108 protein-coding genes, 1 tRNA gene and 1 riboswitch (2 of these 110 cut by a window edge) are annotated in these 111,250 nt (G+C 73.8%); of the genes, 60 read left to right on the forward strand and 49 right to left on the reverse strand.

What is annotated here, in order from left to right; genetic code table 11:
- Positions 1-760, forward strand: the 3' portion of a protein-coding gene (locus IE287_RS11975) for an MFS transporter (protein ID WP_189848967.1). 557 nt of this gene lie to the left of the window's left edge; the window shows 760 of its 1,317 coding nt (coding positions 558-1,317); its start codon lies beyond the left edge, outside the window; the stop codon is at positions 758-760.
- A 76-nt stretch (positions 761-836) separates the two neighbouring features.
- Here the strand turns inward: IE287_RS11975 and IE287_RS11980 are convergent, their stop codons facing one another.
- On the reverse strand, positions 837-1,664 hold the full coding sequence (locus tag IE287_RS11980) for a maleylpyruvate isomerase family mycothiol-dependent enzyme (protein ID WP_189848968.1): 828 nt from the start codon (positions 1,662-1,664) through the stop codon (positions 837-839).
- A 163-nt stretch (positions 1,665-1,827) separates the two neighbouring features.
- On the opposite strand from IE287_RS11980, the gene IE287_RS11985 reads away from it, so the two are divergent.
- A complete protein-coding gene (locus IE287_RS11985) occupies positions 1,828-2,631 on the forward strand; it encodes a carbon-nitrogen family hydrolase (RefSeq protein ID WP_189848969.1) in 804 nt (267 codons plus the stop codon).
- Positions 2,624-3,880 carry an SMI1/KNR4 family protein gene (locus tag IE287_RS11990; protein ID WP_189848970.1) on the forward strand — a complete coding sequence of 419 codons (1,257 nt, stop codon included), beginning with the start codon at positions 2,624-2,626 and terminating at the stop codon, positions 3,878-3,880. The genes IE287_RS11985 and IE287_RS11990 overlap by 8 nt, the downstream gene beginning before the upstream one ends.
- A gap of 24 nt (positions 3,881-3,904) precedes the next feature.
- On the opposite strand, the gene IE287_RS11995 is transcribed toward IE287_RS11990, so the two are convergent.
- The 7 genes from IE287_RS11995 to IE287_RS12025 form a co-directional block, all read right to left on the reverse strand.
- Positions 3,905-4,717 (reverse strand): histidine kinase, encoded by an 813-nt coding sequence (locus IE287_RS11995; RefSeq protein ID WP_189848971.1) that lies wholly within the window; start codon positions 4,715-4,717, stop codon positions 3,905-3,907.
- 84 nt (positions 4,718-4,801) lie between these two features.
- Positions 4,802-5,413 carry a hypothetical protein gene (locus IE287_RS12000; RefSeq protein WP_189848972.1) on the reverse strand — a complete coding sequence of 204 codons (612 nt, stop codon included), beginning with the start codon at positions 5,411-5,413 and terminating at the stop codon, positions 4,802-4,804.
- Positions 5,414-5,450: 37 nt separating this feature from the next.
- The gene (locus tag IE287_RS12005) at positions 5,451-6,908 is read right to left on the reverse strand and encodes a hypothetical protein (RefSeq protein WP_189848973.1); all 1,458 of its coding nucleotides are present in this window, start codon (positions 6,906-6,908) and stop codon (positions 5,451-5,453) included.
- 13 nt (positions 6,909-6,921) lie between these two features.
- Positions 6,922-7,302: a hypothetical protein gene (locus IE287_RS12010; RefSeq protein WP_189848974.1), complete on the reverse strand. Its 381-nt coding sequence runs from the start codon at positions 7,300-7,302 to the stop codon at positions 6,922-6,924.
- Positions 7,303-7,477: 175 nt separating this feature from the next.
- Positions 7,478-7,966, reverse strand: a complete 489-nt coding sequence (locus IE287_RS12015; protein WP_189848975.1) for an LURP-one-related/scramblase family protein — start codon at positions 7,964-7,966, stop codon at positions 7,478-7,480.
- Positions 7,967-8,008: 42 nt separating this feature from the next.
- Positions 8,009-8,758, reverse strand: coding sequence for a bestrophin-like domain (locus tag IE287_RS12020; protein WP_189848976.1), 750 nt, complete (start codon positions 8,756-8,758; stop codon positions 8,009-8,011).
- A 3-nt stretch (positions 8,759-8,761) separates the two neighbouring features.
- Positions 8,762-10,246, reverse strand: coding sequence for a CLIPPER-2 domain-containing protein (locus IE287_RS12025; protein ID WP_189848977.1), 1,485 nt, complete (start codon positions 10,244-10,246; stop codon positions 8,762-8,764).
- Positions 10,247-10,455: 209 nt separating this feature from the next.
- Between IE287_RS12025 and IE287_RS12030 the strand changes: the two genes are divergently transcribed.
- Positions 10,456-12,267 carry an NHL domain-containing thioredoxin family protein gene (locus IE287_RS12030; RefSeq protein ID WP_189848978.1) on the forward strand — a complete coding sequence of 604 codons (1,812 nt, stop codon included), beginning with the start codon at positions 10,456-10,458 and terminating at the stop codon, positions 12,265-12,267.
- 66 nt (positions 12,268-12,333) lie between these two features.
- Here the strand turns inward: IE287_RS12030 and IE287_RS12035 are convergent, their stop codons facing one another.
- A complete protein-coding gene (locus IE287_RS12035; protein WP_189848979.1) occupies positions 12,334-13,641 on the reverse strand; it encodes a M18 family aminopeptidase in 1,308 nt (435 codons plus the stop codon).
- A gap of 228 nt (positions 13,642-13,869) precedes the next feature.
- The gene (locus IE287_RS12040) at positions 13,870-15,699 is read right to left on the reverse strand and encodes an acyl-CoA dehydrogenase (protein ID WP_189848980.1); all 1,830 of its coding nucleotides are present in this window, start codon (positions 15,697-15,699) and stop codon (positions 13,870-13,872) included.
- A 240-nt stretch (positions 15,700-15,939) separates the two neighbouring features.
- Between IE287_RS12040 and IE287_RS12045 the strand changes: the two genes are divergently transcribed.
- From IE287_RS12045 to IE287_RS12055, 3 genes are all read left to right on the forward strand, one after another.
- A complete protein-coding gene (locus tag IE287_RS12045) occupies positions 15,940-16,437 on the forward strand; it encodes an SseB family protein (protein ID WP_189848981.1) in 498 nt (165 codons plus the stop codon).
- Between the two features lie 157 nt (positions 16,438-16,594).
- A complete protein-coding gene (locus tag IE287_RS12050) occupies positions 16,595-17,350 on the forward strand; it encodes a pirin family protein (protein WP_189849229.1) in 756 nt (251 codons plus the stop codon).
- A 184-nt stretch (positions 17,351-17,534) separates the two neighbouring features.
- Complete coding sequence (locus tag IE287_RS12055) at positions 17,535-18,554, forward strand: AI-2E family transporter (protein WP_373307846.1); 1,020 nt, start codon at positions 17,535-17,537, stop codon at positions 18,552-18,554.
- Here IE287_RS12055 and IE287_RS12060 read toward each other — a convergent pair.
- Both IE287_RS12060 and IE287_RS12065 read right to left on the reverse strand, forming a co-directional pair.
- Complete coding sequence (locus IE287_RS12060; protein WP_189848983.1) at positions 18,551-19,363, reverse strand: MBL fold metallo-hydrolase; 813 nt, start codon at positions 19,361-19,363, stop codon at positions 18,551-18,553. The two genes, IE287_RS12055 and IE287_RS12060, sit on opposite strands and share 4 nt — an antisense overlap.
- A 186-nt stretch (positions 19,364-19,549) precedes the next feature.
- On the reverse strand, positions 19,550-21,676 hold the full coding sequence (locus IE287_RS12065; protein ID WP_189848984.1) for an ATP-binding SpoIIE family protein phosphatase: 2,127 nt from the start codon (positions 21,674-21,676) through the stop codon (positions 19,550-19,552).
- A gap of 145 nt (positions 21,677-21,821) precedes the next feature.
- On the opposite strand from IE287_RS12065, the gene aspS reads away from it, so the two are divergent.
- Entirely contained in the window at positions 21,822-23,639 is a 1,818-nt protein-coding gene (aspS, locus tag IE287_RS12070; RefSeq protein WP_189848985.1) for an aspartate--tRNA ligase, read from the forward strand.
- Positions 23,640-23,730: 91 nt separating this feature from the next.
- Here aspS and IE287_RS12075 read toward each other — a convergent pair whose 3' ends face one another.
- From IE287_RS12075 to IE287_RS12085, 3 genes are all read right to left on the reverse strand, one after another.
- Positions 23,731-24,234 carry a GNAT family N-acetyltransferase gene (locus IE287_RS12075; protein ID WP_189848986.1) on the reverse strand — a complete coding sequence of 168 codons (504 nt, stop codon included), beginning with the start codon at positions 24,232-24,234 and terminating at the stop codon, positions 23,731-23,733.
- A gap of 510 nt (positions 24,235-24,744) precedes the next feature.
- A complete protein-coding gene (locus IE287_RS12080; protein WP_189848987.1) occupies positions 24,745-25,248 on the reverse strand; it encodes a hypothetical protein in 504 nt (167 codons plus the stop codon).
- 375 nt (positions 25,249-25,623) lie between these two features.
- On the reverse strand, positions 25,624-26,562 hold the full coding sequence (locus IE287_RS12085; RefSeq protein ID WP_229883429.1) for a helix-turn-helix transcriptional regulator: 939 nt from the start codon (positions 26,560-26,562) through the stop codon (positions 25,624-25,626).
- Positions 26,563-26,998: 436 nt separating this feature from the next.
- On the opposite strand from IE287_RS12085, the gene IE287_RS12090 reads away from it, so the two are divergent.
- The 3 genes from IE287_RS12090 to IE287_RS12100 all read left to right on the forward strand — a co-directional run bounded on the left by IE287_RS12090 (position 26,999) and on the right by IE287_RS12100 (position 28,163).
- The gene (locus IE287_RS12090; protein WP_189848989.1) at positions 26,999-27,259 is read left to right on the forward strand and encodes a hypothetical protein; all 261 of its coding nucleotides are present in this window, start codon (positions 26,999-27,001) and stop codon (positions 27,257-27,259) included.
- A 30-nt stretch (positions 27,260-27,289) separates the two neighbouring features.
- Positions 27,290-27,562, forward strand: coding sequence for a hypothetical protein (locus IE287_RS12095; RefSeq protein WP_189848990.1), 273 nt, complete (start codon positions 27,290-27,292; stop codon positions 27,560-27,562).
- A gap of 142 nt (positions 27,563-27,704) precedes the next feature.
- Positions 27,705-28,163: an STAS domain-containing protein gene (locus IE287_RS12100; RefSeq protein WP_189848991.1), complete on the forward strand. Its 459-nt coding sequence runs from the start codon at positions 27,705-27,707 to the stop codon at positions 28,161-28,163.
- A gap of 71 nt (positions 28,164-28,234) precedes the next feature.
- Here the strand turns inward: IE287_RS12100 and metG are convergent, their stop codons facing one another.
- Positions 28,235-29,842 (reverse strand): methionine--tRNA ligase, encoded by a 1,608-nt coding sequence (gene metG / locus IE287_RS12105; protein WP_189848992.1) that lies wholly within the window; start codon positions 29,840-29,842, stop codon positions 28,235-28,237.
- Positions 29,843-29,916: 74 nt separating this feature from the next.
- Positions 29,917-31,950, reverse strand: coding sequence for a VWA domain-containing protein (locus tag IE287_RS38470; RefSeq protein WP_229883430.1), 2,034 nt, complete (start codon positions 31,948-31,950; stop codon positions 29,917-29,919).
- 238 nt (positions 31,951-32,188) lie between these two features.
- Between IE287_RS38470 and IE287_RS12115 the strand changes: the two genes are divergently transcribed.
- Positions 32,189-34,249, forward strand: coding sequence for a PhoX family protein (locus IE287_RS12115; RefSeq protein ID WP_189848993.1), 2,061 nt, complete (start codon positions 32,189-32,191; stop codon positions 34,247-34,249).
- A 62-nt stretch (positions 34,250-34,311) separates the two neighbouring features.
- On the opposite strand, the gene IE287_RS12120 is transcribed toward IE287_RS12115, so the two are convergent.
- The 7 genes from IE287_RS12120 to IE287_RS12150 all read right to left on the reverse strand — a co-directional run bounded on the left by IE287_RS12120 (position 34,312) and on the right by IE287_RS12150 (position 41,323).
- Entirely contained in the window at positions 34,312-35,301 is a 990-nt protein-coding gene (locus tag IE287_RS12120) for a hypothetical protein (protein WP_189848994.1), read from the reverse strand.
- 38 nt (positions 35,302-35,339) lie between these two features.
- On the reverse strand, positions 35,340-36,812 hold the full coding sequence (locus IE287_RS12125) for an APC family permease (protein WP_189848995.1): 1,473 nt from the start codon (positions 36,810-36,812) through the stop codon (positions 35,340-35,342).
- Between the two features lie 275 nt (positions 36,813-37,087).
- Positions 37,088-39,058: an FUSC family protein gene (locus IE287_RS12130; RefSeq protein WP_189848996.1), complete on the reverse strand. Its 1,971-nt coding sequence runs from the start codon at positions 39,056-39,058 to the stop codon at positions 37,088-37,090.
- 28 nt (positions 39,059-39,086) lie between these two features.
- Positions 39,087-39,323 carry a DUF2630 family protein gene (locus tag IE287_RS12135; protein ID WP_189848997.1) on the reverse strand — a complete coding sequence of 79 codons (237 nt, stop codon included), beginning with the start codon at positions 39,321-39,323 and terminating at the stop codon, positions 39,087-39,089.
- Between the two features lie 17 nt (positions 39,324-39,340).
- Complete coding sequence (locus IE287_RS12140; RefSeq protein ID WP_189848998.1) at positions 39,341-40,390, reverse strand: endonuclease/exonuclease/phosphatase family protein; 1,050 nt, start codon at positions 40,388-40,390, stop codon at positions 39,341-39,343.
- Positions 40,391-40,394: 4 nt separating this feature from the next.
- Positions 40,395-40,847, reverse strand: a complete 453-nt coding sequence (locus tag IE287_RS12145) for a hypothetical protein (protein WP_189848999.1) — start codon at positions 40,845-40,847, stop codon at positions 40,395-40,397.
- A 23-nt stretch (positions 40,848-40,870) separates the two neighbouring features.
- Complete coding sequence (locus tag IE287_RS12150) at positions 40,871-41,323, reverse strand: DUF7144 family membrane protein (protein WP_189849000.1); 453 nt, start codon at positions 41,321-41,323, stop codon at positions 40,871-40,873.
- A gap of 128 nt (positions 41,324-41,451) precedes the next feature.
- Here IE287_RS12150 and IE287_RS12155 point away from each other — a divergent pair, with 128 nt between their 5' ends.
- From IE287_RS12155 to IE287_RS12175, 5 genes are all read left to right on the forward strand, one after another.
- Positions 41,452-41,934, forward strand: a complete 483-nt coding sequence (locus IE287_RS12155) for an RrF2 family transcriptional regulator (RefSeq protein WP_506004969.1) — start codon at positions 41,452-41,454, stop codon at positions 41,932-41,934.
- A 144-nt stretch (positions 41,935-42,078) separates the two neighbouring features.
- The gene (locus IE287_RS12160) at positions 42,079-42,486 is read left to right on the forward strand and encodes a RidA family protein (protein WP_189849001.1); all 408 of its coding nucleotides are present in this window, start codon (positions 42,079-42,081) and stop codon (positions 42,484-42,486) included.
- 97 nt (positions 42,487-42,583) lie between these two features.
- Entirely contained in the window at positions 42,584-42,988 is a 405-nt protein-coding gene (locus IE287_RS12165) for a hypothetical protein (protein ID WP_189849002.1), read from the forward strand.
- Positions 42,989-43,212: 224 nt separating this feature from the next.
- Positions 43,213-44,190: an ATP-binding cassette domain-containing protein gene (locus IE287_RS12170; RefSeq protein WP_189849003.1), complete on the forward strand. Its 978-nt coding sequence runs from the start codon at positions 43,213-43,215 to the stop codon at positions 44,188-44,190.
- Positions 44,187-45,077, forward strand: a complete 891-nt coding sequence (locus IE287_RS12175) for an ABC transporter permease (RefSeq protein WP_189849004.1) — start codon at positions 44,187-44,189, stop codon at positions 45,075-45,077. The genes IE287_RS12170 and IE287_RS12175 overlap by 4 nt, the downstream gene beginning before the upstream one ends.
- A 53-nt stretch (positions 45,078-45,130) precedes the next feature.
- Here the strand turns inward: IE287_RS12175 and IE287_RS12180 are convergent, their stop codons facing one another.
- Entirely contained in the window at positions 45,131-45,502 is a 372-nt protein-coding gene (locus IE287_RS12180; RefSeq protein WP_189849005.1) for a VOC family protein, read from the reverse strand.
- 166 nt (positions 45,503-45,668) lie between these two features.
- Here IE287_RS12180 and IE287_RS12185 point away from each other — a divergent pair, with 166 nt between their 5' ends.
- Positions 45,669-46,754: a MerR family transcriptional regulator gene (locus IE287_RS12185; RefSeq protein ID WP_229883431.1), complete on the forward strand. Its 1,086-nt coding sequence runs from the start codon at positions 45,669-45,671 to the stop codon at positions 46,752-46,754.
- 72 nt (positions 46,755-46,826) lie between these two features.
- Here IE287_RS12185 and IE287_RS12190 read toward each other — a convergent pair whose 3' ends face one another.
- From IE287_RS12190 to IE287_RS12200, 3 genes are read right to left on the reverse strand one after another with little or no spacing between them, the layout of a single operon-like run.
- Entirely contained in the window at positions 46,827-47,261 is a 435-nt protein-coding gene (locus IE287_RS12190) for a universal stress protein (protein WP_189849006.1), read from the reverse strand.
- 52 nt (positions 47,262-47,313) lie between these two features.
- A complete protein-coding gene (locus IE287_RS12195; RefSeq protein ID WP_189849007.1) occupies positions 47,314-47,946 on the reverse strand; it encodes an FMN reductase in 633 nt (210 codons plus the stop codon).
- Between the two features lie 5 nt (positions 47,947-47,951).
- Positions 47,952-49,031, reverse strand: coding sequence for an LLM class flavin-dependent oxidoreductase (locus tag IE287_RS12200; RefSeq protein WP_189849233.1), 1,080 nt, complete (start codon positions 49,029-49,031; stop codon positions 47,952-47,954).
- A 147-nt stretch (positions 49,032-49,178) separates the two neighbouring features.
- On the opposite strand from IE287_RS12200, the gene IE287_RS12205 reads away from it, so the two are divergent.
- The 3 genes from IE287_RS12205 (at position 49,179) to cobM (ending at position 51,475) form a co-directional block, all read left to right on the forward strand.
- Complete coding sequence (locus tag IE287_RS12205; RefSeq protein ID WP_189849008.1) at positions 49,179-49,319, forward strand: DUF6126 family protein; 141 nt, start codon at positions 49,179-49,181, stop codon at positions 49,317-49,319.
- A gap of 183 nt (positions 49,320-49,502) precedes the next feature.
- Entirely contained in the window at positions 49,503-50,729 is a 1,227-nt protein-coding gene (gene cbiE, locus IE287_RS12210) for a precorrin-6y C5,15-methyltransferase (decarboxylating) subunit CbiE (RefSeq protein ID WP_189849009.1), read from the forward strand.
- A complete protein-coding gene (gene cobM / locus IE287_RS12215; protein WP_189849010.1) occupies positions 50,726-51,475 on the forward strand; it encodes a precorrin-4 C(11)-methyltransferase in 750 nt (249 codons plus the stop codon). The genes cbiE and cobM overlap by 4 nt, the downstream gene beginning before the upstream one ends.
- A 73-nt stretch (positions 51,476-51,548) precedes the next feature.
- Here the strand turns inward: cobM and IE287_RS39425 are convergent, their stop codons facing one another.
- Complete coding sequence (locus tag IE287_RS39425) at positions 51,549-51,623, reverse strand: 50S ribosomal protein bL37 (protein ID WP_099895366.1); 75 nt, start codon at positions 51,621-51,623, stop codon at positions 51,549-51,551.
- A gap of 91 nt (positions 51,624-51,714) precedes the next feature.
- Here IE287_RS39425 and IE287_RS12225 point away from each other — a divergent pair, with 91 nt between their 5' ends.
- The 3 genes from IE287_RS12225 to IE287_RS12235 all read left to right on the forward strand — a co-directional run bounded on the left by IE287_RS12225 (position 51,715) and on the right by IE287_RS12235 (position 53,497).
- Positions 51,715-52,398 (forward strand): hypothetical protein, encoded by a 684-nt coding sequence (locus IE287_RS12225; RefSeq protein WP_189849011.1) that lies wholly within the window; start codon positions 51,715-51,717, stop codon positions 52,396-52,398.
- A gap of 71 nt (positions 52,399-52,469) precedes the next feature.
- Entirely contained in the window at positions 52,470-52,826 is a 357-nt protein-coding gene (locus tag IE287_RS12230; RefSeq protein WP_189849012.1) for a transcriptional regulator, read from the forward strand.
- On the forward strand, positions 52,823-53,497 hold the full coding sequence (locus IE287_RS12235; protein WP_189849013.1) for a nucleotidyl transferase AbiEii/AbiGii toxin family protein: 675 nt from the start codon (positions 52,823-52,825) through the stop codon (positions 53,495-53,497). The genes IE287_RS12230 and IE287_RS12235 overlap by 4 nt, the downstream gene beginning before the upstream one ends.
- A gap of 279 nt (positions 53,498-53,776) precedes the next feature.
- Here IE287_RS12235 and IE287_RS12240 read toward each other — a convergent pair whose 3' ends face one another.
- The gene (locus IE287_RS12240) at positions 53,777-54,901 is read right to left on the reverse strand and encodes a cobalt-precorrin-5B (C(1))-methyltransferase (RefSeq protein ID WP_189849014.1); all 1,125 of its coding nucleotides are present in this window, start codon (positions 54,899-54,901) and stop codon (positions 53,777-53,779) included.
- A gap of 12 nt (positions 54,902-54,913) precedes the next feature.
- On the opposite strand from IE287_RS12240, the gene IE287_RS12245 reads away from it, so the two are divergent.
- A complete protein-coding gene (locus IE287_RS12245; RefSeq protein ID WP_189849015.1) occupies positions 54,914-55,645 on the forward strand; it encodes a cobalt-precorrin-6A reductase in 732 nt (243 codons plus the stop codon).
- A 109-nt stretch (positions 55,646-55,754) separates the two neighbouring features.
- A complete protein-coding gene (locus IE287_RS12250) occupies positions 55,755-57,326 on the forward strand; it encodes a serine hydrolase (protein WP_189849016.1) in 1,572 nt (523 codons plus the stop codon).
- Positions 57,327-57,335: 9 nt separating this feature from the next.
- Here IE287_RS12250 and IE287_RS12255 read toward each other — a convergent pair whose 3' ends face one another.
- The 3 genes from IE287_RS12255 to IE287_RS12265 are packed head-to-tail and all read right to left on the reverse strand — an operon-like array spanning position 57,336 to position 60,702.
- Entirely contained in the window at positions 57,336-58,829 is a 1,494-nt protein-coding gene (locus tag IE287_RS12255; protein WP_189849017.1) for a precorrin-2 C(20)-methyltransferase, read from the reverse strand.
- Complete coding sequence (locus tag IE287_RS12260) at positions 58,826-59,461, reverse strand: precorrin-8X methylmutase (protein ID WP_189849234.1); 636 nt, start codon at positions 59,459-59,461, stop codon at positions 58,826-58,828. Before IE287_RS12260 ends, IE287_RS12255 begins: the two co-directional genes overlap by 4 nt.
- Positions 59,461-60,702, reverse strand: a complete 1,242-nt coding sequence (locus IE287_RS12265; RefSeq protein WP_189849018.1) for a ferredoxin-like domain-containing protein — start codon at positions 60,700-60,702, stop codon at positions 59,461-59,463. The genes IE287_RS12260 and IE287_RS12265 overlap by 1 nt, the downstream gene beginning before the upstream one ends.
- Before the next feature lie 77 nt (positions 60,703-60,779).
- Positions 60,780-60,914: riboswitch (cobalamin riboswitch) on the forward strand.
- A gap of 41 nt (positions 60,915-60,955) precedes the next feature.
- Between IE287_RS12265 and cobN the strand changes: the two genes are divergently transcribed.
- On the forward strand, positions 60,956-64,570 hold the full coding sequence (gene cobN, locus IE287_RS12270; RefSeq protein ID WP_189849019.1) for a cobaltochelatase subunit CobN: 3,615 nt from the start codon (positions 60,956-60,958) through the stop codon (positions 64,568-64,570).
- A gap of 35 nt (positions 64,571-64,605) precedes the next feature.
- Here the strand turns inward: cobN and abc-f are convergent, their stop codons facing one another.
- Together abc-f and IE287_RS12280 are read right to left on the reverse strand one after the other, a co-directional pair.
- Entirely contained in the window at positions 64,606-66,207 is a 1,602-nt protein-coding gene (gene abc-f, locus IE287_RS12275; RefSeq protein ID WP_189849020.1) for a ribosomal protection-like ABC-F family protein, read from the reverse strand.
- Between the two features lie 155 nt (positions 66,208-66,362).
- The gene (locus IE287_RS12280) at positions 66,363-66,710 is read right to left on the reverse strand and encodes a DoxX family protein (protein ID WP_189849021.1); all 348 of its coding nucleotides are present in this window, start codon (positions 66,708-66,710) and stop codon (positions 66,363-66,365) included.
- A gap of 92 nt (positions 66,711-66,802) precedes the next feature.
- Between IE287_RS12280 and IE287_RS12285 the strand changes: the two genes are divergently transcribed.
- Both IE287_RS12285 and IE287_RS12290 read left to right on the forward strand, forming a co-directional pair.
- Complete coding sequence (locus IE287_RS12285; RefSeq protein WP_229883433.1) at positions 66,803-67,243, forward strand: MarR family winged helix-turn-helix transcriptional regulator; 441 nt, start codon at positions 66,803-66,805, stop codon at positions 67,241-67,243.
- 118 nt (positions 67,244-67,361) lie between these two features.
- On the forward strand, positions 67,362-68,237 hold the full coding sequence (locus IE287_RS12290; RefSeq protein WP_189849023.1) for an alpha/beta fold hydrolase: 876 nt from the start codon (positions 67,362-67,364) through the stop codon (positions 68,235-68,237).
- An 8-nt stretch (positions 68,238-68,245) separates the two neighbouring features.
- On the opposite strand, the gene IE287_RS12295 is transcribed toward IE287_RS12290, so the two are convergent.
- Positions 68,246-69,253, reverse strand: coding sequence for a S8 family peptidase (locus IE287_RS12295; RefSeq protein ID WP_229883434.1), 1,008 nt, complete (start codon positions 69,251-69,253; stop codon positions 68,246-68,248).
- Positions 69,254-69,375: 122 nt separating this feature from the next.
- Here IE287_RS12295 and IE287_RS39090 point away from each other — a divergent pair, with 122 nt between their 5' ends.
- Both IE287_RS39090 and IE287_RS12305 read left to right on the forward strand, forming a co-directional pair.
- The gene (locus tag IE287_RS39090; RefSeq protein WP_189849024.1) at positions 69,376-70,344 is read left to right on the forward strand and encodes a DUF1648 domain-containing protein; all 969 of its coding nucleotides are present in this window, start codon (positions 69,376-69,378) and stop codon (positions 70,342-70,344) included.
- 2 nt (positions 70,345-70,346) lie between these two features.
- Complete coding sequence (locus tag IE287_RS12305) at positions 70,347-70,703, forward strand: GntR family transcriptional regulator (RefSeq protein ID WP_189849025.1); 357 nt, start codon at positions 70,347-70,349, stop codon at positions 70,701-70,703.
- A gap of 87 nt (positions 70,704-70,790) precedes the next feature.
- Here the strand turns inward: IE287_RS12305 and IE287_RS12310 are convergent, their stop codons facing one another.
- Complete coding sequence (locus IE287_RS12310; protein WP_189849026.1) at positions 70,791-71,762, reverse strand: D-2-hydroxyacid dehydrogenase family protein; 972 nt, start codon at positions 71,760-71,762, stop codon at positions 70,791-70,793.
- Positions 71,763-71,867: 105 nt separating this feature from the next.
- On the opposite strand from IE287_RS12310, the gene IE287_RS12315 reads away from it, so the two are divergent.
- The 5 genes from IE287_RS12315 to IE287_RS12335 all read left to right on the forward strand — a co-directional run bounded on the left by IE287_RS12315 (position 71,868) and on the right by IE287_RS12335 (position 75,255).
- A complete protein-coding gene (locus IE287_RS12315) occupies positions 71,868-73,265 on the forward strand; it encodes a hypothetical protein (protein ID WP_189849027.1) in 1,398 nt (465 codons plus the stop codon).
- 304 nt (positions 73,266-73,569) lie between these two features.
- Positions 73,570-73,980 carry a VOC family protein gene (locus tag IE287_RS12320; protein WP_189849028.1) on the forward strand — a complete coding sequence of 137 codons (411 nt, stop codon included), beginning with the start codon at positions 73,570-73,572 and terminating at the stop codon, positions 73,978-73,980.
- Between the two features lie 19 nt (positions 73,981-73,999).
- Complete coding sequence (locus IE287_RS12325) at positions 74,000-74,245, forward strand: helix-turn-helix transcriptional regulator (protein WP_189849029.1); 246 nt, start codon at positions 74,000-74,002, stop codon at positions 74,243-74,245.
- A complete protein-coding gene (locus tag IE287_RS12330; RefSeq protein ID WP_189849030.1) occupies positions 74,242-74,679 on the forward strand; it encodes a pyridoxamine 5'-phosphate oxidase family protein in 438 nt (145 codons plus the stop codon). The genes IE287_RS12325 and IE287_RS12330 overlap by 4 nt, the downstream gene beginning before the upstream one ends.
- A gap of 99 nt (positions 74,680-74,778) precedes the next feature.
- Positions 74,779-75,255, forward strand: a complete 477-nt coding sequence (locus IE287_RS12335) for an iron chaperone (RefSeq protein ID WP_189849031.1) — start codon at positions 74,779-74,781, stop codon at positions 75,253-75,255.
- A gap of 158 nt (positions 75,256-75,413) precedes the next feature.
- On the opposite strand, the gene IE287_RS12340 is transcribed toward IE287_RS12335, so the two are convergent.
- Positions 75,414-76,310, reverse strand: a complete 897-nt coding sequence (locus IE287_RS12340) for an NAD-dependent epimerase/dehydratase family protein (protein ID WP_189849032.1) — start codon at positions 76,308-76,310, stop codon at positions 75,414-75,416.
- A gap of 210 nt (positions 76,311-76,520) precedes the next feature.
- Here IE287_RS12340 and IE287_RS12345 point away from each other — a divergent pair, with 210 nt between their 5' ends.
- Positions 76,521-77,003: an SAM-dependent methyltransferase gene (locus IE287_RS12345; RefSeq protein ID WP_189849033.1), complete on the forward strand. Its 483-nt coding sequence runs from the start codon at positions 76,521-76,523 to the stop codon at positions 77,001-77,003.
- Positions 77,004-77,333: 330 nt separating this feature from the next.
- The gene (locus tag IE287_RS12355; RefSeq protein WP_189849034.1) at positions 77,334-78,149 is read left to right on the forward strand and encodes a bestrophin-like domain; all 816 of its coding nucleotides are present in this window, start codon (positions 77,334-77,336) and stop codon (positions 78,147-78,149) included.
- Positions 78,150-78,533: 384 nt separating this feature from the next.
- Here IE287_RS12355 and IE287_RS12360 read toward each other — a convergent pair whose 3' ends face one another.
- The 3 genes from IE287_RS12360 to IE287_RS12370 form a co-directional block, all read right to left on the reverse strand.
- A complete protein-coding gene (locus IE287_RS12360; RefSeq protein ID WP_189849236.1) occupies positions 78,534-78,755 on the reverse strand; it encodes a hypothetical protein in 222 nt (73 codons plus the stop codon).
- 554 nt (positions 78,756-79,309) lie between these two features.
- On the reverse strand, positions 79,310-79,648 hold the full coding sequence (locus tag IE287_RS12365) for a MerR family transcriptional regulator (protein WP_189849035.1): 339 nt from the start codon (positions 79,646-79,648) through the stop codon (positions 79,310-79,312).
- Between the two features lie 1,319 nt (positions 79,649-80,967).
- Positions 80,968-81,171, reverse strand: coding sequence for a cold-shock protein (locus IE287_RS12370; protein ID WP_042817427.1), 204 nt, complete (start codon positions 81,169-81,171; stop codon positions 80,968-80,970).
- An 894-nt stretch (positions 81,172-82,065) separates the two neighbouring features.
- On the opposite strand from IE287_RS12370, the gene IE287_RS12375 reads away from it, so the two are divergent.
- Positions 82,066-83,340 (forward strand): M23 family metallopeptidase, encoded by a 1,275-nt coding sequence (locus IE287_RS12375; protein WP_189849036.1) that lies wholly within the window; start codon positions 82,066-82,068, stop codon positions 83,338-83,340.
- Positions 83,341-83,432: 92 nt separating this feature from the next.
- On the opposite strand, the gene IE287_RS12380 is transcribed toward IE287_RS12375, so the two are convergent.
- A tRNA-Gly gene (locus IE287_RS12380) sits at positions 83,433-83,503 on the reverse strand.
- Between the two features lie 413 nt (positions 83,504-83,916).
- On the opposite strand from IE287_RS12380, the gene dcd reads away from it, so the two are divergent.
- Both dcd and IE287_RS12390 read left to right on the forward strand, forming a co-directional pair.
- A complete protein-coding gene (gene dcd / locus IE287_RS12385) occupies positions 83,917-84,492 on the forward strand; it encodes a dCTP deaminase (protein WP_189849037.1) in 576 nt (191 codons plus the stop codon).
- 13 nt (positions 84,493-84,505) lie between these two features.
- Positions 84,506-85,003 (forward strand): phosphoribosyltransferase, encoded by a 498-nt coding sequence (locus IE287_RS12390; protein WP_024755952.1) that lies wholly within the window; start codon positions 84,506-84,508, stop codon positions 85,001-85,003.
- 63 nt (positions 85,004-85,066) lie between these two features.
- Here the strand turns inward: IE287_RS12390 and IE287_RS12395 are convergent, their stop codons facing one another.
- Positions 85,067-85,897, reverse strand: coding sequence for a Yip1 family protein (locus tag IE287_RS12395; protein WP_189849038.1), 831 nt, complete (start codon positions 85,895-85,897; stop codon positions 85,067-85,069).
- A gap of 203 nt (positions 85,898-86,100) precedes the next feature.
- Here IE287_RS12395 and IE287_RS12400 point away from each other — a divergent pair, with 203 nt between their 5' ends.
- Positions 86,101-86,907, forward strand: a complete 807-nt coding sequence (locus IE287_RS12400) for a hypothetical protein (RefSeq protein ID WP_189849039.1) — start codon at positions 86,101-86,103, stop codon at positions 86,905-86,907.
- Between the two features lie 69 nt (positions 86,908-86,976).
- Here IE287_RS12400 and IE287_RS12405 read toward each other — a convergent pair whose 3' ends face one another.
- Together IE287_RS12405 and IE287_RS12410 are read right to left on the reverse strand one after the other, a co-directional pair.
- The gene (locus tag IE287_RS12405) at positions 86,977-89,235 is read right to left on the reverse strand and encodes a (Fe-S)-binding protein (protein ID WP_189849040.1); all 2,259 of its coding nucleotides are present in this window, start codon (positions 89,233-89,235) and stop codon (positions 86,977-86,979) included.
- A gap of 163 nt (positions 89,236-89,398) precedes the next feature.
- Positions 89,399-89,944 (reverse strand): sugar transferase, encoded by a 546-nt coding sequence (locus IE287_RS12410; protein ID WP_189849041.1) that lies wholly within the window; start codon positions 89,942-89,944, stop codon positions 89,399-89,401.
- 246 nt (positions 89,945-90,190) lie between these two features.
- Here IE287_RS12410 and dnaK point away from each other — a divergent pair, with 246 nt between their 5' ends.
- From dnaK to IE287_RS12430, 4 genes are read left to right on the forward strand one after another with little or no spacing between them, the layout of a single operon-like run.
- On the forward strand, positions 90,191-92,029 hold the full coding sequence (dnaK, locus tag IE287_RS12415; RefSeq protein WP_189849042.1) for a molecular chaperone DnaK: 1,839 nt from the start codon (positions 90,191-90,193) through the stop codon (positions 92,027-92,029).
- Positions 92,026-92,679, forward strand: coding sequence for a nucleotide exchange factor GrpE (gene grpE / locus IE287_RS12420; protein WP_189849043.1), 654 nt, complete (start codon positions 92,026-92,028; stop codon positions 92,677-92,679). Before dnaK ends, grpE begins: the two co-directional genes overlap by 4 nt.
- A 33-nt stretch (positions 92,680-92,712) precedes the next feature.
- Positions 92,713-93,891 (forward strand): molecular chaperone DnaJ, encoded by a 1,179-nt coding sequence (gene dnaJ, locus IE287_RS12425; RefSeq protein ID WP_189849044.1) that lies wholly within the window; start codon positions 92,713-92,715, stop codon positions 93,889-93,891.
- 4 nt (positions 93,892-93,895) lie between these two features.
- Positions 93,896-94,345: a heat shock protein transcriptional repressor HspR gene (locus tag IE287_RS12430; RefSeq protein ID WP_189849045.1), complete on the forward strand. Its 450-nt coding sequence runs from the start codon at positions 93,896-93,898 to the stop codon at positions 94,343-94,345.
- A gap of 70 nt (positions 94,346-94,415) precedes the next feature.
- Here the strand turns inward: IE287_RS12430 and IE287_RS12435 are convergent, their stop codons facing one another.
- Together IE287_RS12435 and IE287_RS12440 are read right to left on the reverse strand one after the other, a co-directional pair.
- Positions 94,416-94,886, reverse strand: coding sequence for a hypothetical protein (locus IE287_RS12435; RefSeq protein ID WP_189849046.1), 471 nt, complete (start codon positions 94,884-94,886; stop codon positions 94,416-94,418).
- 28 nt (positions 94,887-94,914) lie between these two features.
- Positions 94,915-95,895, reverse strand: coding sequence for a helix-turn-helix domain-containing protein (locus IE287_RS12440; RefSeq protein WP_189849047.1), 981 nt, complete (start codon positions 95,893-95,895; stop codon positions 94,915-94,917).
- Positions 95,896-96,028: 133 nt separating this feature from the next.
- Here IE287_RS12440 and IE287_RS12445 point away from each other — a divergent pair, with 133 nt between their 5' ends.
- On the forward strand, positions 96,029-96,244 hold the full coding sequence (locus IE287_RS12445) for a hypothetical protein (protein ID WP_189849048.1): 216 nt from the start codon (positions 96,029-96,031) through the stop codon (positions 96,242-96,244).
- Positions 96,241-96,570, forward strand: coding sequence for a Rieske (2Fe-2S) protein (locus IE287_RS12450; protein WP_189849049.1), 330 nt, complete (start codon positions 96,241-96,243; stop codon positions 96,568-96,570). The genes IE287_RS12445 and IE287_RS12450 overlap by 4 nt, the downstream gene beginning before the upstream one ends.
- A 104-nt stretch (positions 96,571-96,674) precedes the next feature.
- Here the strand turns inward: IE287_RS12450 and IE287_RS12455 are convergent, their stop codons facing one another.
- Positions 96,675-97,079 (reverse strand): pyridoxamine 5'-phosphate oxidase family protein, encoded by a 405-nt coding sequence (locus IE287_RS12455; RefSeq protein ID WP_189849050.1) that lies wholly within the window; start codon positions 97,077-97,079, stop codon positions 96,675-96,677.
- A gap of 123 nt (positions 97,080-97,202) precedes the next feature.
- Here IE287_RS12455 and clpB point away from each other — a divergent pair, with 123 nt between their 5' ends.
- The gene (clpB, locus tag IE287_RS12460; protein ID WP_189849051.1) at positions 97,203-99,797 is read left to right on the forward strand and encodes an ATP-dependent chaperone ClpB; all 2,595 of its coding nucleotides are present in this window, start codon (positions 97,203-97,205) and stop codon (positions 99,795-99,797) included.
- 108 nt (positions 99,798-99,905) lie between these two features.
- Positions 99,906-100,436 carry a type III secretion system chaperone family protein gene (locus IE287_RS12465; RefSeq protein WP_189849052.1) on the forward strand — a complete coding sequence of 177 codons (531 nt, stop codon included), beginning with the start codon at positions 99,906-99,908 and terminating at the stop codon, positions 100,434-100,436.
- A 63-nt stretch (positions 100,437-100,499) separates the two neighbouring features.
- Here IE287_RS12465 and IE287_RS12470 read toward each other — a convergent pair whose 3' ends face one another.
- Positions 100,500-101,678, reverse strand: a complete 1,179-nt coding sequence (locus IE287_RS12470) for a pyridoxal phosphate-dependent aminotransferase (protein WP_189849053.1) — start codon at positions 101,676-101,678, stop codon at positions 100,500-100,502.
- A gap of 98 nt (positions 101,679-101,776) precedes the next feature.
- Here IE287_RS12470 and IE287_RS12475 point away from each other — a divergent pair, with 98 nt between their 5' ends.
- The 10 genes from IE287_RS12475 to IE287_RS12520 form a co-directional block, all read left to right on the forward strand.
- Entirely contained in the window at positions 101,777-101,974 is a 198-nt protein-coding gene (locus tag IE287_RS12475; RefSeq protein WP_189849054.1) for a hypothetical protein, read from the forward strand.
- Between the two features lie 301 nt (positions 101,975-102,275).
- Entirely contained in the window at positions 102,276-102,794 is a 519-nt protein-coding gene (locus IE287_RS12480) for a DUF2617 family protein (RefSeq protein ID WP_189849055.1), read from the forward strand.
- A gap of 75 nt (positions 102,795-102,869) precedes the next feature.
- Positions 102,870-104,609 carry a spermidine synthase gene (locus IE287_RS12485; protein ID WP_229883435.1) on the forward strand — a complete coding sequence of 580 codons (1,740 nt, stop codon included), beginning with the start codon at positions 102,870-102,872 and terminating at the stop codon, positions 104,607-104,609.
- 72 nt (positions 104,610-104,681) lie between these two features.
- Complete coding sequence (locus IE287_RS12490) at positions 104,682-105,590, forward strand: SRPBCC family protein (protein WP_189849056.1); 909 nt, start codon at positions 104,682-104,684, stop codon at positions 105,588-105,590.
- Between the two features lie 136 nt (positions 105,591-105,726).
- Positions 105,727-106,518, forward strand: a complete 792-nt coding sequence (locus tag IE287_RS12495) for an aldose epimerase family protein (protein WP_189849057.1) — start codon at positions 105,727-105,729, stop codon at positions 106,516-106,518.
- Positions 106,519-106,527: 9 nt separating this feature from the next.
- Entirely contained in the window at positions 106,528-107,076 is a 549-nt protein-coding gene (gene pyrE / locus IE287_RS12500; RefSeq protein ID WP_189849058.1) for an orotate phosphoribosyltransferase, read from the forward strand.
- Between the two features lie 285 nt (positions 107,077-107,361).
- Entirely contained in the window at positions 107,362-108,384 is a 1,023-nt protein-coding gene (gene fbaA, locus IE287_RS12505) for a class II fructose-bisphosphate aldolase (protein WP_189849059.1), read from the forward strand.
- A gap of 68 nt (positions 108,385-108,452) precedes the next feature.
- Positions 108,453-109,628, forward strand: coding sequence for a MalY/PatB family protein (locus IE287_RS12510; RefSeq protein ID WP_189849060.1), 1,176 nt, complete (start codon positions 108,453-108,455; stop codon positions 109,626-109,628).
- A 127-nt stretch (positions 109,629-109,755) separates the two neighbouring features.
- Positions 109,756-111,204 (forward strand): MFS transporter, encoded by a 1,449-nt coding sequence (locus IE287_RS12515; protein ID WP_189849061.1) that lies wholly within the window; start codon positions 109,756-109,758, stop codon positions 111,202-111,204.
- Between the two features lie 39 nt (positions 111,205-111,243).
- On the forward strand, positions 111,244-111,250 hold the 5' end (the start) of the coding sequence (locus IE287_RS12520; RefSeq protein ID WP_189849062.1) for a DUF3151 domain-containing protein. The gene runs 407 nt beyond the window's last position; only the first 7 of its 414 coding nucleotides appear in the window; the start codon lies at positions 111,244-111,246; its stop codon lies off the right edge, out of view.

A 111,250-nucleotide genomic window follows, 5' to 3' on the forward strand; every position in this document is an offset into this window, starting at 1 on the left:
CCTCGCCGGCGTCCTGGTCCTGGCCCTGCTGCTGGCCTTCCTCAAGGACCACCCCGAGGGGTACGAACCCGCCCCCGTCCGCCACGCGGGCGCCGCCTACGTCCGCCGGCAGATCGCCGCGTCCTGGCGCGAACCCGGCACCCGGCTCGGCCTGTGGGTGCACTTCACCACCCAGTTCCCCGCGATGGTGTTCCTGCTGCTGTGGGGGCTGCCCTTCCTCGTCGAGGCACAGGGCCTGTCCCGGGGCACCGCGGGCGAACTGCTCACCCTGGTCGTGCTCTCCAACATGGCCGTCGGCCTCGCGTACGGGCAGATCATCGCCCGCCACGGGGGCGCCCGCGCCCCGCTGGCCCTCGGCACGGTCGCCGCCACCGCCCTGCTGTGGGCGACCACGATCGCGTACCCCGGCGACCACGCCCCGATGTGGCTGCTCGTCACGCTCTGCCTGGTCCTCGGGGCCTGCGGACCGGCGTCCATGATCGGCTTCGACTTCGCCCGCCCGGCCAACCCCCCGGAGCGCCAGGGCACCGCCTCCGGCATCGTCAACATGGGCGGCTTCGTCGCCTCGATGACGACGCTGCTCGCGATCGGCGTGCTGCTCGACGCCACCGGCGACGACTACCGGATCGCCTTCTCCTCGGTCTTCGTCCTCGAAGCCCTCGGCGTCGTCCAGATCCTCCGCCTCAAGTCCCGCACCCACCGGCGCGAACGCGAACGGCTCGTCGCCAGCCGCGTGGAGGCCGTCCACGTGCCGGTGTAGCGGGCGCCGTCCCTCCGGTCCGGCGTCACCGCGAAGCGGCCGGGGGCCGGGCCGGGAACGATCCGAAGGGGACGGCCTAGTTCGGCGTCACCGCGAAGTGGTCGAGGATCGCGGCGGCCAGGTCCGGGTCGCCCTCGGTCTTGATCCGGTCGGCCACCTCGGCCGGCCGGACCCTGCCGCACGCCAGCCGCACGTACGTCTCCCAGTCCGTCGCCAGCGTCACCGCGGGGCCCAGCGACGGCGCCCCGTCGATGGTGCCCCGCCCCTCCGCGTCCACCCGCACCGTCCGCAGGAACTCCACCGGACCCGTCACGTCCACCACGACCGCCGAGTGGGCCGGGGCGCCCGCGCCCTTCGCCACCACCTTCGGCAGCGCCTCCAGGAGCAGGTCCCGCGCGACGAACGCGCCCGGCGCGTCCAGGTTCCCCGGCACCCCGAGCGCGACCCGCAGGTCCTGCTCGTGCACCCAGGTGTCGAAGGCCCGCAGCCGGTAGCCCTGCTCCAGCGTCTGCTCCGCGCCCAGCGGAGCCCGGATCACGTGGTCGGGGGAGCGGTTCTCGTTGCGCAGCTGCCGGGCCCGGCGGATGAGGATGTACTCCAGCTCCGAGGTCATCTCCGGCGCCGTGTGGTGCCGCCGCACGTCGACCTGCACCTCCATGTACCGGGCGAAGTCGCTGCGCACGTGGTACAGGTCGCGGGGGAGCGAGTGGATCGGCCGCGGGTCCCCGAGCATCTCCGTCTCCATGCCGATCACATGGGACACGATGTCGCGCACCGACCAGCCGGGGCACGGGGTCGCCCGGTTCCACTCGCCCTCCACGAGGGGCTGCACCAGCTCGGCTATCGCCTCGATGGAATGGGTCCAGGCGTCGGCGTAGTTCTGGAGGCTGGGATGGACGGTCACGGGACCCCTCGACGTTCTTCGGTGCGGGCTGAAAACACGACTGGGCGACAGCGGAATGGGAGGCTCGGACGCTAAGTTACGCTCCCCGGGAGCACCCCGGCAGTGCTTTCGTGTGACGATCGTAGGCCGGTGTTGACGGCTTCAACGCCAGGACGGTGGTAGTGTGCGCGCCTCGCTGATCCAGATCGCGGTAGACCCGGACGAACCGGTCGCCGACCGACGGGCCCGCGCGGCCCGCCTCGTACGGGAGGAGCGCGGGACCGCGGACCTCGTGGTCCTCCCCGAACTCTGGCCCGTCGGCGCCTTCGCCGCCGACCTCTACGCCCCCGGGTCCGAACCCCTCCACGGCCCCACCTACCAGGCGATGGCCGCCGCCGCGCGGGACGCCGAGGTCTGGCTCCACGCCGGCTCCTTCGTGGAGGCCGCCGGCGGCGCCCTCTACAACACCTCGCTCGTCTTCTCCCCCGACGGCGAGCTCGCCGCCTCCTACCGGAAGATCCACCGCTTCGGCTTCGACAAGGGCGAGGCCGTCCTCATGGCGGCCGGCGAGGACCTGGTCACCTTCGACCTGCCGCACCTCACCGTCGGCGTCGGCACCTGCTACGACCTGCGCTTCCCCGAGCTCTTCCGCGGCCTCGTGGACGCCGGTGCCGAGGCCTTCGTCGTCCCCGCCGGCTGGCCGGCCCGCCGCCTCGCCCACTGGCGGCTCCTCGCCCGGGCCCGGGCCGTCGAGAACCAGGCGTACGTCCTCGCCTGCGGCACCGCGGGCACCCACGCCGGCGTCGAGCAGGCCGGCCACTCGCTGGTCGTCGACCCCTGGGGCGAGATCCTCGCGGAGGCGGGCCCCGGCGAGGAGGTCCTGCGGGCCGTCCTCGACCCGGCGAAGCCCGCCGCGATCCGCGAGGAGTTCCCCGCCCTGAAGGACCGCGTCCTCGGCATCACCGCGCCGCTGCGGCCGCGTGTCTGACGCGCCCCGCCCGAGCGCCCCCCGAGAGGCGGCCGCCGCGCGCCCCCACGGACCCGCGGCAGCGGGCTCCCACGAGGCGGCGGCGGCCCCCCACGGGCCTGCCGCCGCGCGTCCCCACGAGGCGGCGGCCGCCGAGCGGGCCGCCGCCGGGTACGTCGCCGCCTTCGCCGGGCTCTTCGGGCCGCCGCCCGAGGGACCCGCGATCCCCGTCGACTGGGCCGCCGTCGAGGAGTGGCTCGGCCTGCCGCTGCCCGCCGACTACAAGGCGGTCGCCACCGTCTACGGCCCCGTCGCCCTCGGCGAACGGCTCTGGCTCCAGACCCCGTACGCCCGCGACCCCGGCGGCTTCGACTACGGGTACTTCGTCACGGAGACCCGCAGGATGGCCCCCGGCGTCCTGCCCTTCGCCGAGACCGGCACCTCCGACACCCTCTTCTGGGACACCACCGCCTCCGACGACCCCGACGCCTGGCCGGTCGTCGTCCACAGCCCGGAGCGGGAACGCGCGGGCGGCGACCCATGGCGCCACCTCGGCCTCCCGCTGCTGCCCGCCCTCGCCGTCCTCGTCGCCGAAGGGCTGCGCCCGGTCCTCGCCCGCAGCGGCCTCGCCGGCGCCGGTGCCGGGCCCTGGACCCCGCCGCCCCGCCGCCCCGCGCCGACCGCCGCGCAGCGCGCCGCGCTCGCGGGCGGCGGCACCGGACTCGACGCCCTCGTCGCGCTCCTCCCGCCGCCCCCGGAGCCGTACCTCGGGGAGCGGGACTGGGCGTGGGTCCACGAGAGCCTCGGCACCCGGCTCCCCGCGGAGTACGTGCGGCTGGCGGAGGCGTACGGCGGCGGCGAGTGGCGCGACTGGCTCCGCCTCCACCTGCCGCTGGGCACCGGGGAGTACGACCTCGTGGCCTGGGCCCGCTGGTGCACCGACAACTACCGCGGCCTGCGCGCGAGCTTCCCGGACCGCCACCCGCTGGCCGCCTGGCCGGAGCCCGGCGGCCTGCTGCCCTTCGCGAGCTCGATCGACGGCGACCAGCTGTGCTGGCTCACCGAGGGCGACGACCCCGACGCCTGGCCGCTCGTCGTCGTCCCCCGCCACGCCCCGCAGGGCCCGCCGCTCACCGGCACCCTCACCGGCGTGCTGCTCTCCTGGCTGCGCGGCGAGCTCGACGAGGAAGGGCTCCCCCGCCTCCTGTACCCGCACGAGGACCCCATGGACCTGGTCGCGTACGCGCCGCGGAAGGCGCCCCGGGGCTGAGGGGCCCGGGGCGTTCCCGCCCGCTCAGGCGGCCAGCTCGGCGGCGTCCGGGAGGAGGTCCGTCAGGGCCTGCCACAGCCGCTTCGGCGTGACCCGGCGCAGACGGAAGGCGCTCTCCGGCGTCACCTGGCCCTCGGAGACCGGCTCCGCCGGCAGCTCGCGCTGCCAGTAGCCCAGCGGCCCGCAGTCCCAGGCCGCCACGACCCGCGCCACGACCCCCCGCTCGCCCTCCTGGGCCCCCTGCCAGGCGGCCGTGACGCGCCACTGGGAGCGCAGCTCCACGATCAGGTCGGCCAGCGGGCCTGCCGGTCCGCCCGCGGCCTCCAGCGCCGCGGTCACCAGCGCCCGCTCGTCGGCGCCCGGCGTCGACGCCGCCTTCTCCAGGGCGGCCAGGCCCGCCTCCAGGACCCCGATCGTCGTCTCGACGACCGCCTCGTCCGCCGGCGCGCCGCCGGACTGACGGAGCGCGACGAGGTCGGCGAGCGTCCACACCACCGTGCGCGGCTCGACCAGCCGGTAGACGGCCTCCTCCTCGCCCGGCCAGCTCTCGTGGCAGACGACGTGCTCCTCGCCGATGAGCAGCCCGTGGAGCAGGGCGCCCTGCCGGCCGCCGGCCTCCAGGGAGACGATCACGGTCGGCTGGACGACGGTCTGCATCAGGGGCAGCAGCAGGACGGACAGGTTCCCGTCCGCGTCGATCAGCCCGGCCTCCCGCAGTGCCGTCCGGGCGCCCTCCATGGCCTCCGGGACCGGCTGCCCGGTCGCCATCTGGGCCAGGACGAACACGTGCTCGTCGCTGAGACGGAAACGGGACCGGGTCACATCGAAGGAAGGCATCTTTTCGCTCACTCGCTCGCAGAAGAAGAGGGGGACAAGGGGGGAGAGGTACGGGGGAAGGGGAGGGGGAGGACGCGCGGCGGATCAGTACTGGGACTCCGCGAAGAGGTGCGTCACCCGCGAGACCCCCGCCTTCACGGCCCCCAGCCGCGTCAGCGCCGACCGGTCCACCCCCGCGAAGATCAGCGCCAGGGCCAGGTCGCCGCCCTCCGCGCGGCCGGCCGCCTCGACCGCCAGGCGCTGCTTCTTCCCGCGCCCGGACTCGCGCACGGTGACGGTGACCCCGGGGTCCTCGTCGTCCGGCAGGCGGGTGAGGACGTAGCCGCGCTTGTCGAGGGCGGAGAGCCGGTAGGCGTCGCCCGCGTACCGCAGGTGCAGGGCGCGCTGGTCGAGGGTGATGCCCGCGCGGTTGCGGGACATGGGGACGACCCGGTCGCCGACGCGGAGGGTGGACCGGTTGAGGGTGGGCAGCTTCACGACGTCGGTGTGGATCCCGCGCGCCTCGAAGGAGGCCGTGGGGAGCATGCCGCCGCGCAGCTCGGAGACGACGGCGGCCTCCGCGTTGCTCCGCGGCAGCGGGGCGGTGAGGACGATCTCGCCGAACTCCCGCGAGGCCCCCCTGAAGCCGGCCCGGTAGTCGTGCCGGCCCCCCTCCTTCCACCGGTGCAGCTCGAAGGGGGTGACGTCGGTGTGCATGTTCCCTGTGTCCCTCTCGGTCGGTCCCGGCGACTGCTCAGTCGAACGGGTTCAGCGCGCTGCCCAGCTTCTTCGCGCCGTCCTTGATCCCGTCGCCGATGTCGGACGCCTTGTCGCCGACCCAGTCGCCGGCCTGCTCCAGGCCCTTGCCGATGGCCTCGTGGTTGTCCCAGATCAGGGCAGCGCCGTAGGCCACGCCCGTACCGATGGCGAGGCCGAGGGTGACCGGGGTCGGGGCGACGGTCAGCATCGTCATGGACGCGCTGAAGGCCGTGCCGGTCAGGTCCGAGGCGAACTTCGCCGGATCCGCCTTGATCATGTCGGTGTTGTACGTGGTCAGGTTGGCCACGCCGTACGCGGTGGCCGCGACGCCGCCGACGACGCCGGCGCCGCGCAGCCAGCCGGCCGCCTTCGCCGCGTTGGCCATGCCGCCGTTCTTGGCGACCTTGAGCAGGTTGGCCTCGGCGGCCGTCGGCATGAAGAAGGAGCCGTTCCGCATGAACCCGCCCCACATGGCGGCCTCGTCGGAGCCGGTGAGGGCGGTGGCCAGACCCGGCGGGACCTTGCTGAGCAGGCTGCCGGGCGCGGCGCCCGCGAGGCGCATGTTGAAGTGCTTGGAGAGCAGGGTGCCGGGCGCGGTCGGGTGCACGAAGGGCGGCCGCAGCGCCTTGGAGAGCTTGTACGAGTACATGCCGACGGCCGTCAGGGCGCCGGTGAACGCGCCCGCCGTGATGGTGCCGTTGGTGAACTTGGACACCAGGTCGGCGAGTTGCGGGTTGCCGGTGAGCTTGGCGATGCCGTCGCGCTGGAGACGCTTGAGGTAGTCGTCCAGCGTCTCGTTGTCCTTCATCTCCAGCCAGGCGAGGTTCATCCGCTCGTCCTTGGCCTTGTCGTCGGCCGCGGCGACCTTGTCCGCACCGCCGTTGAAGCCGGTGCCGAGCGTCTCGTCGTTCGCGCCGCCGCCGCCGTCCTTCACCACGGCCTCCAGGTCCTTCTTCAGGTCCTGGTCGGCGAGGTCGAACGCCTTCACGCAGCCGTCGATCTGCTGGGCCCAGGAGCTCTCCGCCTCCCGGACGCTGCGGGCGTGGTCCGGGTCGTGTGCCGCGGCCTGCCGCTCGCCGGGGGTGAGCCGCCCGTAGTCGTAGGCGACCCGGCCCTCCTCGGAGACCTTCATGCCGGCCTTCACCGCGTCGGCGCGGGCCGACTCCAGCTGCTTCTTCAGCTCCACGAACTGCTGGTGTCCGTTGCGCAGCAGCGTCGCGGTGGCCTTCGCCTGGGTCTGCGCCGCCTGGTACTCGTAGCGGGTGGCGGCGAAGTTGGTCCGCGCGGCGACGGCGCTCTGGCCGATCCAGGCCGGCGAGGCGGGCAGCGCCTGCACGCTGTCCCGGTAGCGGAGCTCGACCTTGTTCAGCTCCTTCGCCATCTCGTCCCACTTGTCGGCGGCGGTGGAGAGCTTGCCCAGGTCGGTGGTCATGATCTCGGCGTACGTCAGCATGGCGGCGGCCCCCTCAGTACCCGGCGATCGAGGAGACCGGCCGCACGCCCGCGATCTCCGTGCGGACGGCCAGGTCCTGCCCGGTGAGGGTGACGACGGTGCCGCGCAGCGCGCCCTTCTCGTGCGCGAGGCGCCCGAGCAGCGTCTTGACCTGGTTGTTCCAGGTGGTGTCGACCGTCTTCAGGCCGGCGGCGACCGCCCAGCCGCCGAACGTGGCGACGGCCGTGGTGGTCGCCTCGTCCGCCCACTTGGCGGCCTTGCCCGTGTCGGGCTCCAGCTCGGTCTCGATGGTGTTCGCCGCCGCCCTCTTCTTCTCGGGCGCGGTCCGCAGGTCCGGAGCGCCCCCGGCGCCGCCGTGGCCGCCGGTCCCGTCGTCCAGCTGGTTCAGGCGCATGCCCACCGGCTCCTGCGCGATGGACCGAAGGCCGGTCGATTCCCCGTCAAAACCCATCTCGCGAAGCCCCCATGGCGGTACGACGAACAGCACTTTGCATGTGCACCGTATGTTTCCCTGTCCGCGCCGTGGACACAAGCTGCGTTGGCCAGAGCCTCACAGGACCTCCCCGGTCCTACTCCCCTCCCCGCTCGGCCATCCGGATCACGCACACGGCCACCGCGATCATGAGCGAGGCGTCGGCGTCGTCGCGGACCACGTCCACCGCGTAGGTGTCGCGGACGCGGAGCCAGCGGCGGGAGATGTGGGCGAGGAGCTCGCCGTCGTACTCGACTGCGAACTCCCGGTCCAGGATCCGTCCGCTGACGTCCAGTTCGGTCCCGTCGACGAGCGTCACCCTGTAGTGGTTGCGCAGCAGGGACAGGCGCTTGCGGCGCACGGTCGCGAGGGGCCGCTCGTCCCGCTCGATCGTCATCGCGTCGCGCAGGCTGAGGAGTTTCTCCCGCAGGGTGACGAGCACCTGCCCGTCGGGGGCCTTCAGCTCCAGGGTGTCGCGCAGCCGCAGGGCCTTGCCGTCGACGAGGAAGGCCTGGCGGCCGCTCTCGTCCTCGATCCAGTAGTCGTCGCCGATCGCGAAGATCTTGTCCCGTACGAGGTATTTCATACGGGATGTCTCCCTCCCGCTGTTTCACGTGAAACAGCGGGCTCAGGTGAAGTACCGGACGAACGCGTCCGGTCCCGTGCCCAGCATCGCCCCGAAGGGATCGTCGAGCTGATGGACCAACAGCGCGGTGAAGGCGATGAAGCCGGCGAGACCCATCACCATCACCACGTGGGTGCGGGTGTGGTGGATCCCGAAGATGAACATGAAGGTGAGCGTCAGGACCCCGCCGATGATCAGCCCCGCCCACAGCACCGGTGACAGCCGCTCCTGCGCGGCCGCCTCCCTGCCGCGCCGGGCGTCGTCCACGTACCCGAGCTGGGCGAGCACCTCCTGCGCCGCGATCTGCTGGGAGACGGAGGCGGTGTCGCCGACCTCGCCGGCCTGCCGGAGCAGTTCCAGCAGCCGCCAGCCCGAGGCGTCCAGCGGCTGCCGGGCGGCCATCATCGGCCACTCGACGTCGACCACGTGCCCGGCGTACGTCCGGGCCGCCGCACGCAGCGGTTCGCGCCGGTCGTCGGGGAGCGCGTCCGCGAGCAGGTACGTCTGGTGCAGGGCGCTCGCCTCGGCCTGGACGTGGTCGGAGGCGGCGGACCGGGTGTCCCAGACGGAGACCAGGCAGAGACCGAGGACGATCGCGTAGAGCACCGAGACCATCATGGCGATGTACTCGGCGACGTCCTCGCGGGGCTCCTCGTCCTCGGCGACGGGGAACAGACGCGTCTTCAGCACCACGGCGAGCGCGCCGAGCAGCGCGACCCCGAGGACGACCACGAGGGTTTCGAGCAGGGCCACGGGTCAGCTCCTCCGGTTCCCGAGCAGCGCGGCGGCGAGGGCCGCGGGCATCAGGATCAGCAGCAGCATCACGACGACCCCCATCTCCTCCGCCTCCCGTCCGCGCCGCCGCACCCGACCGAGGAAGCCCTCGTCGTCGCCGGCGGCGGCCCGGCGCACGGCCTCGGGCGGGGTGAGCCCACCCGCCGGCACCTCCCCGGCTCCACCCGTGCCGCCGGTACCGCCGCCACCCTCCCCGCCGGCCGCCTCTCCCGAATCCGAGCCCGAGCCCGTCCCCTGGCCCGAGCCCGAGCCCGTGCCCGGGCCCGACCCCATCCCTCCTCCGCCGGCCCCCTCCCCGGCTTCCGCGCCGATTCCCCCGTCGGCTCCCCCGTCGGCTCCCGGCCCGGCCGCGACTCCCCCGGGCGCGGCGACTCCCGGCGCGGCGGCCCCGGCCCCGGCCGTCCCGGCGGCCGCCCCGGGCGCCCCGGCGGCCGGGGGGATCTCCGGCCCGGGCGGGCCGGACGGCAGCACGGCCGCCGGCGGGGGCACGGGCGCGGCGGCGTTCCCGGGCGGGCCCGGAGCGGGCCGGGGACGCGCGGGAGCGGCGGAGGCCCCGCCCGGGGCGAGCCCCGCGGGCCCGCCCGCCCGCACCGGCTCCCGCACCGGCTCCCGCGTCGGTTCGGGAGCCGGGGCGGGCACCGTGAAGGAGGCCCCGGCGCGTGCGGTGAGCAGGGGCGCGGCGAGCCGGAGTCCGCCGGGGGCGTAGGTGGGGACCCGGTCGGTGCCGGTGGCGAGACCGGTGCTGCGGTGCGTCCCGGCCGGCCGCCGGACGGTCGCGGCGCACTCCGCGGACGCGCCGGGCGCGAGCACGGGGACGACCCCGGGCCGCCCGCCGCAGTCCAGCCCCGCGCCGGAGAGCCGGAGCGCGGGGTCGGTGACGCGCACGTCGTGCAGGGCGCGGTTGCCGCCGTTGGTGACCGTGTACGTGACGGTGGCCGCGGCGGTGCCGGCGCCGAGGGCACGCGTGGCGGGCCGGGACGGCGGGGCGACCCTCACCCGCTCGCGGAGGGCGAGCGAGGCGGTGACGCCGGTGTAGCCGCCGCGGCCGGTCGCGGTGGAGGTCAGCCCGAGGGAGGGGATCCGGCCCTCGGCGCGGACGGTGGCGGTGCGGACCCCGGGGAGGGCGCGGAAGCGGGCCCGGCACTCCATGGAGGTGAGCCCGACGAGGGTCCGCCGCGGGCAGCGCACGGCGACGCCCGCCGGGAGCCCCGGATCGCCGACCCGCACCTCGTACAGATCGGCGCCGCCGCGGTTCACCAGCAGGTACCGCTTCACCACCTCGGCCCCGGCCCGCACCGGGACCGGCCGCGCGCCGGCCTCCTGCCGGCCGTTGACGACGACGCCCAGCCGCAGCCCCCCGCTCCCGGCCCCGTCGGCCAGGGCGACGCCGCCGCCGGCCAGCACCGGACCGGGCGCGACGAGCACCCCGGCGAGGATCAGGGACACTCCGCGCCCCCGGGCCCTCACCCGAAAGCAGCCATAGTCGGATGACCTGCCCGCAACACTCATGGGCCCATGCCACCGCCCGCCCCGTTCCCGTCGCCCCCGGGACACGCGGGCGCCTCCCATTCGGCCCCACCGATCCACCCGTACGCCCGTCCCTCCCGTGACGGGCCCTTCACGGCCCCTTCACGGGCGGATGGCAAGCTTGAAGGATGAACGATGCTGCCCCGGAGCCCACCCCTGCTCCTGCGCCCCGCCGCCGTGCCCGTGTCCGTGCCCCCGAGCTGATCGGCAAGGGCGGCTGGATCAACACCGGCGGGAAGGACCTGAAGCTCGCCGACTTCCGAGGTCGCACATTGATCCTCGATTTCTGGACCTTCTGCTGCATCAACTGCCTGCACGTCCTCGACGAGCTGCGGGAGCTGGAGGAGAAGCACCGGGACACCCTCGTCATCGTCGGGGTGCACTCGCCGAAGTTCGTGCACGAGGCCGAGCACCAGGCCGTCGTGGACGCGGTGGAGCGGTACGAGGTGCACCACCCGGTGCTCGACGACCCGGAGCTCGCGACCTGGAAGCAGTACGCCGTGCGGGCCTGGCCGACGCTGGTCGTGATCGACCCGGAGGGGTACATCGTCGCCCAGCACGCGGGCGAGGGGCACGCCAACGCCCTCCGGACGCTCGTCGAGGAGCTGGAGGCGGAGCACGAGGCCAAGGGCACGCTGCGGCGCGGCGACGGCCCCTACGTGCCGCCGGAGCCCGTCGCCACCGATCTGCGGTTCCCGGGCAAGGCCCTCGTGCTGCCCGGCGGCAACCTGCTCGTCTCGGACACGACCCGGCACCAGCTGGTCGAGCTGGCCCCCGACGGGGAGACGGTGGTGCGCCGGATCGGCGGGGAGGGAGTCTTCCGCGAGCCGCAGGGCCTCGCGCTGCTGCCGGACGGGACGGTCGTCGTCGCCGACACCGTGCACCACGCGCTCCGCCGCTTCGACCCGGCCACCGGGGAGACCGAGCGGATCGCCGGCACCGGGAAGCAGTGGTGGCAGGGGTCCCCGACCTCCGGCCCCGCGCTCGACGTCGACCTGTCCTCGCCGTGGGACGTCGCCTACTGGCGCGGCAAGGTGTGGATCGCCATGGCCGGCGTGCACCAGCTGTGGACGTACGACCCCGCGGACGGGACCGTCGAGGTCGCGGCCGGCACGACCAACGAGGGGCTCGTCGACGGGCCCGGCGCCGAGGCCTGGTTCGCCCAGCCGTCCGGGCTGGCCGCGACCGAGGACCGCCTCTGGATCGCCGACTCGGAGACCAGCGCCCTGCGGTACGTGGACACCGACGGTGCCGTCCACACCGCCGTCGGCACCGGCCTCTTCGACTTCGGGCACCGGGACGGCGACGCCGGCCAGGCCCTCCTCCAGCACCCGCTCGGCGTGACGGCCCTGCCCGACGGCTCGGTCGCGGTCTCCGACACCTACAACCACGCCCTGCGCCGCTACGACCCGGCCACCGGCGAGGTCACCACCCTCGCCACCGATCTGCGCGAGCCCAGCGACGCGGTCCTCGTCGGCGAGGACATCGTCGTCGTCGAGTCGGCGCGCCACCGCCTCACCCGGCTGCGGCTTCCCGAGGAGGCGGTGAAGGTGGAGGCGGTCGCCCACCGCACCCGGCGCGAGGCCACCGAGGTCGCCCCCGGCGCCTTCCGCCTCGACGTCGTCTTCACGGCCCCGACCGGCCAGAAGCTGGACGAGCGCTACGGTCCCTCGACCCGGCTGCTGGTCTCCTCCACCCCGCCGGAGCTGCTGCTGTCCGGCGAGGGAACCGGTACGGAGCTCTTCCGCGACCTGGAGCTGAACCCGGCCCTCACCGAGGGCGTCCTGCACGTCTCGGCGATGGCCGCCTCCTGCGACGACGACCCGGCCAACGAGTACCCGGCCTGCCACGTCCACCAGCAGGACTGGGGCGTGCCGGTGAGGCTCACGGACGCCGGCGCGAGCCGTCTGCCGCTGATCCTCGCGGGCCTGGACGCCTGAACCGGCGGCGTACGGACACGGCAGGGGCCCCGCTCGCACCGCGAGCGGGGCCCCTGCCGTGGGGGGTCAGCCCTCCAGGAACGCGACCAGGGAGTTCGCCAGCAGGTAGGGGTCCTCGGCGCCGCAGAGCTCGCGGGCGCTGTGCATGGAGAGGATCGCCACGCCGATGTCGACGGTGGTGATGCCGTGGCGGGCGGCCGTGATGGGGCCGATCGTGGTGCCGCAGGGCATGTCGTTGTTGGAGACGAACGTCTGCCACGGCACGCCCGCCTTCTCGCACGCGGCGGCGAAGAGGGCGCGGCCGGTGCCGTCGGTGGCGTACCGCTGGTTGACGTTGACCTTGAGGATCGGGCCGCCGTTGACGCGCGGGTGGTGCGTCGGGTCGTGCCGCTCCGCGTAGTTGGGGTGGACGGCGTGGCCGGTGTCGGAGGAGAGGCAGACGGTGCCGGCGAAGGCGCGGGCGCGGTCCTCGTAGGAGCCTCCGCGCGCGTAGACCGAGCGTTCGAGGACGGTGCCGAGGAGGGGGCCCTGGGCGCCGGTGTCGGCCTCGGAGCCGTTCTCCTCGTGGTCGAAGGCGGCGAGGACGGGGATGTACGGCAGGTCGTCCCGGCCGGCGACGGCGATGAGCGCGGCGACGGCGGCGTGCACGGACAGCAGGTTGTCCATGCGGGGGCCGGCGACGAGCTCGCGGTCGCGGCCCAGGTAGGCGGGTGCGTCGACGGCGTGGACCATCAGGTCCCAGCCGGCCACGTCCTCGGCGTCCACGCCCGCCTCGCCGGCGACGAACGCGACGAGGTCGCCCTCGTGGACCTCTCCGGTGCCCCAGACGGGCTGCATGTGGCGCTGGCGGTCGAGCTTGAGCCCGTCGTTGGCCGAGCGGTCGAGGTGGATGGCGAGCTGCGGGACGCGCAGCAGCGGGCGGTCGACGTTGACGAGGTGGTGGCTGCCGTCGCGGAGGGTGAGGCGGCCGGCGAGGCCGAGGTCGCGGTCGAGCCAGGTGTTGAGGAGGGTGCCGCCGTAGATCTCCACGGCGATCTGCCGCCAGCCCTGGTTGCCCATGTCGGGGTGGGGCTTGACGCGCAGGTTGGGGGAGTCGGTGTGGGCGCCGACGATCCGGTACGGCGTGTGCGCGGTGGCGCCCTCGGGCACGTACCAGGCGATGATCGCGCCCCCGCGGGTGACGAACTTCCCGCCGCTGGTCCCGTCCCACGCCGCGGTCTCCTCGACCCGGCGGAAGCCCGCCTTCTCCAGCCGTTCCGCGGTGTTGGCCACCGCGTGGTACGGCGAGGGGGAGGCCGCGAGGAAGGACATCAGGTCATCGGTGTGGCCGGGGCCGAAGGGTGCGGACGCCGGTCGGGAAGCTGCGCTGCTCATGCGTCCCACCTTACGCAGCCACCCGTACGGCCCCGTCCGGGTACCGGTCACCGCGTGGCGGGTGCCGGACGCTCCCGGTCCGCTCCCCGCCGGCGCGTGCCTCCCCGCCCGGCGGGACCCGGCGGGCGGACGCGGGGGCCCGGAGGCGGGGCCGGGGCGCGGGAGGGTGGCGGAACGGCCCGCCCCCCTCCCCGGGGACGGGCCGTTCCAGTAAGGACCAGGCGCGTTCTAGAACGCGGCCTCGTCCAGGTCCATGAGGCCGCCGTCCACGCCGTCGGCGAGGAGGCGCTCGGTGGAGACGCCGGGCAGGACGTTGGCGGCGAAGAACTTCGCGGCCGCGATCTTGCCCTGGTAGAAGGCGGTGTCCTTGCCGGCGGTGCCGGAGGCGAGCTTCTCGGCGGCGACGGCCGCGCCCTTGAGGAGCAGGTAGCCGACGACGACGTCGCCGGAGACCATGAGCAGGCGGGTGGTGTTGAGGCCGACCTTGTAGATGTTCTTGACGTCCTCGCCGGTGGCGGTGAGGTCGGTGATCATCTTGCCGACGATCGCCTCCAGGTCGACGGCCGCCTTGGCGAGCGCGTCGCGGGCGCCGGCCAGCTCCTCGCCGCCGGTGCCGACCGCGAGGAACTTCTTGATCTCCTCGGAGAGGGTGTTCAGCGCGGCGCCCTGGTCGCGGACGATCTTCCGGAAGAAGAAGTCCTGGCCCTGGATGGCGGTGGTGCCCTCGTAGAGGGTGTCGATCTTGGAGTCCCGGATGTACTGCTCGATCGGGTACTCCTGGAGGAAGCCGGAGCCGCCGAAGGTCTGGAGCGACTGCGCGAGCTGCTCGTAGCCCTTCTCGGAGCCGTAGCCCTTCACGATCGGGAGCAGGAGGTCGTTGAGGCCGTGCAGGGCCTTGGCGTCCTCGCCCGCCGCCTCCTTGAGCTGGATGGCGTCCTGCACGGAGGCCGTGTAGAGCACGAGGGAGCGCATGCCCTCGGCGTACGCCTTCTGCGTCATCAGCGAGCGGCGGACGTCGGGGTGGTGCGTGATGGTGACCTTGGGGGCCGCCTTGTCCATGAAGTGGGCCAGGTCGGTGCCCTGGACGCGCTCCTTGGCGTACTCCAGGGCGTTGAGGTAGCCCGTGGAGAGGGTGGAGATCGCCTTCGTGCCGACCATCATGCGGGCGAACTCGATGATGAGGAACATCTGGCGGATGCCGTCGTGCTTGTCGCCGATCAGCCAGCCCTTGGCGGGGTGCTTGTCGCCGAAGGTCATCTCGCACGTGTTGGAGGCCTTGAGGCCCATCTTGTGCTCGACGTTGGTGGCGTAGACGCCGTTGCGGGCGCCGAGCTCGCCGGTCTCCCAGTCGAACTCGTACTTCGGGACGAGGAAGAGGCTCAGGCCCTTGGTGCCGGGGCCGGCGCCCTCGGGGCGGGCGAGGACGTAGTGGAGGATGTTCTCCTCCATGTCGTGCTCACCGGACGTGATGAAGCGCTTGACGCCCTCGATGTGCCAGGAGCCGTCCTCCTGCTGGACGGCCTTGGTGCGGCCGGCGCCGACGTCGGAGCCGGCGTCGGGCTCGGTGAGGACCATGGTGGAGCCCCAGCGGCGCTCGACCGCGATCTGGGCGGCCTTCTTCTGCTGCTCGTTGCCCTCGGTGTAGAGGATGCCGGCGAAGGCCGGGCCGGAGGAGTACATCCAGATGGCCGGGTTCGAGCCGAGCAGGAGCTCCGCGTAGGCCCAGATCAGGGAGCGCGGGGAGACGGTGCCGCCGATCTCCTCGGGGATGCCCAGGCGCCAGTACTCGGACTCCATGAAGGCGTTGTACGAGGCCTTGAAGGTGGCCGGAACCGGGGCGGTGTTGGTCTCCGGGTCGAAGACCGGCGGGTTGCGGTCGGCGTCGGCGAAGGACTCGGCCAGCTCGTTCTCGGCGAGGCGGCGGATCTCGTCGAGGATGCTCTTGGCGGTCTCGACGTCCATCTCCTCGAACGGACCGGTGCCGTACACCTTGTCGCGGCCGAGCACCTCGAAGAGGTTGAACTCGATGTCGCGGAGATTCGACTTGTAGTGCCCCATGGCGACGGCTCCGTAAAGATCGGGGAGGGGTTCCTCGTGCCGAGTGCCACCCGCTTCCTACCCACGAGTAGCGCACTCTTCTCTCCGATGATGCTACCCGCCGGTAATAAGAGCAACCCCTGGCGGGAGATCTGTGACGCGCCTCGCGCCGGGCGCGCGTCCGCCGCCCCGGCGCGGGGCGTGCGCCCGGGGTGCGGACGCGGGCCCCTGCGGGGGCCGCCCGCTCGCTAGGCTGGGGCCATGTACGGATACGGGCAGCACGGGGACGGCGGCGCCGCCCAGCAGCAGTACGCACCGCCCCCGCAGGGGCAGTACCCCCCGCAGGCCGGCATGGCCGGGGGGTACGGGCAGCAGCAGGCCCCGCTCTATCCCGAGCCCTCGCCGCCCTCCCTCGCCGACGCCGTCCGCGCCTTCACCACCGGCACCCTGTCGGCCGAGGACTTCCAGCAGATCTTCGCGACCTCGAAGGTCTACTGCCCGCGCGGCGACAACCCCGGCTTCCTCGCCCTGCACAACACCCAGCAGCCGGTGATCCCGATGTTCACCACGCTCAAGGAGCTGCGGCGGTACGCGGGCAAGGAGTCGAAGTACTTCGTGATCACCGGCGCCGAGGTGATCGACCTGCTCCCGACCGGGTACGGCTTCGTCCTCGACATGGAGGGCGACCACCGGATCGTCTTCGACGCGAAGGCCGTGGAGCAGATGGTCGACTTCGCGATGCGGCGGATGTACGGCTGACCGATCCTGAAGTGGTGAAGAGCGCCCGGGAGGAATTCCTTCCGGGCGTTCCGCGTTCCGGGTGGCAAGAAGTTCAGCATTCAACTAAAGTGGGGGCACGAGGACAGGCCGAGAAGGCCATCCAGCCCTCAGGCCGCACCAAGGAGGCCCCGCCACCCTGCCGCGCGTCGTCGCCCCGGCCGACGCCGCCCCGCGACCCGTGCTCGCCGTCACCACGGCCCCCCAGGGCGGCACCTTCGACCACCAGGACTCCAACGGCGGCGGCGGCACCATCACCAACGGCGACACCCAGTGGATGACCGCCGGCTCCGGCCTCCTCCACATCGAGGCCCCGCCGGAGTCCCTCGTCGTCAGCGGCGGCCTCTTCCACGGCCTCCAGCTGTGGGTCAACCTGCCCGCCTCCGACAAGATGATGGCCCCCCGCTACCAGGACATCCGCGGCGGCCAGGTCCAGCTCCTCACCTCCCCCGACGGCGGCGCGCTGCTCCGCGTCATCGCCGGCGAGCTCGACGGACACGAGGGCCCCGGCATCACCCACACCCCGATCACGATGATCCACGCCACGCTCCGCCCCGGCGCCGAGATCAGCCTGCCCTGGCGCGAGGACTTCAACGGCCTCGCGTACGTCATGGCCGGCCGCGGCACCGTCGGCGCCGAGCGCCGCCCGATCCACCTCGGCCAGACCGCGGTCTTCGGCCAGGGAGGCTCGCTCACCGTCCGCGCGGACGAGAAGCAGGACGGGAACACCCCCGACCTGGAGGTCGTCCTCCTCGGCGGGCGCCCGATCCGCGAGCCGATGGCGCACTACGGCCCGTTCGTCATGAACACCCAGGCCGAACTCCGCCAGGCCTTCGAGGACTTCCAGGCCGGCCGCCTCGGGACCATCCCGGCGGTCCACGGGATGGGCGGGTAACAGCCGGCGCGCCGGGCCCCCTCCGCGGGGGCCCGGCCCGCGCGCGGGCCGGCGGGGCGCCGCCCGGACGGCCCGTCACGTCCGCGTCCCGCCGGCACCGGCGTGATCTCATGGGCGGGTGGAGACGAGCCGAACGCCCCTGCTGCCCGAACCCGCTCGCAAGGCCGGTGCCTGGTGCGCCGTCATGCTCCTCGTCGCGGGCGTGGCCGCCGTCTTCATCTGGCTCTGCGTCGTCTTCAAGACGGCCGTGACCCCCGTGCTGCTCGCCATCCTCGGGACGGCGCTGCTGCGGCCCCTCTACCGGCGACTCGTGCGGATGAAGGTCAGCAGGTCCCTCGCCGCCGCCGTCACCGTCACCGCCATCCTCGTCGTCGTCGGCGGCGCCGGCTACATCGTCGTCGCCGCCCTCCTCGAGACCGGCGACCAGATCCTCGCCTCGCTGCGCCAGGCCGCCGTCGACATCGCCGAGCACTTCGGGGCCGCGGGGACCTCGCTGGAGGACCTCGCCAAGAACGCCAAGCAGCTCCTGGAGAGGTTCGGCGGCACCGCCGCCTCCGGGGTGATCTCCGGCCTCAGCGTCGTCGGCCAGATGCTCGCCACCGCCGTCCTCGCCCTCCTCCTGATCTTCTTCTTCCTCCGCGACTCCGACAAGGCGATCGGCTCCCTGCGCGCCTTCGTCCCCTCCGGCACCGCCGACACCGCCGAGGCCATGGCCCGCCGCGCCTTCGAGGCCGTCGAGGGCTTCATGCGCGGCACCACCTTCGTCGCCTTCGTCGACGCCGTCCTCATCGGCGTCGGCCTGCTCGTCCTCCAGGTGCCCGGCGCCGTCGGCCTCGCCGCCCTCGTCTTCGTCACCGCCTACATCCCCTACCTGGGCGCCTTCCTCTCCGGCGCGGTCGCCGTCCTCGTCGCCCTCGCCGACCGGGGCTTCGCCATCGCCCTGTGGGTGCTCGGCATCGTCCTCGCCGTCCAGGTCATCGAGGGCAACGTCCTCCAGCCGATGGTCCAGAGCCGCACCGTCCAGATGCACCCCGCCGCCGTCATGCTGGCCATCACCGCCGGCGCCTCCGTGGCGGGCATCCTCGGCATGCTCCTCGCCGTCCCCCTCACCGCTGCCGCGACCGGCATCCTCGGCGAACTCCGCGCCCGCTACGGCACCGGACCCGCACGCGACGAACCCGCCGCCCCGGCCCCCGCGGACTAGACCGGCGCCCCGCCCGGCTCGAAGGACCGCAGCATGGCCTCCAGGGCCGCCTGGTCGGGCCCCACGAAGGGGTCGGAGTCCGGGACCCGCGCCAGCGTCCCCAGCATCCGGTCCGTCATCCGCACCGCGGGCGGCAGATGGGTGCAGAGCACGATCTCCGGGTCCATCTCCCGCATCGGCGCCAGGCTCGCCCGGTACTTCTCCGCGTCCACCAGGTGCACCCACGGACTGTCGATCGTCGCCCACAGCAGCTGCGCGGCCCGCAGCTCCTCCGGCTTCAGATCGCTCGCGTGCCCCGACTCGGCGAGCTCGGCGCTGGGCATCGGACCGCCGAAGCAGTCGGAGGTGAAGCAGATCCGGGTCCGGTCGTCGTAGAAGCCGACGGTCGCCGGATTGTCGAAGAGCGGCGGCCGGAAGGCGTGCAGCGACCGGTCTCCCACGTCCAGGGACTGCCCCGGATTGAGGAAGTGGACCCGGTCCAGCGGCAGCGCCCGCTCGGTCGTCATGATGCCGCAGCCGATGAAGGTGGTCACCACGCGCGCGCGTGGCGCGGCCTCCAGGAGCGCGAAGATCCCGCCCGTGTGGTCCCGGTCCGGGTGGGTGAGCCAGATCCAGCGCACGTCCCGGGGGTCCATCACCCCGCTCAGCGCGGCGACGAAGTCCCGGTCCGCGAGCGAGAGGCCGGTGTCGACGACGACGGGCTCGGCGGCGGTCAGCACGTACGCGTTGGCCGGGAGGTGGCCGATCCCCGGCACCTCCAGGCTGTCGGCCAGGACGGTGGTGTCACTGCCGACCTTGTGGGTGTCCATGGCACGCTCCGTGGTCCCCCCGGGCGGCCGTACCCCACCAGTCTCCGCCGTACGGGGACACCCCGCGCGCCGGAACGCCCGGCCGTCCCGCCGGGCCCCGCCGAATCTCCCGCCGGGCCCCGCCCGACCGCCCCGGAAGGCCCCCTCCCGCGGCCCCGTCCGGCCACGGGCAGCGGCCCCGTCCGGTCAGGGGCAGCATCCCTCCGGGCCCGTCGGCTCGTTCAGTTCGAACCAGATCGTCTTGCCCTCGCCGCGCGGCTCCACGCCCCACACGTCGGCCAGCATCTCCATCAGCACCAGACCGCGCCCGCTGGACGCCATCTCGCCCGGGTGGCGCTTGTGCGGCAGCTCGTCGCTGGCGTCGGAGACCTCCACGCGCAGCCGGCGGCCCTGGTCGCCGCAGGCGACCTCGGCGGTCAGCAGGGCGTCGCCGTCGGTGTGGACCAGGACGTTCGTGACCATCTCGGAGACCATCAGGACGGCCGAGTCCAGCTGGTCCCGGTCGGTCCAGTCGTGCAGCAGCTGCCGCATCTGCTCGCGCGCCTCCGCGATCCGCTCCGGCTCCGCCTGGGCGATCGTCATCAGGGTGCGGCGCGGCGTCTCCCGCACCGTCGCGGCCGGCCGCCGGGACAGCAGCAGGACGGCGATGTCGTCCTCGCGCCGGTCCGCGAGCGGCCCGGTGGTGTAGTGGGAACCGGGCCCGTGGACGGCCTCCACGAGGGTGTCGGCCAGCTCCTCCAGATCGTCGCCCCGGTGCTCCTCCAGGAGCTTCCTGACCCGCTCCCAGCCGCTGTCCAGGTCGTGCCCGCCGGTCTCCAGGAGGCCGTCGGTGCAGACCATCAGGGTCTCGCCGGGGTCCAGGGTGAGCCGGGTCGTGGGGTAGTCGGTGTCGGCGTCGATGCCGAGCGGCAGCCCGCCGGCCGTGGGCCGCAGCAGCACCGTGCCGTCCATCATCCGCACCGCCGGGTCAGGGTGGCCCGCACGCGCGATGTCCACCGTCCCCGTCTCCAGGTCCACCTCCAGGTAGAGACAGGTCGCGAAGCGCGGCCCGCCGCCCGCACCGGAGGCCCCCTCCTCGCCGGAGTAGCCGTCGTTCACCCCGTACAGGAACCGCGAGGCGCGCGAGAGCACCGCGTCCGGCCGGTGCCCCTCGGAGGCGTACGCCCGCAGCGCGATCCGCAGCTGCCCCATCAGCGCCGCCGCCCGCACGTCGTGCCCCTGCACGTCCCCGATGACCAGGGCGATCCGGCCCGCGCCGGAGCCGTTGCCGCCGGGCAGCCGGATCACGTCGTACCAGTCGCCGCCGACCTGGAGCCCGCCGCCGGTCGGCACGTACCGCGCCGCGATCCGGATCCCCGGGATCCCCGGGCCCAGCACCGGCATCATCGTCCGCTGGAGGCCGAGCGACAGCTCCCGCTCCGACTCCGCCACCCCGGCCCGGGCCAGCGCCTGCGCCAGCATCCGCGCCACCGTCGTCAGCACCGACCGCTCGTCCGGCGTGAAGGCCACCGGGTGCTTGAAGGCGGCCATCCAGGCGCCCATCGTCCGCCCCGCCACCACGAGCGGCACGAACGCCCACGACTGCCGTTCGAACCGCTCCGCCAGCGGCCACGTCATCGGGAAGCGGCGCCGGTACTCCTCCGGGGACGGCAGGTAGAGCGCCCGGCCGGTCCGCACCACCTCCGCCGCCGGGTAGTCCGTGGCCAGGGACATCGAGGTGAAGGGGGCCTCGTCGCCGTCCCGCTGCCCGTGGTGCCCGATCACCGTGAGCCGCTCGCCCGACATCCCGAAGACCGCGAGCCCGTCCGGCGAGAACCCCGGCATCGACAGCGAGGCCGCCACCCGCAGCACCTCCGCCGTCGACCGCGCCTCGGCCAGTGCCCGTCCCGCGTCCAGCAGGAAGGCCTCCCGCGAGCGCCGCCAGTCGCCCGTGATCGGGGTGTGCGGCCCGGCCGTCCCCGGCTGCGGCTCGGCCACCTCCTGGAGCGTGCCGATCAGCTGGTAGTCGCCGCCCTCGATCAGCGGCTTGGACCGGCTGCGGACCGTGCGGACCACCCGGCCCCGCTCGTCCATGATCCGCAGCCGGGCCTCGGCGAGCGTGCCCTCGGCCACCGCCAGGTTCACCACGCCGTCGATCTCGTTCCAGTCCACCGGGTGGAAGCGGGAGCGCACCGCCGCCTCGCTCAGCCGCACCGGCTCGGCGGGCAGCCCGAGCAGCCGGGCGGCCTCGGCGTCGAGCGAGACGATCCCGGAAGCGTTGTCCCAGCGCCACAGGCCCGTGGCGATCGCGGCCAGGACGTCCTCGGTGCGCATTGCCCCACTTTATGAATATCGGACTGCGTGTCGCCACCGAGAGTATTCGAATCGCGATCTTGGGTGTCCCGGTAGGCTTGGGAAGGCCCTGACGCCGTCACGGCCACGGCTTTCCCCCTGAATCCCGAAGACTGGATGAACGACGATGCATCGGTACAGGTCCCACACCTGCGGCGAGCTCCGCGCCTCTGACGTCGGCACCGACGTCCGGCTGAGCGGCTGGCTGCACAATCGGCGCGACCTGGGCGGCATCCTCTTCATCGATCTGCGCGACCACTACGGCATCACGCAGCTCGTCGCCCGCCCCGGCACCCCCGCCTACGAGGCGCTCGACAAGCTGACGAAGGAGTCCGTCGTCCGCGTCGACGGCAAGGTCGTCTCGCGCGGTGCGGAGAACGTCAACCCCGAGCTCCCCACCGGCGAGGTCGAGGTCGAGGTCGGCGCGGTCGAGGTCCTCGGCGCCGCCAAGCAGATCCCCTTCACCATCAACGCCGACGACGGCGTCAACGAGGAGCGGCGCCTGGAGTACCGCTTCCTCGACCTGCGCCGCGAGCGCATGCACCGCAACATCATGCTGCGCTCCGCCGTCATCGCGGCGATCCGCTCCAAGATGGTGGCCCTCGGCTTCAACGAGATGGCGACCCCGATCCTCACCGCGACCTCCCCCGAGGGCGCCCGTGACTTCGTCGTGCCGTCCCGTCTCAACCCGGGCAAGTTCTACGCGCTCCCGCAGGCCCCGCAGCAGTTCAAGCAGCTGTTCATGATCTCGGGCTTCGACCGCTACTTCCAGATCGCGCCCTGCTTCCGCGACGAGGACGCCCGCGCCGACCGCTCGCCCGGCGAGTTCTACCAGCTCGACGTCGAGATGAGCTTCGTCGAGCAGGAGGACGTCTTCCAGCCGATCGAGAAGCTCATGACGGAGCTCTTCGAGGAGTTCGGCGGCGGCCGCCACGTCACCTCGCCGTTCCCGCGGATCCCCTTCCGCGAGTCGATGCTCAAGTACGGCAACGACAAGCCGGACCTGCGGACCTCCCTCGAACTCGTCGACATCTCCGACGTGTTCGAGAACTCCGAGTTCAAGGCCTTCGCCGGCAAGCACGTCCGCGCGCTCGCCGTCCCGGACACCGGCGACCAGCCGCGCAAGTTCTTCGACTCCCTCGGCGACTTCGCCGTCTCCCTGGGCGCGAAGGGCCTGGCCTGGGTCCGCGTCGGCGAGGGCAACGCCCTCACCGGCCCCATCGCCAAGTTCCTCACCGAGGAGAACGTCAAGGTCCTCACCGAGCGCCTCGGCCTCGTCCCCGGCCACGCGATCTTCTTCGGCGCCGGCGAGTTCGACGAGGTCTCCAAGATCATGGGCCCGGTCCGGGTCGAGGCCGCCAAGCGCGCCGGCCAGTTCGAGGAGAACGTCTTCCGCTTCGCGTGGATCGTCGACTTCCCGATGTACGAGAAGGACGAGGAGACCGGCAAGATCGACTTCTCGCACAACCCCTTCTCCATGCCCCAGGGCGGCCTGGAGGCCCTGGAGACGAAGGACCCCCTGGACATCCTCGGCTGGCAGTACGACATCGTCTGCAACGGCATCGAGCTGTCCTCCGGCGCCATCCGGAACCACGAGCCCGACATCATGTTCAAGGCCTTCGAGATCGCCGGCTACAGCCGTGAGACCGTCGAGTCCGAGTTCGCCGGCATGCTCCGCGCCTTCCAGTACGGCGCCCCGCCGCACGGCGGCATCGCCCCCGGCGTCGACCGCATCGTCATGCTCCTCGCGGACGAGCCCAACATCCGCGAGACCATCGCGTTCCCGCTGAACGGCAACGCGCAGGACCTCATGATGGGCGCCCCCACGGAGCTCGACGAGACCCGCCTGCGCGAGCTGAACATCCAGCTCCGCAAGCCGGTCGAGAAGAAGCTCGTGGACGACCGCCCGGTCACGGACTCGGTCCACCCGGACGCCGCGCGCTGAGCACTCCGCGCGCGCTGAGCGTTCGGGCGCGCTGAGGGCCCGCGCACGAAGGGCCCGGGATCCCCGACGGGGATCCCGGGCCCTTCGCCGTTCACCCGGCCGGCGACTCCCACCGGACCTCGCCGTCGTGGACCTCCCCGGTCGGCACGAGCCCGGCGGAGCGGGCGACGGCGGCGGAGGCGGCGTGCCCGGGGTGCACGTGCGCGACGACGGTGCGGACCCGGGGCCGCAGCCACCCGACGAGCGCCCGGGCCGCCTCCCCGGCGTACCCGCGCCCCTGCCAGGCGGTGCCGACGACCCAGGCGACCTCGGCGCCCGCCCCGGTGACGGTCGCCTGCACGGTCCCGACGAGCCGCCCGCCGTCCCGCTCCCGCAGCACCCAGTTGCACCAGGTCGTCCCCGGCTCCGGCGCCCCGGCCTCCCACCGCGCGTACCGCGCCCGCAGCTCCTCCGGGCTCTCCGGCTCGCCCCCGGTGAACACGTGCAGCGCGGGATCCCCCAGCACCCCGGCCATCTCCTCGGCGTGCGCCACCTCCAGCGGCACCAGCTCCAGCCGCTCGGCGGCGATCACCTCGACGGCGATGTCGTCCGTCATCCCTCGACCCCCTCTGATCACGCAGGGCCCGCAGTATCGCACCGGCCCGCCGGCCGGGGCGGGGGCGCCGGCGGAGCCGTGTACGCGGCAGGGCCGCTCCGGGAGCCGCCGCAGGTGGGGCAGGGGGACGGGTGCGGGCTCCGGGGCGGGCGTCGGTACGGGTAGGGATACGGGCTCCGGGGCGGGCGTCGGTACGGGTACGGCCTCCGGGGCGGGGGCGCTCGGGTTGTGGCGGATGACCGTCTCCGTGACGAGGCGGCCCCTCGCGGTGCGGATCACCGTGCGGCGCGGGCCGGGAAGGGTGATCGAGCTCCGCCCGCACCGGCTTGCGGACCACGCTCGACCAGGACGCGCTCCATCCGCGGAACGGGGCGGAGCGCGGCCTGCCGGCGCTGGGGCGCACGAAGGGGCGGACGGCGAGGGGGGTCGTCGCCACGCCCACGACGGGCTTCGACCCCGACGCCATCCGCACCGGCGCCGGCGCCGGTGCGGATGGCGCCCGCCGGACCCTCAGCGGGCGTGCTCCTTCAGGAAGGCGCCCGCGAGTGCCGCCGCCTCCTCCTTCGTGGGGGCTGTGGTGGCGTCGCTCCTGGTGCCGTCGGCGGCGGTGGCCGTCCACGTCCAGCCCCCGCCGGCCGGGGTCAGCTCGGCGCGGCCGCCGAAGAGGTCGAGGGCGAGGGTCCCGGGGGCGGGGCGGCTCACCGCGTCCGGCCACTTCTTGCGGGCGCCCTGGCGGGTGATGCCCCAGACGGCGCCCAGCTGTTCGTAGCTCGCCCCGTAGGACCCCGCCGTGCCGGCGGCGATGGCGGTGAGGCGCTTGACCTCCTGGTCCACGACCTTCCACGCGGCCAGCACGGAGAGCGCGACGTCCACCGGCTCGCCCCGCCACATGTGTTCCTCCGGCTGCCCGGTGGTGCGGGCGCGCAGGGCGGTGGCCAGGGGGTTCAGTGCGGCGTGGAGCGCCGATTCGAGGCCGGTCAGTTCTTCCGCGGGTAGCTCCTCTGCGTACGTCATGCGACAACTCTAGTTTACGAATGGGCGGCTCGGGAACTCTTGTTTACGTGAAGACCTCATCGGAGTTCTCCAGGAACGGCGCCGCCGCCGGCGGGCCCGGCGGGCCCGGCGGGCCCGCCGGCCGCACCGCGCCGCGGTGCAGGGCCGCGCCCCCTCCGCGCGGGCCGTGGTCCGCTCCGCGGCCCGCCGCCCGCCCGCCGGCTCCGCCGAGGCGGGCAGGCCCGCCTCGGCGGGCCTGCCCGGATCCCGGTCCGTCCGGTTCGTCGGCGTGCGCCGCAGGCCGGGGAGACCCGCGGCGGGACGCCGCGGGACCGGCAGTGCGGAGCCTGTGGCCCGGTGGACGGAGGAGAGGTGAGGAGGGGCGGCGGGGCCGGGTCAGAGCCAGCCGCGCTGGGCGGCCTTCAGGCCCGCCTCGAAGCGGCTGGCCGCTTCGAGGCGTTCCATCAGGGCGGCCATCTGGCGGCGGACGGTGCGGACGGAGACGCCGAGCCGTTTGCCCGCGGCCTCGTCGGTGAGGCCGCCGGCGAGGAGTTTCAGGAGGCTCTGTTCGGCGGGGGAGAGGCCGCCGGCGTCGTCGCGGCCCGCCCGGTGGTCCGCGCCGAGCGGGACGGCCACCTCCCAGGTCTGCTCGAAGAGGGCGAGGAGCGGGGCGACGATGCCGGGGGCGCTGGTGCAGAGGGCGCCGAGGCGGGTGTTGGCCGGATCGATGGGGACGACGGCGATCCGGCCGTCGAAGACCAGCATCCGGGGCGGGGTCTCGGGACAGGTGCGGATCTGGCCGCCGTTCTCGGTGTGCCAGCGGGCGTAGGCGAAGGTCGCCGGGTCGTTGCGGGCGCTGTCCTGGTAGATCGTCCGCAGGCTCACGCCCCGGGCGAGGGCCCGCTCGTCGAGCGGGCGGGCCGCGTCGAGGCTGGCCTGGGACTGGGCGCCGCCCGGTTCGATGGAGCAGCACTCCTCGGTGAGGTCGCGGGAGAGCCTCTCCAGACGGGACTGGATGGCGTCGAGCCCGATGAGGCGTTCGGCGTCCCCCGCGCCGGAGGCGGGACGGTCGGCTGCGTAGGCGGCGACGGTGCGGGCGACGGCCTCCTTGCTGTGGGCCAGTTCCTGCTGGCGGCGCAGGAGTTCGACCTCCTGCCGCCGCAGGATGGCTTCGAAGCCGGTCTCCGGGCTGACCGCGCGGAGCATGCCGGGCGAGTCCCGGGAAGGTCTCAGCAGCTCCAGGTCGACCAGGTCGTCGAGGCATTCGCGCAGCCGGACCTCCGCGATGCCCAGCCGACCGGCGAGCTCGTCGAGACTGTCCGGACTTCCGTTCAACAGGCAGCGGTACACCGCTTCCTGATCCGTACCGAGGCCCAGTAATTCAAGGCCATGCGTGTCGTGCATGATCCACCCCCCAGTGGTACGCCTGTTCGGTCATCCTAGGCCTCAGGAGTTTCCAGGACAGCTCTCTGACCGGCGCATACGTGGTCGCGCGAGCGAGTGCGTCACCTTCATGTCATGGCACGGTCACCCGCTGGCCGTGGGGGAGCGGCACCTTGGTGTCAGGCAGCTTGGTGCCGCGGGGAAACCCTTCTCCCAGGTCAGGCGCGCGAACAGGATGGTGCCACCGAGAGGGGGCCGCCCGGCGGGAACGGTGCCGGTCCCTCCCGGAGCGGGCCCCGCCCGGAACCGGCCCCGCCGGTTCCCTCCGGCCCACCGCGCACCGCCACCGCCGCCGCCCACGCCGCCCCAGCCCTGGAGAGGAACCTCCGTGTCCGCGTCCGTCCGCCGCTCCCCCGTCGCCGCCGCCCTCGCCCTCGCCCTCGCCCTCACGGGCCTCGCCGCCGGGACCCTCGCCGCCGCGGGGTCCGACGCGGCGGCCCCCGCCGTCGCCGCCCCCGCCGACACCATCGGCTGGGACGCGAGCCCGGCGGAGGGCGACGCCGGCCCGGCGGACGACACGATCGGCTGGGACGCGGGCCCGGCGGACGGGGAGGTCGGCGTGGTGGGCGACACCATCGGCTGGGACTGACCGGACGGCCCCCGTTCCGAGAGACGACCCGTGCTCATGGTCCGCGCCCTGCTGACGGACATCGCAGGAGCCGACACCCCCACCGCGAGCCCCGCCCTCGTCCACGACCTGCTGTGGGCGCACGCCGCCCCGGCCGACGGCCTGGAACACCTCAGGATCCGCCGGCTCGCGCACGGCCTGGACGTCGTCCTCTTCCTCGCCGCCCGCACCGACGAGGCGGCCCTCCGCTCCGCCGGCGCCCTGCTCGACCGCGCCCGGATCCCGCTCTCCCGCCACGGCTGCGCCGGCGGACTCGCCCGCTAGAACGCGTCCGCGCCGGACCGGATGCGGGTGGCACACGATCGGGCGACCGGTTTCGCCCGTGACGGTGGCGGCGGACACCGCGAAGGGTGAAACCGGCCGGAGCCCAGTGTCCAGGAGGTCCCCGCGACCGGTTGATCACGGCATGAGTACCGTAGTGAGCAGCCCGATACTGACCGACACGACGCCCCGCGCCCCGGAGTTCGAGGGGGCGGGCGCGGACACCGCGCCCGGAGCCATACTGGCGCTCACCTGCACCGCACCCGACACCCGGACGCTGACGGTCCGCCTCCGCGGGGAGGCCGACCACTGGAGTCTGGCGCCGCTGCGCGGCGTGCTGGAGGAGGCGCGCGACCGGGGCCGCCGGAGCCTGGTCCTCGACTGCCGGGAGCTGACGTTCTGCGACAGCGCCCTGCTGAAGGTCCTCGACGGCTGGCGGTGCGCCGGAGGTGCCTACCGCGTGGTCTCCCTGCCCGGCACGCTCCCCGCGCTGATGCGGGAGCTGCTGCTGGCCGGAGCCTCCGCCCCCGCCCCCCTCCCCGCCGTCCTCCCCGGTCCCGTCCCCGCCCTCGTCCCCCGTCCCGGTCCCGTCCCCGCCGGCTGACACGGCGAAGGCCGCCGCCCGGTGCGGGCGGCGGCCTTCGGCGTACCTTCCGGTGTGCTCACCGGCGGACGTCAGTCCTTCTTCGGGTCCTCCAGGCGCGGGAAGAGCACCGCGCCCTTCGTCACCGTCGCACCGGCCGGGAGCTGGCCCCAGCGGGCCGCGTCCTGGACGGGCTGGGCGGCCAGGGCGCCCAGGGACGGCTCGGCGCCGAGCGAGTCCCACAGCTTCTGGGACGACTCCGGCATCACCGGGTTCAGCAGGACGGCGGCGGCGCGGAGGGACTCGGCGGCCGTGTAGAGGATCGTCGCCAGGCGGGCCCGGCCCTCCTCCGACTCGTCCTTCGCGACCTTCCACGGCTCCTGCTCCGTGATGTAGCCGTTGACCTGCTTCACGAAGTCGAAGACCGCCAGGATGCCGCCCTGGAAGTCCAGCTCCTCGCCGATCTTGGCGTCGGCGGTCGCGACCGCCTTCGCCAGACCCTCCTGGACCGCCTTCTCGGCGTCGCCGTCGGCGGCCGACGCCGGCAGCTCGCCGCCGAAGTACTTGCCGACCATCGCCGCCACGCGGGAGGCGAGGTTGCCGTAGTCGTTGGCCAGCTCGGAGGTGTAGCGGGCGGAGAAGTCCTCCCACGAGAACGAGCCGTCCTGACCGAAGGCGATCGCGCGGAGGAAGTACCAGCGGTACGCGTCCACGCCGAAGTGCGAGGTCAGGTCCTGCGGCTTGATGCCGGTCAGGTTCGACTTCGACATCTTCTCGCCGCCGACCATCAGCCAGCCGTTGGCCGCGACCTTGCCCGGGACCGGGAGGCCCTGCGCCATCAGCATCGCCGGCCAGATGATCGCGTGGAAGCGGAGGATGTCCTTGCCGATGAGGTGGACGTCGGCCGGGAAGGTCTCGTCGAACTTCGCCTGGTCGGCGCCGTAGCCGACGGCCGTCGCGTAGTTCAGGAGCGCGTCGACCCACACGTAGACGACGTGCTTGTCGTCCCACGGGACGGGGATGCCCCAGTCGAAGGTCGACCGCGAGATGGAGAGGTCCTCCAGGCCCTGCTTCACGAAGTTCAGGACCTCGTTGCGCGCCGACTCCGGCTGCACGAAGTCCGGGTTCGCCTCGTAGAACTCCAGGAGCTTCGGGCCGTACTCGCTCAGCTTGAAGAAGTAGTTCTCCTCCTTGAGGATCTCCACCGGCTTCTTGTGGACGGAGCAGAGCTTGGTGCCGTCCTCCGCCTCGATGAGGTCGCCCGGGAGCTTGAACTCCTCGCAGCCGACGCAGTACGGGCCCTCGTAGCCGCCCTTGTAGATCTCGCCCTTGTCGTACAGGTCCTGCACGAACTCCTGGACGCGGTCCGTGTGACGCTTCTGCGTGGTGCGGATGAAGTCGTCGTTCGCGATGTTCAGGTGCTCCCAGAGGGGCTTCCAGGCCTCCTCGACGAGCTTGTCGCACCAGGCCTGGGGCGTGACGTCGTTCGCCTCGGCCGTGCGCATGATCTTCTGACCGTGCTCGTCCGTGCCGGTGAGGTACCACACCTTCTCGCCGCGCTGACGGTGCCAGCGCGTGAGCACGTCGCCTGCGACGGTCGTGTAGGCGTGGCCCAGGTGAGGAGCGTCGTTGACGTAGTAGATGGGGGTCGTGACGTAGAACGCCTTCGCCCCCTGCTTCTCGGATCCAGTGGCCGCCATGGTCGAAATCCTAACGGGCCTGCGGAGATCCACTCACCTCGATGAGAGGCAGGGGGCGGACGTGCGCCGCGCGGCTAGAGCGCGAGCCCGTCGACGACGCCGCGGTAGAACTCCGCGTGCGGGGTCTCGACCGGCGCCGGGCCCGCGAAGTGCGTCGCCGTCCGGTCCGCGGTGAGCTTGCGCAGGTAGTCGAAGGCCTTGCCGTCCTCCTCGCCCCACGCCGTGAAGCGCCAGTGCAGCGGGCGGCCGGCGGCCTCGGCCAGCGCCTGGGTCGCGGCGGTACGGGACTCGGGGGCCCCGTCCGTCTGGAAGATCACCAGCGCCGGGCGGGACGCGTCGTCCTTCTCGTGGCGGGCGAGGACCTCCTCGACGGCCCGGTGGTAGTTCGTCCGCCCCAGGCGGCCCAGGCCCGCGTTGATCTCCTCGACGCGGGTCGGCGTGAGGCCGGCGGGGGTCAGGTCGACGACCCCGTCGATGTCGGTCGAGAAGAACACGGTCGTCACCGTCGCCTCCTCGTCCAGGTGCGCCGCGAGCGCGACGGCCTGCTCGGCGAGGCGCTGCACGGACCCGTCCTTGAAGTACCCGCGCATCGAACCGGACCGGTCGACGACCAGGAACACCCGGGCCCGGGCCCCCTCGATCCCCGCCTTGCGGAGCACGCCGCCGGCCGCCTTGTACGCCTCCGCCAGCTGCGGCGCGGCCGCCTTCACCCGCGCGAGCGGGACGGCGGGCCCCTGCGCGGCGACGGGCTCGGCGTCCTCCGCCTGCGCGGCGACGGGTTCGGCCCCGGCGGCCGGCGCGGTGACCTCCGCGGCGGGTGCCTCCTCGGCGGGGGCCTCCTGCGGCTCCGCCGCCCCGGTCTCCGCGCCGGAGGCCTCCGGCGCGGCCTGCCCTGCCGGGGCGTCGGCGTCGACGCCGGCCTCCGGGGCGGCCTCGGCCTCGGCCTCGACCTCCGCGCCGGCGCTCGCGCCGGCGGCCGGAGCGGCCTCCGCCTCGGGCTCGGCCGCGTCGGCCTGCGGCTCCGCCTCGGTGGGAGCGGTCACGACCGCTTCCGGCGCGACCTCGGCCTCGGCGGTCGCCTGCGGCTCCGCCGCGTCCGCGTCGGCGGCGGTCGGCGTCGCCTCCGCCCCGTGCTCCGCCGCGTCCGCGTCCGCCTTCGGCTCGGCCGCAGCGGCGTCGGGCTCCGTGGCGGGCGACTCCGCGCCGGCGTCGGGCGTGACCACCGTGGTGGTGTCCGCGTCCGCCGTCGGCGGCTGCGCGTCGGCGTCCGCGTCTGCGGCGACGTCCGACTCCGACTCCGACTCCGCCTCCACCTTCGCGTCGGCGTCCGTGATCGCCTCCGGCTCGACGGCGTCCGCCTCCGGCGTGACCACCGCCGCAGCGGCGTCGGTCGCCGTCGCCGACGACTGCGCCTCCGCGTCGGTGTCCACTTCCGCAGCAGCGTCGGTCTGCGCCGCAGCCGGCTCCGCGACGTCGGCGGCAGCGGCCTCCGGCACCTCGGACACGACCGCGTCCGTCTTCGCGTCGGCGTCGGCCTTCGCGTCCGGCTCCGCTTCCGCGACCGCGTCGGCCACCGGCTCCGCGACCGCGTCGGCCACCGGCTCCGCGACCGCGTCGGCCACCGGCTCGGCGTCGGCCACGGGGACGGTGTCGGCCACCGGGGCGGCCACAGGCTCGGCGTCCGCCTTCGCGCCCGGCTCCGCTTCCCCGACCGCGTCGGCCACCGGCTCGGTGTCGGTCGCCGGAACGGTCGTCGGCTCCGGTGCGGGCTCCGGGGCGGTGCGGGCCTTGGGGATCTGGGGGTTGTCGAAGGCGGCGGCCACCAGGTCGTCGGCCGCCTTGCGGGCGGCCGCCTCGGCGGGCTCGGCGGTGGCCGGGTCCGCGGTCGGCGCCGCGGCCGGGGCGGTGGCCGGAGCCGGCTCCGGGGTCGCCTCGGGGGTCCGGGACGCGGAGTCCGCGGGCGCGGAGTCCTGGGCGGGGGCGTCCGCGGCCGGGAGGGACGGCTGGGGGGCGTCTCCGGGTTCGCGGGACTGGGACGGGACGGAGGGGGTCGCGGGATCTTCGCGGTCGCGGCCGAATACCTTGCGCAGCAAGCTCCGAATACCCATGGGCGAACCCTTTCGCATGAGTTGGATGCGGTATGCGTCCTTCACCCCTGGCCAGGGCGGACACGTAAGGTTAGCGGCCGCGTCCTCCGGTTCCGGGGACCCCGTCGGTCACGGTTGCCGCTCATTCATCCGGCGTTCACTCCGCCGCCTCCCCCGTGCAGACGTGCACACATACCGTCACGGCCGAACGGAATTCCCGACACCATGTCGGCGCAGTGCTGCGCCGGAGGAGGACCACGTGCGCAAGCTCCTGCCGATGATCGGCTCCCACTCCCACGGGGGCGGCCGGTCCGCGCTCACCTGCCGCTTCCGGTGCGGTGACGCCTGCTTCCAGGAGGTGCCGAACACCAGCGGGAACGAGTACGTCGGCGACGTCATAGCCGGCGTGCTCTCCCGCCGCTCCGCGCTCCGCGCCGCCGCCGTCGTGACCGTCGCCTCCGCCGCCGGCGGCTCGCTGGTGCTCGGCGGCGCCCAGGAGGCGCAGGCGCACCCCGGCCACCGGCCGGAGCCCAAGGCGGACGGCGCCCGCGGCCTCCGCTTCGCGCCGGTCGCGCCCAACACGGCCGACCAGGTCACCGTCCCCTCCGGTTACGGGCAGAACGTCGTCATCCGGTGGGGCGAGCCGATCCTCCGCGGCGCCCCCGCCTTCGACTCCGAGAAGCAGACGGCCGCCGCGCAGGCCGGTCAGTTCGGGTACAACAACGACTTCCTGTCGCTGCTGCCGCTGCGCGGGGAGCACGGGCGCCAGGTGCTCGTCGCCAACCACGAGTACACCGACGAAGTGCTGATGTTCCGCGGGTACGACGCCGCGAACCCGACCCGCGAGCAGGTCGAGATCGCCTGGGCCGCGCACGGCCTCTCCGTCGTCGTGGTGCAGGAGGAGCGGCGCACCGGCAAGCTCACCCCGGTCACCCGCCACCACCTGAACCGGCGCCTCCACACCACCAGCGAGTTCGAGCTGACGGGGCCCGCCGCGGGCGGCGCGCTCGTGCGGACCTCCGCGGACCCGAAGGGCCGCACCGTCCTCGGCACGCTCAACAACTGCGCCGGCGGCACCACCCCGTGGGGCACCACCCTCCACGGCGAGGAGAACTTCAACCAGTACTTCGCCAACGGCTCGTCCGTCACGGACAAGCGGTACGGCGTCGGCACCGGCGCCTCCGAGCGCAAGTGGGAGCGGTTCGACAAGCGCTTCGACCTCGCGCAGGAGCCGAACGAGGTCCACCGCTTCGGCTGGGTGGTCGAGCTCGACCCGTACGACCCCGAGTCGACGCCCCGCAAGCGCACCGCGCTCGGCCGCTTCAAGCACGAGGCCGCGCAGCCGCGCCTGACGGCCGACGGGCGTCCGGTCGTCTACATGGGCGACGACGAGCGCTTCGACTACTTCTACAAGTTCGTCTCCTCGAAGCGGATGATGAAGGGCGAGTCCCGCCGGGCCCGCGCGCACAACCTCACCCTGCTCGACGAGGGCACGCTGTACGTCGCCAAGCTGACCGGCGACTCCCCGGCCGCCGAGGTCGACGGCACCGGCAAGCTCCCGAACGACGGCGAGTTCGACGGCTCCGGCACCTGGATCCCGCTCGCCACGGCGGGTCCGGGCGGCGCCGTCTCGCACGTGCCCGGCATGACCGCCGAGGAGGTCTTCGTCTTCACCCGCCTCGCCGGCGACAAGGCCGGCGCGACGAAGATGGACCGCCCCGAGGACGTCGAGCCGTCGCCGCGCTCCGGCCGCGTCTACGTCGCCCTGACGAACAACACCAACCGCGGCAAGGGCACCAACCCGGGCGTCGACGAGGCCAACCCGCGCAACCTCAACAAGCACGGGCAGGTCCTGGAGCTCGCCGAGCACTGGGACGACCCGGCCGCCGACGGCTTCGCCTGGCGCCTCTTCCTCGTCGCGGGCGACCCGGAGGACCCGGCCACCTACTTCGCCGGCTACCCGAAGGAGAAGGTCTCCCCGATCTCCTGCCCCGACAACGTGGCCTTCGACCCGCACGGCAACCTGTGGATCTCCACCGACGGCAACGCCCTGGGCACCCACGACGGCCTCTTCGGCGTCGCCACCCACGGCGAGCGCCGCGGCGAGCTGAAGCAGTTCCTCACCGTCCCGCGGGGCGCCGAGACCTGCGGCCCGGTCATCCAGGACCGCCGCGTCCTCGTCGCCGTGCAGCACCCGGGCGAGATCGACGGCGCCTCCGTGGAGAAGCCGGCCTCCGCCTGGCCCGACGGACCCGGGAAGATCGTCCGCCCGTCCGTCGTCGCCGTGTGGCGCAACGACGGGCGCGACATCGGCGTCTGATCAGGCCCCTCCCCCGGGCCCGGGAGGGCCCGGGAGGGCGGAGGCCCGGGGCCCGGGGGCGGTCAGCCGACCCCCAGGCCCTCCCGGAAGCGGACGAACTGGTCCTCCGGATCGCCCGTGTAGGCCCAGGGGACCCACGCCGCCCGCTTGCCGAGCAGGCCCATCAGGTCCCGGGCCCACTCCACCTGGCCCGCGTAGCAGGCGGCGTGCGCGAGGAAGTTGAGGTCTCCGACCTCCTCCGGGGCGACCGGGAGCGCGGGGTCCCGGCCGCCGATCCAGCGGTCGTAGGTGCGCCGCAGCTCGGTCACCGCCAGCTCGTGCTTCCAGTGCTGGTCGAAGCCGCGCACCGGGCCGCGGCCCAGTGCCCCGTCGGCGATGTAGCGGTACTCCTCGACCCGCGCCACCTGCACCAGGACCGGCAGCGGCGAACCGGGCGGCGCCACCCCCGCCGCGTCGCGCGCGAAGTCGTACATGGAGCCGTGGGTGCCGTGCCAGCGCGCCGAGAGGTAGCGCAGCACCTGCACGTGCCCCTCCGTGTTGTACGGATCGCGGCGCCTCAACTCGTCGAACCAGTAGCGCAGTTCGCGGCGCGGTACGCCTCCCTCGTACAGTCTCGCCACCGACAGCAGCGAGACCCACGGCATCGGGTCGGCGGGCGCCGCCTCCGCCGCGCCCCGGCAGGCCTCGACGGCGGCGTCGATCCGGGTCCGGTCGACCGCGGCGCCCCGGCCGGCGGCGATGGCCGCGTCGAAGACCCGCACCACCTCGGTCGCGGCCCGCAGCACCGCCGCGTCCGCGCTGCGCGGCTCGGCGGCCCGCCAGGTCTCGACGGTGGAGCTGCCCGCGGCGGCGTGCGAGAGGAGCCGGATCCGGTGGGTGCGGCGGGCCCAGTCGTCGCCGGTGGCGGCGAGCAGGTCCCGGACGCCCTGCCAGCGGCCGATCACGATGTCGTGGCGGGCCTCCGTCAGCGCGCGGTCACCGAAGTCCGGGTCGAAGTCTGGCGTGAACCGCTCCCCGCGGGACCGCCTGAGGGCGCGTCGGCGTACGCCCATGGGGACCTCCTTCGGTCGGTGCGTCGGATGGTGGGGGGTCAGAAGTCCGTGGCGTAGCTCTTGTCCCGCAGGCGCGCGCCCGGGGAGACGGGGGCCGACTCGTCGGCGGCGGCCAGCGCGCGGGAGGCGTCCAGGCGGGCGGGGCGGTAGTAGTCGCTGCCCCGGCGCCAGTACACCGCCATCGGGACGAGCCCGGCGGCGAGTCCGCCGAGGCCGATGGTGAGGGCGGTGGTGGACAGCTCGCCCAGCGACTCGACGAAGGCCCACAGCATGAAGCCCGAGCCGAGCAGCGGCCACACCCCGCCCAGCAGCAGGTTCTTCGCCGACCGCAGCAGCAGGGACTTGTAGGCGACGACGGCGGCGATGCCGGCCAGGCCGTAGTAGAAGGCGATCTGGAGGCCGATCGCGGAGACCGCGTCCCGCAGGATCCGCTGGACGGAGCCGGCGGCGGCCGCGCCGGCGAAGAGGACCAGCGCGGCGGCGCCGACCGCGACGACCGCGACCCACGGGGTGTTCCAGCGGTGGTGGACCCGGCCGAGCGCGGCCGGCAGGGTGCGGTCGCGGCCCATCGCGAAGAGCGAGCGGGTGACCTGGAGCAGCGTCGTCTCCAGGGTCGCGACCGTCGACAGGACGACGGCGACGACGAGGAGCTTCCCGCCGACGCCCGGCCAGACCTCCTCGCCGAGGACGGCGAGCACGTTCGGCCCGGCGGCCAGGATCCGGTCGGCGGGCAGCAGCACGTTCACGGCGACCGTGTACGCCTCGAAGAGGAGGAAGACGAAGCCGACGCCCACGAGGGCGGCGAGCCCGGCGGTCCGCCGGCTGTCGCGGGTCTCCTCGCTGAGGTTGCTGGTGACGTCCCAGCCCCAGTAGTAGAAGGCGGCGATCAGCGCGCCCGCGGCGAAGCCCTCCGGCCCGTCGAAGTGCCCGAGGCCGAACCAGGACCAGTCGAAGGCGACGGCGTGCCCGCGGTGGGCCACCGCCGCCAGCACGAAGGCCATCAGGATCGCCATCTCGACCCCCGACATCAGGAGTTGGGCCCGCACGGTGAGCCGGGCGCCGCCGAGCACCACGCCGAGCATCAGCAGGAACCAGCAGGCGCCGACGGCGGCGGCCAGCGGGGTCGAGGCGGCGAGGTCCCGGTCGAAGAGGGCGAGGGTGAGCGCCCCCGCGGGCAGCGAGCCCGCGACCATGAAGACGGTGGCGGCGAAGACCAGCGCCCAGCCCGAGAGGAAGCCGAGGAAGGGGTGGAGCGTGCGGCCCACCCAGGAGTAGCCGGCGCCCGCGTTGACGTCGATGCGGCCGAGGCGCGCGTAGGCGAGGACGATGCCGAGCATGGGTATCGCGCAGTAGAGCAGCGCGGCCGGCCCGGCGAGCCCGACGGCCCCGGAGAGCACCGCGGTCGTGGCGGCGAGCGAGTAGGCGGGGGCGCTGCCCGCGACGGCCATGACGATCGTGTCGAAGGTGCCGAGGACGTTGGGCTGGAGCCCTCTGCCGGTGGTCGTGCGCATGTCGGTGTCCTCGGAGTCCTGGGGAGGGATGTGGGGGTCCGGACGACGGAGGGGTACGGGCGGGTAGGGAGGTGCGGAGGGCGGGGCGGCCCGGTCGGCGGGCCGGTCGGCCGGCCGGGCGCGGGCGCGGACGGGGGGCGGGCGCTGATCACGCCGGGGCGGTCGAGCGCATCGTAGTCGCCCCGGTGGGATCCGGTAACGGTGGCAGGAGGGTTCGGTTCCGTGACCGCCGGTAAGTCCTCCCACGCGCCCCCGCGCACCGTTCCGGAGGGGGTTTATCCCAGCTCGGGACCGGCGATGGCGCGGGCCGCGCGGACCTCCTGGCGGAGCGGCGCGAGGACGCCGTCCTCGTCTCCGGGCAGCTCCGTGCGGACCGGGACGAGGGTCTCCGAGGCGCGCAGCCCCTCGGCCAGCTCCCGCAGCTCGCGGGCGACCGCCGCGACCTCCGCCGGGTCCGGCGGCGGGGCGCCGTGCGCGACCCGGATCCGGGCGGCCGTGGTGGCGTCCACGATCCTCTCGACGGCGATCGCCAGCGGCCACCAGGCGGCGGCGCGGGTGCCGGTCGGCGGCGGCTCGGTGAGGGCCCGCTGGAACTCGGAGCGGACCGCCGACAGGTCCCGGTACAGCTTGCGGCGGGCCCGCAGCCGGCCCGCGTCGGCGCCGGGGCCCGCGGCGGCACCGGAGCCGAAGGCGCGGTCCACGTAGGCGGCGGTGTCGGCGACCGCGTCGGCGAGCCGGTCGCCGATCCGGCTGTGCCACGACTCCGGCCACAGCAGGTAGCCGGCGACGAGCGCGATGGCGCAGCCGATGAGGGAGTCGTACAGCCGGGGCAGGACGAGGTCGAAGCCCTGCTGGTTGAGGGCGTCGGAGAGGAGCAGGATGACCGGGGTGATGGCCGCCGTCTGGAAGGCGTACCCCTTCGCCGACCAGGCGGGGATGAGCCCGGCGAGCACCGCCATCACCGGCACGTCCCACCAGCCGCGGGGCACCTCGGCCAGCACCAGCGCGGCCGCGACCAGGCCCAGGCAGGTGCCGACGGCGCGCAGCACGGCCCGGGAGAAGACCGAGCCGAAGTCCGGCTTCATCACGAAGGTGACGGTGAGCGCCACCCAGTACGAGCGGGGCACCGCGACCAGCGACACCAGCGCCTGGGCGAGGCCGATGCAGAGCGCGAGCCGGAGCCCGTACCGCCAGGACGGCTCGGAGAGCAGCATGGTGCGGGCGGCGCGGCGGGCGCGGACGGTGAGCGCGGCGGGGCGGCCGAGCCGGTCGTCGACGTCGTAGGGGTCGGGCTCGGCCTCGTGGACGACGGTGACGGCGTGCCGGAGGGCCTGCTCGACGGCCTTCTCCGCGGGCCGCGTCGACGGCGGGAGCTCCGGTTCCCGGTGGTCGGTCCGGCCCGTCTCCACCGCGTCGGCCAGGTCGCGGACGGTCGCGGCGACGGCGGGCGGCAGCGGGCCGTGCAGCCGGGCCCGCAGGTCGGCGGCGGGCGCGGCGTCGAGCAGCGGGATCAGCACGTTGAGCTGGGCGAGCAGCCGGGCCAGCGAGGAGGTGCGGCCGTGCTGGCGGGTGCGGCGGGCCAGGATCAGGTCGTACGACTGGTTGAGCGAGGCGGTGACCGCGTGCCGCTTCTCCTGGTACGCCTCCGAGCCCGCCGCCTCGTACAGTTCGGCGACCGTCCGGTAGGTCGCCGCCACCGCGGCCCGCTCCGGCGCGGCCCGCCGCAGGGGCCAGCCGAGCAGCGTCAGCACCAGCACGACGAGGCCGCCGGCGGTCAGCAGCAGCGGCGCCTTCCACCACGGGTCGGGCATCGGCAGGCCCGCGCCGACCACGGCGTTCAGGAGCAGCAGCAGGCCGGAGGCGGAGGCGACCGCGCCGATCGAGGAGATCATCCCGGAGACGAGCGCGACGAGGGTGAGCGTCGCGACCGCGATCCAGCCGTGCCCGAAGACGAGCGTGCCGAGGGTGACGCCCAGCGCGCCGAAGAGCTGCGGGACGGCGATGTTGAAGACGCGCATCCGGTAGGCGTCGGCGGTGTCCCCGATGACACCGGAGAGCGCGCCCATCGAGACGAGCGCGCCGTATTCGGGCCGGCCCGCGGCCAGTCCGACGGCGAGCGGCGCCGACAGGGCGAGGGAGGCGCGGGCGACGGCCGCCCAGGGGACGGGGACGGGGGCGGGGCGCAGCCCCGCGGTCAGCCACGCGGGCGGCGCGAGCAGCCCCTTCTCCCGCTCTTCTCTGCCCATGGGCCCAACCTACGCGGGGCCCCCGGGTTCAGTTGCGGTAGGACTCGACCTCGGGGCCCGGCCGGAGGGCGGCGGTGTCGGGGTCCTCGCCGAACTCCTCCTTCGCGCGGCGCTGCCGGAGGAGGTCCCAGCACTGGTCCAGGCGGACCTCGAGGGCGGCGAGGCGTTCGCGCTCCTCGGGGAGGAGGCCGCCGGTGCGTCCGCGCAGGGCGCGCTCCTCCTCCACGAGCGCGCCGATGTCGTCGAGGATCTGCTCGTTGTCCATGTCCCCAGCGTCGCCGATCAGCGCCCGTCGTGCAGGTCGAGGTCGGCGAGGACGGCCCGGTGGTCGCTGCCCGCGAGGGCGGGGAAGCGGGTGGCGACGGCGGCGAGGTCGGGGGTGGTGAGGACGTGGTCGATCTGGACGTACGGCGGCAGGGGGCCCTCGGCGGGCCAGGTGGGGGTGCGGGAGGCGCCGGTGACGCGGGCCGCGTCGAGGAGCGGGCCCGCGGCGGCGAGGGAGCGGAGGGCGGCGTGGTCCTGGGAGGCGTTGAAGTCGCCGGCGACCAGCAGGGTCCCGCCGGCCGGGCGGGCGGCCACGGTGTCCCGGAGGCGGCCCAGTTCCCGCTTCCACAGGGCGACCTGGCCGGGCAGCGGCGGCATCGGGTGCGCCAGCTGGAGACGGACGGGCCGGCCGGCGACGGTCGCGGTGGCGCCGGGCATGCCCATGGTGGAGGGCACCACGGACCGGTCGCGCAGCGGGTAGGCGCTGAGCAGCACGGACCCGGCGGAGCCCGCCGCGTCGACCGACACCCGGTGCGGGAGCGTCCCGGAGAGCGCGGCGGTGAGCGCGCGCCCGCAGGCGGGGTCGCACTCGGAGACGTACAGGAGCTGCGGCCGCTCCCGGCGCGCGAGGTCGATGAGCGCGGCGGTGGCCTGGCCGAACTCGACGTTCGCGGCGATGACGCGGATCCGGGCGACCGGGGTGCCGTGCGTGACGGCGGGCAGCGGCGTGTACGGCAGCGACGCCCAGACGGTGGCGAGGAGGACGAGCACCGCGAGGTAGGCCGGCACCCGGCGGCGGGAGGCGGCCGCGAGGAGCAGCCCGAGTCCGGCGGGGGCGGTCGCCCAGGGCAGGAAGGAGAGGAGCTGGGGCAGGGGCGTGACGCCGTCGGTGTCGAGCGCCCGGCAGCCGGCGAGGACCGCCGGGAGGGCCAGCAGCAGCCCGGCGGCCCAGACGAGCGCACGGGTGCGGCGCCTGGGCCGGAGGGGCGGGGGCGGGGCCGGGAGCGGGGCCCGGGGGGTGCCGGTGTCCCGGGGCGTGCCGGTCGCGTCGGTGAGGGCTCGGTCCACGGCCTCAGTGTCGCAGGGCCTGCGCGATCTCCGCGGTCGTCGCTCCGGAGAGCGTCCGATTGCTGCGCGCCGTACCGGACTTGGAGGCCTTGGCCCCGACGCCGTCGATCGTGAGGAAGACCGTGTCGAGGAGGTTCCCGCCGTCGTCCCTGAAGGTGACCACGACCGCGTAGTCGGCGGTCGTGTCGAGGGGGTTGGTGGCGGTGATCGTGGCGACCGTGCGGTCCCCGTCGACCGAGGTCGCCCCGGCGTCGACGTCGCCGGAGGCGTTCACGCCGTCCTTGACCTGGTCCATCTTCTGCTGCGCGGCCGAGGCGACGGCGGCGGTCGCCGAGGAGACGATGTCGCCGGCGGCCTCCTTGGCGGCGTCGCAGCCGGTGGCCGCGCCGGTGACGGCGAGGGCCAGGAGGGCCGCGCCCGCCGCCCGCCGCAGCCGGGCGCGGGGTGGTGGGTTCATCGTTCGCCCTTCCCTCCGGCCGGTCAGTACCGCTCGCCGGGGCCGTACGCGTCGTCCGTGGCGAGGGCCCAGATCACGAAGATCGAGATGGCCATCGAGAAGAGCGCCCACCACGGCTGGTAGGGCAGGAAGAGGAACTGGAGCAGGACGTTGAGGGAGGCCAGGCTGATGCCGGCGACGCGGCCCCACTCGGCGCCCTTGAGGATCCCGTAGCCGGCGATCGCGACGACGATGCCGACGATCAGGTGGATCCAGCCCCAGGTGGTCAGGTTGAACTTGAAGACGTAGTCGCCGACGCGGGTGTAGACGTCGTCCTCGGCGATGCCGGCGATGCCCTGGAAGACGTCCATGATGCCGGTGACCAGCATGAGGACGCCGGCGAAGAGCGTCCCGCCGGAGGCCCACGCCCCGGACGAGCTCTGCTTCGGGGGGCGGGGTGAGGCGGCCGGGCGCGGAGGCGTGCTGTTCTGGCTCATGGCCCCATCCTGGGAGGAATCACCCGAATTCGACCTTCCGGCTACGCCGGACGAGTGAAGGGGTGCGGGAGGGGCGCGGGAAGAAGTGTTCTTGCTCCTCGCATTCTGGATGGATAAGGTCCAGGATCATGAGGATGAACGAAGGCGTGGAGTGGGCGCTCCACAGCTGTCTCAACCTGGCCTGGATCGGCCCCGGGCGGGCGGTCACCGCGGCCCGGCTCGCGGCCTATCACGAGCTGCCCGCCGCGTACCTCAACAAGCAGCTCCAGGCGCTCGTCCGGGCCGGCATCCTCATCTCGGCCTCCGGCCCCAAGGGCGGCTTCCGGCTCGCCCGCGACCTCGACCGGATCACCCTCATGGACGTCGTCACCGCCCTGGAAGGGCCTGAAGAGGCGTTCCGCTGCACCGAGATCCGGCAGCGGGGACCGGGCGCGGGCCCCACCGGGGGGCGCGCCCCCGAGTGCGCCATCGCCGGCGCGATGGGCCGCGCCGACCTGGCCTGGCGCCGCGAACTCGCCGCGCAGACCCTGGACGCCGTCCGCGAGCGCGCCGAACGCCAGGCGCCGGACGCCCCGGACCGGATCCGGCGGTGGTTCGCCGACGTGGCGTGAGGGGCGTGAGGGAAGGGCGGGAGGGAAGGGCGTGAGGCAGGGCGGGAGGGAAGGGCCGGGGGGAGGGAATTCCCGGCCCCCGCCGGACCTTGATCCTGGATACGGAACATCGAGGAAAACTCTGAGCGGAAGGAACCACCCGTCATGACCGATCAGCGCGCTCTCACCAACCCGCCCACCCTCCACGACCCCACCCCCTTCGGCTACAGCCACGCCGCCTCCGCCCCCGGCGAACTCGTCTTCATCGGCGGGCAGTACGCCTCCGACGCCACCGGCGCACCCGTCCCCGGCGACTTCGCCGACCAGGTCGCGCTCTCCCTCACCCACCTCCGGCACGCCCTCGAAGGGGCCGGCCTCGGCTACGAGCACGTCGTCCGGCTCGGCTCGTACGTCGTCGACCACGACCTCGGGAAGCTGGAGGTGCTCGGGAAGGCGCTGCACGGGGCCTTCGGGGACCGGCTGCCCGCGCAGACCCTCAGCGGCGTCGCCTCGCTCGCCCTGCCGGGGATGCTCTTCGAGATCGACGCGGTCGCCGTGCGGCCCGCCGGCTGAACGCGGCCGGGACGGGCTGATCCACTTGCGGGGCGCCGGTGACGGGTGTGCCCTGGAGGATGCAGCAGCAGGGGGGCGACACGAAGGAGCTCCTGCCATGGCCGCACACGCAGCGGTACCCGCACGGCGTTCCGTGGAACTGCACGGCGCCGTCCTGCCCGCCGTCATCGGCATCCTCTACGGCCTCTGGGCCGCCACCGTCTCGCGGCACGGCGGAGCACTCACCTGGGGCCAGCTCTGGCTCGGCGTCGTCTCCGCCCTCGCCCTCGGCGGCGGCCTGTGGGCCCTGCGCACCTACGGGCACGTCCTCCCGCGCGAGGCGCGTTCCGTGGCGTGGGGAGCGCTCGCCGGCGCCGCGACCGGCTTCCTCTACAGCCTCTCCGGGGCGAGCGTCCTGTCGTCGAGCGGGCTCGGGCTCGCGACGGCGATCGCCGTGGGCGCCGGGTGCTTCTACCTCTTCTACACGCACGAGGACGCCGCCGGTCACCCCGCTCCGTACTGACCGGCACCCCGCTCGGTACGGTCCGCCGCCCGCTCCGTACCGACCGGCCCTCCGTACCGACCGGCCCTCCGTCCTGCCCGGCCCCCGTGCCGCCCCCCGGCCCCCGTGCCGCCCCCCGGCCCCCGTGCCGCCCTCCGGCACGGGGCCGTGTCCCTCCCCGGACTGCGCCCGCGCCCGTCCCGCAGCAGACTGGAGGGTGACGTCCGGCAGCAGGGAGGCCGTGGATGACCGGGAACAGCGCCTTCGCGGTGGAGACCGAGGACCTCGTGAAGGTCTTCGGGAAGAACCGGGCCGTCGACGGCGTCGACCTGCGGGTGCCCGCCGGGACGGTGTACGGACTGCTCGGGCCCAACGGCGCCGGGAAGACCACCGCCGTCAAGATGCTCGCCACCCTGCTCCGGCCCGACGGCGGCCGCGCCCGCGTCTTCGGGCACGACGTCGTCGCGGAGGCCGACACCGTCCGGGGCCGGGTCAGCCTCACCGGCCAGTACGCCTCCGTCGACGAGGACCTGACCGGCACGGAGAACCTCGTCCTGCTGGCCCGGCTGCTCGGGCACGGCAGGCCGGCCGCCCGCGACCGGTCCGCCCAGCTGCTCGACGCGTTCGGGCTCGCGGAGGCCGCCGACCGGCAGGTGAAGAACTACTCGGGCGGCATGCGGCGGCGCATCGACATCGCCGCGTCCATCCTCAACACCCCGGACCTGCTCTTCCTCGACGAGCCGACCACCGGTCTCGACCCGCGCAGCCGCAACCAGGTCTGGGACATCGTGCGGGCCGTCGTCGCGCAGGGCACGACCGTCCTCCTCACCACCCAGTACCTCGACGAGGCCGACCAGCTCGCCTCCCGGATCGCCGTCATCGACCACGGCAAGGTGATCGCCGAGGGCACGAAGGGCGAGCTGAAGGCGTCGGTGGGCTCCGGCTCCGTGCACGTGCGGCTCCGGGACGCGGAGCAGCGGCCCCGGGCCGAACGGGTCCTGGCGGGCGCGTTGCGGGCCGCCGTCCAGCTCGACCCCGACCCGGTCGCACTGACCGCCACCGTCAACGGGCACGGCACCGACCTCGGCGCCTCCGAACAGGCCGCCCGCGCCCTCGCCGAGCTGGCCCGCGCCGGGATCACCGTCGACAACTTCGCCCTCGGCCAGCCGAGCCTGGACGAGGTCTTCCTCGCCCTCACCGACCGGAAGGGGTCGGCCGCATGAGCATCGGAACGTCCGGCGACACCGAGACCGCAGCGGTCCCGGCCACCACCGCCACCGCCACCGGGGCCGAACTCGCCGAGCCCCGGGCCGACGAGCTCGCCGCCCTGCTCGTGGGACAGGAGCGGCCGCCCCGGCCCGGGGCGCTCTCCGCGTCGTTCACCTTCGGCTGGCGGGCGATGCTGAAGATCAAGCACGTGCCGGAGCAGCTGTTCGACGTGACGGCGTTCCCGATCATGATGGTGCTGATGTACACGTACCTCTTCGGGGGCGCGCTGGCCGGATCGGTCTCGGCGTACATCCAGTTCCTGCTGCCCGGCATCCTCGTGATGTCCGTCGTCATGATCACGATGTACACCGGCGTCTCGGTCAACACCGACATCGAGAAGGGCGTCTTCGACCGCTTCCGCACGCTGCCGATCTGGCGGCCCGCGCCGATGGTCGGCTACCTCCTCGGCGACGTCGTGCGCTATCTGATCGCCTCCGCCGTGATGCTGAGCGTCGGGCTCCTCATCGGCTACCGTCCGGACGGCGGGATCGTGGGGGTGCTGCTCGGGGTCGCGCTGCTGCTGGTCTTCTCGTTCTCGTTCTCGTGGATCTGGACCATGTTCGGACTGCTGCTGCGCAGCGAGAAGTCCGTCATGGGCGTCAGCATGATGGTGATCTTCCCGCTGACCTTCCTCTCCAACGTCTTCGTCGACCCGAAGACCATGCCGGGCTGGCTCCAGGCCTTCGTCAACAACAGCCCGGTGACCCACCTGGCGACGGCGGTGCGGGAACTGATGGCCGGCAACTGGCCGGCGGCGGACATCGCCTGGTCCCTGGGGTGGTCGGTGGTCTTCGTCGCGGTGTTCGGCGCCGTCACGATGCGGCTCTACAACCGCAAGTGAGCCCCGCCGGAACAGGAAGGGGAACCCCGCGTCCCGAGGGGAGCCCCCGCGCCCTACCGGCCCCGGGGCGTCTTCTGCTGCACGGCCCAGCGGTTGCCGTCCGGGTCCGCGAAGTGGACGAAGGAGCCCCACGGCCGGTCGTCGATCGCGCCGACGTCGACGCCGCGGCCGGTCAGTTCGGCACGGGCGCGCTCGATGTCGTCGACGACGACCTGCATGTTGTCGAGGGAGCCCGGCGCCATCTCCGTGATGCCCTTCCCGAAGGCGATCGAGCAGGCCGAGCCGGGCGGGGTCATCTGCACGAAGCGGACGTCCTCGCTGACGGTCACGTCGTGGTCGGCGTGGAAGCCGACCTTCTCGTAGAAGGCCTTGGCCCGGTCGACGTCGGTCACCGGGACGCCGATGAGTTCGAGTTTGATGTCCATGAGGGCATCCTCCGCCGGGACGCGGCCCTCCGCACGGCGGAGCATCGCCCTGCGTGACGGCCCCCTCCGCGGGAGGTTGACCTTCCCCCGCGGGGAAGGCCCAGCATCGGCGGTGCCGGGCGGACGACCGCCCGGCGCAGGGAAGGCACAGGGAAGGGGACGGCACGTGGCGGAAGCGGCCCTCACCATCGGCGACTTCGCCCGCGCGACCGGGCTCTCCGCGAAGGCGCTGCGGCGCTACGACGCACTCGGACTGCTGCGGCCCGACCGCGTCGACCCGTACACCGGCTACCGGTACTACGACGGCGGCCAGACCGAACGGGCCCGGCTGATCGCCTGGCTGCGGCGGATCGGCATGCCGCTCGCCGACATCGGGCGGGTGTGCGCGCTGCACGCCGCGGACCCGGACGGCGCGGCCCGCGCGATCCGCGCCCACTGGGCCTCCGTCGAGGCCGAGACCTCGGCGCGCCGCGGCCTCGCGGCCTCCCTGCTGGCCCACGTGAAGGGAACCGGCACCGCCATGACGAAGGACCCCTCGTACGTACTCTCCGGCACGTCCCTCCTCGACCGGGGACTCGTCCGCACCGAACAGCAGGACGCCGTCCACGCGTCGCCGCGGCTCGTCGCCGTCGCCGACGGGTACGGCCCCGAGGGCGGGCGCGCCGCGCGGGCGGCGATCGACGCGCTGTCGCTGGCGCTGCCGGCGCCGTCCGTGCCGCACGAGCGGGCCGGGGACGGCCTCAACGCCCTGGAGGACGGCTTCCGGGCCGCCGCCGAGGCCGTCGCGGAGCTCGACGGATCCTCCGGTACGACGCTCACCGCCGCGCTGCTCGCCGGCAACCGGCTCGTCGTCGCCCACCTCGGGGACTCGCGGGCCCTCCTGCTGCGGGACGGGCGGTCGCGGCAGCTCACCCGGGACGACACGGTCGTCCAGGCGCTCGTCGAAGCCGGGGAGCTGGTGCCCGGGGAAGCGGCCGGACGGCCGGACCGGGCGCTGCTGCTGAAGGCGCTGGAGGGCGGGGGCGGGGGTGCGGTGCCCGCGCCCGCGCTGACCGTGCACGACGTACGGCCCGGAGACCGGCTGCTGCTGTGCACGGACGGGCTCTGGGCGGTGGTGCCGGCGGAGGCGGTGGCGCGCGCGGCGGCCTCGGGCACGCCGGGCGGGGCGGCCCGTGCGCTGCTGGACCTGGCCCGTGCCCACGGCGCCCCCGACAACCTCTCCCTCACCCTCACCGACCCCACCCCCCACTGACCCCGCCCCCGCCGCACGGCGCCCCTCCTCCGCGGGGCGGCGGGTGCGGTGCCGCCGGCGGGGCGGGGGCGGTCAGGCGGGGGCGCCTCGGACGACGACGACCGGGCAGGGCGCGTGCTGGGTGACGTGGGTGGAGACGGACCCCAGGACCGCCGCCTTGAAGCCGCTGTACCCCCGGTCACCGACCACCAGCAGCGCCGCTCCCGCCGCCTGGTCGATCAGCGCCTGCGCCGCGTTGCCGCCGACGACGGTGCGGGTGGTGGCGGCCGCCTGCTCGGGGGTGAGCGCCTCTTCGAGGGACTGGTCGAGGATCTGCTTGGCCAGCCGTTCCGGGTCGAACTCCGGTGGCACGCCCGGCATCAGCGTCGCCCAGGAGGCGGGGTACTCCCAGCTGATCACCGCGTGGAGCGTGCCCCCGGTGAGGGCGGCCTGGGCGGCCGCCCACTTCAGCGCTTCCAGGGACGGTTCCGAGCCGTCCACGCCCACCACGATCCTGCCGCCGGCCATCGCCGACCTCCGTCCGTCGTCGGGAACTACCCTCCACAACGTAACAAACCGGTCAGTCGAGCCGGAGGTCGGCCAGCTGCTTCGCGAAGGGGACGACCTCGTCCGCGTCGACGGAGTCGCCCTTGCGGTCGGCCACCGCCGCGACCAGCGTCGCGAACTCCTCGCCCGCCCGGGTGATCCGGTGCGGCAGGCCCTCGGTGTACTCGTCGCCGCCGGTGCCCCAGTCCTCCGAGGCCGCGTAGACGGCGGTCGGGGCGGTCCGGGCCCGCAGGTAGGCGAAGAGCGGGCGCAGGGCGTGGTCGAGGACGAGGCTGTGGCGGGCGGTGCCGCCGGTGGCGCCGAGGAGGACCGGCGTGCCGGTGAGCGCCGTCGGGTCGACCAGGTCGAAGAAGGACTTGAAGAGGCCGCTGTAGGAGGCGGTGAAGACGGGCGTCACCGTGATGACGCCGTCCGCGGCCGTGACCTTGTCGATGGCCTCCCGGAGCGCCTCCGAGGGGAAGCCGGTGACGAAGTTCTTCGCGATGTCCACGGCGAGGCCGCGCAGTTCGAGGACCTCGACGTCGACGGCGTACTCCTGCTCGGCGAGCCGGTAGCGGGTGGCCTGGACGAGGCGGTCGGCGAGCAGCCGGGTGGAGGAGGGGCTGCTCAGGCCGGCCGAGACGGCGACGAGCTTCAGGGTGCGCACGGGGGTCACGCCTCCTTCTTCGCGGTGACGGCGGGGTGGAGCGGGGCGGTGGCGGGGACGTCCGCCGGGCGGAGGTTCGCGAACTCCTTGCGGAGGACGGGGACGACCTCCTCGCCGAGGATGTCGAGCTGTTCCAGGACGGTCTTCAGGGGCAGTCCGGCGTGGTCGACGAGGAAGAGCTGGCGCTGGTAGTCGCCGACGTACTCGCGGAAGGAGAGGGTGCGCTCGATGACCTCCTGCGGGGAGCCGACGGTCAGCGGGGTCTGGCTGCTGAACTCCTCCAGGGAGGGGCCGTGGCCGTAGACCGGCGCGTTGTCGAAGTGCGGGCGGAACTCCCGTACCGCGTCCTGCGAGTTCTTCCGCACGAAGACCTGGCCGCCGAGGCCGACGATCGCCTGCTCGGGGGTGCCGTGGCCGTAGTGCGCGTACCGCTGCCGGTAGAGGCGGACCATCTTCTCGGTGTGCTGCTTGGGCCAGAAGATGTGGTTGGCGAAGAAGCCGTCGCCGTAGTACGCGGCCTGCTCGGCTATCTCGGGGGAGCGGATGGAGCCGTGCCAGACGAACGGCGGGACGCCGTCGAGCGGGCGCGGGGTGGAGGTGAAGCCCTGGAGGGCGCTGCGGAACTTGCCCTCCCAGTCGACCACGTCCTCCCTCCACAGCTTGTGGAGCAGCGCGTAGTTCTCGATGGCGAGCGGGATGCCCTGGCGGATGTCCTGCCCGAACCACGGGTACACCGGGCCGGTGTTGCCGCGGCCCATCATCAGGTCCACGCGTCCGTCGGCGAGGTGCTGGAGGGTGGCGTAGTCCTCGGCGATCTTCACCGGGTCGTTGGTGGTGATGAGGGTCGTGGACGTGGAGAGGACCAGGTTCTCCGTGCGGGCCGCGATGTGCCCGAGGAGGGTCGTGGGGGAGGACGGGACGAACGGCGGGTTGTGGTGCTCGCCGGTCGCGAAGACGTCGAGCCCGACCTCCTCCGCCTTGAGCGCGATGGCGACCGTGTTCTTGATGCGCTCGTGCTCGGAGGGGGTGCGGCCGGTGGTGGGGTCGGCCGTCACGTCGCCGACGGTGAAGATCCCGAACTGCATCGTGGTCACCTCTCGCGTTCCATTCTCGGTAGTGGTTGAAGCTTAAACTATCCCGTCCAACGGTGCCAGCCGCCCCCGTATTCCGGCCCCCGGTCCGTCCCCCGCCGGCCCCCGGTCCGCCCCTCCCGCCGCCGTACCCTGGACGCCATGACCGAGAAGGCGCACGACGACGAGGGCTGGAAGGAGCGGGGCGTGATGCTCCGCGTCTTCGTGTACGTCTTCGCCACCCACGCCTTCGCCGGCTTCGTCTGGCTCCTCTTCTACGTCGGGCAGAACGCGCAGAAATGACACCGGGCGCCCGGCCACCCGCCCGGAAGTGACGGAGGAGCCGCCCCGCGCTCCCCCCGGACGCGCCCCGGCCCCCGGTCGCTCCCGCCCCGGCCGCCCCCGCTCCCGTCCCCGCCCCGCCCCGCCCGGACGTGAGGGCCGCCACGTGCCGCCGGCCTGCGGCCCTCACGTAGAGTCCCCGACGTGAACGGTGCGATATCGGTCGTCGGAATCGGCGCGGACGGCTGGGACGGGCTCCCCGAGGGCTCCCGCCGGATCCTGCGCGGTGCCGAGGTGCTGCTCGGCGGCCCCCGCCAGCTGGACCTCCTCCCCGGGGACGACTGCCCCGGCGAACGGATCCCCTGGCCGTCCCCGCTCCGCCCCGCCGTCCCCGGACTGGTCGCCGCCCACGAGGGCCGCGCGATCGCCGTCCTCGCCAGCGGCGACCCCTCCTTCTACGGCATCGCCCGCACGCTCGCCGAGACCGTCGGCGCGGACCGCCTCGACGTCCGCCCGCACCCGTCCTCCGTCTCGTACGCCTGCGCCCGTCTCGGCTGGCCCCTGGAGGCCGTCGACACGCTCTCGCTCGTCGCCCGGCCGCTCGACGCGCTCCGCGCCGCCCTCCACCCCGGGCGCCGGCTCCTCCTCCTCGGCGAGGGCCCCGAGACCCCCGCCCGGGTCGCGGCGCTGCTGTGCGAGGCGGGCTGGGGCGGCACCAGGATCCGGGTCCTCGAACAGCTCGGCGGCCCCGCCGAGCGGCTCCTCGACGCCACCGCCGCCGACTGGCCGCACCCGCGCACCGACGCCCTCCACGTCCTCGCCCTCGACTGCGTCCGCGACCCCGGCACCCTCCGCCTCGGCACCGTGCCCGGCCTCCCCGACGAGGCCTACGAGCACGACGGGCAGCTCACCAAGCGGTACGTCCGCGCCGCCACGCTCGCCGCGCTCGCGCCCGCCCCCGGGGAGCTGCTCTGGGACGTCGGCGGCGGCTCCGGCTCCATCGGCGCCGAATGGATGCGGGCCCACCGCGACTGCCGGGCGATCGCCGTCGAGAAGTCCCCCGAGCGGGCCGCCCGGATCACCCGCAACGCCGCCGCCCTCGGCGTGCCGGCGCTGCGGGTCGTCACCGGCCCCGCCCCCGCCGCCCTCGCCGGCCTCCCCGTCCCCGACGCGGTCTTCATCGGCGGCGGGCTCACCGCCCCCGGCCTGATCGACGCCTGCTGGGACGCGCTCCCCGCCGGCGGCCGGCTCGTCGCCAACACCGTGACGCTCGAATCCGAGGCCCTGCTCGCCGACCGGTACCGCCGCCACGGCGGCGAACTGATCCGGCTCGCCGTCTCCGCCGCCGTGCCCGTCGGCGGCTTCACCGGCTGGCGCACGGCCATGCCCGTGACCCAGTGGTCCGTAACGAAAGGTTCTGAAGAGGGATGACCGTCTACTTCATCGGCGCGGGGCCCGGCGCGGCCGACCTCATCACCGTGCGCGGCGCGCGGACCCTCGCGAAGTGCGGCGTCTGCCTCTACGCGGGCTCCCTCGTGCCGACCGAGCTGCTCGCCGAGTGCCCCCCGGACGCGAAGCTCGTCGACACGGCCAGGATGGACCTCGACCAGATCGTCGCCGAGATCACCGCCGCCCACGAGGCCGGCCGCGACGTGGCCCGGCTGCACTCCGGCGACCCGTCCGTCTTCAGCGCCATGGCCGAGCAGATGCGCCGCCTCGACGCGGCCGGCATCCCCTACGAGGTCGTGCCCGGCGTCCCCGCCTTCGCCGCCGCCGCGGCCGCGCTCAAGCGGGAGCTCACCGTCCCCACCGTCGGCCAGACGGTCATCCTCACCCGGATCGCCCAGCAGGCCACCCCCATGCCCGACGGCGAGGACCTCGCCACCCTCGGCCGCAGCGGCGCCCTGCTCGTCCTCCACCTCGGCGCCCGCTACGCCGACCGGATCGTCTCCGAACTGCTCCCCCACTACGGCGCCGACTGCCCCGCGGCCGTCGTCGCCCTGGCCAGCCGCGCCGACGAGGTCGTCCTGCGCGGCACCCTCGCGGACATCGCCGACCAGGTGCGGGAGGCCGGCATCACCAAGACGGCCGTCATCCTCGTCGGCCGCACCCTCGCGGCCTCGGCCTTCCGCGACAGCCACCTCTACGACCCGGCCCGCGACCGCCACACCTGCTGACGCACGGCCGGCGCGCCCGCCGGCGCACCGGAGGCCGGGCCCGTACCGGCCCGGCCTCCGTCGTCGTCACGGCTCAGGCGTTGGGCCGCTTGCCGTGGTTCGCCTTCTTCTTCTTGCGGGCCCGCTTCTTGTTGCCGCGCTTCGCCATCGGACTCCCTCTCTCGCGGGGTTGCGTCGTGGCCAGCGTAGGTTCGGGGGCGGGGCGCCGCACGTCGGTGCCGTCCACTTGAATGGGTCCCATGACCGTCTACGACGTGGCCCGGGCACTGCCGGGCATCGAGGAACTGCGCGACCGCTCCCGGGGCCTCGCGATGCTGGACGCCGTGCTGAGCCCCGCCTGGGAGGGCCGGTACTACTCCTTCGACGCGCACTGGTCCGAGACCGAGCAGCTGGCGTCGATGAAGGACGGCCGGGGCGGCGAGTACACGATCGTCCTCTCCCCGGCGGGGGCCTTCGCCCGCGTCTTCGACCACGAGTCGCCGCTGAGCCCGTACGGCCCGCTCGCGGACGGCGCGACCTGGCCCGGCGTCCTCGACGGCGTCCCGGAGGCCTTCGGGGAGTACCTGACGGAGCCCGCCTTCCTGGACGAGGACGACGTCCACGCCACCACCGCCTGCCTGTGGCGCGAGTCCGCGGACACCGCCTGGCACACCGGCCCGGTCGCCTTCCCCGACCTGGAGGGCCACCCGGACCCGGACGGCTCCCACGGCCTCCTCCGCCTGCTCCTGGACCGCACCCCCGAGGCGTACGCGGAGTGGGCCTCGGAGTACTACGGGACCCCCGTCGACCTCGGCGCCGTCCGCCACGTCCTCGCCCTGCGCCCGCTCACCCAGGAGGTCGTGACGGCCCTCAACCCGTCGGTGACCCTCACGGACCTCGCCGAGGACATCGCGGAGATCGGCTTCCCGCCGCCCCGCCCCTGACGGGATCCCGCCCGTGACGGAAGTGCCGCGTGTTCCCCCCGGGCCGGCCGCGCGCGGGGATAATCGGAGGCATGGCACACGAGACGGCGACCGTCTCCGAGGTACGGCGCGAACGGTACGCACGACGGCTCCCCACCGACCTGTCCGCACTGCGCGGACCCGGGCACGGGTCGGTCCGGCTTCCCCTGCACCTGGCCTGGTCGGGGCTGACGGAGTACGACCTCGACCGGCCCCGGCTGCGGATGAGCTGCTACCGCACCGTCCTCGCCGAGGGCGGCCACGACGACCTCGTCCGGCACCTCAACCGGGACCTCCTCGTCGAGCTGTGGCCCGTCCTGCGCACCCTCGTCAGCAAGGACCTGCGCGTCGTCTGGGAGGACGCCTTCCGCGAACTGGCACCGGTGGCCGTCGCCGGGCGCGCGGGGTGAGGCTCACCGGGCTCCACCGCCGCCTCCTCGACGACGTCCTCGCGGCGGGCGTCGAGTACCCGCTCGTCCTGACCGGCGGCTACGCCGTCCAGGCGCACGGCCTGGTCGACCGGCTGAGCCGGGACCTCGACGTCGCCACCGAGAACCCCCGGCCGATGCCGGAGATCGCCGCCCACCTGCGGGCCGCGCTGGAGGCGGAGGGCTGGCGGGTGCGGACCCTGGAGACCGACCCGCTCTCCGCCCGCCTGATCGTCACCGATCCCGCCACCGGCGAGGAGTGCGAGGTCGACGTCCTCAAGGAAGTGCTGTGCGGTCCTCCCGAACGGCGCGATTTCGGACTGCTGCTCTCCCTGAGGGACGTGGTCGGCACGAAGGTCCGCGCCCTCGCGGACCGGGGCATGGCACGGGACCTCGTCGACGTCCGCGCGGCGGCGGACCGCTGGAGCCACGAGGAGCTGGAGGAGCTGGGCCGGCAGCACGCCCGGGACGCGTTCGACCTGGAGGAACTCCAGGCGAAGCTCGCCGGCGCGGAGTGGATCGACGACGACGAGTTCACCGCGCACGGCCTCGACGAGGGCCGGATCCGAGACCTGCGCGCCTGGGCCCGGCGCTGGGCCGACGACATCGGCGAACGGCTCCTCGAAGGCACCCCGCCGGAGGACGACGCCTGACTCGGCCCCGCGCCGCCGCCCGCTCCGCCACGGCGAGGTCCGGCCGGTCGTCGGTCCCGCCCCGCGAGCCGTACCACTCGCGCGGCGCGGGCTCGTCGAAGGCGCGGTGGCTGCCGGTCGGCCGGGCGACCTCCGCGTCCTCGAAGAACGGCAGCAGCGCGGGCACGTCGTCCTCCGTCACCGGACGGAGCGTGACGAGGTCACCGGTCAGCGTGGGTTCGCGCGAGAAGTCGGCCGTCCCGGGATTCCCGGCGGGAGCGGCCCCGCCTGTCGCCCCGTCTACGCCCCCGGCCCCTTCGGGGAGGAGCGGCCCACGACGGTGCCCGCGCGGTCGATGGCGACGACGTCCACCGCGACCGGGGCGCCGCGCAGGACGGCGAGGGCCTCGTCGCGGGAGCGGACGGCCACCAGGTCGCCGAGGGGGACGCCGGCCGCCTCGCACAGGCGGAGGGCGGCGAGGCCGGTGTTGGCGGCGGCGACCTCCGCCGCGAGGGCCTCGGTCGCGCCCGCCTCGCGGGCCAGCTCCGCGAGGAAGCCCTTGTCGACCTGGGAGCGGGCCGAGTGGAGGTCCAGGTGGCCGGCGGCGAGCTTGGAGAGCTTGGCGAAGCCGCCGCAGATCGTGAGGCGGTCGACGGGGTGGCGGCGGACGTACTTGAGGACCGCGCCCGCGAAGTCGCCCATGTCGAGGAGGGCGATGCCGGGCAGGTCGTACAGCCCGGTGACCGTGCGCTCGGAGGTGGAGCCCGTACAGCCGGCGACGTGGGTGAGACCGCCGGCGCGGGCCACGTCCACGCCCCGGCGGATGGAGTCGATCCAGGCCGAGCAGGAGTACGGCACGACGACGCCGGTGGTGCCGAGGATCGACAGGCCGCCGAGGATGCCGATGCGCGGGTTCCAGGTGGAGCGGGCGATCTCGGCGCCGCCGTCGACGGAGATCGTGATCTCGACGTCCCCGGGGGCGCCGTGCGCCGCCGCGACCTCCGCCACGTGCTCGCGCATCAGCCGGCGCGGCACCGGGTTGATCGCCGGTTCGCCGACCTCCAGCGGGAGACCGGGCAGGGTGACGGTGCCGACCCCCTCGCCCGCGCGGAAGACGACGCCGGAACCGGGCGGCAGGAGCCGTACCGTCGACCGGATCACCGCCCCGTGCGTGACGTCCGGGTCGTCGCCCGCGTCCTTCACCACGGCGGCCATGGCCGAGCCCCCGGCCAGCGACTCCGCCGTCAGGGCGAAGGACGGCGTCTGGCCCTTCGGCAGCGTGATCGTCACCGGGTCCGGGAAGTCGCCGGTGAGCAGGGCGGTGTACGCGGCGGTCGTCGCGGCCGTCGCACAGGCACCGGTCGTCCAGCCGGGCCGCAGCCCGGTGTGCTTGAGTTGGGCCTCGCGCCCGCCGCCGGTACTCACGAAGGGGCTCCTATGCACGTGCTCATTCTCGGAGGGACGACCGAGGCCCGCGCCCTGGCCGGTCTGCTGCATCCCGGCACCAGGGTGACCAGCTCCCTCGCCGGGCGGGTGGCGGCGCCCCGGCTGCCGGCCGGCGAGGTCCGGATCGGCGGCTTCGGGGGGCCGGAGGGGCTGGCGGCGTGGGTGCGCGAGCACGCCGTGGACGCGGTCATCGACGCCACCCATCCCTTCGCCGAGCGGATCAGCTTCCACGCGGCCCGGGCGGCCGCCTCCGCCCATGTTCCCCTGCTGGCGCTGCGCCGCCCCGGCTGGGTCCCGGGGGAGGGCGACGACTGGCGTGACGTGGGGTCGCTGGAGGAGGCGGCCCGCGCCCTGGACGGCTTCGGGCGGGTCTTCCTCACCACCGGCCGGATGGGGCTCGCCGCCTTCGCGGACCGGCCCGAGTGGTTCCTCGCGCGGTCGGTGGACGCACCGGAGGGGACGATGCCCGCACGGACCGAAGTCCTCCTCGACCGGGGGCCGTTCACCCTCGAAGGGGAGCGGGAACTGATCGCCCGTCACCGGATCGACGTCCTGGTGACGAAGGACAGCGGCGCCGCCGCCACCGCCCCGAAGCTCACCGCCGCCCGTGAGGCGGGCGTCCCGGTGGTGGTCGTCCGCCGGCCGCCGGTCCCGGAGGGCGTGCCGACGGTGGCCTCCCCCCGGGAGGCGGCGGCCTGGGCGGGCGAGCTGCGCCGGGGGTAGGGGGCGCCCCGCCGACCGGGGCCGAGGTGAGGCAGACCGGGGCCGGCCCGACAGAGCCGGCGGGGCCCCCGTGGGACCCGCCGCGACAGACGCCGCCGCCGGGCGTTCAATGGAAGGCGTGGCTACCTTTCGCTGGCTTGTCGCGACGGGGCTGGCGGCGCTTCTCGGCGCCACCGCGCTCGGGCCGGGCCCGAGTCCCACCCCGGCCCCCACGCCTCCGCCGAACCAGCCCCCGCCCGAGCTCGACGCCGCCGACGTGCGGCGGGCCGTCGACCGGCTGGACGGGGTGGTCGAGAGCGCCATGGAACGCACCGGGGTGCCGGGCGTCGCCGTGGCCGTGGTCCACGACGGCAAGGTGCTGCACCTCCAGGGGTACGGGGTGCGGAAGGCGGGGGAGAGCGCCGCCGTCGACGCCGACACCGTCTTCCAGCTGGCGTCCGTCTCCAAGCCGATCGCCTCGACCGTCGTCTCCGGCGCCGTCGGCGTCGACGGCTGGTCGCGGCCGGTCGCCCCGCACGTGCCGGGCTTCCGCCTCAAGGATCCGTGGGTGACCTCGCACGTGACGGTCGCGGACCTCTTCTCGCACCGCAGCGGGCTCCCCGACCACGCCGGCGACCTGCTCGAAGACCTCGGCTACGACCGGGAGTACATCCTGTCCCACCTGCGGTACGAGCCGCTGGCGCCGTTCCGCGCGAGCTACGCCTACACCAACTTCGGCCTGACGGCGGCCGCGCAGGCCGTCGCCGACGAGAAGGGCGTGCCGTGGGAGAAGCTCGCCGAGGACGTCCTCTACGAGCCCGCCGGCATGGACGCGACCAGCTCCCGCTTCGAGGACTTCGAGAAGGCGCCCGACCGGGCCTGGGGCCACGTGAAGACCGGCGGTGAGTGGAAGCCGGAGTTCGTCCGCGACCCGGACGCCCAGTCCCCGGCCGGGGGCGTCAGCTCCACCGCCCGCGACATGGCCGTCTGGCTGCGCCTCCAGCTCGCGAACGGCGAGCTCGACGGCGAGCGGATCGTCGCCGCCGACGCCCTGGAGCGCACCCACTGGCCCGAGGCGGTCTCGAACCCGCCGAGCGCCCCCGCCGCCCGCACCGGCTTCTACGGCCTGGGCTGGAACGTGAGTTACGACGACGCCGGCCGGCTCCGGCTCTCCCACACGGGCGCCTTCGCCGAGGGCGCGCACACCAACGTGACGATGCTGCCCGGCGAACAGCTCGGCATCGTCGTCCTCACCAACGCCTCGCCGGTCGGCGTCGCCGACGCCGTCGCCCTCGACTTCTTCGACATCGCGGAGACCGGGAAGGTCAGCCGGGACTGGATCCCGCTGGTCGACGCGGTCTATCGGCAGCAGGAGGAGGAGGGCCGCTCGGACACCGACTACGCCCGCCCGCCGTCCGGTGCCGCGCCCGCGCGGGACGCGGACGTCTACACGGGCGCGTACCGCAGCGACTACTACGGCCGCGCGCAGGTGGTGGAGGAGGACGGAGGGCTCGTCCTGCGCCTGGGGCCGGAGCCCCAGGAGTACCGCCTGACCCCCTACGACGGCGACGTGTTCAGCTTCGAGACCCGGGGCGAGAACGCCGTCGGCCGCACCGGGGTCACCTTCGCCGCGGACGGGAAGTCCTTCACCGTCGAGTACCTGGACGGCGAAGGACTCGGGACCTTCACCCGACAGCCTTAGCGACGCCGGTCAGCCGTACCGCCGAGGCGTCCACGCGATCGTCCGGCCGTCGCCGCGCTCGACCGCCCGGGTCTGCGAGGAGCCGATCAGCAGCAGGGTCCTCATGTCGACCTCGGAGGGGTCCAGGGTCTTCAGCGTCAGCACCCGCACCGACTGCTCCGGGCCGCCGACGTCACGGGCGACGACCACCGGGGTGTCGGGCGAGCGGAGCTCCAGGAGGAGGTCGCGGGCGGCGGCGACCTGGTGGGTGCGGGACCTGGAGCCCGGGTTGTAGAGGGCCAGGACGAGGTCGGCCCCGGCGGCGGCGCGCAGCCGGTCCGCGATGACGTCCCAGGGCTTGAGCCGGTCGGAGAGCGAGATCGTCGCGTAGTCGTGGCCGAGGGGCGCGCCGGCCGCCGCGGCGGCCGCGTTGGCGGCGGTCACGCCGGGCAGGACGCGGACGGGCACGTCCGCGTACGCGGGCTCGCAGGCGACCTCCAGGACGGCCGTCGCCATGGCGAAGACGCCCGGGTCGCCGCCGGAGACGACCGCGACCCGGTGTCCGCGGCGGGCCAGGTCGAGGGCGAACTCGGCCCGCTCGGACTCGACCTTGTTGTCGGAGCCGTGCCTGATCTGGCCGGGGCGCAGCACCGGCACCCGGTCGAGGTAGGTGGTGTAGCCGACGAGGACGTCGGCGTTGACGAGCGCGCCGCGCGACTCGGGGGTCAGCCAGGGGGCGCCGGCCGGTCCGGTGCCGACGACGGTGACCTCGCCGAGCTCGCGGACCGGGTTCTCGCGGTCGATGCGGGAGGGGAGGACGGCGACCGAGAAGTACGGGACGGACTCCGGGTCCACGTCCGCGAGGCGCTCCGTCCGCTCGCCCGCCATGAACGCCCGCTCCACGTACCGGGCGTCCTCCAGCCGGCCGGCCCGCTCCAGGGCGCGCCGCACGGTGGGGAAGGTGCGGCCGAGCTTCATGACGACGGCGGAGTCGGTGCCGGCGAGGCGGGCCGTCAGCTCGTCCTCGGGCAGGGTGCCGGGGACGATCGTCAGGACCTCCTCGGCCTCGCAGAGCGGCTCGCCGAGGCGGGCGGCGGCGGCGCTGACGGAGGTGACGCCGGGGATGACGGTGGTGTCGTAGCGGTCCGCGAGCCGCTTGTGCATGTGCTGGTAGGAGCCGTAGAAGAGCGGGTCGCCCTCGGCGAGGACGGCGACCGTGCGGCCCGCGTCGAGGTGGGCGGCGAGCCGGGCCGCGGCCTCCTCGTAGAAGTCGTCGAGGGCGCCCCGGTAGCCGCCGGGGTGGTCGGTGGTCTCGACGGTGAGCGGGTACATCAGCCGCTCCTCGACGTGGTCCTCGCGGATGTGGCCGGCGGCGATGGAGCGCGCTATCGAGCGGCCGTGGCGGGCCGAGTGGTAGGCGATCACGTCGGCCTCGGCGATGGCCCTGACGGCGGCGAGGGTGAGCAGCTCCGGGTCGCCGGGGCCGAGCCCGACGCCGTACAGCTTGCCGGTCACGGTGGTCATGCCTGGATCTCCGGTTCGTGCGCGAGGGCGTTGAGGGCGGCGGCGGTGATGGCGCTGCCGCCGCGCCGGCCGCGGACCACGAGGTAGTCGAGGCCGAGGCCGTTGGCGGCGAGGGCGTCCTTGGACTCGGCGGCGCCGATGAAGCCGACGGGGATGCCGAGGACGGCGGCGGGCTTCGGCGCGCCCTTCGCGATCATCTCCAGGAGGTGGAAGAGGGCGGTGGGGGCGTTGCCGATGGCGACGACGGAGCCTTCGAGGCGGTCCCGCCAGAGTTCGAGGGCGGCGGCGGAGCGGGTGGTGCCCAGCTCGGCGGCGAGGGCGGGGACGGCCGGGTCGGAGAGGGCGCAGAGCACCTCGTTGTCGGCGGGCAGCCGCTTGCGGGTGACGCCGGAGGCGACCATCTGCGCGTCGCAGAGGATGGGGGCGCCGGCCTGGAGGGCCGCGCGGGCGCGGGAGACGACCGCGGGGGAGTACGCGAGGTCCCGGACGAGGTCGGTCATGCCGCAGGCGTGGATCATGCGGACGGCGACGGTGGCGACGTCGGCGGGCAGGGCGCCGAGGTCGGCCTCGGCGCGGATCGTGGCGAAGGAGCGGCGGTAGATCTCGGCGCCGTCCTTCTCGTACTCGTACATCATCGGCTCTCCATCGGTCTCTGGCGGGCCGCCGCGACGGCCTCGGCCAGGGCGGTACGGGGGACGGGGGCGCCGTCCAGCAGGTAGGTGTCGGAGTCCCGGGCGGTGACCTCGACGCGGGTGCCGTGCGGATGCCCGCAGCGGCGCTCGCAGCCGGAGTAGTGCACGGGCAGCGGTCCGCCGGGCGCGCGCGCCGCCTCCGCCCGCACGTCGGCGAGGGACTTGGCGCAGCCGGGGGTTCCGGTGCAGGCGGTGACGCCGGTGCCGGGGTCGGCGGGGTCGGTGATCAGGCCGTGGGCGGCGAGCGCGGGGAGCAGCTCCGGGGCGGGGCCCACGGCGACCGCCCCGCGCCACGGGGTGAGGCGGACCTCGGCCGCGACCCCGGCGAGCGCCCGCAGCTGGGCGGCGGTCAGCCGGCCGAGCGGGGCGAGGACGTGGAGGGCGTGGTCGCCGAGCGGTCCGGGCGCGGGCGGCGGCGCGGGCCGGAGGGGGGCGGGGGGCACGGGCTCCGCACCGATTCCCGCGCGGGCCAGGGCGCCGGCCCAGTCCGGGAGGAGGCCGGCCGGCAGCTCGCGGGGGCGCCAGGCGCCGGTGCCGGCCGCGTCGGCGGCGTCGAGGAAGGCGAGGGCGCAGGCGAGCGCGGCGCCGGCGGCGTCGGCGGCGGGCAGCCGGAAGGCTCCGGAGCCCGCCGACAGCAGGGCCCGGCCGTCCGGTGCTGCGACCAAGGTCACATCGCCGCCGAGGCCGGCGACGTCGCCGCGCCCGTCGTCGAGGACGAAGAGGAAGCGGCCGGAGAGGGCGGCGGCACGGGGCTCCGCGCAGAGCGCCGCGTCCAGGGCGCGGGCCCACAACTGGACGTCGGCGTGGCCGAGTCCGTCGAGTCCGGCGGCGGGGGAGGCGACGATGTTCCGGACCCGCTCGTGGGTGGGGGAGGGCAGCAGGCCGGCGTCCGAGAGGAGCGCGGCGAGCCGGGCGTCGCAGCCCTCGCGCAGACCGCGCAGCTCGGCGTTGGCGCGGGAGGTGACGGAGAGGCCGCCGTCGCCCAGCTCCTCGGCCGCGGCGGCCAGCACATTGAGCTGATGGCTCGTCAATTTCCCTGCGGGGAGGCGGAGTCGGGCGAGGAAACCATCGGCGGCGGCGTGCAGCCGGAGCGCCCCCGGGCACGCGTCGCCTCGGTCCCGTATGCGAGGTTCGCCCGCTTCGGGCGGGCTGGGCGGGGTCGGCGGCATGGCGGCGAGCATACCCACGGGGAACCGGGCGGCCACCGAGTGTGATCCGGCCGACTCCCCGGCCCCCTCCGGCCCGCCGACGCCACGATCTACTATGCAGATCGGCATGGGGTCCCAGGACCCCGGGGAGGAAGCCCGGTGAGAATCCGGCGCGGTCCCGCCACTGTGAGCCCGGGCCGGCGACGGCCCGGGTGAGTCAGGAACTCCCGCCGTCCACACGACCACCCGGGGCGCGGACAACCCCGAGGAAGGCCTGAGCCTCGCCATGCTCCTGCTGCTGTCGCACTCCGACACCGACCTGCTCAGCGCCCGCGCGGCCAACGCCGCCGCGCCCGAGGGTCCGGTCCCGTACCGCTTCGCCAACCCCTCCCGGCTGCCGCTCGCCGACCTCCCCGGCCTCCTCGACGGCGCCGAGCTCGTCGTCGTCCGCCTCCTCGGCGGCGTCCGCTCCTGGCAGGAGGGACTCGACGCGGTCCTCGCCACCGGGAAGCCGGTCGTCGTCCTCAGCGGCGAACAGGCCCCCGACGCCCAGCTGATGGGCGCCTCCACCGTCCCGGTCGGCGTCGCCACCGAGGCGCACGCCTACCTCGCCCACGGCGGCCCCGCCAACCTGGAGCAGCTGGCCCGCTTCCTCTCCGACACCGTCCTCCTCACCGGCCACGGCTTCGAGTCCCCGGCCGCCGCCCCCACCTGGGGCCCCCTGGAGCGCACGGCGAAGGACGTGACCGGCCCGACGGTCGCCGTGCTCTACTACCGCGCCCACCACATGAGCGGGAACACCGCCTTCGTCGGCGCCCTCTGCGACGCCCTGGAGGACGCCGGCGCCCGCCCCGTCCCGCTGTACGTGGCCTCCCTGCGGGACCCCGAGGAGGAGCTGCTCGCCGTGCTCCGCGGCGCCGACGCCCTCGTCACCACCGTCCTCGCCGCCGGCGGCACCAAGCCCGCCACCGCCCAGGCGGGCGGCGACGAGGAGGCCTGGGACGCGGGCGCGCTCGCCGCGCTCGACGTGCCCGTCCTCCAGGCGCTCTGCCTCACCGGCTCCCGCGCCGCCTGGGAGGAGAACGACGAGGGCCTGTCGCCGCTGGACGCGGCCAGCCAGGTCGCCGTCCCCGAGTTCGACGGGCGCCTCATCACCGTCCCGTTCTCCTTCAAGGAGATCGACGCCGACGGCCTGCCCGCGTACGTCGCCGACGCCGAGCGCGCCGCCCGCGTGGCCGGCATCGCCGTCCGGCACGCCCGCCTCCGCCACATCCCGAACGCCGAGAAGAAGCTGGCGCTCGTCCTCTCCGCGTACCCCACCAAGCACTCCCGCATCGGCAACGCCGTCGGCCTCGCCACCCCCGCCTCCGCCGTCGCCCTGCTGCGCCGGCTGATCGAGGAGGGGTACGACTTCGGCCCGGAGGCGGACCTCCCCGGCCTGGTCTCCGGCGACGGCGACGAGCTGATCCACGCCCTGATCGAGGCCGGCGGCCACGACCAGGACTGGCTCACCGAGGAGCAGCTGGCGCGGAACCCGGTCCGCATCCCGGCCGCCGACTACAAGCGCTGGTACGCCGAACTCCCGGCGGAGCTGCGCGAGCAGGTCGAGGAGCACTGGGGCCCGGCGCCCGGCGAGATGTTCCTCGACCGCTCCCGGAACCCGGAGGGCGACATCGTCCTCGCCGCCCTCCGCCGCGGCAACCTCCTCGTCCTCATCCAGCCGCCGCGCGGCTTCGGCGAGAACCCGATCGCGATCTACCACGACCCGGACCTCCCGCCCTCCCACCACTACCTGGCGGCCTACCGCTGGATCGCGGCCCGCGCCGAGGACGGCGGCTTCGGCGCCGACGCCATGGTCCACCTCGGCAAGCACGGCAACCTGGAGTGGCTGCCCGGCAAGAACGCCGGCCTCTCCGCCGCCTGCGGCCCCGACGCGGCCCTCGGCGACCTGCCGCTCGTCTACCCCTTCCTCGTCAACGACCCCGGCGAGGGCACCCAGGCCAAGCGGCGCGCCCACGCCACCCTCGTCGACCACCTCGTGCCGCCGATGGCCCGCGCCGACTCGTACGGCGACATCGCGCGCCTGGAGCAGCTCCTCGACGAGTACGCGCAGATCTCCTCCATGGACCCGGCGAAGCTGCCCGCGATCCGCGCCCAGATCTGGACCCTGATCCAGGCCGCCAAGCTCGACCACGACCTCGGCCTGGCGGAGCGCCCCGACGACGACGGCTTCGACGACTTCCTGCTGCACGTCGACGGCTGGCTGTGCGAGGTCAAGGACGCCCAGATCCGCGACGGCCTGCACGTCCTCGGCGGCGCCCCGGAGGGCGAGGCCCGGGTCAACCTGGTCCTCTCCATCCTCCGCGCCCGCCAGATCTGGGGCGGCACCCAGGCCCTGCCCGGCCTGCGCGAGGCCCTCGGCCTCGACGAGTCCGCCGCGACCCGCACCGGCGCCGACGAGGCGGAGGCGAAGGCCCGCGGGCTGGTCGAGGCGATGGAGGCCGCCGACTGGTCCGCGGACGCGGTCGCGGAGGTCGCCGCCGCGTACGGCCGGGAGGTCCACGACGTCCTGCGCTTCGCCTGCGAGCAGGTGGTGCCGCGCCTCGCCGCCACCACCGACGAGCTGACCCACGCCGTGCACGCCCTGAACGGCGGCTTCGTGCCGGCCGGTCCGTCCGGCTCCCCGCTGCGCGGCCTGGTCAACGTGCTGCCGACCGGCCGGAACTTCTACTCCGTCGACCCGAAGGCCGTGCCGTCCCGGCTCGCCTGGGAGACCGGCCAGGCGCTCGCCGACTCCCTCCTGGAGCGCTACCGCACCGACAACGGCGAGTGGCCGACCTCCGTCGGCCTCTCCCTGTGGGGCACCAGCGCCATGCGCACCGCCGGCGACGACGTCGCCGAGGCGCTGGCCCTGCTCGGCGTCCGCCCCCTGTGGGACGAGGCCTCGCGCCGGGTCAACGGCCTGGAGGCCATCCCCCCGGAGGAGCTGGGCCGGCCGCGCGTCGACGTCACCCTGCGCATCTCCGGCTTCTTCCGGGACGCCTTCCCGCACGTCATCGGCCTCCTCGACGACGCCGTCCGGCTGGTCGCGGGCCTGGACGAGCCGGACGAGCGGAACCACGTCCGCGCCCACACCCGGGCCGACCTGGCCGAGCACGGCGACGAGCGGCGCGCCACCACCCGCATCTTCGGCTCGCGGCCCGGCACCTACGGCGCCGGCATCCTCCAGCTGATCGACTCGCGGGACTGGCGCACCGACGCCGACCTCGCCGAGGTGTACACGGTGTGGGGCGGGTACGCGTACGGCCGCGGACTCGAAGGCCGCCCGGCGCGCGCCGAGATGGAGACCGCGTACAAGCGGATCGCGGTGGCGGCGAAGAACACCGACACCCGCGAGCACGACATCGCCGACTCGGACGACTACTTCCAGTACCACGGCGGCATGGTGGCCACCGTCCGCGCGCTGCGCGGCACCGCCCCCGAGGCGTACATCGGCGACTCGACCCGCCCGGAGTCCGTCCGCACCCGGACCCTGGTGGAGGAGACCTCCCGGGTCTTCCGGGCCCGGGTGGTCAACCCGCGCTGGATCGAGGCGATGCGCCGCCACGGCTACAAGGGCGCCTTCGAGCTGGCCGCGACCGTCGACTACCTCTTCGGCTACGACGCCACGACCGGTGTCGTCGCCGACTGGATGTACGACAAGCTCACCCAGGAGTACGTCCTCGACGAGACGAACCAGGCCTTCCTCAAGGAGGCCAACCCCTGGGCCCTGCACGGCATCGCCGAGCGCCTGCTGGAGGCCGAGTCGCGCGGCATGTGGGAGAAGCCGGACCCGGAGACCCTGGCCGCCCTCCGCCAGGTGTTCCTGGAGACGGAGGGGGACCTCGAGGGCGACGAGTAGGGCCGAGGAAGGACGAGGAGGGACGCCCCGATCGTCTAGGCCGTCGCGAGGGCCCGGGCCGGGGCCAGTTCGAGCCGCCGGCCCGGGAAGCCCGCGCGCAGCCGGCGGTCGTGGCTGACGATCACCAGCGTGCCCCGGTAGGTCGCGAGCGCGGCCTCGATCTCCTCCACGAGAGCCGGGGCCAGGTGGTTGGTCGGCTCGTCCAGGAGGAGCAGGTCGGCCGGGGCGGTCACCAGACGGGCCAGCTCCAGCTTGCGGCGCTGGCCGACCGACAGCAGGCGTACCGGGGTGTTCAGGTCCCGGGCGGCGAAGAGCCCGAGGGAGAGCAGTTCCTCCTCGCGGCCCTCGCCGAAGGCCTCGCCGACCGTACGGGGGTCGGTGGGCGGAGCCGTGTCCTGGCGGAGCAGCCCGACCCGGCGCGGAGCCCTCACGGTGCCCGCGTCCGGGGCGAGCTCGCCCGCCAGGACCCTGAGCAGCGTCGACTTCCCCGCGCCGTTGGGCCCCGTGACGAGCAGCCGCTCGCCCGGCTCCAGGCGCAGGGCGTCGAGGCCCAGCCGGCCGTCGACCCGGATCCCGGTCAGCTCCACGGCCGCGCCCCCGCCCGCCTCCGTCAGGTCCGCGCGGAAGCGCAGCGGCTCGGGCGGCGGCGGCACCGGGCTCTCGGTGAGCCGGGCCAGCCGCTCGCGGGCGGCGCGGATCCTGCTCATCGCCCCGTGCGCCCGGGACCGGGCCCGGAAGGCGCCCGCCCCGCTGAACGCGGCGGGGGCCTTGCGCGGGATGGCCGAGAAGCGGTCGATGTTGCTGTCCGCGAGGGCCCGGTGGCGGGCCAGCTCGTCCCTCCACTCCTCGTGCTCCCGCGCCCTGCGGGCCCGTTCGGCGGCGCGCCCGGCGAGGTAGCCGGAGTAGCCGTCGCCGTAGCGGCGCAGCGTGTGCCGGTCCTCGTCGACCTCCAGGACGGCGGTGGCGACCCGGTCGAGGAAGGCGCGGTCGTGGGAGACGGCGACGACCGTGCCCCGGTGGGCGCGGAGCCGCTCCTCCAGCCAGGCCACGGCCTCGTCGTCGAGGTCGTTGGTCGGCTCGTCGAGCAGCAGCAGCTCCGGGTCGGCGGCGAGGACGCCGGCCAGCGCGAGCCGGGCCCGCTGCCCGCCGGAGAGGGTGCCCAGCGGCCGGTCCCGGTCGGGCGGTGCGGTCTCGCCGAGCCGGCGCAGCACGGTCGCGACCCGTCGCCCGGCGCCTTCGCCGCCGCGCGCCTCGTAGGCGGCGAGCAGCGCGGCGTACCGGTCGAGTCCGGCGGGGGTGAGGGTGCTCTCCGCCTCCCGGATCTCCCGCTCCAGCTCCCGGATCTCCGCGAGCGCGTGGTCGACGGCGTCGCCGACGGTCGCGGTCGCGGGGAGGTCGAGGGTCTGGGCGAGATGGCCGAGGCCGCCGGGGGCGTCGACGGCCACGGTGCCGTTGTCGGCGGTCTCGAGGCCGGCGAGGAGCCGGAGCAGGGTGGACTTCCCGGAGCCGTTGTCGCCGACGACGCCGAGGCGCTCGCCGGGACGGACGGTGAGGGAGACGCGGTCGAGGACGGTCCGGTGGTGGACGTACCGGTCGTCGTAGCGCTTGGTGACCTCGGTGAGTTGTGCACGGAACAAGGGCGGTCTCCTGGTGTCGGGAACACGGGGCGACCGGCGAGACGTGGCGTCTCGTCGTGTCGATGTCCCGACCGTACGGCACGGGGACCGGTTTGGCAAGACGGATCGTCTCGTCTCGCTTTGTTTCGCGGAAGGGCCCGGGGGCCGGCGGAGGCTCAGGAGCCGGCTGTGCGCAGGACCAGCGCGACCGCCGAGAGGACGGTCAGGACCAGCGCCGGCGCCAGCTCGTAGTCCTTCGCCCGCAGGTGGGTGACGACCGCGCCCGCGAAGTAGAGGACCAGGCCGATCGCCGCCGCCGCGCCGAGCGCGGGGACGAACAGGCCGGCCAGCAGGCCGAGCGCGCCGGCCGCCTTCGCCGTGCCCAGCCAGGGCAGCCGGCTCTCCGGCACCCCGAGCTTCGTCATGTTCCCCGCGACCGCCGGGTTGCGGGTGAAGGTCATGAAGGCGGACGCGGAGACCGCGAGGGCGAGCAGGACGGCGAGGACGGCGTAGCCGATGAACATGGTGGAGCTCCAACGATCCGGGAACGGAAACCGTTGAAGCGTAACAACGATTCATCTCGCTCCACAATGGACTTGTTGTTACCGTGGACGGCATGGCAGCCCTCCCGACCGACCGGCTCGGATTCCTCCTCTCCTTCCGCGGGGAGCTCACCGGCGCGCGCATCCGCTCCGCCCTGGGCGTCGTCGGGCTGCACCCGCGCAACGCGATGACCCTGATGCGGCTCGCCCCGGCCCCCATGAGCCAGCGCGACCTGGCCGCCGCGATGGAGGTCGACCCCAGTCAACTGGTGGCGATCCTCAACGAGTTGGAGGCAGAGGGGCTCGCCGAGCGCCGCCGCGACCCGGCCGACCGGCGCCGCCACATCGTCGAGATCACCCCGGCCGGTTCCGCCGTCCTCGACCGCATCGACCGGGCCGTCGGCGAGGCCGAGCGCGAGCTCTTCGCCGACCTCACGGAAGCCGAACGCACCCTGCTGCGGGGCCTCCTGGACCGCGTCGTCGTCGACCCGTCCGCCCACGAGTGCGGCGAGTAGGGGAAGGAGCGGGGAGACCCCGGGCGGGAAGGGGGGCGAAGTCGCCGCCCCGCCGCCGATGACTTCCGCGCCCCGCCGCCGTCTACCCCCGTGAGAGCACCGCACGGAGGAGAGAACGATGGCCCAGCCCACCACCCGCACCCTGCAGACCGCCGGGGCGACCCTGCGCTACGACGTCCGCCCCGGCGCCGGCACGGACCCGCGTCCGCTGCTGCTCGTCGGCTCCCCCATGGACGCGACCGGATTCACCACGCTCGCCTCCCACTTCGCCGACCGGACCGTCGTCACCTACGACCCGCGGGGCGTGGGCCGCAGCGAGACCGCCGAGGGCGCCCCGACGGAGATCGGCCCCGAGGAGCACGCCGACGACCTGGCCCGGCTGATCGAGGAGCTGGCCGCCGGCCCGGTGGAGGTCTTCGCCAGCAGCGGCGGCGCCGTCAACGCGCTGGCCCTGGTGGCCCGCCGCCCCGAGCTCGTGCACACCCTCGTCGCCCACGAGCCGCCCGTCGCCGGCCTCGTCCCCGACGGCGCCGAGGCCCTCGCCGCCTGCGCCGACGTCCACGCCGTCTACCAGCGGGACGGCTGGGGCGCGGGCATGGCCCGGTTCATCGCCCTCACCGCCCACGAGGGTCCCGTTCCGGCCGACTGGGCCGGGCTGCCGGTCCCGCCGCCGGAGGCCCTCGGCCTGCCCGCGGGGGACGACGGGCGCCGGGACGACCCGCTGCTCGGCCGGAACCTGCGCGGCTGCACCTCCTACCTCCCCGACACCGGGGCCCTCGGGGCCGCGGCCGGCACCACCCGGATCGTCGTCGCCGCGGGCGAGGAGTCCCGGCAGCAGCTCGCGGCCCGCGCCGCCGCCGCGCTCGCCGACCGGCTCGGCCTCCCGCTCGCCGTCTTCCCGAGCCACCACGCGGGCTTCCTCGGCGGCGAGTTCGGGCAGCAGGGGGCGCCGGAGGAGTTCGCGAAGGCCCTGCGGACGGTCCTGGAGGGATAGCCGGCGGGTCAGTTCGGGTGGGCGGCCGCCGCCTCCTCCACCGCGGCGGCCGCGTCCACGTTCCCGAGCCCCAGCTTCAGGTCGCCCGCCGGGTTCCGCGCGGTGTCGCGGATCGTCCGCATGATCTCGGTCGGGCTCAGGCCCTGCTGGTGCAGGAGGGCGGCGACGGCGGAGACGTACGGCGAGGCCATCGAGGTGCCGGACAGCTTCCCGTACCCCGTGGTGTTCCTCAGGGTCTCCCTGGCCGTGTAGGTCGGCAGCGTGGAGAGGATGTCCACGCCGGGGGCGGCCACCGCGTTCTGCGCGCCGAAGTTGGTGAAGGTGGCCGGCTGCCCGTTCGCGTCGGCGGCGTTGACGACGAGGACGGGGGTGTCCACCTCGTACGGCTGGAGCAGGGTCGCGTCGTTGCCGGCGGCGGCGACCACGACCGCCCCCTTGCCGTTGGCGACGGAGATGGCGTCGTTGAGGACGCCGCCCTTGAGCAGCCGGGCCATCAGGCCGGACTCGCCGAGGGAGAGGTTGATGACGTCGGCGCCGTGCTGGGCGGCCCAGACGATGCCCTTGGTGATGTTCGCGTCGCTGCCGCTGCCGTCCGCGCCCAGCACCCGCACCGGCATGATCTTGGCGCCGCGCGCGCCGCCCGAGATCCCGACGCCGTTGTCGGTGTGGGCGGCGGCGATGCCGGAGACGTGGGTGCCGTGCCCGTTGAGGTCCTTCGGGTCGTCGTCGCCGTCCACGAAGTCGTAGCCGTCCACGAGCCGGCCCTCGAGGTCGGGGTGGCCGGGGTCGACCCCGGTGTCGACGACGGCGATGACCGTGTCGTCGCCCTTGGCGGTGTTCCAGGCGTCGGGGAGCTTCAGGGAGTCGAGGGCCCACTGCTGGCTCCGCAGCGGGTCGGGCTCCTCGTCGCTGCCGCAGCCGGTGGCGAGGGCGGCGGTGAGGACGGCGAGGGCGGTGAGGGCGGCGGCGGACCGACGGCGCATGAAGACTCCCCATTCGACGGCATACGTCAGCATGTGTCGCTTATTTGCCCCATTCAACAACCGGCCGGGGAGGCCCGCATCCGGAGTGGAGGAGGGGATGACGGCCTGCCCTCAACCCGCATTGTTCTAGTAGAGTGCGAACAAGGGAGGTTTTCATGACCACTGCTCCGCTCTCCGCCGCACTCAGGGTCCCGACCCGGCTCCGCGCCCTCGCGGCGCTGCCGTTCGTGCTCGCCGCCACCGCCTACCCGCTGCTCTTCGCCGTCTGGTCCGGCCGGCTGCCCGACCCGCTCGCCACCCACTTCTCCACCGGCGGCGAGGCCGACGGCTACACCGGCCGGACCGCCTTCGCCGTCCTCGGCACGGTGCTGCTGCTCGCCCTCGGCGCCGGCTGGACCGCCCTCGTGCGGCGCGGCGCCCTGTGGGGCGCCTGGCTGACCGCGGGACTCCTCGGCACGCTGCTCGGCCTCGTCGTGGGCGACAACCTCGACGCGGCCGACCCCGCCCGGGTGGTCTCACCGCTCTCGAACCTCGCCGTCGCGGCGGCCGTCGGAGGCGTCCTCGCCCTGGCCGGCCACGCCCTCTCCCGGCTCGTCCCGCCGGAGGGACCCGCCGGGGCGGAGGGGGGCGCCGGCCCGGACGCGCCCCGTCTCGACCTCGGCGCCGGCGAGCTGGCCGGCTGGTCCCGGGCCACCGCCTCCGCCCCGCTCACCGCGCTCGGCCTGCTCCTCCTCGCCGGCGGGGCCGCCGGCGCCCTCTTCGGCCCCTGGCCGCTGCTCCCGCTCGCCGCGCTCATCGCCGTCCCCGGCCTCGCCCTCGCCCGCGTCCGCGTCAACGTCGACCGCCACGGCCTCACCGTCCGCTCGATGCTCGTCCCCCGCCCCCGCGTCCACGTGCCGCTCGCCGACATCGCCGGCGCGGACGTCCGGCAGGTGGACGCCCTCCGCGAGTTCGGCGGCTGGGGCTACCGCGTCCGCGCGCACCGCACCGGCGTGGTCCTCCGCTCCGGCGAGGCCCTGGTCGTCCGGCGGGGGAGCGGACGGGAGTTCGCCGTCACCGTGCCCGACGCGCGGACCGCGGCCGCCCTCCTCAACACGCTCGCCGAGCGGCGTGGAAGGCTCTGACCGTGCTCTTCCGCGTCGACCCCGCCTCCGCCGTCCCGCTCGGCGACCAGATCGCCGCCTGCGTCCGCGGCGCCCTCGCCGACGGCACCGCCGCGCCCGGCGAACGGCTCCCGGCCGCCCGGGAACTCGCCGACTCGCTCGGCGTCAACGTCCACACCGTCCTCCGCGGCTACCAGCGGCTCCGCGAGGAGGGCCTCATCGAGCTCCGCCGCGGCCGCGGCGCCCTCATCGTCCCCGGCGCCACCGCCCCCGACCGCGCCCGCCTCCTCACCCGGCTCCGCGAGGCCGCCGCCGAGGCCCGCGAACTGGGCCTCACCGACGAGGAGTTCCTCGACCTGGCCCGCGCCGGACTGCGCTAGGACACGGGTCCGGGGCGGGGACCCGACGGGGGCGGTGCCCCTCCGGCACGGGCCCCGTCGTGCTCCTCCGGTACGGACCCGCACCGCTCACTCCAGCACGCGGACCGGCGCCCCGGCCAGGTACGCCTCGATGTCCTCCACCGCCTGACCGAAGTACCGGGCGTAGTTGGCCTCGGAGACGTACCCCAGGTGGGGGAGGGCGAGGACGTGGGGGAGGGTGCGGAGCGGGTCGTCGGCGGGGAGCGGCTCCGTCTCGTACACGTCGAGCCCCGCCCCGGCGAACCAGCGCTCGCGCAGCGCCCGCAGGAGCGCCGCACCGTCCACCAGCCCGGCCCGCGAGGTGTTCACCAGGTACGCCCCCGGCCGCATCGCCCGCAGCTCCGGCTCGCCGACGACGCCGCGGGTGCGGTCGGAGAGCACCAGGTGCAGCGAGACGACGTCGCTCGACGCGAACAGCTCGGCCTTGTCCTTCGCGAGCCGGACGCCCTCCCCGTGCGCGGCGACCCGCTCCGGGGTCAGGTTCGGGCTCCAGGCCAGGACGTCCATGCCGAAGGCGCGCCCGACGGCGGCGACCCGGCCGCCGATCTTCCCCAGGCCCAGCAGGCCCAGGGTGCGGCCCGCCAGGTCGCCGCCGACCGTCGACTGCCAGGGCCCGCCCTCGCGCATCGCCCGCGCCTCCGTCGTCACGTGCCGGACCAGCCCCAGGATCAGCGCCCAGGTCAGCTCGACGGGCGGCTCGGAGCCGCTGGCCGTGCCGCAGACGGTGATCCCGCGCTCCCGGCAGGCGGCCAGGTCGATCGAGGCGTTGCGCATCCCCGAGGTGACGACGAGCCGCAGCCGGGGCAGCCGGCCGAGGAGGCCGGCGTCGAGCGGCGTCCGCTCGCGCATCACCACCAGGATCTCGCAGTCCTCCACGGCGGCGACGAGGGCGTCACGGTCCGTCAGGTGTTCGCGGAGCACCCGCACCTCGACCCGCCCGCGGAGCGGGCCCCAGTCGGCGGAGGCGAGGGCGGCGCCCTGGAAGTCGTCGAGCACGGCACAGCGCGGCAGCACGGTCATACGGGCATGATCGCGCACGCCCCCCGCCCGGGTCCGTGCCGGGGCGGTCACCCGTTCGGTCCCGCCCGTGGCGCGGGACGCCGGAGCTTCTCCCACAGTGGCCCCATGGGAGCACCATCCGGCGGGACCGACGACGAACTCACCGTGCTGCGGGCCAGGGTGGCGGCCCTGGAGGCACAGTCGGCACAGCACGTGCCGAAGCGCGAGCACCACCGCCTGCGCTCCTTCCTCTCCGCGCTGCTGGTGGTCATCGGCTGCGTGCTGGTCCCGCTGGGCCTGGTCGCCGCCTGGACCTCGGACATCGTGGGCGACACCGACCGGTACGTGCAGACGGTGACCCCGCTCGCCTCCGACCCGGACGTGCAGGCGGCGGTGGCGAACCGGGTGACCGGCGCCGTGATGGAGCACATCGACCTCCCGGCGCTCCTCGAAGGCGTCGCCCCCGAGGAGCGCCCGCTGGCGGAGAAGGCGCTCGGGAAGCTCGGCGGCTCGCTGGAGGGCGCGCTCTCCAGCTTCGTCCACGACCGTGCGCAGGACGTCGTCGCCTCCCCCGCCTTCGAGACGATCTGGATCGACGCCAACCGGGCCATCCACACCTCCCTCGACCGGGCCCTCACCGGCGACGAGGACGGGGCGGTGAAGATCGAGACGGACAGCGTGACGATCGACCTGGCTCCCGTCATCGAACGGGTGAAACAGCGTCTGGTCGACTCGGGGCTCACGGTGGCCGCGAACATCCCCGAGGTGCACACCGACTTCACGGTGCTGCGCTCCGACGACATCGGGAAGGCGAAGACCGGGTTCGCGCTGCTCCAGGCGCTGGGCGTGTGGCTGCCGGTGATCGCGGTGCTGTGCGTGGCCGGCGGCGTGCTGCTCGCGGTGCACCGGCGCCGGGCGCTGGTCGCCGGGGCGCTGGGCTTCGCGGTGGCGGCGCTGGTCCTCGGGATCGCGCTGACCGTCTTCCGTACCGTCTACCTCAACGCGCTGCCCGCCTCGGTCTCCCCGGCCGCCGCCGGATCGGTCTACGACACCCTGGTCCGCTTCCTGCGCACCTCGGTGCGGGTCGCGGCGGTGCTCGGCGTGCTGATCGCGCTGGCCGCCTGGCTCTCCGGCCCGAGCCGCCCGGCCGTCCTGGTGCGCGGACTGTGGCACTCGGGCATCCAGGCCACCCGGTCGACGGCGGACCGGGCGGGGATGCGGCTCGGCCCGGTCGGCGGCTTCGTGCGCCGCTTCCGCGCCTGGATCGTGTGGATCCTGGTGGCGGCCGCGGCGCTCGCCTTCGTGCTCTGGCCGCACCCGACCGGCTGGGTCGTGATCGGCCTGACCCTGGCCCTGCTCCTCGCCCTGGCGGTGACGGACTTCCTGGCGGACCCGGAAGGAGCGGCGGGGCCGGAAGGGCCGGCGGGGACGACAGGGCCGGCAGGGGCGACGGGGACGACAGGGGCGCCGGGGACGGGACCGCCCGGCGAGGACGACCGGACCGCGGGACCGTCGCGGCCGTAGAGCCGTCGCCGCCGTCGCCCTCGCCGCCGCCGTCCTCAACCTGACGGGCGATTCCTGGGGTACGCCGCTGACCTGGGTCTTCTCCTCGATCGCCTTCCTCGCGAACCTCGCGATCCTGCACAGCCGGCTCGGCGCTCGCGCTCACCGCGGTGACCCCCGTCCGACCCGCGCACCGAGGCGGGACCGGCCCGAGCGACACCGCTCCGCGGCGACACCGGCCCGAGGCGGGACCGATCCGCGCCCTCCCGCGGCACGATCAGGATTCGAGAAGCGCCCCCGCACCGCGCCAACTACCTTCGACGGCATGGACATCACCATCCACACCACCGTCCTCCCGCACGAGGACCCCGACGCCTCCCTCGCCTTCTTCCGGGACGTGCTCGGCTTCGAGGTCCGCAGCGACGTCGGCCAGGGCCGGATGCGCTGGATCACCGTCGGCCCCGCAGGACAGCCCGGCACCTCGATCCTGCTCGCCCCGCCGGCCGTCGACCCGGGCATCACCGAGGAGGAGCGCCGCACCATCACCGAGATGATGGCCAAGGGCACGTACGGCTGGATCCTGCTCGCCGCCCCCGACCTCGACGCCGTCTTCGAGAAGGTCTCCGCCGGGGACACCGAGGTCGTCCAGGAGCCCACGCGGCAGCCCTACGGCGTCCGCGACTGCGCCTTCCGCGACCCGGCCGGCAACCTCGTCCGCATCCAGGAAGTCCGCTGAGTCCCGAGGGGGGACCGAGATGTGCCGACCCGCATGGGCGGAGGCCCGCACGACGGCGGTACGGCTCCAGGCGCTGAAGGAGCTGCGCGGGGTCCGCGACCGGATCCACCGCGCGCACACCCGCCCGCTGGACGTACCGGCCCTGGCCCGCGAGGCGGGCCTGACCGCCGAGACCCTGCACCGCACGTTCACCAGGGAGTACGGCACCACCCCGTACGCCTTCGTCACCGCGCTCCGCGCCGCCGGCCGGGGGAGGACGGCATGACGCCCGCGCCCCGGTCCCGAGGGGAACGCATCGGGGACACCCGCGTCCGGCTGGAGAAGGACGTGGACCTGTGGGTGGCCAGCCGGGGCCACCTCGTCCCGCTCTCCTTCCTCTGGGACGGCGACGCCGTCCTGATCTCCACCCCGCGGGACTCCCGCACCGCCCGCAACCTGCTGGCCGACGGCCGCGTCCGGCTGGCCCTCGGGCCCACCCGCGACGTCGTGATGATCGACGGCGCCGCCGAGCCCGTGGACCTCGCGGACCTCCCCGCCGGCACCGGCGACGCCTTCGCCGCGAAGACCGGCTTCGACCCGCGCGAACTGTCCCGCCCGTACCAGTACTTCCTGATCAGGCCGCGCCGCGTGCACGCCTGGCGCGAGGCCGACGAGCTCGACGGCCGCACCCTGATGCGCGACGGCGCCTGGCTCTCCTGAGCCGTTCGGTCGGTTTCGGAGAAGCGCGCCGGAAGCCGGAAACCCAGACTGACAACAGACCACCGGAACACCGTTCCGGACGACGAGGGGAACAAGGACATGGCCACCAAGAGCACCCCGGGCACCACGACCGCCAAGTCGTACGACGGCTTCACCGAGGACGAGCGCGACGCCATGAAGGAGCGCGCGAAGGAGCTGAAGGCCACCACGGCCCGCGGCACCCGCTCCAAGGCCGCGGCCAAGGCCGACGGCGAGGCCGACCTCCTCGCCAAGGTCGCCGAGATGGCCGACGGGGACCGCGTCCTGGCCGAGGGCGTCCACGCCCTGGTCAAGAAGGTCGCCCCCGGCCTCACCCCCAAGACCTGGTACGGCATGCCCGCCTACGCCAAGGACGGCAAGATCGTCCTCTTCTTCCAGAGCGCCGCCAAGTTCAAGGCCCGCTACGCCACCCTCGGCTTCAACGACGCCGCCACCCTCGACGACGGCGACATGTGGCCCACCTCCTTCGCCCTCACCACCCTCACCCCCGAGGTCGAGTCCCGCATCCAGGCCCTCATCGAGAAGGCCACCGCCTGACCCGCCGGGCCGGTTCGGGGCTGCGCACCGGGTCGTCCCGGGGCGGCACGGCGTTCGCGTACGAGGGCGATGCGTGGAACAGGCGCGGGAGGAGCGCCAGTTCCTCCGGACCGCCGCCGTACACCGTGGCCGGGGGCCGCGCTCCGCCGGGCGCGGGTTCACCCCGTGCGCATGCCCGTCCGGTGGTCGGCGTACCGGGGGGACCAGCCCAGCTCGCGGGTGGCCTTGGCGTGCGAGACGCGGAGCCGGGTGTCGAGCATGAGGGCGCCGAGGTAGGGGACGGCCAGCCGGAGCAGGCCGCCGGGGAGGCGGAGCCGGGAGCCGCGGGCCGCCGCCAGCTCGCCCCAGGTGGAGGGGCGGTCGTCGACGATGTTGTACGCCTCGCCCGCGCCGCCCCGCTCCAGCGCGGCGACCGTCGCCTCGGCCGCGTCCTCGACGTGGACCCACGACATCGTCCCGCCGCCGCCCAGCGGCACGGGGAACGGGCGGCTCCCCGGCGTCGGGTCGAACCAGGTGCCGGGCCCGTAGAAGACGCCGTACCGCAGCGCCGTGCCCGCCACGTGGTCCGCGGCGAACAGCTGCCCCTCCGCCTCGACGAGGCCCGTGATCACGTGGTCCGCGACCGTGCCGCCGCGGACGCCGAAGGGGTCCTCCTCGGTGAGCGGCCGGTCGCCGTGGTCGCGGTAGCCGTAGCCGAGGACCAGCGACTGGGTGACGAAGCGGCTCGCCCCGAGCACGCCCGCCGCCTCCAGCAGGTGGGCCGTCCCGCGGTCCCGCAGCACATTGCTCGGATCGTCCGCGGTGAGCGTCCGCCGGGGCGCCTTGAGCGCGGTCAGCTGGTGGACCACCGCGTCGGCGGACAGTCCGTCCACCGCCCGCAGCAGGCCCTCGCGGTCCAGCGCGTCCGCGAGCAGGGGCACCGCGCCCAGCGCCCGCACCGCCTCCGCCGACCCCTGGGAGCGGGCCGGCGCCAGCACCTCGTGCCCGTCCCTGATCAGGGCGCGGGTCAGCGGACGCCCGATGGCACCGGTCGCGCCGGCGAGCAGGATCCTCATGGTCAACCTCCTGGTGGGTACACAGGGAAGGTTGGACAGCCCCCCGATTCGTGACGGCCGGGGCCGCGCCGGGCGAGTGATGCGCGTCACATTGCCGCTCCCGGCTTCGGCCGCGGGCCCGGGGACCTGACGGAGCCCGTCGTACCGCCCCGCCGGTGACCGCCGGGCGCCGTACGGTGTCCGGATCCCGTCCCGCGAAAGGCGCAGCGCATGCCGGAGAGCAAGACGTCCGCGGAGATCGTCTCGGACCCGGTCGGCCGGGTGGTCGGGGGCCGGGGCGAGGTCCGCGACGACGAGTGGGGCGGGGTCGCGGCGGTGATCCGCCTGGACGACCGCTTCGCCCCCGAGGCCCTGGCGGGCCTGGACGCGTTCTCGCACGTGGAGGTCGTCCACCACTTCGACCGCGTCCCCGCGGAGAAGGTGGAGACGGGCGCCCGCCACCCCCGTGGCAACACCGACTGGCCCCTCGTCGGCATCTTCGCCCAGCGCGGCAAGAACCGGCCCAACCGCCTCGGCGTCTCCCGCTGCCGCCTCCTGCGCGTCGACGGCCGCGACCTCCACGTCGAGGGCCTCGACGCCGTCGACGGCACCCCCGTCCTCGACATCAAGCCCTGCATGACCGAGTTCGGCCCCCCCCGGGGCGCCACCACCCAGCCCGACTGGGCCACGGAGATCATGCGCCGCTACTACTGACCTCCGCCCCGGCCCGGCCCGGCCGGGGCGCCCGGTGACCTCGGGCGGTGTCGGGCGGCATCAGGCGGAGAGGGCCCGGTGCAGGGCGTCGAGACCGTCGGCGTGGATGCCGGTGAAGAGCGCGACGACCTCGGCCTCGGTGGCGCCCCGGGGGTGGAAGCGGCCGGACCACTGCACCGACCTCCGCCGGCCCGCTGCGCGCGACCCCGTTCCGTGGGGCCACTCGGGTCATCACGGGCGCGCCCACCGCCCCGCAGCCCCTCCGGCATGATCGTCTGGTGCGGCGGGGGCGACCGGAAGACGACCGACCTCCTGCCTGGGGGCCCGAACATGCTGACGATCACGACCATCGCGGTGATGGTCGCCGCGCTCGTACTCGGCCTGGCCGCGAACCACTACCGGCGCCGTCGGGCGTCCCCCGACGGGGACGCCGAAGAGGCGTCCGTCAGCGACCTCGTCAGCCCGCTGGAGACGCTCGCCGTCCTCCTCGTGGCCTTCGTCATCGTCGTGGCCGCGGAGTCCTTCGGCGCGGCCGGCGCGGCCGTGGGCGCCGAGGCCCATCGCGTCGACCAGCTCTACGAGGTGGCCGACTACGCCCCCGAGCCCCAGCGGGAGCGGATCCAGGCCGACGCCGTCTGCTACGCCCGCGCCATCCTGGCGTACGAGTGGCCGCAGATGGACAAGAACGGGCAGAAGGCCCCCGAAGTGTCCGTCTGGTCCTCGGACTTCCGCCGCCACTTCAAGGAACTGGCCCGCGCGGACGACAACACCCTGGACCTGCTGGTCGAGGCGGACGACGAGCGCTCCGTCGCCCGCCAGACCCGGCTGTCCGAGGCCGCCCCGGCGATCCCGCCCGTCGTCTACTGGTTCATGGTCGTCGCGCTCGCCGCCACCGTCGGCGCCTTCGCCTTCGGCCTGCCGGCCCGGCGCGGCCCCTCCCACATCGTCCTGCTGTGCGTCCTGACCGCGCTCTTCACCGGCTCCCTCCTCCTCATCGCGGACATCGACCGCCCCTTCTCCGGGCAGATCCACATCTCCGGCACGGCCATGGAGGACACGGTCGACGACATCGGCGAGGACTACGCCGAGGACCACCCGGACCGCCTCCTCCCCTGCGACGCCCGAGGCGCCCGCACGAACCCGTGACCGCGCCTCCCCGCGTACGCGCGGGCCCCGGGGACCCGCGGGGCACGACGGCCGGCCCCCCCAGAGGTTCGCCCGCGGGGGCCACACCGCCGACGCGACGGCCGCCCCGCCGGTCCCGAGGGCGGTGTCCCGTCGTTGCCGGGACGCCCTTGCCGTCCGCTGTTCACCGCTTCCACCGGCACGTTGCCGCACGGCCTTCCGGCCGTGCGGCACCAGCGGGCGGCCCGTTCCGGTCCGGGGGGCCGCCCCGCCTCGCACCGAGCCGCGCTCATGCCGGAGGCGGACGCCCGCACCTCCCCGAGCAGGAAGGTCCCGATCTCCCGGAGGTCCTGTGGGGAGGGGGCGCGTGGCTCCGGTACGCCGTGACCGGGCACGGCGGCGGCCCTACAACTTGCTCATCTTGGCGTACGGACTCAGGATCCGCTCTCGCGTCGAGCCGAAATCCACGAGTGCCGCGATCCCGCCCTCGATGCCGATGACCCGGCCGAGGCCGTACACGTCGTGTGTGACCTGGTCGCCTACGGCGAACTGCCGGGGAGGCGGCGCGACCGGGGCTTTGAAGGGACTGGTGGGCAAATAGCGCTTCGGTGCACTGGACTTTGTCATTGCCGCCAGTATGCGCCCCGCGCACATCCGTTCGCTGTGGCCGTTCACGCCCGCAGTGCGAGACGGCCGAGGAGGGTCTCGACGGAACAGCGGCTCCAGGTGGCTCACCAGCGGCTTCGGCCCCGGGGGTCATCGAGGCCGTTCCGCGCTTCCCGCACCCGGTGGCGGCCGAGGCGTCCGTGGCTCTGCCCGAACAGGTGACGTCGACCAGCCCCCTGTCCCGGACCGACGGCGTGGCCCGCCCGTTTTCCGGCCCGCGCGGTCTCGGCGGGCTCCCGGCCCCGGCGCGGACGGCGATGTGCGGGGCCGTCTGACGGACGGGGCGGGCCGCACGTCGCCGTGGACGGTCCTCGACGTCCCCGGCCACGACGACCGATCGACCGCACCGTGCCCTTCGCGCGGTGCTCACGTGCCCGGGTCGCCTCGGGTGCGGGCGGGCGGCGGCCGAGGCGGACCCGGTGGTGTCACGGGTCCTTCGGTGGAGCCGGCCCGGCTCGCGTCCCGGCACCGGATCCGTGCGTACCGGTCCGAGCGGCGCCGGCGGCGGCCCCGTCTCAGTCCGAGTCCGCCGGCGGGGCTGATTCCGCGGCGCGGCGGTACTCGGCGTTGATGCGCTGGGCTTCTTCGAGTTGGTCTTCGAGGATGATGATGCGGCAGGCGGCTTCGATGGGGGTGCCCTGGTCGACGAGTTCCCGGGCCCGTGCGGCGATGCGCAACTGGTAGCGGGAGTAGCGGCGGTGGCCGCCCGCGGAGCGGAGCGGGGTGATGAGGCGGGCCTCGCCGATGGCGCGGAGGAAACCCTGGGTGGTGCCGAGCATCTCGGCGGCCCTTCCCATGGTGTAGGCGGGGTAGTCGTCGTCGTCGAGACGCCCGTACGAGTCGTCTGCTGTCATTTGCACCTCTCCGTGAAACGCGTCGAGGGGCCCTGGTGCCGTACGGCACCAGGGCCCCGAAGGAACTACTACACCACCTGCCGGCCCTGATACTGCGCCGGCCTTCTGTGTCCGCTGAACCGACCCAGTGGCTGTCGGGTGCGCGGGGATCGCGGTTGCTTGACCGGAGACCACCTCACTATCGATGTCCTGCGGTACCCGGACTCGAGATTTCCGGCCGGGCGATCCTGATGGCGCTGCGTTCCTCCGTTCTTCCTTCGGTGATCGATTTCCCACCATGGGGGTACTGCGTACTGCTGGGTGATGCGCACTGCTCTCACGGGTCCGCGTCCTTCATGCCCACGGTCCCGCTCGCGGCGGCCCCTGATCACTGCGGGCCGCCCGGTCCAGCCGTCAGTCCCGTCGCCGTCCTGCCAAAGCCCTGGCTTCGGAACTCCACCGCCGCACCGTCCTGCGACTTGCTCCACTGCCGGCAGTCCGTCTCTGCCAGGCCTCACTGTCTCTCTGGGCTACGAGAGAAACCTTAGCCGGGCCACCGCGCAATGTCTACTCTGGCCGCGATAGATTTTCATGTGCCTGGTGGGTAGGTAATCGACCTCGGCGAGCGAAGCGGAGCGTCGCGCAGGGCCGGGCGGAGTCGCGGAGCGTTCGTCGCCGGGTCGCCCCCGCATCCGCGCGCGGGACGCGGTCGTTCGATGCGTGAGAGGGCCCGGCCGGCGTGTGCCGTGCGGGCCCTCTCGGCTGACCGGAGTCGGCTCACGTTCGCTCGCGGATTCCGGTCGGGCCGCCGGAACGCCGAGCAGGGGAGACGGGTCGGCTCGCGGCCGACGTGGGGCTCGGGTTGCCGTGCCGGCGGCGGACCGTCGCGCGCTCCCGTGCCGGCGGCAGAAGCGGAACCGCGCCGACCGCGGGAGGGCGTCCCGCCCCTGCGCCGCTCTGCCGGTGGGCGGTGATCGTCACGGGCACGCCGGGCGGGGCCTGGGCGCCGGTGATCCCGCGGAGGAGTCGTACGTGTGGCCGCCGTTGCGGCGGGTGAGGGAGGTGCGGCCGTTCGTGCGTGTGGGGTTCATTCGGAACCTTCCCCGATACGGCACGCATCGAGGGATTCCGGCAGCGGACGAACGGCTTCTGGAATCACTGGGGCGGCCGAACGGAAGGAGAAGGAAGGCCGCTCGGCCCAGGTGGGGAATTGTCGACACGCCATCGGGTCGGCGAAATGGACGCGGACGACGTGGCCGCGCGAGGGGGCCCTGCGAATGAATGCGGCCGGGGCCCGCACCCCTAGGGTGCGGGCCCCGGCCGAGTACGGCGCGTCGGCGTCAGGCGGGAACGATGTTCTCGGCCGTCGGGCCCTTCTGGCCCTGCGCGATGTCGAAGGAGACCTTCTGGCCCTCCTGGAGCTCGCGGAAGCCCTGCGCGGCGATGTTCGAGTAGTGGGCGAACACGTCAGGGCCGCCACCGTCCTGCTCGATGAAACCGAAACCCTTTTCGGCGTTGAACCACTTCACGGTGCCGGCGGCCATGTCATTTCTCCTCTGGGCAAGTACGACGGAATCCGTACCGTACGGATTCCGTGTCGCCGCGATGATGCCCTGGCCGGAAAATGACCGGAAATACAAAGCGCTTCCGTGCGGCGCGCGGGCCGACGGGGGCACTTGAAATCTTCGGGTACCAAAACTGCAACTGACTTCGACAGTAGCATGTCGACGCAGCCCGGGTGCCGCGAATATTTCTCCCTGCGTGTCGCCGGTAAAAACTCTGTGTGCGGCGGTCGTTGAAATCTCAGACCGCGAAAGAAGGTATTCGTTCACTTCGAATGCGGTCTTTCGGAGGCGAGTCGGTCGCCGCGGCCGGGGTGTCGGCAGCGGCGGAACCCGCGTCCGCGGGGCCGAGCCCGGCAGTCCCCGCGGCCCGCGGGAGGCCGGCGGTGGCGCCGGTCGACGGTTCCCCTCGCCCCGCGCCCGAGGACGTCCCGACGCGCGGGAGGCGCCGGTCCGGCCGTTGCCGCGGTGGGCCCCGCTCGTCGGCCCCGGACGACGACGAAGCCCCAGGTCGTCGACCTGGGGCTTCGTTCAAGAGCGGATGACGGGAATCGAACCCGCGCTATAAGCCTGGGAATCACCGCTGCTTTGGCCGTCCCCATGGCCTCTGGCCTGCGGACAAGTCTCTTCGCGGGTCCTGTCGGGAGGCTCTGCTCGTACCCGTGGTGACCGCTGTTCACCGCCCTGGAGGGCACGGATGGGGCACGTGCCGGCTCCCGCCCGGCGGTCCGGTGCGGCTGGACGGGTGTAGTTCGGTCCCCGGCTCCGGCGCCGTCCGCCGGGAGCGCCGCTCGGCCGGATTACATGGGCCTGCGCCTCGGCGCGGGGCGTGCCGGTGCCCTTCGCGGTCCCGGACCCGACGACTGGAAGAGCACCATGGCAGAGCGCCACCCTCGCAACCGCACCGGCCGCGGCCCGCTACGTCGCGGGCTCGCTGCCGCCGTGCTCGCGGTCGGCATGCTGACCGCTTCGACGACACCCGGATACGGCACCGGCGAGGCCGCGCCGGTGCCCGGCCCCCAGTTCACGCCGCTGACGGCGGCCGTGATGACCGAACCTGCACCGTTCGACGCCACGGACGGCAAGACGCACCTCTCGTACGAACTGCTCACCACGAACGCGCTGCCCAGCAGCGCACGGGTGCGGCTGGACCGTGTCGAGGTCCGGGACGCCCGCACGCACCGGGTGGTGGGCTCGCTGAGCGGGCAGGCGCTGGCCGATGCCGCCAACCCGGTGGGCGACCCCCTGCCCGGTGCGGACGGGTACACGCCGGCGCCGCCGGGGCCGACGCCGACCGTGATCCCGGGCTCCCAGCAGTGGGTCGTCTGGATCGACCTGGCCCTGGACCGCGGCGAGCGGGTGCCCAAGGTCCTTGAGCACCACCTCTCCGGCGCCGTCCTCACCGCCTCGGGCTCCTCCCCGTTCGAGGAGACGGTCCAGGCCACCCCGACCGACCGCACCACGCCGCTGAACCTGGACGCGCCGGTCCGCCCCGGCACCTGGTACTCCAGCGAGTCGTGCTGCGGCAACACCCACCACCGGCGCGGCCTCGGCCCGATCAACGGCCGCTTCTACGTACCGCAGCGCTTCGCGATCGACTGGTACCGGGTCGGAGAGCAGGGACAGACCTGGGAGGGCGACCCCGCGCGGCTCACCAGCTACCTGAGCTACCGGCAGCCCGTCGTGGCGGCGGCCGGCGGCAGGGTGGTGGAGGTCCAGGACGGGATCCCGGACAACACGCCGCCTGTCACGCCGCCGGTCCCCCCGATCGAGGAGACCGTCGGCAACCACGTCACCGTGGAGGTCGCGCCCGGCCGCTACCTCCTCTATGCGCACCTGAAGCCCGGCTCGCTCAGGGTCCGGGAAGGCGACCGCGTCGAACCCGGCCGGGTCCTCGGGCTGATCGGCAACAGCGGCAACTCGACCACGCCGCACCTGCACTTCCAGGTGATGACCACGCCCGAGTTCTTCCCGACCGACAGCCCCCCGTTCACCTTCCGGAAGTTCCGCGTCGTCGGACACGTCGAACCCCGGCTCTGGGACGACAACCTGGGCCTGCAGCCCACCGGCGTCCTCCCGATCACGCCCTCGCCGTACGACGGCCCCCACCGTGCGCGGTATCCGCTCGACCGCGAGGTCCTGGAGTTCTGACCACCCCTCGGCCGACCCCACCGGTACGCGATGCCTGAAGAGGCATGGACGACAACGAAGGCCCTGGTCAGAGACCAGGGCCTTCGTTCAAGAGCGGATGACGGGAATCGAACCCGCGCTATAAGCTTGGGAAGCTCATGTTCTACCATTAAACTACATCCGCAATACCGGCCGGATGAACCGGCCGCATCGTTGCACACTGTACCCCATGCGCCACGGGTGGCGTGGTTCGCCTCTCTTCGGTGGGTCGGAGTGCCGCGTGGAGGGTGTCCCCTTCATCCCCTAATGTGGCTGTCTTGTCCACCATGTGTGTAGGGGAAGGGACTTGATGGGTTCCGTGGAGCGCACCGTCGTCCGCTGTGCCGAGGGGCACGTGTTCAGTACCGCTTCGTTTCCGCTCCAGCAGCTCGGTGCCGCGCGGATCGGGCCCGGGCGGCTCATCCGGTGTCCGAGGTGTGCGCGGCTGAGGCACGCGGTACCGGTGGAGGCGGCGCAGCAGCGCTGACCTGGGCAGCCGGGTGGGGCGTGGGCCGGTCCCGATTGGGGAGGTCCGCGCCCTCTGCGTATCGTGGGGTCGTGCTTCTCTCAGACAAGGACATCCGGGCCGAGATCGATGCCGGGCGGGTCCGCATCGACCCGTACGACGAATCCATGGTGCAGCCGTCCAGTATCGACGTGCGCCTCGACCGCTTCTTCCGGGTGTTCGAGAACCACCGCTACCCGCACATCGACCCCGCGACCGAGCAGCTCGACCTGACGCGCGAGGTGGAACCGGAGGGCGACGAGGCGTTCATCCTGCACCCGGGCGAGTTCGTGCTCGCCTCGACCTACGAGGTCATCACCCTGCCGGACGACATCGCGTCGCGGCTGGAGGGAAAGAGTTCCCTCGGGCGGCTCGGGCTCGTCACGCACTCGACGGCCGGGTTCATCGACCCGGGCTTCTCGGGGCACGTGACCCTGGAGCTGTCGAACCTCGCGACCCTCCCGATCAAGCTCTGGCCGGGGATGAAGATCGGGCAGCTCTGCATGTTCCGGCTGAGCTCGCCCGCCGAGTTCCCGTACGGCAGCGAGCGGTACGGCTCCCGGTACCAGGGCCAGCGGGGACCGACGGCGTCCCGCTCGTTCATGAACTTCCATCGGACCCAGGTGTGAGGCGGTAGCGGACATGAGTGAAGTACGCGAGAACCTGACGTACGAGGGCTTCGGGACGGCCGTGCGCGAGCTGGCGCAGACCATCGCCGACGACGGCTACGAGCCCGACATCGTCCTCTCCATCGCCCGCGGAGGCGTCTTCGTCGCCGGCGGTCTGGCCTATGCGCTCGACTGCAAGAACATCCACCTCGTGAACGTGGAGTTCTACACGGGCGTGGGGACCACGCTGGAGATGCCGGTCATGCTGGCGCCCGTGCCGGACGCGATCGACTTCTCCGACAAGAAGGTCCTGATCACCGACGACGTCGCCGACACCGGCAAGACGCTGAAGCTCGTCCACGACTTCTGCGTCGACCACGTCGCCGAGGTCCGCTCCGCCGTCATCTACGAGAAGTCCCACTCCCTCGTGAAGTGCGAGTACGTGTGGAAGAAGACGGACGAGTGGATCAACTTCCCCTGGTCGGTCGAGCCGCCGGTCGTCAAGCGCGAGGGCCAGGTCCTCGACGCCTGAGCCTCCCCCGCTGCGCGAAGGGCCCCCGCCGGGTTTCCGGCGGGGGCCCTTCGCGTCGCCCTGCTACAGGGTGCCGAGCTTGATCAGGCTCAGGAGCGCGACCAGCTGGATGGCGGAGGCGCCGAGGGCCTTGGGCCAGGGGAGGTCGTGGGAGCGGCCGACCATGAGGGTGAAGAGGGCGCCGGCGGCGAGCCACGTCAGCCAGCCGATGACCTGCACCAGGCCGTTCTCGCCGCCCAGGAAGAGGGCGAAGAGCAGGCGGGGCGCGTCCGTGAGGGCCATGATCAGCATCGAGAGGCCGACGGTGGGCTGCCACGCGCCGTCGCCGCCCAGCTGACGGGCGAGGGTGTGGGTGACCGCGCCCAGGATCAGTCCGCCGAGGACGAAGCCGACGCCGGTCATCAGGACGTACGGGACGGTGCTGGACAGCGTGGCGTTCAGCACCTCCTCGCGGGCCTGGTCGAAGCCGAAGATCGCCAGCAGGCCGTAGAGGAAGGTGACGATCAGCGCCGGGCCCCAGACGGCGTGGTCGCGCATCCGGAGGAAGGTGTCCGCCGGGCGCAGCACGATGCCGCTCAGGAGGGCCTTCCAGCCCAGGCGCGGCCCGACGGGGGCGGGGGGAGCCTGGTGGGCGCCCGCCTGGCCGTAGGGGTCGTCGACGCTGAACATCTGGGTGTGGCCCGGGTTGTTCGCCGTCGCGTGGTGGTGCTGCTGCGCGTGCGGGTCGCCGAAGTACTCGGGCTCCCCGTAGGGCTGCTGCTGTGGCTGTTGCTGCCACTGCTGCTGCGGGTACGCCTGAGGCGGCGCGTTGTACCCGTACGGCGCCTGCTGCGGTCGATGCTGTTGCTGCGGGGGACGGTTGTCCCGGCCGCGTCCGTTCCTGAATCCAGCCACGTCATTGAACGTACCCGTTTCCGCAGCGCACCCGCTCCTTCGGTGCCGACCTGTGACATCCCCTAGGGGGTGCCGGGGGGTGGTCCGGGGGTCGCGGGGCCGTCGTCCGGTCGCGCGGTCACTGTTACAAAACGGACGTATCACCTCAATGTGTGGTCCGTAGCGTCGGTGGGGTCAGCAGCGAAAACCCTCTGGAGTTCTCCATGCGCCTCAACCGTCGCCCCCGTGTCCTGCGCACCGCCGCCCTCGCCACCGGCACCTCCGTCGCCCTCCTCCTGCCGGCCGCCGCCGCCTTCGCCGACGACGCCTCCTCCACCTCGGGCGACCAGCGGGCGGCCGTGCAGGAGCAGGTCTCGGGTGACCGGAGGGCCGCCGCGCCGGACCAGGCCCCCGGCGACCGGTCGACGGCCGTGTCGGACCGGGTCTCCGACTGGCCGCTGGCCGACGGGTCGACCGCGCGGGTGCGGCAGACCGGGGAGGATTCGTACAGCGCCGACGTCGTGGGCCGGGACGGGGTGCCGATCGGCAGCGTGGTCAGTACGGGAGGACGGCCCGCCTACGCGCAGAACAACGGGCTCCACATCGTCCTTTGGCCCGACGGCACGGTGAGCTCCTGGAGGGAGCGGGTCCCCGCGCCCGTACCCGCCCCGAAGCCCCAGCCGAAGCCGGCCCCCAGGCCCGTCCCGAAGCCCGCCCCCAAGCCCGCCCCGAAGGCCCTCCCGGAGGCCCGGCTCGCCGACGGCACCGTCGCCACCTTCGCCGAGCACGCCAAGGACGGGCCCCGGGTCCGGGTCTCCCTCGCCGACGGCAGGCGCGTCGCCACCGTCGACCCGGAGCACCTCACCGTCCGGCACCGCGGCTGGACCTACGGGCTCGCCGTCCAGCCCGGCAAGCACGCGTACCGGTTCGTCGTCGTCGACACCCCGAAGCAGGGTGGCAACAGCTGGGTCTACGACCTGCACGGCAGTCTCGTCGCGAAGTACCACGCCCAGAAGCCCGCGAAGCGGTGAGCGGGGCGTGAGTCCCCGGACATGACGAAGGGCCGCCCCACCGGGTGGGGCGGCCCTTCCGCGGTGCCGTTACGCGGCCGGCTCGGGCTCCGGCTCCTCGGCCGGGGCCTCGGGGTCGACCGGCGTCTTCACCGAGTCCAGCAGCAGCTGGGCCACGTCGACGACCTGGAGGCTCTCCTTCGCCTTGCCGTCGTTCTTCTTGCCGTTCACGGAGTCCGTGAGCATGACGAGGCAGAACGGGCAGGCGGTGGAGACGATGTCCGGGTTGAGGGAGAGGGCCTCGTCGACGCGCTCGGTGTTGATGCGCTTGCCGATCCGCTCCTCCATCCACATCCGGGCGCCGCCGGCGCCGCAGCAGAAGCCGCGCTCCTTGTGGCGGTGCATCTCCTGCTGGCGCAGGCCCGGGACGGCCGACATGATCTCGCGCGGCGGCGTGTAGACCTTGTTGTGGCGGCCCAGGTAGCACGGGTCGTGGTAGGTGATGAGGCCGTCGACCGGGGTCACCGGGACCAGCCTGCCCTCGTCGATGAGGTGCTGGAGCAGCTGGGTGTGGTGGATGACCTCGTACTCGCCGCCGAGCTGCGGGTACTCGTTGGCGATCGTGTTGAAGCAGTGCGGGCAGGTCGAGACGATCTTCTTGGCCGACTTCGGCTTCTTCGTCTCCGGGTCGTCGTCGTCCTCGCCGAACGCCATGTTCAGCATGGCGACGTTCTCCTGGGCGAGCTGCTGGAACAGCGGCTCGTTGCCGAGGCGGCGGGGGGAGTCACCGGTGCACTTCTCGTCGCCGCCCATGATCGCGAACTTGACGCCCGCCATGTGCAGCAGCTCCGCGAAGGCCTTGGTGGTCTTCTTGGCCCGGTCCTCCAGGGCGCCGGCGCAGCCGACCCAGTACAGGTAGTCGAACTCGGAGAGGTCCTCGGCGTCCTTGCCGATGATCGGGACCTCGAAGTCGACCTCCTTGGTCCACTCGACGCGCTGCTTCTTGGCCAGACCCCAGGGGTTGCCCTTCTTCTCCAGGTTCTTCAGCATCGTGCCGGCCTCCGACGGGAAGGCGGACTCGATCATGACCTGGTAGCGGCGCATGTCGACGATGTGGTCGATGTGCTCGATGTCGACCGGGCACTGCTCGACGCAGGCGCCGCAGGTGGTGCAGGACCACAGGACGTCCGGGTCGATGACGCCGTTCTCCTCGGCGGTGCCGATCAGCGGGCGCTCGGCCTCGGCCAGCGCCGCCGCGGGGACGTCCTTGAGCTGCTCCTCGGAGGCCTTCTCGTTGCCCTCCATGTCCTTGCCGCCGCCCGCGAGCAGGTACGGCGCCTTGGCGTGCGCGTGGTCGCGCAGCGACATGATCAGGAGCTTGGGGGAGAGGGGCTTGCCGGTGTTCCAGGCGGGGCACTGCGACTGGCAGCGGCCGCACTCGGTGCAGGTGGAGAAGTCGAGGAGGCCCTTCCAGGAGAACTGCTCGACCTGGGAGACGCCGTAGACGTCGTCCTCGCCCGGGTCCTCGAAGTCGATCGGCTTGCCGCCGGTCGTCATCGGCTGGAGCGCGCCCAGGGCGGTCTCGCCGGTGGCGTTGCGCTTGAACCAGATGTTCGGGAAGCCGAGGAAGCGGTGCCAGGCGACGCCCATGTTGGTGTTCAGCGAGACCACGATCATCCAGATGAACGAGGTGCTGATCTTCACCATGGCGGTGAAGTAGATGAGCGTCTGGAGGGTGGTGACCGACAGGCCCTTGAAGAGCAGGACGAGCGGGTACGAGGCGAAGTACGCGGCCTCGTAGTGCTCGACGTGGTGGATCGCGCCCTCCAGGCCGCGGAGCACGTAGATCGCGAGGCCGATGGTGAGGATCACGTACTCGACGAAGTACGCCTGGCCGGCCTTGGAGCCGGCGAAGCGGGACTTGCGGCCGGCGCGGCCGGGCAGGCTCAGCAGGCGGATGACCATCAGGACGGCGATGCCGAGGATCGTCATGACGCCGATGAACTCGATGTAGAGCTCGAAGGGCAGGAAGCCGCCGATGACCGGCAGCGTCCAGTCGGCCTGGAAGAGCTGGCCGAAGGCCTGCGCGAGGGTCGGCGGCAGGGTCAGGAAGCCGACCGCGACGAACCAGTGCGCGAAGCCGACGATGCCCCAGCGGTTCATCCGGGTGTGGCCCAGGAACTCCCGGACCAGCGTGACGCTGCGCTGGTAGGGGTTGTCCGTGCGGGTGCCGGCCGGGACCGGCTGGCCGAGCTTGAAGTACTTGACGAACTGGCCGACGGCGCGAGCGAGCAGGGCAACGCCGACCACGGTCAGCGTCAGCGACACGATGATCGCGGCGAGTTGCATGACGGGCTCCTCGGGCGGGCCCGGGGAGCGGACGGGGGCGGCCTTCGCTCGCCTCTCCCTCGCCCTCGCCCAGAGCCTACTAAGCGGTAACTTAATTAGTCCGTGCTGAGATTACCGGTCCGGGCGCTCCTCTTGTAGCGGACCTCGCGGTGATCTGTGTCGCTCAGGCAAGCCTTGCCGGACGGGCGGAGGCGCGCCGGAGGCGACGTCGGCGGACAGCTGGAAGCGTACGCGCCAGGACGGCCAGGTCCATGCCGAGCCAGTGGTGGTCCACATAGTGGAGGTCCAGCAGCTCGCGCTCCTCCCACGGCAGGTCGGAGCGGTCGCTGATCTGCCACGGTCCGGTCATCCCGGGGCGCACGGAGAGCCGGCGCCGGGTCTCGCCGGCGCACTCCCGGTGGGTCGGGGCGAGCGGGCAGGGGCCGACGAGCGACATCTGGCCCCGGACCACGTGCAGCAGCAGCGGCAGCGCGGCCAGGGGGCTGCGGGTGCGGAAGGTCAGCATGGTGAAGGGCCGCCCGTCCAGGCCCGCGACCGTGCGGCGGCGCAGCAGCGGCGCGCCGCCGGCGGCCGGGGAGCCCAGGGCGAGCGAGAGGGCGACGGCGGCGAGCAGCGGGGAGAGCGCGAGGAGCAGGGCCGTACCTCCCAGCAGGTCGAAGGCGCGCTTGAGGCCGCCGCGGTGGGTGTGCTGCGTACGGTTCGCCGTCATGCCCCGGACCCCTCCGGCTGAGATCATGGGATGTTCGTGGAATATGCCCGCTTTGCCCGACACGGGGCAGCAGGACTCTCCCATTTCCGGGCGCCCGCGTCAGGGAACGACGCGCCTCCCGCGTCTCTTTGAGTGATCGGGTCGGCGAGAAGTTGAGTCGACTCGACTCAGGTCTGTTGACGCCGGGCATCCCGTCGTGCATCCTTGAGTCAGTTCCACTCAAGTCAGTCAGCTGGAGGAATCGAAATGGCACGTGCGGTCGGCATCGACCTGGGCACGACTAACTCCGTCGTCAGCGTTCTGGAAGGCGGCGAGCCCACCGTCATCACGAACGCGGAGGGCGCCAGGACCACGCCGTCCGTCGTCGCCTTCGCGAAGAACGGCGAGGTGCTCGTCGGCGAGGTGGCCAAGCGCCAGGCCGTCACCAACGTCGACAGGACCATCCGGTCGGTCAAGCGCCACATGGGCACCGACTGGAAGATCGAGATCGACGGCAAGAGCTTCAACCCGCAGCAGATGAGCGCCTTCATCCTGCAGAAGCTGAAGCGCGACGCCGAGGCCTACCTGGGCGAGAAGGTCGTCGACGCGGTCATCACCGTCCCGGCGTACTTCAACGACTCCGAGCGCCAGGCCACCAAGGAGGCCGGTGAGATCGCGGGCCTCAACGTCCTGCGCATCGTCAACGAGCCGACCGCGGCCGCCCTGGCCTACGGCCTCGACAAGGACGACCAGACGATCCTCGTCTTCGACCTCGGTGGCGGCACCTTCGACGTGTCCCTCCTGGAGATCGGCGACGGCGTCGTCGAGGTGAAGGCCACCAACGGTGACAACCACCTCGGTGGCGACGACTGGGACCAGCGCGTCGTCGACTACCTGGTGACCCAGTTCAAGAACGGTCACGGCGTCGACCTGTCGCTCGACAAGATGGCCCTCCAGCGCCTCCGCGAGGCCGCCGAGAAGGCGAAGATCGAGCTCTCGTCCTCGACCGAGACCTCCATCAACCTCCCCTACATCACGGCCTCCGCCGAGGGCCCGCTGCACCTGGACGAGAAGCTCACGCGCGCCCAGTTCCAGCAGCTCACCTCGGACCTGCTGGAGCGCTGCAAGGTTCCGTTCCACAACGTCATCAAGGACGCGGGCATCGCCCTCTCCGAGATCGACCACGTGGTCCTGGTCGGCGGCTCGACCCGCATGCCCGCCGTCGCCGAGCTCGTCAAGGAGCTGACCGGTGGCAACGAGGCCAACAAGGGCGTGAACCCGGACGAGGTCGTCGCCATCGGCGCCGCCCTCCAGGCCGGTGTCCTCAAGGGCGAGGTCAAGGACGTCCTGCTCCTCGACGTCACCCCGCTGTCCCTCGGCATCGAGACCAAGGGCGGCATCATGACCAAGCTCATCGAGCGCAACACCACGATCCCGACCAAGCGGTCCGAGATCTTCACGACGGCCGAGGACAACCAGCCGTCCGTGCAGATCCAGGTCTACCAGGGCGAGCGCGAGATCGCGGCGTACAACAAGAAGCTCGGCATGTTCGAGCTGACCGGCCTCCCGCCGGCCCCGCGCGGCGTCCCGCAGATCGAGGTCGCCTTCGACATCGACGCCAACGGCATCATGCACGTGACCGCGAAGGACCTGGGCACGGGCAAGGAGCAGAAGATGACCGTCACCGGCGGCTCCTCGCTGCCGAAGGACGAGGTCGACCGGATGCGCCAGGAGGCCGAGCAGTACGCGGACGAGGACCACCGCCGCCGCGAGGCCGCCGAGTCCCGCAACCAGGGCGAGGCGCTCGTCTACCAGACCGAGAAGTTCCTCAAGGACAACGAGGACAAGGTCCCGGGCGACGTGAAGACCGAGGTCGAGGCCGCCGTCGCCGAGCTGAAGGAGAAGCTCAAGGGCGAGGACGCCGCCGAGATCCGCACCGCCACCGAGAAGGTCGCGGCCGTCTCCCAGAAGCTCGGCCAGGCCCTCTACGCCGACGCCCAGGCCGCGCAGGCCGCGGGCGGCGACGCCGGCCAGGCCAAGGCCGACGACGACGTGGTCGACGCCGAGATCGTCGACGACGAGCCCAAGAAGGACGGCCAGGCGTGAGCGAGGAGACCCCGGGCTTCGAGGAGAAGCCCGACGTCCCCTCCGGCGACGCCGCCGAGGCCGCCGAGTCCTCCGAGGACACGGCGGCCCCGGCCGGGGACGCGAACAGCACGCCGGCGGCCGACGCCGGCCTCACCGCCGCACTGGACCAGGCCCGCTCCGCGCTCTCCGAGCGCACCGCGGACCTCCAGCGGCTCCAGGCCGAGTACCAGAACTACCGGCGCCGCGTCGAGCGGGACCGGGTCACGGTCAAGGAGATCGCCGTCGCGAGCCTCCTGTCCGACCTGCTCCCGGTCCTCGACGACGTCGGCCGGGCCCGGGACCACGGCGAGCTCGTGGGCGGCTTCAAGTCGGTCGCCGAGTCGCTGGAGACCGTCGTCGCCAAGATGGGGCTCCAGCAGTTCGGCAAGGAGGGCGAGCCCTTCGACCCGACGATCCACGAGGCCCTGATGCACTCGTACGCGCCGGACGTCACCGAGACGACCTGCGTCGCGATCCTGCAGCCGGGGTACCGGATCGGCGAGCGGACCATCCGGCCCGCCCGCGTGGCCGTCGCCGAGCCCCAGCCCGGGGCGCAGGGCAAGGCCGAGGAGGCGGAGGACGCCGGCAAGCCCGCCGCGTCCGACACGTCCGAGAAGGACAGCGAGTAACAGCCGTACCCGCACGCGGGAGGAGGGACGTCGATGAGCACGAAGGACTTCGTCGAGAAGGACTACTACAAGGTCCTCGGCGTCCCCAAGGACGCCACCGAGGCCGAGATCAAGAAGGCCTACCGGAAGCTGGCCCGCGAGAACCACCCCGACGCCAACAAGGGCGACACCAAGGCGGAGGAGCGCTTCAAGGAGATCTCCGAGGCGAACGACGTCCTCGGCGACCCCAAGAAGCGCAAGGAGTACGACGAGGCGCGCGCGCTCTTCGGGAACGGCGGCTTCCGGGCCGGCGGCCCCGGGGGCGGCGGCTCGTTCAACTTCGACCTGGGCGACCTCTTCGGAGGCGGCGCCCAGGGCGGGGCCGGCGGTTTCGGCGGCGGTGGCGGCATCGGGGACGTCTTCGGCGGCCTGTTCAACCGGGGCGGCGGCGCGGGTGCCCGCACCCAGCCCCGCCGCGGCCAGGACATCGAGTCCGAGGTGACGCTCAGCTTCACCGAGGCCATCGAGGGCGCCACCGTGCCCCTGCGGATGTCCAGCCAGCAGCCCTGCACGGCCTGTTCGGGCACCGGCGACAAGAACGGCACGCCCCGGGTGTGCCCGACCTGCGTCGGCACCGGCCAGGTCTCGCGCGGCAGCGGCGGCGGCTTCTCGCTGACCGACCCGTGCGTGGACTGCAAGGGCCGCGGCCTGATCGCCGAGAACCCCTGCGAGGTCTGCAAGGGTTCCGGCCGGGCCAAGTCCTCGCGGACCATGCAGGTCCGGATCCCGGCGGGCGTCTTCGACGGGCAGAAGATCCGGCTGCGCGGCAAGGGCGCCCCCGGCGAGCGCGGCGGGCCCAACGGCGACCTGTTCGTCGTGGTGCACGTCGACGCCCACCCGGTCTTCGGGCGCAAGGACGACAACCTCACCGTCACGGTGCCGGTCTCCTTCACGGAGGCGGCGCTCGGCGGCGAGGTCAAGGTGCCGACCCTCGGCGGACCCGCGGTCACGCTCAAGCTGCCCGCCGGCACGCCGAACGGCCGGACCATGCGCGCCCGTGGCAAGGGCGCGGTCCGCAAGGACGGCACGCGCGGCGACCTGCTGGTGACGGTGGAGGTCGCGGTGCCCGTGGAGCTGGACGACAAGGCCCGCGAGGCCCTGGAGCAGTACCGGACGGCGACCGCCGAGACGGACCCCAGGGCGGAGCTGTTCCAGGCGGCGAAGGGAGCGTGACGCGGTGGACGGGCGACGGCGCAATCCGTACGAACTGACCGACGAGACCCCGGTGTACGTCATCTCGGTGGCGGCCCAGCTGTCGGGTCTGCATCCGCAGACCCTGCGCCAGTACGACCGCCTGGGTCTGGTCTCCCCGGACCGCACGGCCGGCCGGGGCCGCCGCTACTCGGCCCGCGACATCGAACTGCTCCGTCAGGTGCAGCAGTTGTCGCAGGACGAGGGCATCAACCTGGCGGGCATCAAGCGCATCATCGAGCTGGAGAACCAGGTCGCGGCGCTCCAGGCCCGTGTCGCCGAGCTCTCGGCGGCCGTCGAGGGCGCGGCCGCCGCGATGCGGCAGCGCGAGGCCCAGGTGCACGCCTCCTACCGGCGCGACCTGGTCCCCTACCAGGACGTGCAGCAGACGAGCGCGCTGGTCGTCTGGCGTCCGGCGCCTAAGCGCGGCGAGTAGCCGCCCGCGCGCGAGAGGGCCCCTCCCCGGCCGGGGAGGGGCCCTCTCGCGCGTCGGGGGCGACCGCCCCTCAGGGGGCGATGAGTTCGCCGACGATGTCGCCGAGCGTCTCCCACCAGGGCGAGGCGCCGGTCCCGAAGGCGGCCGCCAGCGCGGTGCCGACGGCGAGGTCGAGCGGCGTGGGGTCGGCGTCCCACTCGTCGGTCACGTGCCCGTCGCCGCTGGAGCTCAGGGTGCCGAGCCGCACCCCGTCCCGGGTCAGCCGGCTCTCGGCGTACGAGCAGGGCACGAGCCGGTACCGGAAGCCGCCGGTGCGGACGTCCACCCGGTACGACCGCCGCAGCAGCCGCCCGCGGGAGGGCCGCAGCACGGCGGGCGCGCCGTCGACGGTGAGCGTCAGCAGGGCGGCCTTCCGGGTGCCGATGGGGGTGTGGGCGTCGGCGGGCGTCCCCGGGGCCCTGAGGAGCTCCACGGGGGGCAGTCCGGCCCCGGAGACCCGGAGGGTGCCGGCGGGGCCGTCGAGGGCTGTGTGTGCGTGCACGCTGGTCGGTCGTTCCGTTCCGGGGTGGTCAGTTGTCGCGTTCGAGGATCCCCGAGCGGGCGATCAGGTAGCCGAGCTGCGCCCGGCTGCCGCTCCCGAGGGTGGCCGCGAGCTTGGCGATGTGCGCCCGGCAGGTCCGGACGTTCATCCCGAGCCGGCGGGCGATGGCCTCGTCGACGTGGCCCTCGACGAGGAGGCGGGCGATGGAGCGCTGGACCCCGCTGATGCCGCTCAGCTGCGGCTGGTAGGTGACGGGCGCGTCCAGCGGCGTGGCCTGGAGCCAGAACTGGTCGAAGACGCCGCCGAGGTACTCCACGAGCCCCTGGTGGCGCAGTTCGAGGGCGATGGTGCGGTCGCGGCTGGCCGGCACGAAGGCGACCTTGCGGTCGACGATGATCAGCCGGTCGATGATCTCCTCCAGCGTGCGGACCTCGACCTCGGACCCGATGCGCTCCAAGTAGGCCAGGGTGATGGGCTGGTGGCGCGCGGTGTGCTGGTACAGCGTGCGCATCTTGATGCCCCGGCCGAGCAACGGCCTGACCCGGCGCAGGGCTTCGCCGAAGGTGTGGGCGCTGCGGCCCTTCCCCGGTTGTACGGTGAGCAGCTCCGTGGTGCATTCGGCCACGGCGCGGTCGAGGTTGTCGTTGATCCGCTCCAGGCCTTCGAGGACGGTGATGGCGTGGGTCATCGACGGGTCGCGCGCGCCGAGGGCCATGAAGGGCTCGAAGGCGTCGGCGAGGGAGACCGTCAGGCGCCGGCGCTCCTGGATCTCCTTCTCCAGCGGGTCGAGGAGGCGGGCCAGCGCGGCCGAAGGGGCCACGGGGCGCAGCCATTCGGCGTCGTCGGGATCGGGACGCAGCAGGTCCAGCTCCATCAGGCAGGGAGCGGACGAGATCTCGGAACGGGCGATCCGGCCGACCCGGAGTGCCTCCGCGTAGAGCCGGCTGCCCGGTTCACACAGGTCTGCGTGCGTGTGAGAATGCACCTTTTCGGCAGGTTCTATTCGCATACGTACACCCCCAGGCTCTTGCATTACAGGAACATGATGCATTGGGCGAGTGGTGGAAACGGGATGAGTGAGCGATCGTCGTGACTTGCGGGGGAGCAGGTATTTACACACCTTCGAGTGAGGTTGCTCGGTCATGTCCAAGAAGCTCATACGCACCGTAGCCGGTGTCGCGCTGATGGCTGCTGCAGCTGTGGGTGCGGTCACGATGACCCAGGACCCGGGGTGGGGTTCGCAGACCCAGGTCGTCAGGGCGGACCCGGGTTGGGGTCTGCGGCTGGCCACGATCGCCGATCCCGGCTGGGGCGTGGCGCCGGCGGGCGACCCCGGATGGGAGTCCGTGCGGGCATGACGGTTCCCGAAGACCCTCGTTTTCGACGTGAGATGGCGAGTGCCTACCGGTCCGGGTGGCACTTCATCGACCTCGTCACGGCCGTGCCGCGCCGTGGCGAGTCGTTGAAGGTCACCCTCTTCGGTGAGCCGATCGTGGTCGTCCGCGAAGACGACGAGGACATTCGCGCCTATCGATGCCTCAGGCGCCCCCGAGGCGCTCCTCAGCCCGTCCGCTGTGCCATCCGGTACGGCATGATCTTCGTCAACTTGGACCAGCGCGACCACCAGCCGGTCGAGGCGCGGTTCGAGCCCCAGACCATCCCCGCCACCCCCCGCAGTGCCTGAGCGATTCCCCCGTCGTTGTAGATCGCTCAGGTGCTTCCCCCACACAACGGCGCCATCGCGGACCTGAAACGCGATGGCGCCGTTGTGCTTTTCCGTTTCCGGGGTCAGGCGCGGCCCATCGCCCGGGTGAGGGCGATCTCGATGACGACCCGGTCCGGGTTGGGCGCGGGCGTGCGGCCGTAGCGGTCCGCGTAGCGGGCGACCGCGTCGGCGACCGTCTCCGCCTCGGTGCGGACGCGGGCGACGCCCTCCAGGGTGGCCCAGCGCCCCTTGTCGACCTGGCAGACCGCGACCCGGGCGCCCCCGTCGCCGGCGGCCAGCACGTTCGCGACCTTCCGGCTGTGCCGGTTGGTGATGACCCGGGCCACTCCGTTCCCGGGGTCGTACGTGACGCCCACGGCCACCACGTGCGGGGTGCCGTCCGGGCGCGGGGTGGTGAGCGTGCACATGTGGTACTCGCGCCAGAAGCTGAGGTACGAGTCCGTGGGGTTCCTCGGGTCAGTCGCCATGCCCGGAAACTACCGCCGCCGTTCTCCCCTCCGATACCTTGAGCGGAATAGACTCAACTTTATGTACGCTGTATGAGTCAGTACAGACGAGAGTCAAGGCCATCCCAGGAGGAGACCCCGCACGTGGACGCAGAACTGACCAACAGGAGCCGGGACGCGCTCAACGCGGCGAGCAGCCGCGCCGTGTCCCAGGGGCACGCCGACCTGACCCCCGCGCACCTTCTTCTTTCGCTGCTGGCGGGTCAGGGACGTCCGGAAGCGGCGAACATCACCGACCTCCTCGCCGCCGTCGGGGCCGACCAGGCCGCCGTGCGGGCCGGCGCGGAGCGGCTGCTCGCCGCCCTGCCCAGCGTGACCGGCTCGACCGTCGCGCCCCCGCAGCCCAACCGCGAGCTGCTCGCCGTGATCGCCGACGCCGCCGACCGCGCCAAGAGGCTCGGCGACGAGTTCCTGTCCACGGAGCACCTGCTCATCGGCCTCGCGGCCGAGGGCGGGCAGGCCGGCCAGGTCCTGGACCGGCAGGGCGCGACCGCCCGCCGGCTCCAGGACGCCTTCGAGAAGGCCCGGGGAGGCCGCCGCGTGACCACCGCCGACCCCGAGGGCTCCTACAAGGCCCTGGAGAAGTTCGGGACCGACTTCACCGCCGCCGCCCGCGAGGGCAAGCTCGACCCGGTGATCGGCCGCGACCACGAGATCCGACGCGTCGTCCAGGTCCTCTCCCGCCGCACCAAGAACAACCCGGTCCTCATCGGCGAGCCCGGCGTCGGCAAGACCGCCGTCGTCGAGGGCCTCGCCCAGCGGATCGTGAAGGGCGACGTCCCCGAGTCGCTGCGGAACAAGCGGCTGGTCTCCCTGGACCTCGGCGCGATGGTCGCCGGCGCCAAGTACCGCGGCGAGTTCGAGGAGCGGCTGAAGACCGTCCTCTCCGAGATCAAGGAGAGCGACGGCCAGATCATCACCTTCATCGACGAGCTGCACACCGTCGTCGGCGCGGGCGCCGGCGGCGACTCCGCCATGGACGCCGGCAACATGCTGAAGCCGATGCTCGCCCGCGGCGAGCTCCGCATGGTCGGCGCCACCACCCTCGACGAGTACCGCGAGCGGATCGAGAAGGACCCCGCCCTGGAGCGCCGCTTCCAGCAGGTCCTGGTCGCCGAGCCGTCGGTCGAGGACACCGTCGCCATCCTCCGCGGCCTCAAGGGCCGGTACGAGGCCCACCACAAGGTGCAGATCAACGACTCCGCCCTGGTGGCCGCCGCGACCCTCTCCGACCGGTACATCACCTCCCGCTTCCTCCCCGACAAGGCCATCGACCTCGTCGACGAGGCGGCCTCCCGGCTCCGCATGGAGATCGACTCCTCCCCGGTCGAGATCGACGAGCTCCAGCGCTCCGTCGACCGCCTCCGCATGGAGGAGCTCGCCCTCGCCAAGGAGACCGACCCGGCCAGCGTCCAGCGCCTGGAGAAGCTCCGCCGCGACCTCGCCGACCGCGAGGAGGAGCTGCGCGGCCTCACCGCCCGCTGGGAGAAGGAGAAGCAGTCCCTCAACCGCGTCGGCGAGCTGAAGGAGCGCCTCGACGAGACCCGCGGCCGGGCCGAGCGCGCCCAGCGCGACGGCGACTTCGACACCGCCTCCAAGCTGCTCTACGGCGAGATCCCGACCCTGGAGCGCGAGCTGGCCGAGGCCACCGAGGCCGAGCGCGAGGTCCAGAAGGACACCATGGTCAAGGAGGAGGTCGGACCCGACGACATCGCCGACGTCGTCGGCGCCTGGACCGGCATCCCCGCCGGCCGCCTCCTGGAGGGCGAGACGCAGAAGCTGCTCCGCATGGAGGACGAGCTCGGCCGCCGGCTCATCGGCCAGTCCGAGGCCGTCCGGGCCGTCTCCGACGCGGTGCGCCGCACCCGCGCCGGGATCGCCGACCCCGACCGGCCCACCGGCTCCTTCCTCTTCCTCGGCCCCACCGGCGTCGGCAAGACCGAGCTGGCCAAGGCGCTCGCCGACTTCCTCTTCGACGACGAGCGGGCCATGGTCCGCATCGACATGTCGGAGTACGGCGAGAAGCACTCCGTCGCCCGCCTGGTCGGCGCGCCCCCCGGCTACGTGGGCTACGAGGAGGGCGGCCAGCTCACCGAGGCCGTCCGCCGCCGCCCGTACAGCGTCGTCCTCCTCGACGAGGTGGAGAAGGCGCACCCGGAGGTCTTCGACGTCCTGCTCCAGGTCCTCGACGACGGGCGCCTCACCGACGGCCAGGGCCGGACCGTGGACTTCCGCAACACCATCCTGATCCTCACCTCGAACCTGGGCAGCCCGTACCTGGTCGACCCGCTCACCTCCGAGGCGGAGAAGCGGGAGCGGGTCCTGGAGGTGGTCCGGGCCAGCTTCAAGCCCGAGTTCCTCAACCGCCTCGACGACCTGGTCGTCTTCTCCGCGCTCGACCGGGCCGAGCTGGGCCGGATCGCGCGGCTCCAGATCGACCGGCTCGCCCGGCGGCTCGCCGACCGCCGGCTCACCCTGGAGGTCACCCCGGAGGCCCTGGAGTGGCTGGCCGAGGAGGGCAACGACCCGGCGTACGGCGCCCGGCCGCTGCGCCGCCTCATCCAGACGGCCATCGGCGACCGGCTCGCCCGGGAGATCCTGGCCGGCGAGGTCCGCGACGGCGACACCGTCCGGGTGGACCGCTTCGAGGACGGCCTGATCGTCGGCGCCGCCTCGTAGGCGGGGCACGGATCGAGTCAGCCCGCAGCGGATCTCCCCCGGCGGGGCTTGCCACGGACGGGCCGGGATGGGGGAGGATGGCAACATCCGTACGAAGGGAAATACACGGTGAGCATCGACCCGTCCTCGATTCCGAATTTCGGGGGACAGCCCCAGCCCCAGGCAGGACCGGCGGGCCCCGTCGTCCCCGACCAGGACCTCGTGAAGCAGCTCCTGGAGCAGATGGAGCTGAAGTACGTCGTCGACGACGAGGGTGACCTCGCGGCGCCGTGGGAGGACTTCCGCACGTACTTCATGTTCCGCGGCGAGAACGAGCAGCAGGTGTTCTCGGTGCGCACGTTCTACGACCGTCCGCACTCCGCCGACGACCGCGCCAAGGTCCTCGACGCGATCGACGACTGGAACCGCCGCACCCTGTGGCCCAAGGTCTACACCCACCTCCACGAGGAGGAGGACGGCTCCGCCACCCTCCGCCTCATCGGCGAGGCGCAGATGCTGATCGGCACCGGCGTCGCCCTGGAGCACTTCGTCTCCTCCACGGTGAGCTGGGTCCGCGCCTCCATCGAGTTCGACAAGTGGATCGTCGAGCAGTTCGGTCTCGCCTCCCCGGAGGAGAAGACCGAGGGCGACGAGGCCTGAGCCTCCGTCCCGTTCGCGCGGAAGCCGGGTCCCCCCGCCGTGGGGGACCCGGCTTCCGGCGTCTCAGCCCAGCCGCTTGAGCCGGTCCACCGCCTCCTGGAGGACCTCGGTGCGCTTGCAGAAGGCGAAGCGGACGAAGGGCGCGCCGGCCTCGCGGTGGTCGTAGAAGACGGCGTTCGGGATGGCGACGACACCGGCGCGCTCCGGCAGCGCGCGGCAGAAGGCGAAGCCGTCGCCGGTGCCGAGCGGGCGGATGTCGGTGGTGACGAAGTAGGTGCCCCGCGGGCGGTAGACCGCGAACCCGGCCTCCGCGAGGCCGTCGCCCAGCAGGTCCCGCTTGGCCTGGAGGTCGGCGCGCAGCCCGGCGTAGTAGGCGTCGGGGAGGCGGAGGGCCTCGGCGACGGCGTACTGGAAGGGGCCGGAGGAGACGTAGGTGAGGAACTGCTTGGCCGAGCGGACCGCCGTGGTGAGGGCGGGGCTCGCGGTGGTCCAGCCGACCTTCCAGCCGGTGAAGGAGTACGTCTTGCCGGCCGAGCCGATGGTGACGGTCCGCTCCCGCATGCCGGGGAGGCTCGCGATCGGCAGGTGCTCGGCGTCGTCGAAGACCAGGTGCTCGTAGACCTCGTCGGTGACGACGAGCAGGTCCCGCTCGACGGCCAGCTCGGCGACGGCGGTGAGCTCGGCGCGGGTGAGGACGGTGCCGGTGGGGTTGTGCGGGGTGTTGAGGAGGATCAGCCGGGTGCGCGGGGTGACGGCGGCGCGCAGTTCGTCGAGGTCGAGGACGTAGCGGCCCTCGTGCGGACGGAGGGTGACCGGCACGCGGGTGCCGCCGGCCATCGCCACGCAGGCGGCGTACGAGTCGTAGTACGGCTCCAGGGCGATGACCTCGTCGCCCGGTTCGACCAGGGCCAGCAGGCTCGCCGCGATGGCCTCGGTGGCGCCGGCGGTGACCAGGACCTCGGTGTCGGGGTCGTACTCCAGGCCGTAGCGGTCGCGCTGGTGGTCGGCGATCGCGGTGCGCAGCTCGGGGACGCCGGGGCCGGGCGGGTACTGGTTGCCGTGGCCGTCGCGCAGGGCCCGCACGGCGGCCTCGCGGACCTCCTCGGGGCCGTCGGTGTCGGGGAACCCCTGACCGAGGTTGATCGACCCGGTCCTGGCGGCGAGCGCGGACATCTCGGCGAAGATCGTCGTCCCGAACTCGGCGAGCCGGCGGTTGAGCAGCGGTCGTGTCATGCCGGTCATCCTGGGCCGAAGCTCTGGACTTGCTCAAGTGCGCTTTGGGGGCGGAACGGGACGGGAATCCCCGGGGCAGAGGCGGCAGGGAGCCGCCGGACGGGGGGATGGCGATGGAGACCGTGGTCATCGTGTTCATGGCCGTGGTGGTGGTCGGCATGATCGTCTCGGGGGTCAGGGGCGGCGGCGGGCGGCGCGGCGGCAGGCGGCGCGGCGGCTGGTCCGACGGCGGCTCCGGCTGCGGCGGGTCGAGCTCGTGCGGCTCCGGCTCCAGCTGCGGGGGCGGCTGCGGCGGGGGCAACTGAGGAAGCCGGCGGGACGGGGGTCCCGGGGAGGGGCGGGAGGCGACTGCTGAACCGTCCCTCCGGTCGACCGGCGGGCGAATCCGCTTGAACAAGTGAACTGTGGGGTCCCCGAAGGGGATGGAAACCACGGCAAGTTGGGTAAAAACGCTGCGAGTCGTCCGAACTCCGTGGTTCCCTCGCTCCTGTCAGAGACAGCCCTCGGGCCGTGTGCGGACCCGAGCCGGCGATTTCCCCACTCCCGTTGAAACCCTCTCCGGGGCGCCCCCGGCCCACCCGCCAACCGTGTTTGCGGAGCCGACCCATGCTCACCACCCTGAAGACCTCCTACACCGACACGCGCGCGGCCGACCTGGCCTGGGCGCTGGGCCGCGAGCCGCTGCCCGCGCTCGCCGTGCTCGATCTCGAACTCACCGGCGCCAAGCTCCAGTTGCGACTCCTCGGCGCCTCCCATCAGGTCCTTCTGGAGGAGGAGGGCCGCGTCTGTTCCGAGACCGTCGCCTGCATGCCGGGCAGCAGCACCCCGCTGCCGCTCGGCGTCTCCAAGCGGATCGGCGACTGGGAGTACGAATTCGCGGCCCGCGTCGAGACGCTCAGCCAGGGCTCCTTCGCGGGGCGGGCGCAGGAGCTGCTCGCGCTGGTCGCCGACCACCCGCACGGCCTGGCCGGGACCTTCCCCGGTTCGCCGCACGCCTTCACCGCGATGCTGGCGCAGCGTCACGAGGGCCAGGTGCGCTGGCGGACCTGGCACGCCTATCCGCAGGAGGGGCAGCTCGTGGTCACCCGCACCAGGATCGGCGCGCGTATGCCCGCCACGCTCTGATGCGCCTCCCGGGGGCCTCAGGTGCACTCGTGTGGGTGACAAAGGGCGAAGGGGTCGTGACGTAGCGTTACGGGCATGATCGAGCCCACCGTGACCCTGCCACCCACGAGGGTGCGACGCCGGCCGCCGCCGCGGCCGCGCGAGACGGTGCGGTGGCCGGTGCTCGCCGTCGTCTTCGTCTGCGCCGCGTGCGGTCTCGTCTACGAGCTCGAACTCGTCGCCCTCGCGTCGTACTTGATCGGGGACTCGGTCACCCAGGCGTCCGTCGTGCTCTCCGTCATGGTCTTCGCGATGGGCCTGGGCTCGCTCCTCGCCAAGCGGCTGCGCTGCCGGGCGGCCGTCGGCTTCGGGCTGATCGAGGGCGCGCTCGCGCTCATCGGCGGCACCTCGGCGTTCGTGCTGTACGCGTGCTTCGCCTGGTTCGGCGAGTCGCGCTGGGTCCTCGTCGCCTTCTCGCTCGCCATCGGGGTGCTGATCGGCGCGGAGATCCCGCTGCTGATGTCCCTGATACAGCGGGCGCCGGAGCGGGTCGTCGCCGCGGGCGGCGGCGCCTCCCTCGGCGGTGCCGGAGGAGGCGGGAGGGACGGCGCCGTCGCCGCCGGGCGGGGCGGCCGGGCGGGGCGGCCGGGCGGCGACCCCGAGGACGCGGCGGGCACCGTCGCCGATCTCTTCGCCGCCGACTACGTGGGCGCGCTCGTCGGCGGCCTCGCCTTCCCCTTCCTGCTGCTGCCCTGGCTCGGGCAGCTCACCGGCGCCCTCGTCACCGGCGCGGTGAACGCGGTCGCGGGCGCCGCCCTCGTGCTCTGGTTCTTCCGCCGCGACCTCAGCGGCCGCACCCGTGCGCTGGTCGTCGGCGTCAACCTCGCCGTCCTCGGCGTCCTCGCCACCGCGACCGTCCTCGTCGACGACTTCGAGGAGGCCGCCCGCCGGGCCGTGTACGGGGAGCGGGTCCGGGTCGCCGTCCACACCGACCTCCAGGAGGTGGTGGTCACCGGCGGCCGCGAGGGCCCGCCCGACCTCTACCTCGACGGCCGGCTGAGGGTCTCCGGCGCGGACGAGTACCGCTACCACGAGGCGCTCGTCCACCCCGCGATGAACGGACCGCACGCCCGCGTCCTCATCGTCGGCGGCGGTGACGGCCTCGCCGCCCGCGAAGCGCTCCGCTGCCCCGGCGTCCGCGCCGTCACCGTGGTCGAGATCGACCCGGGCGTCGTCCGGCTGGCCCGCACCGACCCCGCGCTCGCCGCGCTCAACGGCCAGGCCTTCCGCGACCCGCGCGTGCGGGTGGTCCACGCCGACGCCTTCCACTGGCTCAGGACCGCCGCCGATCGCGTGCAGGAACGGTACGACGTGGTGATCTCCGATCTGCCCGACCCCGGGATCACCCCCAGCACCAAGCTCTACGCCCAGGAGTTCTACGGCCTCGTCGCCCGCGTCCTCGCCGACGGCGGACGGCTCGTCGTGCACGCCGGACCCGCCACCGACCGGCCCCGCGCCTTCTGGACCGCCGACGCCACCCTCCGGGCCGCCGGTTACGCCACCCGGCCCTACAGCGCCGAGGGCCGCACCCCCGGCTTCGCCGCCGGACCCGACCGCGCCGACCGGGACAGCGCCACCCGGCACGAGCCCGACGACTGGGGCTTCCTGCTCGCCGTCCGCGGCACCCGCCCGCCCGCCCTCCGGCTCGCCGCCGACGCGCCCCCGCTCCGCTCCCTCGCCCCCCGCGGCCTGGCCGCCGCCGCCCGCCGGGCCGAGCGGACCCGGATCGCCGGCCTGCCGCCGTCGACGCTGGTGCACCCCCGGTACGGCGACTGAGCGGGGCCCGGTGCGCGGCTGCCCCCGCGGATCGGGCGACGCCGGGCGCCCCGCTGAGTAGGCTCGGCTTCCATGGAGCATGAGGTGTTCGTCCCGGTCCCGGCCGAGGCCCTGCGGGCCACCCTCACGGACCCGGCCCGGGTGGCGCGCTGCGTGCCCGGCTTCCAGCGCGACGCCTCCGAACCGGACCCCGGGGCGGCCTCCGGGGCCGGCACCGGGCCGGACGACGGGACCGGTTCCGGTCCGGGCGGCTCCGGGCCCGGCACCGGACGGGCCCACGGCGACGGCACGGGTCCGGCGGCCGGCGCCGGGCTCGCCGGGCGGCTCCGGCTGCGGGTCGGCGGCCACACCATCACCTACCGGGGCGGCCTGCGGATCGTCGAACGGGACGGCGCCATCACCTACGAGGGCGAGGGCACCGAAGCGCGCGGCAAGGGCGCCGTCGAGGTCTCCCTGACCGTCGTCCTCACCCCGGCGGCCGAAGGCACCGGACTCGGCTTCACCGGGGCCCTCACCGCCACCGGGCGGCTCGCCGAGGAACCCGAGGAGGCCCGGGAGGCCGCCCGCGTCCGGCTCCTCGACGCCTTCGTGGAGGCCGCCGCCGCCCTCGCGGCCGAGGCCGCGGCGGACGCCCCCGGGGCGGGCCCCGAGGGGGAGACCGCCTTCGGCACCGGCGCCTTCGACGGCGGCCCCGGCCCGGAGCCCGCCGGTTCCGGCGCGGACCTGCTTCCCGGACCGGTGCCGCCCGCGCCCGCCGAGTTCCCCGCCGCGCCCGCCGCCGAGGCCGCCCACGCCCGCCGCACGATGATCGGCCGCAGCGCCGAGGAGGTCGACCACGCGCCGCCGCGCGGCCGGTACGCCCCCGTGCCCGCACCCGAACCGAGCGGCGCCGGCGCCACCCTCCGCTGGGTCGCCCCCGCCGCCGCGCTCGCCCTCGCCTCCGCGGTCATCGTCGGCCGCGCGCTGCGCCGCCGCCGCTGAGGCGCTCCGCGGCGGGGCCGCTCCCCGCGGAGGCCGCTCCCCGCCGGGGCCGCGCTCCGGTGAAGTCGCCCTGAGGCGGCGGAGATCGGTGTCGAAGCGGTTCGATCCGGCGGGCGGCAGGAATTAGGGTCGGGGCGTGAGCAACCTGACGCGACTGACGGCGGGCGACGCCGAGCTGACCATCAACCCCGAGCACGGCGGCCGGATCGAGGGGCTGCGCATCGCCGGCACCGAGGTCCTCAAGCAGGGCGAGCGCTTCGGCAGCTTCCCGATGGTGCCCTGGTGCGGCCGGACCAGGGACGGCGTGTTCCGCGACGGGGCCGTCACCCACCGGCTGCCCCTCAACGCGGCCCCGCACGCCATCCACGGCACCGTCCGCGACCGGGCCTGGACGGTGGCCCGGGCCACCGCGACCGAGGCCGTCCTCACCTGCGAGCTCGACGACCCGTGGCCGTACAAGGGCCGGGTCACCCAGGTCCTCGAACTGGCCGAGGACCGGCTGACGCTGCGGTTCGGGGTGGAGGCGTACGACGACTCCTTCCCGGCGCAGGCCGGCTGGCACCCCTGGTTCCTGCGGAACCTCGGACAGGGCGGCGAGGACGTGCGGATCGGCTTCGCGCCCGCCTGGCAGGAACAGCGCGGCGAGGACCACCTGCCCACCGGCCGGCGCATCGACCCCCTCCCCGGCCCCTGGGACGACTGCTTCGGCATGCCCGACGGCGTCGACGTCACCCTCACCTGGCCGGAGGAGCTGGAGCTGAAGGTGACCAGTCGCGCCGCGTGGGTGGTGATCTACGACGAGCCCGAGGACGCGGTCTGCGTCGAGCCGCAGTCGGGCCCGCCCAACGGCCTCAACACCCACCCGCGCCTGGTCACCCCCATCGACCCGCTGGAGGTCGAGAGCGTGTGGGCGTGGCGCCGGCTTTAAGCTCGGGGCATGACTGACGTACGCGCTGAACTGCTCCAGCAGATCAAGGACAAGGCCGTGGTGCACGGCAAGGTGACCCTCTCCTCGGGTCTGGAAGCCGACTACTACGTGGACCTGCGCCGGATCACGCTGGACGGGGCGGCGTCGCCGCTGGTCGGTCAGGTCATGCTCGACCTGACCGAGGGCCTCGACTTCGACGCGGTCGGCGGCCTCACCCTGGGCGCCGACCCGGTCGCCACCGCGATGCTGCACGCCTCCGCCGCGCGCGGCGAGCGGCTGGACGCCTTCGTCGTGCGCAAGGCCGCCAAGGCCCACGGCATGCAGCGCCAGGTGGAGGGCCCGGACATCAAGGGCCGCCGCGTCCTGATCGTCGAGGACACCTCCACCACCGGCGGCTCCCCGCTGACCGCCGTCGAGGCGGCCCGCGCGGCCGGTGCCGAGGTCGTCGCCGTCGCCACGATCGTGGACCGCGCCACCGGGGCCGGCGAGAAGATCAGCGGTACGGCGGGCGTCCCGTACCTCCACGCCTTCGCGCTCGACGAGCTCGGCCTGGCCTGAGGCCCGGAGCAGGACCCGGACCCGGCCGCGGGCGGGCCCCGTCCGGGGCCTGAGACCGGGCTAACCGCCGCGAAGTCGTGACTTAGGTCCCGGGCTCCGGCGCATACGGGTCTGACCTGCGCTTTTATCCGAGGGCGGGGTGTTTCACGTGAAACACCCCGCCCTTCGGCATGTGCCGCCCGTGGGAGCCCGTACAAGAGTCTGGAAAGATGGCACCGACGATGATGTCGCCCCTAGGTCAGGGACATAGAACGCCCACACCCGCACATCACAAGGAGCGGACGAATGCCCATCGCAACCCCCGAGGTCTACGCCGAGATGCTCGACCGGGCGAAGGCTGGCAAGTTCGCCTACCCGGCCATCAACGTGACCTCGTCCCAGACCCTCCACGCGGCGCTGCGCGGGTTCGCCGAGGCCCAGAGTGACGGCATCATCCAGATCTCGACCGGTGGCGCCGAGTTCCTGGGCGGCCAGTACAGCAAGGACATGGTCACGGGCGCCGTCGCCCTGGCCGAGTTCGCGCACATCGTCGCCGCGAAGTACGACATCACCGTCGCGCTGCACACGGACCACTGCCCCAAGGACAAGCTGGACGGCTACGTCCGTCCGCTGCTCGACGTCTCCGCCGAGCGCGTCGCCCGTGGCGAGAACCCGCTCTTCCAGTCGCACATGTGGGACGGCTCCGCCGAGACCCTCGCGGACAACCTGTCCATCGCGCAGGAGCTGCTCGCGAAGGCCCACGCCGCCAAGATCATCCTTGAGGTCGAGATCACCCCGACCGGTGGCGAGGAGGACGGCGTCAGCCACGAGATCAACGACGAGCTCTACACCACGGTCGACGACGCGATCCGCACCGCCGAGGCCCTGGGCCTGGGCGAGAAGGGCCGCTACCTGCTCGCCGCCTCCTTCGGCAACGTGCACGGCGTCTACAAGCCGGGCAACGTCGTGCTGCGTCCCGAGCTCCTCAAGGACCTCCAGGACGGCGTCTCCGAGAAGTTCGGCCAGGCGTCCCCGTTCGACTTCGTCTTCCACGGCGGCTCCGGCTCGACCGCCGAGGAGATCGCCACCGCGCTCGAGAACGGCGTGGTGAAGATGAACCTCGACACCGACACCCAGTACGCCTTCACCCGTCCGGTCGTGGACCACGTGTTCCGCAACTACGACGGCGTCCTGAAGGTCGACGGCGAGGTCGGCGTCAAGTCCACCTACGACCCGCGCACCTGGGGCAAGCTCGCCGAGGCGGGCATGGCCAAGCGCGTCGCCGAGGCGTGCGAGGCGCTGCGCTCGGCCGGCAAGAAGCTGAAGTAAGCCGTGGCGGAGGGCCCGGCACCCCTCGTGGGTGCCGGGCCCTCCGTGTTTCCCGGAGGAGGGCGCAGATGTACGACTTCGATGAGGTGAGGGACCGCAGGGGCACCTGGTCGGTCCAGTGGGACGGCGTCGCGGACCGCTTCGGCGTCCCCGGACTGCTGCCCTTCACCATCTCCGACATGGACTTCGCCTCGCCGCCGGAGGTCCTCGACGCGCTCCGGGCCCGCGTCGACCACGGCGTCTTCGGCTACACCGACTGGCGGCTCGGCGGCCCCGACGGCTTCCGTGAGGCGATACGCCACTGGTACGCGAGCCGGTACGGCACCGCCGTCGACACCGAGGCGCTGGTCTACGCGCCCTCCGTGCTCAACCAGGTCTCCCAGCTGCTGCGGATGTGGACCCGGCCCGGCGACGGCGTGGTCGTCCACACCCCCACGTACGACGGCTTCCGCAAGGCGGTCACCGGTCTCGGCCGTGAGCTGCGCGGGGTGCCGCTCGACGACCCCGACGCCCTGGAGCGGGAGCTGGCCCGGCCGGACAGCACGATGCTGCTGCTCTGCTCCCCGCACAACCCCACGGGGCGGGTGTGGACGGAGGCGGAGCTCACGGGGTTCGCCCGGCTCGCCCGCCGCCACGGCGTGCCGGTCGTCAGCGACGAGATCCACGCCGACCTCACGACCGACGGGCACCGGCACGTGCCCTGGACCCGGATCGCCGAGGCGGGCGGCGACCGCCGGTGGGCGCTCGTCACCTCCGGCACCAAGGCCTTCAACTTCCCGGCGCTCTCCGGCTCGTACGGCTTCGTCGGCGACCCGGAGGAGCGGGCGGCGTTCGTCCGGCGGATGGAGACCGGCGAGGGACTCGCCTCCCCGGCCGTCCTCTCGCTCACCGCCCACGTCGCCGCCTACCGGCACGCGGCCCCCTGGCTCGACGCGCTGCGCGCCTACGTCGCCGGCACGATGGCCGGGGTCGCGGAGCGGCTCGCCGAGGGCCTGCCCGGCGTCGAGTGGCGGCCGCCGCAGGCCGGCTACCTGGCCTGGATCGACCTCCGGCCGCTCGGCATCGGGGAGGACCGGCTCCAGGAGGAGCTGATCCGGACCGAGAAGGTCGCGATCATGCCCGGCGGGACGTACGGCACCCCCGGCTTCGTCCGGCTCAACGTCGGCTGCCCCCGCGCCAAGGCGGAACGGGGCGTGGACGCCCTGGTCAGGGCGGCGGCCCGGCTGCGGACCGACGGCGGCTGAGCAGACGGGAGCCCCGAGGGCGCGGGCGGACGGGCGGGCTCCGGGGAGCCCGGGCGGACGGGCGGGAGTCACCGGAGCGCGGGTGACCGGGGAGGCAGGCGCCTCCGGAACGCGGGACCATGCAGACATGGCTGTGGCTGTGCCCGAGGTGCGGATGGCCTCCCGGACCGGGCGGTGGATCGTCTTCACGACCGTGCTCGGCTCCGGGATGGCGCTGCTCGACTCGACCGTCGTCAACGTCGCGCTGCCGCACATCGGCGAGGACCTCGGCGCCGACCTCGCCGTGCTCCAGTGGACCGTCAACGCCTACATGCTGACGCTGGCCGGGCTGATCCTGCTCGGCGGCTCGCTCGGCGACCGGTACGGGCGGCGGAGGGTCTTCGTCGTCGGCGTCGTCTGGTTCGCCCTCGCCTCGCTGCTGTGCGGGCTCGCCCCGAACGCCGGGGTGCTGATCGCCGCCCGCGCCCTCCAGGGCGTCGGCGGGGCGCTGCTCACGCCGGGGTCGCTCGCGCTGATCCAGGCGAGCTTCCACCCCGACGACCGGGCCCGTGCGGTCGGCCTGTGGTCCGGTTTCGGCGGCGTGGGGGCGGCGATCGGGCCGTTCGTCGGCGGCTGGCTGGTCGACGGGCCCGGCTGGCGGTGGGTCTTCCTGCTGAACGTGCCGCTCGCGGCGGTCTGCGTGCCGGTCGCGCTGCGGCACGTCCCCGAGTCCCGCGACGAGGCCGCGCACGGGCGCTTCGACGTGCTCGGCGCGGTGCTGGGGGCGGTGGCGCTCGGCCTCGTCACCTACGGGCTGATCGGCGCGGCGTGGTGGGCCGGGGCGGCGGGCGCGGCCGCCGGGGCCGGGTTCGTGGCGGTGGAGCGGCGGCGGGCCGAGGGCGCGATGGTGCCGCCGTCCATCTTCCGCTCCCGGCTCTTCACCGCCGTGAACGTGGTGACGCTCTGCGTGTACGCGGCCTTCGGCGGCTTCTTCTTCCTCGCCGCGCTCCAGCTCCAGGTCGTCTCCGGCTACTCCGCGCTCGCCGCCGGTACGGCCCTGCTGCCGACCACCGTGCTGATGCTGCTGCTCTCCGCGCGCGCCGGCGAGCTGGGGGAACGGATCGGGCCGCGCCTCCCGCTGACCGTGGGGCCGCTGCTGTGCGCCGCCGGGATGCTGCTGATGCTGCGGGTCGGGCCGGACGCCTCGTACGCGAGCGACGTGCTGCCGGCCCTCCTCGTGCTGGGCCTCGGCATGACGGCCCTGGTCGCGCCGCTGACCGCGACCGTCCTCGCCTCCGTGGACGTCTCCCGGTCCGGGCTGGCCAGCGGAATCAACAACGCGGCGGCGCGGGCGGCCGGACTCGTCGCGGTCGCGGCGCTGCCGCTGCTGACGGGGATGGGACCGGAGGCGTACCGCTCGGCGGAGGAGTTCGACGCGACCTTCGGGCGGGCGATGCCGATCTGCGCGGGCGTGCTGGTGCTGGGCGCGGCGATCGCCTGGACCACCATGCGGACCCCCGAGGCCCCGGCCTGCCACCCCGGATGCCGGCACCACTGCGCCGTGACCTCCCCACCGCTGGACCCCGGCACCCCGTGACCCGCCCCGGCGGGCGGGGGCGTGGGGCAGACTGGGGGGATGGCTA

Source organism: Streptomyces omiyaensis (assembly GCF_014650895.1).
Classification (GTDB): Bacteria; Actinomycetota; Actinomycetes; order Streptomycetales; family Streptomycetaceae; genus Streptomyces; species Streptomyces omiyaensis.

Excerpts from the sequence above, each read along its gene's own strand:
- IE287_RS11995 (WP_189848971.1), bottom strand. The coding sequence starts at position 4,717 with ATGCCTTCCTTCGATGTGACCCGGTCCCGTTTCCGTCTCAGCGACGAG.
- IE287_RS12000 (WP_189848972.1), bottom strand. The coding sequence starts at position 5,413 with ATGCACACCGACGTCACCCCCTTCGAGCTGCACCGGTGGAAGGAGGGG.
- IE287_RS12005 (WP_189848973.1), bottom strand. The coding sequence starts at position 6,908 with ATGCTGACGTACGCCGAGATCATGACCACCGACCTGGGCAAGCTCTCC.
- IE287_RS12010 (WP_189848974.1), bottom strand. The coding sequence starts at position 7,302 with ATGCGCCTGAACCAGCTGGACGACGGGACCGGCGGCCACGGCGGCGCC.
- IE287_RS12015 (WP_189848975.1), bottom strand. The coding sequence starts at position 7,966 with ATGAAATACCTCGTACGGGACAAGATCTTCGCGATCGGCGACGACTAC.
- IE287_RS12030 (WP_189848978.1), top strand. The coding sequence starts at position 10,456 with ATGAACGATGCTGCCCCGGAGCCCACCCCTGCTCCTGCGCCCCGCCGC.
- IE287_RS12035 (WP_189848979.1), bottom strand. The coding sequence starts at position 13,641 with ATGAGCAGCGCAGCTTCCCGACCGGCGTCCGCACCCTTCGGCCCCGGC.
- IE287_RS12040 (WP_189848980.1), bottom strand. The coding sequence starts at position 15,699 with ATGGGGCACTACAAGTCGAATCTCCGCGACATCGAGTTCAACCTCTTC.
- IE287_RS12045 (WP_189848981.1), top strand. The coding sequence starts at position 15,940 with ATGTACGGATACGGGCAGCACGGGGACGGCGGCGCCGCCCAGCAGCAG.
- IE287_RS12055 (WP_373307846.1), top strand. The coding sequence starts at position 17,535 with ATGCTCCTCGTCGCGGGCGTGGCCGCCGTCTTCATCTGGCTCTGCGTC.
- IE287_RS12060 (WP_189848983.1), bottom strand. The coding sequence starts at position 19,363 with ATGGACACCCACAAGGTCGGCAGTGACACCACCGTCCTGGCCGACAGC.
- IE287_RS12065 (WP_189848984.1), bottom strand. The coding sequence starts at position 21,676 with ATGCGCACCGAGGACGTCCTGGCCGCGATCGCCACGGGCCTGTGGCGC.
- aspS (WP_189848985.1), top strand. The coding sequence starts at position 21,822 with ATGCATCGGTACAGGTCCCACACCTGCGGCGAGCTCCGCGCCTCTGAC.
- IE287_RS12075 (WP_189848986.1), bottom strand. The coding sequence starts at position 24,234 with ATGACGGACGACATCGCCGTCGAGGTGATCGCCGCCGAGCGGCTGGAG.
- IE287_RS12080 (WP_189848987.1), bottom strand. The coding sequence starts at position 25,248 with ATGACGTACGCAGAGGAGCTACCCGCGGAAGAACTGACCGGCCTCGAA.
- IE287_RS12100 (WP_189848991.1), top strand. The coding sequence starts at position 27,705 with ATGAGTACCGTAGTGAGCAGCCCGATACTGACCGACACGACGCCCCGC.
- metG (WP_189848992.1), bottom strand. The coding sequence starts at position 29,842 with ATGGCGGCCACTGGATCCGAGAAGCAGGGGGCGAAGGCGTTCTACGTC.
- IE287_RS38470 (WP_229883430.1), bottom strand. The coding sequence starts at position 31,950 with ATGGGTATTCGGAGCTTGCTGCGCAAGGTATTCGGCCGCGACCGCGAA.
- IE287_RS12120 (WP_189848994.1), bottom strand. The coding sequence starts at position 35,301 with ATGGGCGTACGCCGACGCGCCCTCAGGCGGTCCCGCGGGGAGCGGTTC.
- IE287_RS12125 (WP_189848995.1), bottom strand. The coding sequence starts at position 36,812 with ATGCGCACGACCACCGGCAGAGGGCTCCAGCCCAACGTCCTCGGCACC.
- IE287_RS12130 (WP_189848996.1), bottom strand. The coding sequence starts at position 39,058 with ATGGGCAGAGAAGAGCGGGAGAAGGGGCTGCTCGCGCCGCCCGCGTGG.
- IE287_RS12135 (WP_189848997.1), bottom strand. The coding sequence starts at position 39,323 with ATGGACAACGAGCAGATCCTCGACGACATCGGCGCGCTCGTGGAGGAG.
- IE287_RS12145 (WP_189848999.1), bottom strand. The coding sequence starts at position 40,847 with ATGAACCCACCACCCCGCGCCCGGCTGCGGCGGGCGGCGGGCGCGGCC.
- IE287_RS12150 (WP_189849000.1), bottom strand. The coding sequence starts at position 41,323 with ATGAGCCAGAACAGCACGCCTCCGCGCCCGGCCGCCTCACCCCGCCCC.
- IE287_RS12155 (WP_506004969.1), top strand. The coding sequence starts at position 41,452 with ATGAGGATGAACGAAGGCGTGGAGTGGGCGCTCCACAGCTGTCTCAAC.
- IE287_RS12160 (WP_189849001.1), top strand. The coding sequence starts at position 42,079 with ATGACCGATCAGCGCGCTCTCACCAACCCGCCCACCCTCCACGACCCC.
- IE287_RS12165 (WP_189849002.1), top strand. The coding sequence starts at position 42,584 with ATGGCCGCACACGCAGCGGTACCCGCACGGCGTTCCGTGGAACTGCAC.
- IE287_RS12170 (WP_189849003.1), top strand. The coding sequence starts at position 43,213 with ATGACCGGGAACAGCGCCTTCGCGGTGGAGACCGAGGACCTCGTGAAG.
- IE287_RS12175 (WP_189849004.1), top strand. The coding sequence starts at position 44,187 with ATGAGCATCGGAACGTCCGGCGACACCGAGACCGCAGCGGTCCCGGCC.
- IE287_RS12180 (WP_189849005.1), bottom strand. The coding sequence starts at position 45,502 with ATGGACATCAAACTCGAACTCATCGGCGTCCCGGTGACCGACGTCGAC.
- IE287_RS12190 (WP_189849006.1), bottom strand. The coding sequence starts at position 47,261 with ATGGCCGGCGGCAGGATCGTGGTGGGCGTGGACGGCTCGGAACCGTCC.
- IE287_RS12200 (WP_189849233.1), bottom strand. The coding sequence starts at position 49,031 with ATGCAGTTCGGGATCTTCACCGTCGGCGACGTGACGGCCGACCCCACC.
- IE287_RS12205 (WP_189849008.1), top strand. The coding sequence starts at position 49,179 with ATGACCGAGAAGGCGCACGACGACGAGGGCTGGAAGGAGCGGGGCGTG.
- cobM (WP_189849010.1), top strand. The coding sequence starts at position 50,726 with ATGACCGTCTACTTCATCGGCGCGGGGCCCGGCGCGGCCGACCTCATC.
- IE287_RS12225 (WP_189849011.1), top strand. The coding sequence starts at position 51,715 with ATGACCGTCTACGACGTGGCCCGGGCACTGCCGGGCATCGAGGAACTG.
- IE287_RS12230 (WP_189849012.1), top strand. The coding sequence starts at position 52,470 with ATGGCACACGAGACGGCGACCGTCTCCGAGGTACGGCGCGAACGGTAC.
- IE287_RS12245 (WP_189849015.1), top strand. The coding sequence starts at position 54,914 with ATGCACGTGCTCATTCTCGGAGGGACGACCGAGGCCCGCGCCCTGGCC.
- IE287_RS12250 (WP_189849016.1), top strand. The coding sequence starts at position 55,755 with ATGGAAGGCGTGGCTACCTTTCGCTGGCTTGTCGCGACGGGGCTGGCG.
- IE287_RS12255 (WP_189849017.1), bottom strand. The coding sequence starts at position 58,829 with ATGACCACCGTGACCGGCAAGCTGTACGGCGTCGGGCTCGGCCCCGGC.
- IE287_RS12260 (WP_189849234.1), bottom strand. The coding sequence starts at position 59,461 with ATGTACGAGTACGAGAAGGACGGCGCCGAGATCTACCGCCGCTCCTTC.
- IE287_RS12265 (WP_189849018.1), bottom strand. The coding sequence starts at position 60,702 with ATGCTCGCCGCCATGCCGCCGACCCCGCCCAGCCCGCCCGAAGCGGGC.
- cobN (WP_189849019.1), top strand. The coding sequence starts at position 60,956 with ATGCTCCTGCTGCTGTCGCACTCCGACACCGACCTGCTCAGCGCCCGC.
- IE287_RS12280 (WP_189849021.1), bottom strand. The coding sequence starts at position 66,710 with ATGTTCATCGGCTACGCCGTCCTCGCCGTCCTGCTCGCCCTCGCGGTC.
- IE287_RS12285 (WP_229883433.1), top strand. The coding sequence starts at position 66,803 with ATGGCAGCCCTCCCGACCGACCGGCTCGGATTCCTCCTCTCCTTCCGC.
- IE287_RS12290 (WP_189849023.1), top strand. The coding sequence starts at position 67,362 with ATGGCCCAGCCCACCACCCGCACCCTGCAGACCGCCGGGGCGACCCTG.
- IE287_RS12295 (WP_229883434.1), bottom strand. The coding sequence starts at position 69,253 with ATGCTGACGTATGCCGTCGAATGGGGAGTCTTCATGCGCCGTCGGTCC.
- IE287_RS39090 (WP_189849024.1), top strand. The coding sequence starts at position 69,376 with ATGACCACTGCTCCGCTCTCCGCCGCACTCAGGGTCCCGACCCGGCTC.
- IE287_RS12310 (WP_189849026.1), bottom strand. The coding sequence starts at position 71,762 with ATGACCGTGCTGCCGCGCTGTGCCGTGCTCGACGACTTCCAGGGCGCC.
- IE287_RS12315 (WP_189849027.1), top strand. The coding sequence starts at position 71,868 with ATGGGAGCACCATCCGGCGGGACCGACGACGAACTCACCGTGCTGCGG.
- IE287_RS12320 (WP_189849028.1), top strand. The coding sequence starts at position 73,570 with ATGGACATCACCATCCACACCACCGTCCTCCCGCACGAGGACCCCGAC.
- IE287_RS12325 (WP_189849029.1), top strand. The coding sequence starts at position 74,000 with ATGTGCCGACCCGCATGGGCGGAGGCCCGCACGACGGCGGTACGGCTC.
- IE287_RS12330 (WP_189849030.1), top strand. The coding sequence starts at position 74,242 with ATGACGCCCGCGCCCCGGTCCCGAGGGGAACGCATCGGGGACACCCGC.
- IE287_RS12335 (WP_189849031.1), top strand. The coding sequence starts at position 74,779 with ATGGCCACCAAGAGCACCCCGGGCACCACGACCGCCAAGTCGTACGAC.
- IE287_RS12340 (WP_189849032.1), bottom strand. The coding sequence starts at position 76,310 with ATGAGGATCCTGCTCGCCGGCGCGACCGGTGCCATCGGGCGTCCGCTG.
- IE287_RS12345 (WP_189849033.1), top strand. The coding sequence starts at position 76,521 with ATGCCGGAGAGCAAGACGTCCGCGGAGATCGTCTCGGACCCGGTCGGC.
- IE287_RS12355 (WP_189849034.1), top strand. The coding sequence starts at position 77,334 with ATGCTGACGATCACGACCATCGCGGTGATGGTCGCCGCGCTCGTACTC.
- IE287_RS12360 (WP_189849236.1), bottom strand. The coding sequence starts at position 78,755 with ATGACAAAGTCCAGTGCACCGAAGCGCTATTTGCCCACCAGTCCCTTC.
- IE287_RS12365 (WP_189849035.1), bottom strand. The coding sequence starts at position 79,648 with ATGACAGCAGACGACTCGTACGGGCGTCTCGACGACGACGACTACCCC.
- IE287_RS12370 (WP_042817427.1), bottom strand. The coding sequence starts at position 81,171 with ATGGCCGCCGGCACCGTGAAGTGGTTCAACGCCGAAAAGGGTTTCGGT.
- IE287_RS12375 (WP_189849036.1), top strand. The coding sequence starts at position 82,066 with ATGGCAGAGCGCCACCCTCGCAACCGCACCGGCCGCGGCCCGCTACGT.
- IE287_RS12390 (WP_024755952.1), top strand. The coding sequence starts at position 84,506 with ATGAGTGAAGTACGCGAGAACCTGACGTACGAGGGCTTCGGGACGGCC.
- IE287_RS12400 (WP_189849039.1), top strand. The coding sequence starts at position 86,101 with ATGCGCCTCAACCGTCGCCCCCGTGTCCTGCGCACCGCCGCCCTCGCC.
- IE287_RS12405 (WP_189849040.1), bottom strand. The coding sequence starts at position 89,235 with ATGCAACTCGCCGCGATCATCGTGTCGCTGACGCTGACCGTGGTCGGC.
- IE287_RS12410 (WP_189849041.1), bottom strand. The coding sequence starts at position 89,944 with ATGACGGCGAACCGTACGCAGCACACCCACCGCGGCGGCCTCAAGCGC.
- dnaK (WP_189849042.1), top strand. The coding sequence starts at position 90,191 with ATGGCACGTGCGGTCGGCATCGACCTGGGCACGACTAACTCCGTCGTC.
- dnaJ (WP_189849044.1), top strand. The coding sequence starts at position 92,713 with ATGAGCACGAAGGACTTCGTCGAGAAGGACTACTACAAGGTCCTCGGC.
- IE287_RS12440 (WP_189849047.1), bottom strand. The coding sequence starts at position 95,895 with ATGCGAATAGAACCTGCCGAAAAGGTGCATTCTCACACGCACGCAGAC.
- IE287_RS12445 (WP_189849048.1), top strand. The coding sequence starts at position 96,029 with ATGTCCAAGAAGCTCATACGCACCGTAGCCGGTGTCGCGCTGATGGCT.
- IE287_RS12450 (WP_189849049.1), top strand. The coding sequence starts at position 96,241 with ATGACGGTTCCCGAAGACCCTCGTTTTCGACGTGAGATGGCGAGTGCC.
- IE287_RS12455 (WP_189849050.1), bottom strand. The coding sequence starts at position 97,079 with ATGGCGACTGACCCGAGGAACCCCACGGACTCGTACCTCAGCTTCTGG.
- IE287_RS12470 (WP_189849053.1), bottom strand. The coding sequence starts at position 101,678 with ATGACCGGCATGACACGACCGCTGCTCAACCGCCGGCTCGCCGAGTTC.
- IE287_RS12475 (WP_189849054.1), top strand. The coding sequence starts at position 101,777 with ATGGCGATGGAGACCGTGGTCATCGTGTTCATGGCCGTGGTGGTGGTC.
- IE287_RS12480 (WP_189849055.1), top strand. The coding sequence starts at position 102,276 with ATGCTCACCACCCTGAAGACCTCCTACACCGACACGCGCGCGGCCGAC.
- IE287_RS12485 (WP_229883435.1), top strand. The coding sequence starts at position 102,870 with ATGATCGAGCCCACCGTGACCCTGCCACCCACGAGGGTGCGACGCCGG.
- IE287_RS12490 (WP_189849056.1), top strand. The coding sequence starts at position 104,682 with ATGGAGCATGAGGTGTTCGTCCCGGTCCCGGCCGAGGCCCTGCGGGCC.
- pyrE (WP_189849058.1), top strand. The coding sequence starts at position 106,528 with ATGACTGACGTACGCGCTGAACTGCTCCAGCAGATCAAGGACAAGGCC.
- fbaA (WP_189849059.1), top strand. The coding sequence starts at position 107,362 with ATGCCCATCGCAACCCCCGAGGTCTACGCCGAGATGCTCGACCGGGCG.
- IE287_RS12510 (WP_189849060.1), top strand. The coding sequence starts at position 108,453 with ATGTACGACTTCGATGAGGTGAGGGACCGCAGGGGCACCTGGTCGGTC.
- IE287_RS12515 (WP_189849061.1), top strand. The coding sequence starts at position 109,756 with ATGGCTGTGGCTGTGCCCGAGGTGCGGATGGCCTCCCGGACCGGGCGG.